This window comes from Solimonas marina (assembly GCF_012241385.1).
In the GTDB taxonomy this organism is placed as follows: domain Bacteria; phylum Pseudomonadota; class Gammaproteobacteria; order Nevskiales; family Nevskiaceae; genus Solimonas; species Solimonas marina.
On record NZ_JAAVXB010000001.1, the window covers coordinates 343,194 to 458,536 of the forward strand.

Annotated in this window: 93 protein-coding genes and 1 riboswitch (2 of these 94 cut by a window edge); of the genes, 33 read left to right on the forward strand and 60 right to left on the reverse strand. The window is 66.4% G+C overall.

Features of this window, described 5'->3' with window-relative positions:
- The 3 genes in view from G7Y82_RS01500 to G7Y82_RS01510 are tightly spaced (at most 33 nt apart) and all read left to right on the forward strand, a layout consistent with a single transcriptional unit that may run on beyond the window.
- Positions 1–999, forward strand: the final stretch of a protein-coding gene (locus G7Y82_RS01500; protein ID WP_168146222.1) for an ATP-binding protein. It extends 2,094 nt beyond the left edge of the window; 999 of the gene's 3,093 nt are visible here — the last part of the coding sequence; the start codon falls outside the window, past its left edge; it ends in the stop codon at positions 997–999.
- Between the two features lie 33 nt (positions 1,000–1,032).
- Positions 1,033–1,857 (forward strand): mechanosensitive ion channel family protein, encoded by an 825-nt coding sequence (locus tag G7Y82_RS01505; protein ID WP_168146223.1) that lies wholly within the window; start codon positions 1,033–1,035, stop codon positions 1,855–1,857.
- On the forward strand, positions 1,857–2,891 hold the full coding sequence (locus tag G7Y82_RS01510) for a potassium channel family protein (protein ID WP_168146224.1): 1,035 nt from the start codon (positions 1,857–1,859) through the stop codon (positions 2,889–2,891). The genes G7Y82_RS01505 and G7Y82_RS01510 overlap by 1 nt, the downstream gene beginning before the upstream one ends.
- 229 nt (positions 2,892–3,120) lie before the next feature.
- On the opposite strand, the gene G7Y82_RS01515 is transcribed toward G7Y82_RS01510, so the two are convergent.
- The 9 genes from G7Y82_RS01515 to G7Y82_RS01555 form a co-directional block, all read right to left on the reverse strand.
- Entirely contained in the window at positions 3,121–3,333 is a 213-nt protein-coding gene (locus tag G7Y82_RS01515; RefSeq protein WP_168146225.1) for a cold-shock protein, read from the reverse strand.
- A gap of 518 nt (positions 3,334–3,851) precedes the next feature.
- Positions 3,852–4,370 (reverse strand): DUF1697 domain-containing protein, encoded by a 519-nt coding sequence (locus tag G7Y82_RS01520; RefSeq protein WP_168146226.1) that lies wholly within the window; start codon positions 4,368–4,370, stop codon positions 3,852–3,854.
- 46 nt (positions 4,371–4,416) lie between these two features.
- On the reverse strand, positions 4,417–5,139 hold the full coding sequence (locus G7Y82_RS01525; RefSeq protein ID WP_206370207.1) for a cytochrome c biogenesis CcdA family protein: 723 nt from the start codon (positions 5,137–5,139) through the stop codon (positions 4,417–4,419).
- A gap of 10 nt (positions 5,140–5,149) precedes the next feature.
- Positions 5,150–5,536 carry a thioredoxin family protein gene (locus G7Y82_RS01530; protein ID WP_168146228.1) on the reverse strand — a complete coding sequence of 129 codons (387 nt, stop codon included), beginning with the start codon at positions 5,534–5,536 and terminating at the stop codon, positions 5,150–5,152.
- 129 nt (positions 5,537–5,665) lie between these two features.
- The gene (locus G7Y82_RS01535) at positions 5,666–8,236 is read right to left on the reverse strand and encodes a membrane-bound PQQ-dependent dehydrogenase, glucose/quinate/shikimate family (protein ID WP_168146229.1); all 2,571 of its coding nucleotides are present in this window, start codon (positions 8,234–8,236) and stop codon (positions 5,666–5,668) included.
- A gap of 307 nt (positions 8,237–8,543) precedes the next feature.
- Positions 8,544–9,326, reverse strand: coding sequence for a LytR/AlgR family response regulator transcription factor (locus tag G7Y82_RS01540; protein ID WP_168146230.1), 783 nt, complete (start codon positions 9,324–9,326; stop codon positions 8,544–8,546).
- A complete protein-coding gene (locus G7Y82_RS01545) occupies positions 9,323–10,405 on the reverse strand; it encodes a sensor histidine kinase (protein ID WP_168146231.1) in 1,083 nt (360 codons plus the stop codon). Before G7Y82_RS01545 ends, G7Y82_RS01540 begins: the two co-directional genes overlap by 4 nt.
- Positions 10,406–10,409: 4 nt before the next feature.
- Positions 10,410–10,841, reverse strand: a complete 432-nt coding sequence (locus G7Y82_RS01550; protein WP_168146232.1) for a hypothetical protein — start codon at positions 10,839–10,841, stop codon at positions 10,410–10,412.
- Between the two features lie 46 nt (positions 10,842–10,887).
- Entirely contained in the window at positions 10,888–11,598 is a 711-nt protein-coding gene (locus tag G7Y82_RS01555; RefSeq protein WP_206370209.1) for a DUF2306 domain-containing protein, read from the reverse strand.
- A 321-nt stretch (positions 11,599–11,919) separates the two neighbouring features.
- Between G7Y82_RS01555 and G7Y82_RS01560 the strand changes: the two genes are divergently transcribed.
- Positions 11,920–13,062, forward strand: coding sequence for an RMD1 family protein (locus tag G7Y82_RS01560; RefSeq protein ID WP_240954005.1), 1,143 nt, complete (start codon positions 11,920–11,922; stop codon positions 13,060–13,062).
- Between the two features lie 145 nt (positions 13,063–13,207).
- Here the strand turns inward: G7Y82_RS01560 and G7Y82_RS01565 are convergent, their stop codons facing one another.
- From G7Y82_RS01565 to btuB, 27 genes are all read right to left on the reverse strand, one after another.
- Positions 13,208–14,833 carry a type I restriction-modification system subunit M gene (locus G7Y82_RS01565; protein WP_168146234.1) on the reverse strand — a complete coding sequence of 542 codons (1,626 nt, stop codon included), beginning with the start codon at positions 14,831–14,833 and terminating at the stop codon, positions 13,208–13,210.
- Positions 14,834–14,844: 11 nt separating this feature from the next.
- Positions 14,845–15,852 carry a virulence RhuM family protein gene (locus tag G7Y82_RS01570; protein WP_366515589.1) on the reverse strand — a complete coding sequence of 336 codons (1,008 nt, stop codon included), beginning with the start codon at positions 15,850–15,852 and terminating at the stop codon, positions 14,845–14,847.
- Entirely contained in the window at positions 15,846–16,595 is a 750-nt protein-coding gene (locus G7Y82_RS21820) for an REP-associated tyrosine transposase (RefSeq protein ID WP_206370211.1), read from the reverse strand. The genes G7Y82_RS01570 and G7Y82_RS21820 overlap by 7 nt, the downstream gene beginning before the upstream one ends.
- The gene (locus tag G7Y82_RS01580) at positions 16,592–17,896 is read right to left on the reverse strand and encodes a restriction endonuclease subunit S (RefSeq protein WP_168146236.1); all 1,305 of its coding nucleotides are present in this window, start codon (positions 17,894–17,896) and stop codon (positions 16,592–16,594) included. Before G7Y82_RS01580 ends, G7Y82_RS21820 begins: the two co-directional genes overlap by 4 nt.
- A gap of 29 nt (positions 17,897–17,925) precedes the next feature.
- Positions 17,926–21,021: a type I restriction endonuclease subunit R gene (locus tag G7Y82_RS01585; RefSeq protein WP_168146237.1), complete on the reverse strand. Its 3,096-nt coding sequence runs from the start codon at positions 21,019–21,021 to the stop codon at positions 17,926–17,928.
- A 468-nt stretch (positions 21,022–21,489) separates the two neighbouring features.
- Positions 21,490–23,097 carry an acyl-CoA carboxylase subunit beta gene (locus G7Y82_RS01590; protein ID WP_168146238.1) on the reverse strand — a complete coding sequence of 536 codons (1,608 nt, stop codon included), beginning with the start codon at positions 23,095–23,097 and terminating at the stop codon, positions 21,490–21,492.
- A 109-nt stretch (positions 23,098–23,206) separates the two neighbouring features.
- The gene (locus G7Y82_RS01595; RefSeq protein WP_168146239.1) at positions 23,207–23,704 is read right to left on the reverse strand and encodes an acyl-CoA carboxylase biotin carboxyl carrier protein subunit; all 498 of its coding nucleotides are present in this window, start codon (positions 23,702–23,704) and stop codon (positions 23,207–23,209) included.
- A gap of 179 nt (positions 23,705–23,883) precedes the next feature.
- Positions 23,884–25,401, reverse strand: a complete 1,518-nt coding sequence (locus tag G7Y82_RS01600) for an acetyl-CoA carboxylase biotin carboxylase subunit (protein WP_168146240.1) — start codon at positions 25,399–25,401, stop codon at positions 23,884–23,886.
- Positions 25,398–26,126 (reverse strand): TetR/AcrR family transcriptional regulator, encoded by a 729-nt coding sequence (locus tag G7Y82_RS01605; protein WP_168146241.1) that lies wholly within the window; start codon positions 26,124–26,126, stop codon positions 25,398–25,400. Before G7Y82_RS01605 ends, G7Y82_RS01600 begins: the two co-directional genes overlap by 4 nt.
- Positions 26,123–27,898, reverse strand: a complete 1,776-nt coding sequence (locus G7Y82_RS01610) for an acyclic terpene utilization AtuA family protein (RefSeq protein ID WP_168146242.1) — start codon at positions 27,896–27,898, stop codon at positions 26,123–26,125. The genes G7Y82_RS01605 and G7Y82_RS01610 overlap by 4 nt, the downstream gene beginning before the upstream one ends.
- An 81-nt stretch (positions 27,899–27,979) precedes the next feature.
- Complete coding sequence (locus G7Y82_RS01615) at positions 27,980–28,771, reverse strand: enoyl-CoA hydratase-related protein (protein WP_168146243.1); 792 nt, start codon at positions 28,769–28,771, stop codon at positions 27,980–27,982.
- Between the two features lie 144 nt (positions 28,772–28,915).
- Entirely contained in the window at positions 28,916–30,055 is a 1,140-nt protein-coding gene (locus G7Y82_RS01620; RefSeq protein WP_206370213.1) for a hybrid sensor histidine kinase/response regulator, read from the reverse strand.
- Complete coding sequence (locus tag G7Y82_RS01625) at positions 30,052–30,648, reverse strand: chemotaxis protein CheB (protein WP_168146244.1); 597 nt, start codon at positions 30,646–30,648, stop codon at positions 30,052–30,054. Before G7Y82_RS01625 ends, G7Y82_RS01620 begins: the two co-directional genes overlap by 4 nt.
- The gene (locus G7Y82_RS01630) at positions 30,645–31,469 is read right to left on the reverse strand and encodes a CheR family methyltransferase (protein ID WP_168146245.1); all 825 of its coding nucleotides are present in this window, start codon (positions 31,467–31,469) and stop codon (positions 30,645–30,647) included. The genes G7Y82_RS01625 and G7Y82_RS01630 overlap by 4 nt, the downstream gene beginning before the upstream one ends.
- Before the next feature lie 9 nt (positions 31,470–31,478).
- The gene (locus G7Y82_RS01635; RefSeq protein WP_168146246.1) at positions 31,479–34,928 is read right to left on the reverse strand and encodes a response regulator; all 3,450 of its coding nucleotides are present in this window, start codon (positions 34,926–34,928) and stop codon (positions 31,479–31,481) included.
- 121 nt (positions 34,929–35,049) lie between these two features.
- Positions 35,050–36,741: a PQQ-dependent sugar dehydrogenase gene (locus G7Y82_RS01640; RefSeq protein ID WP_168146247.1), complete on the reverse strand. Its 1,692-nt coding sequence runs from the start codon at positions 36,739–36,741 to the stop codon at positions 35,050–35,052.
- Positions 36,742–36,836: 95 nt separating this feature from the next.
- On the reverse strand, positions 36,837–37,211 hold the full coding sequence (locus G7Y82_RS01645) for a response regulator (RefSeq protein WP_168146248.1): 375 nt from the start codon (positions 37,209–37,211) through the stop codon (positions 36,837–36,839).
- 236 nt (positions 37,212–37,447) lie between these two features.
- Positions 37,448–38,161: an adenosylcobinamide-GDP ribazoletransferase gene (locus G7Y82_RS01650; protein WP_168146562.1), complete on the reverse strand. Its 714-nt coding sequence runs from the start codon at positions 38,159–38,161 to the stop codon at positions 37,448–37,450.
- A complete protein-coding gene (locus G7Y82_RS01655; protein WP_168146249.1) occupies positions 38,158–38,742 on the reverse strand; it encodes a histidine phosphatase family protein in 585 nt (194 codons plus the stop codon). Before G7Y82_RS01655 ends, G7Y82_RS01650 begins: the two co-directional genes overlap by 4 nt.
- Before the next feature lie 2 nt (positions 38,743–38,744).
- Entirely contained in the window at positions 38,745–39,830 is a 1,086-nt protein-coding gene (cobT, locus tag G7Y82_RS01660; protein ID WP_168146250.1) for a nicotinate-nucleotide--dimethylbenzimidazole phosphoribosyltransferase, read from the reverse strand.
- A gap of 2 nt (positions 39,831–39,832) precedes the next feature.
- A complete protein-coding gene (gene cobU, locus G7Y82_RS01665) occupies positions 39,833–40,366 on the reverse strand; it encodes a bifunctional adenosylcobinamide kinase/adenosylcobinamide-phosphate guanylyltransferase (protein ID WP_168146251.1) in 534 nt (177 codons plus the stop codon).
- Positions 40,363–41,859 carry a cobyric acid synthase gene (locus tag G7Y82_RS01670; RefSeq protein WP_168146252.1) on the reverse strand — a complete coding sequence of 499 codons (1,497 nt, stop codon included), beginning with the start codon at positions 41,857–41,859 and terminating at the stop codon, positions 40,363–40,365. Before G7Y82_RS01670 ends, cobU begins: the two co-directional genes overlap by 4 nt.
- Positions 41,856–42,881 (reverse strand): threonine-phosphate decarboxylase CobD, encoded by a 1,026-nt coding sequence (cobD, locus tag G7Y82_RS01675; protein WP_168146253.1) that lies wholly within the window; start codon positions 42,879–42,881, stop codon positions 41,856–41,858. Before cobD ends, G7Y82_RS01670 begins: the two co-directional genes overlap by 4 nt.
- Positions 42,874–43,791 (reverse strand): adenosylcobinamide-phosphate synthase CbiB, encoded by a 918-nt coding sequence (cbiB, locus tag G7Y82_RS01680; RefSeq protein WP_168146254.1) that lies wholly within the window; start codon positions 43,789–43,791, stop codon positions 42,874–42,876. The genes cobD and cbiB overlap by 8 nt, the downstream gene beginning before the upstream one ends.
- 31 nt (positions 43,792–43,822) lie before the next feature.
- Positions 43,823–44,428, reverse strand: coding sequence for a cob(I)yrinic acid a,c-diamide adenosyltransferase (gene cobO, locus G7Y82_RS01685; protein WP_168146255.1), 606 nt, complete (start codon positions 44,426–44,428; stop codon positions 43,823–43,825).
- A gap of 37 nt (positions 44,429–44,465) precedes the next feature.
- The gene (locus G7Y82_RS01690; RefSeq protein WP_168146256.1) at positions 44,466–45,050 is read right to left on the reverse strand and encodes a hypothetical protein; all 585 of its coding nucleotides are present in this window, start codon (positions 45,048–45,050) and stop codon (positions 44,466–44,468) included.
- 55 nt (positions 45,051–45,105) lie between these two features.
- Positions 45,106–46,965 carry a TonB-dependent vitamin B12 receptor gene (gene btuB, locus G7Y82_RS01695; protein ID WP_206370217.1) on the reverse strand — a complete coding sequence of 620 codons (1,860 nt, stop codon included), beginning with the start codon at positions 46,963–46,965 and terminating at the stop codon, positions 45,106–45,108.
- Between the two features lie 121 nt (positions 46,966–47,086).
- Positions 47,087–47,305, reverse strand: a riboswitch (cobalamin riboswitch).
- Positions 47,306–47,494: 189 nt separating this feature from the next.
- On the opposite strand from btuB, the gene G7Y82_RS01700 reads away from it, so the two are divergent.
- Positions 47,495–48,007 carry a hypothetical protein gene (locus G7Y82_RS01700; protein ID WP_168146257.1) on the forward strand — a complete coding sequence of 171 codons (513 nt, stop codon included), beginning with the start codon at positions 47,495–47,497 and terminating at the stop codon, positions 48,005–48,007.
- Between the two features lie 19 nt (positions 48,008–48,026).
- Here the strand turns inward: G7Y82_RS01700 and G7Y82_RS01705 are convergent, their stop codons facing one another.
- Complete coding sequence (locus tag G7Y82_RS01705) at positions 48,027–48,926, reverse strand: LysR family transcriptional regulator (RefSeq protein ID WP_168146258.1); 900 nt, start codon at positions 48,924–48,926, stop codon at positions 48,027–48,029.
- A gap of 109 nt (positions 48,927–49,035) precedes the next feature.
- On the opposite strand from G7Y82_RS01705, the gene metE reads away from it, so the two are divergent.
- Complete coding sequence (gene metE, locus G7Y82_RS01710; RefSeq protein WP_168146259.1) at positions 49,036–51,330, forward strand: 5-methyltetrahydropteroyltriglutamate--homocysteine S-methyltransferase; 2,295 nt, start codon at positions 49,036–49,038, stop codon at positions 51,328–51,330.
- 54 nt (positions 51,331–51,384) lie between these two features.
- Here the strand turns inward: metE and G7Y82_RS01715 are convergent, their stop codons facing one another.
- The gene (locus G7Y82_RS01715; protein ID WP_168146260.1) at positions 51,385–51,996 is read right to left on the reverse strand and encodes a TetR/AcrR family transcriptional regulator; all 612 of its coding nucleotides are present in this window, start codon (positions 51,994–51,996) and stop codon (positions 51,385–51,387) included.
- Between the two features lie 100 nt (positions 51,997–52,096).
- Here G7Y82_RS01715 and G7Y82_RS01720 point away from each other — a divergent pair, with 100 nt between their 5' ends.
- Entirely contained in the window at positions 52,097–53,110 is a 1,014-nt protein-coding gene (locus G7Y82_RS01720; RefSeq protein WP_206370219.1) for a saccharopine dehydrogenase NADP-binding domain-containing protein, read from the forward strand.
- 50 nt (positions 53,111–53,160) lie between these two features.
- Positions 53,161–53,940 carry an isocitrate lyase/PEP mutase family protein gene (locus G7Y82_RS01725; RefSeq protein ID WP_168146262.1) on the forward strand — a complete coding sequence of 260 codons (780 nt, stop codon included), beginning with the start codon at positions 53,161–53,163 and terminating at the stop codon, positions 53,938–53,940.
- 41 nt (positions 53,941–53,981) lie between these two features.
- Here the strand turns inward: G7Y82_RS01725 and G7Y82_RS01730 are convergent, their stop codons facing one another.
- The 3 genes from G7Y82_RS01730 to G7Y82_RS01740 all read right to left on the reverse strand — a co-directional run bounded on the left by G7Y82_RS01730 (position 53,982) and on the right by G7Y82_RS01740 (position 55,880).
- Positions 53,982–55,004 (reverse strand): DUF72 domain-containing protein, encoded by a 1,023-nt coding sequence (locus tag G7Y82_RS01730; RefSeq protein WP_168146263.1) that lies wholly within the window; start codon positions 55,002–55,004, stop codon positions 53,982–53,984.
- Between the two features lie 8 nt (positions 55,005–55,012).
- On the reverse strand, positions 55,013–55,369 hold the full coding sequence (locus tag G7Y82_RS01735) for an ArsC family reductase (protein ID WP_168146264.1): 357 nt from the start codon (positions 55,367–55,369) through the stop codon (positions 55,013–55,015).
- Between the two features lie 61 nt (positions 55,370–55,430).
- On the reverse strand, positions 55,431–55,880 hold the full coding sequence (locus G7Y82_RS01740; protein ID WP_168146265.1) for a carboxypeptidase-like regulatory domain-containing protein: 450 nt from the start codon (positions 55,878–55,880) through the stop codon (positions 55,431–55,433).
- A 495-nt stretch (positions 55,881–56,375) separates the two neighbouring features.
- Here G7Y82_RS01740 and G7Y82_RS01745 point away from each other — a divergent pair, with 495 nt between their 5' ends.
- Both G7Y82_RS01745 and G7Y82_RS01750 read left to right on the forward strand, forming a co-directional pair.
- The gene (locus G7Y82_RS01745; RefSeq protein WP_168146266.1) at positions 56,376–57,353 is read left to right on the forward strand and encodes a hypothetical protein; all 978 of its coding nucleotides are present in this window, start codon (positions 56,376–56,378) and stop codon (positions 57,351–57,353) included.
- 276 nt (positions 57,354–57,629) lie between these two features.
- Complete coding sequence (locus G7Y82_RS01750) at positions 57,630–59,222, forward strand: S10 family peptidase (RefSeq protein WP_168146267.1); 1,593 nt, start codon at positions 57,630–57,632, stop codon at positions 59,220–59,222.
- 113 nt (positions 59,223–59,335) lie between these two features.
- Here the strand turns inward: G7Y82_RS01750 and G7Y82_RS01755 are convergent, their stop codons facing one another.
- Positions 59,336–61,132: a hypothetical protein gene (locus G7Y82_RS01755; RefSeq protein ID WP_206370220.1), complete on the reverse strand. Its 1,797-nt coding sequence runs from the start codon at positions 61,130–61,132 to the stop codon at positions 59,336–59,338.
- 160 nt (positions 61,133–61,292) lie between these two features.
- A complete protein-coding gene (locus tag G7Y82_RS01760; RefSeq protein ID WP_168146268.1) occupies positions 61,293–62,321 on the reverse strand; it encodes an AraC family transcriptional regulator in 1,029 nt (342 codons plus the stop codon).
- Between the two features lie 165 nt (positions 62,322–62,486).
- Here G7Y82_RS01760 and icmF point away from each other — a divergent pair, with 165 nt between their 5' ends.
- The 5 genes from icmF to G7Y82_RS21825 all read left to right on the forward strand — a co-directional run bounded on the left by icmF (position 62,487) and on the right by G7Y82_RS21825 (position 69,500).
- Positions 62,487–65,768 (forward strand): fused isobutyryl-CoA mutase/GTPase IcmF, encoded by a 3,282-nt coding sequence (gene icmF / locus G7Y82_RS01765; RefSeq protein WP_168146269.1) that lies wholly within the window; start codon positions 62,487–62,489, stop codon positions 65,766–65,768.
- A 232-nt stretch (positions 65,769–66,000) separates the two neighbouring features.
- A complete protein-coding gene (locus G7Y82_RS01770; RefSeq protein ID WP_168146270.1) occupies positions 66,001–66,546 on the forward strand; it encodes a nuclear transport factor 2 family protein in 546 nt (181 codons plus the stop codon).
- A gap of 39 nt (positions 66,547–66,585) precedes the next feature.
- Positions 66,586–67,587: an enoyl-CoA hydratase/isomerase family protein gene (locus tag G7Y82_RS01775; RefSeq protein ID WP_168146271.1), complete on the forward strand. Its 1,002-nt coding sequence runs from the start codon at positions 66,586–66,588 to the stop codon at positions 67,585–67,587.
- Positions 67,588–67,659: 72 nt separating this feature from the next.
- Positions 67,660–68,805, forward strand: coding sequence for a GGDEF domain-containing protein (locus G7Y82_RS01780; RefSeq protein WP_168146272.1), 1,146 nt, complete (start codon positions 67,660–67,662; stop codon positions 68,803–68,805).
- Between the two features lie 116 nt (positions 68,806–68,921).
- Entirely contained in the window at positions 68,922–69,500 is a 579-nt protein-coding gene (locus G7Y82_RS21825; RefSeq protein WP_168146273.1) for an ACP phosphodiesterase, read from the forward strand.
- A 5-nt stretch (positions 69,501–69,505) separates the two neighbouring features.
- Here G7Y82_RS21825 and G7Y82_RS01790 read toward each other — a convergent pair whose 3' ends face one another.
- A complete protein-coding gene (locus tag G7Y82_RS01790) occupies positions 69,506–73,096 on the reverse strand; it encodes a bifunctional diguanylate cyclase/phosphodiesterase (RefSeq protein WP_168146274.1) in 3,591 nt (1,196 codons plus the stop codon).
- 193 nt (positions 73,097–73,289) lie between these two features.
- Between G7Y82_RS01790 and G7Y82_RS01795 the strand changes: the two genes are divergently transcribed.
- Together G7Y82_RS01795 and G7Y82_RS01800 are read left to right on the forward strand one after the other, a co-directional pair.
- Positions 73,290–74,501, forward strand: a complete 1,212-nt coding sequence (locus G7Y82_RS01795) for an acyl-CoA dehydrogenase family protein (RefSeq protein WP_168146275.1) — start codon at positions 73,290–73,292, stop codon at positions 74,499–74,501.
- 160 nt (positions 74,502–74,661) lie between these two features.
- A complete protein-coding gene (locus G7Y82_RS01800) occupies positions 74,662–75,543 on the forward strand; it encodes an SDR family NAD(P)-dependent oxidoreductase (protein WP_168146276.1) in 882 nt (293 codons plus the stop codon).
- 554 nt (positions 75,544–76,097) lie between these two features.
- Here G7Y82_RS01800 and G7Y82_RS01805 read toward each other — a convergent pair.
- A complete protein-coding gene (locus G7Y82_RS01805) occupies positions 76,098–77,090 on the reverse strand; it encodes a sensor domain-containing diguanylate cyclase (protein WP_168146277.1) in 993 nt (330 codons plus the stop codon).
- Positions 77,091–77,252: 162 nt separating this feature from the next.
- On the opposite strand from G7Y82_RS01805, the gene G7Y82_RS01810 reads away from it, so the two are divergent.
- The gene (locus G7Y82_RS01810) at positions 77,253–77,738 is read left to right on the forward strand and encodes a DUF2147 domain-containing protein (RefSeq protein WP_168146278.1); all 486 of its coding nucleotides are present in this window, start codon (positions 77,253–77,255) and stop codon (positions 77,736–77,738) included.
- Between the two features lie 202 nt (positions 77,739–77,940).
- Entirely contained in the window at positions 77,941–78,549 is a 609-nt protein-coding gene (locus G7Y82_RS01815; RefSeq protein WP_168146279.1) for an ATP-dependent Clp protease proteolytic subunit, read from the forward strand.
- A gap of 216 nt (positions 78,550–78,765) precedes the next feature.
- Here G7Y82_RS01815 and G7Y82_RS01820 read toward each other — a convergent pair whose 3' ends face one another.
- The 4 genes from G7Y82_RS01820 to waaA all read right to left on the reverse strand — a co-directional run bounded on the left by G7Y82_RS01820 (position 78,766) and on the right by waaA (position 82,478).
- Positions 78,766–79,749 (reverse strand): ligase-associated DNA damage response exonuclease, encoded by a 984-nt coding sequence (locus G7Y82_RS01820; RefSeq protein WP_168146280.1) that lies wholly within the window; start codon positions 79,747–79,749, stop codon positions 78,766–78,768.
- Between the two features lie 25 nt (positions 79,750–79,774).
- Complete coding sequence (locus G7Y82_RS01825; protein WP_168146281.1) at positions 79,775–80,218, reverse strand: MarR family winged helix-turn-helix transcriptional regulator; 444 nt, start codon at positions 80,216–80,218, stop codon at positions 79,775–79,777.
- A gap of 7 nt (positions 80,219–80,225) precedes the next feature.
- Positions 80,226–81,128 (reverse strand): alpha/beta hydrolase family protein, encoded by a 903-nt coding sequence (locus G7Y82_RS01830; protein WP_168146282.1) that lies wholly within the window; start codon positions 81,126–81,128, stop codon positions 80,226–80,228.
- A 90-nt stretch (positions 81,129–81,218) separates the two neighbouring features.
- Complete coding sequence (gene waaA, locus G7Y82_RS01835) at positions 81,219–82,478, reverse strand: lipid IV(A) 3-deoxy-D-manno-octulosonic acid transferase (RefSeq protein ID WP_168146283.1); 1,260 nt, start codon at positions 82,476–82,478, stop codon at positions 81,219–81,221.
- Positions 82,479–82,553: 75 nt separating this feature from the next.
- Between waaA and lpxL the strand changes: the two genes are divergently transcribed.
- The 3 genes from lpxL to G7Y82_RS01850 all read left to right on the forward strand — a co-directional run bounded on the left by lpxL (position 82,554) and on the right by G7Y82_RS01850 (position 85,840).
- A complete protein-coding gene (gene lpxL / locus G7Y82_RS01840; protein ID WP_168146284.1) occupies positions 82,554–83,474 on the forward strand; it encodes an LpxL/LpxP family Kdo(2)-lipid IV(A) lauroyl/palmitoleoyl acyltransferase in 921 nt (306 codons plus the stop codon).
- 82 nt (positions 83,475–83,556) lie between these two features.
- A complete protein-coding gene (locus G7Y82_RS01845) occupies positions 83,557–84,570 on the forward strand; it encodes a L,D-transpeptidase Cds6 family protein (protein WP_168146285.1) in 1,014 nt (337 codons plus the stop codon).
- Between the two features lie 109 nt (positions 84,571–84,679).
- Positions 84,680–85,840: a L,D-transpeptidase family protein gene (locus tag G7Y82_RS01850; protein ID WP_168146286.1), complete on the forward strand. Its 1,161-nt coding sequence runs from the start codon at positions 84,680–84,682 to the stop codon at positions 85,838–85,840.
- A gap of 13 nt (positions 85,841–85,853) precedes the next feature.
- Here the strand turns inward: G7Y82_RS01850 and G7Y82_RS01855 are convergent, their stop codons facing one another.
- From G7Y82_RS01855 to G7Y82_RS01865, 3 genes are read right to left on the reverse strand one after another with little or no spacing between them, the layout of a single operon-like run.
- Complete coding sequence (locus tag G7Y82_RS01855; RefSeq protein WP_366515590.1) at positions 85,854–86,792, reverse strand: M14 family murein peptide amidase A; 939 nt, start codon at positions 86,790–86,792, stop codon at positions 85,854–85,856.
- Positions 86,779–87,432 carry a thiol:disulfide interchange protein DsbA/DsbL gene (locus tag G7Y82_RS01860; protein WP_168146287.1) on the reverse strand — a complete coding sequence of 218 codons (654 nt, stop codon included), beginning with the start codon at positions 87,430–87,432 and terminating at the stop codon, positions 86,779–86,781. Before G7Y82_RS01860 ends, G7Y82_RS01855 begins: the two co-directional genes overlap by 14 nt.
- A 27-nt stretch (positions 87,433–87,459) precedes the next feature.
- Positions 87,460–88,104, reverse strand: a complete 645-nt coding sequence (locus tag G7Y82_RS01865; protein ID WP_168146288.1) for a c-type cytochrome — start codon at positions 88,102–88,104, stop codon at positions 87,460–87,462.
- Positions 88,105–88,280: 176 nt separating this feature from the next.
- Between G7Y82_RS01865 and yihA the strand changes: the two genes are divergently transcribed.
- The 4 genes from yihA (at position 88,281) to G7Y82_RS01885 (ending at position 95,117) form a co-directional block, all read left to right on the forward strand.
- Entirely contained in the window at positions 88,281–88,934 is a 654-nt protein-coding gene (gene yihA / locus G7Y82_RS01870; protein WP_168146289.1) for a ribosome biogenesis GTP-binding protein YihA/YsxC, read from the forward strand.
- 431 nt (positions 88,935–89,365) lie between these two features.
- The gene (locus G7Y82_RS01875) at positions 89,366–90,922 is read left to right on the forward strand and encodes an efflux transporter outer membrane subunit (protein WP_168146290.1); all 1,557 of its coding nucleotides are present in this window, start codon (positions 89,366–89,368) and stop codon (positions 90,920–90,922) included.
- Complete coding sequence (locus G7Y82_RS01880) at positions 90,919–92,019, forward strand: efflux RND transporter periplasmic adaptor subunit (RefSeq protein WP_168146291.1); 1,101 nt, start codon at positions 90,919–90,921, stop codon at positions 92,017–92,019. Before G7Y82_RS01875 ends, G7Y82_RS01880 begins: the two co-directional genes overlap by 4 nt.
- Positions 92,016–95,117 carry an efflux RND transporter permease subunit gene (locus G7Y82_RS01885; RefSeq protein ID WP_168146292.1) on the forward strand — a complete coding sequence of 1,034 codons (3,102 nt, stop codon included), beginning with the start codon at positions 92,016–92,018 and terminating at the stop codon, positions 95,115–95,117. Before G7Y82_RS01880 ends, G7Y82_RS01885 begins: the two co-directional genes overlap by 4 nt.
- An 820-nt stretch (positions 95,118–95,937) precedes the next feature.
- Here G7Y82_RS01885 and polA read toward each other — a convergent pair.
- From polA to lptM, 3 genes are read right to left on the reverse strand one after another with little or no spacing between them, the layout of a single operon-like run.
- Positions 95,938–98,739, reverse strand: a complete 2,802-nt coding sequence (polA, locus tag G7Y82_RS01890; RefSeq protein ID WP_168146293.1) for a DNA polymerase I — start codon at positions 98,737–98,739, stop codon at positions 95,938–95,940.
- Positions 98,736–99,986, reverse strand: coding sequence for a diaminopimelate decarboxylase (gene lysA / locus G7Y82_RS01895; RefSeq protein ID WP_168146294.1), 1,251 nt, complete (start codon positions 99,984–99,986; stop codon positions 98,736–98,738). Before lysA ends, polA begins: the two co-directional genes overlap by 4 nt.
- 32 nt (positions 99,987–100,018) lie before the next feature.
- Positions 100,019–100,306, reverse strand: coding sequence for an LPS translocon maturation chaperone LptM (gene lptM / locus G7Y82_RS01900; protein ID WP_168146295.1), 288 nt, complete (start codon positions 100,304–100,306; stop codon positions 100,019–100,021).
- Positions 100,307–100,492: 186 nt separating this feature from the next.
- On the opposite strand from lptM, the gene G7Y82_RS01905 reads away from it, so the two are divergent.
- Positions 100,493–101,167, forward strand: coding sequence for an alpha/beta hydrolase (locus G7Y82_RS01905; protein ID WP_168146296.1), 675 nt, complete (start codon positions 100,493–100,495; stop codon positions 101,165–101,167).
- A 30-nt stretch (positions 101,168–101,197) separates the two neighbouring features.
- Here G7Y82_RS01905 and G7Y82_RS21830 read toward each other — a convergent pair whose 3' ends face one another.
- A complete protein-coding gene (locus G7Y82_RS21830; protein ID WP_168146297.1) occupies positions 101,198–104,599 on the reverse strand; it encodes a translocation/assembly module TamB domain-containing protein in 3,402 nt (1,133 codons plus the stop codon).
- A complete protein-coding gene (locus G7Y82_RS01915) occupies positions 104,596–106,338 on the reverse strand; it encodes an autotransporter assembly complex protein TamA (RefSeq protein WP_168146298.1) in 1,743 nt (580 codons plus the stop codon). The genes G7Y82_RS21830 and G7Y82_RS01915 overlap by 4 nt, the downstream gene beginning before the upstream one ends.
- Positions 106,339–106,479: 141 nt before the next feature.
- On the opposite strand from G7Y82_RS01915, the gene G7Y82_RS01920 reads away from it, so the two are divergent.
- A complete protein-coding gene (locus tag G7Y82_RS01920) occupies positions 106,480–107,436 on the forward strand; it encodes a glutathione S-transferase family protein (protein WP_168146299.1) in 957 nt (318 codons plus the stop codon).
- 107 nt (positions 107,437–107,543) lie between these two features.
- Positions 107,544–107,819 carry a hypothetical protein gene (locus G7Y82_RS01925; RefSeq protein ID WP_168146300.1) on the forward strand — a complete coding sequence of 92 codons (276 nt, stop codon included), beginning with the start codon at positions 107,544–107,546 and terminating at the stop codon, positions 107,817–107,819.
- Positions 107,820–107,830: 11 nt separating this feature from the next.
- Here the strand turns inward: G7Y82_RS01925 and G7Y82_RS01930 are convergent, their stop codons facing one another.
- Both G7Y82_RS01930 and ttcA read right to left on the reverse strand, forming a co-directional pair.
- A complete protein-coding gene (locus G7Y82_RS01930) occupies positions 107,831–108,865 on the reverse strand; it encodes a TraB/GumN family protein (RefSeq protein ID WP_168146301.1) in 1,035 nt (344 codons plus the stop codon).
- Positions 108,862–109,764 (reverse strand): tRNA 2-thiocytidine(32) synthetase TtcA, encoded by a 903-nt coding sequence (gene ttcA / locus G7Y82_RS01935; RefSeq protein ID WP_168146302.1) that lies wholly within the window; start codon positions 109,762–109,764, stop codon positions 108,862–108,864. Before ttcA ends, G7Y82_RS01930 begins: the two co-directional genes overlap by 4 nt.
- 187 nt (positions 109,765–109,951) lie before the next feature.
- Here ttcA and G7Y82_RS01940 point away from each other — a divergent pair, with 187 nt between their 5' ends.
- From G7Y82_RS01940 to G7Y82_RS01955, 4 genes are all read left to right on the forward strand, one after another.
- The gene (locus G7Y82_RS01940) at positions 109,952–111,568 is read left to right on the forward strand and encodes a serine/threonine protein kinase (protein ID WP_168146303.1); all 1,617 of its coding nucleotides are present in this window, start codon (positions 109,952–109,954) and stop codon (positions 111,566–111,568) included.
- Between the two features lie 150 nt (positions 111,569–111,718).
- Complete coding sequence (locus G7Y82_RS01945) at positions 111,719–113,308, forward strand: OpgD/OpgG family glucan biosynthesis protein (protein WP_168146304.1); 1,590 nt, start codon at positions 111,719–111,721, stop codon at positions 113,306–113,308.
- Between the two features lie 254 nt (positions 113,309–113,562).
- Complete coding sequence (locus G7Y82_RS01950; protein ID WP_168146305.1) at positions 113,563–113,919, forward strand: hypothetical protein; 357 nt, start codon at positions 113,563–113,565, stop codon at positions 113,917–113,919.
- Positions 113,920–114,341: 422 nt separating this feature from the next.
- Positions 114,342–115,217 carry an alpha/beta fold hydrolase gene (locus G7Y82_RS01955; RefSeq protein WP_168146306.1) on the forward strand — a complete coding sequence of 292 codons (876 nt, stop codon included), beginning with the start codon at positions 114,342–114,344 and terminating at the stop codon, positions 115,215–115,217.
- A gap of 41 nt (positions 115,218–115,258) precedes the next feature.
- On the opposite strand, the gene G7Y82_RS01960 is transcribed toward G7Y82_RS01955, so the two are convergent.
- Positions 115,259–115,343, reverse strand: partial view of an amidase gene (locus tag G7Y82_RS01960; protein WP_168146307.1) — the end only. The gene runs 1,475 nt beyond the window's last position; 85 of the gene's 1,560 nt are visible here — the last part of the coding sequence; the start codon falls outside the window, past its right edge; its stop codon occupies positions 115,259–115,261.

Sequence of the window (115,343 nt, forward strand, 5' to 3'; positions counted from 1 at the left end):
GAGGTCGCGGCGATGGCAACGCGTCTGGCCGGCGGCGGCCACGGTGGACTGGTCGCACTCAGCGGCGAGCGTGGCGCCGGCAAGACCACTTGGCTACTGGCCCTGCAACGTCAGCTCGGCGATGCGCTGCCGCTGCGCCTCGAAACCCTGCAGACCCGCGTCGCGACCCGTGCCAGCGCCTGCCGTGCCCTCGCCGAGCTGCTCGGCTGCGACAGCACCGATGACCCGGACGCGTTGATCGCCGCCGCGCTGCAGGCACCGCCGCAAGTGGTGATGATCGATCTGGCGCAGAACCTGGTATTGCGCACGGTCGGCGGGCTCGATGGCTACGAATGCTTCGTCTACATCGCGCGCGCCACCGCGTCACGTGTCCTGTGGGTGGTGTCGTTCGCCGCCGCGCCGTTCCACTTCCTGCAGCGCGTACATCCCGGACGCGAGGTCTATGACCGCAGGGTCATGCTCAGCGCCTGGAGCGAGCAGGACATCGGCACGCTGATCAACACGCGCATGCAGCACGCCGGCTACACCGCCGACTATGATCAACTGCTGCTGAATTCGGTGGCGCTGGCGCCACCCGGCGTCGGCAGCAACAACGGCAATGCTGCGGAGCGCATCGCCGATCGCTATCACCGCCTGATCTGGGATTACTCGGACGGCAATCCGCGCGTTGCCCTGCATTTCTTCCGGCTGTCCTTGAGCCCCGCCGGCGAGCGCAAGGTCACCGTGCGCCTGTTCCAGATGCCGTCCGGCAATGCGCTCGAGGAAACCGCGGCGCGCACGCGCCTGGTCCTGGCCTGCCTGCATCATCACGAGAACCTGACTGCCATCGAGGCCGCCAGCTCGCTGCGCTTTCCGGTCGACGAATGTGTGCAGACCCTGGAGCGCCTGCAACGCGCCGGCTTTCTGGTTTGCGAGGCCGACGCACGCTACCGCGTCACCAGTCACTGGAATCGCGCGGTGCTGCGCTTCCTGCAACGCAAGAAACTGCTCGCCGCATGACGACCGTATCCACCATCGCCCGGAGCGCATCCCGTGGATAACGCCGCCGACGTTCTCAAATTCGTCCGCCCAGGCGGCATCCCGACCGCACTGCTGATTCTGGTACTGACATGGTTCGCGGTGCAGCTGCTGCACAAGCTCGGCGAGAAGCTCGGCAATCGCATGGTCGACCGCCGTCTGGCGACCAACCAGATCGTCACCGTGCTGCGCTTCCTGCTCTACATCGGCGCGTTCGCGGCGGCGGTGCCGGTGGTGTTCGCGCTGACCAACGAAATGATGCTGGCACTTGGCGGCACGATCGCCGTCACCGTCGGCTTCGCGCTCAAGGATCTGGCGGCATCGATCATCGCCGGCATCACGCTGCTGATCGACAAGCCTTTCCAGGTCGGCGACCGCGTCAGCTTCGACGGCCACTACGGCGAGATCCAGTCGATCGGCCTGCGCTCGGTGCGGCTGGTCACGCTCGACGACAACGTGGTGACCATCCCGAACAACAAGTTCCTCAACGAAAGCGTGTCCAGCGGCAATGCCGGTGAGTTGCACATGCTGATCCAGCAGGACTTCTACATCGGCATCGACCAGGATCTGGAAACCGCCAAGCGCATCTGTCGTGAGGCGATCACGTCCTGCCCTTACGCGTTTCTCGAACGACCATGGGCGGTACTGGTCAACGAGGTCGTGCACGAGCAGTACTTCGCGCTGCGCCTGCGCACCAAGGTCTATGTGATGGACGTGCGCAACGAAAAACTGCTGGAGTCGGACGTCACCGAGCGCATCGTCGCCGGCTTCGCTGCGGCCGGCATCCAGCGACCGGCCATCCTCTATCGCAACGCGCCGGCGGCGGGCGGTCGCGACTGATGGCACGCAACAAGTCGAGTGCGACTTCGCGGCTCTACATCAAGGCGCCGCGTTCCCCGGAACGCACACTGCTGGTCCGCCTCGGCCTGCTCGTCGCACTGGTGTCGATGATCCTCGGCATCTTCTGGTGGGACCGCGACGGCCTGCGCGATCAGATCGATGGCCATGTCAGCTTTGGCGACGTCGCCTACTTCACAGCGGTGACCGTCGCCACCGTCGGCTATGGCGATATCGTGCCGGTGACCCCGCGCGCACGACTGGTCGACACCGTCCTCGTCACGCCAATCCGCCTGGTGATCTGGCTGATCTTTCTCGGAACCGCGTATGAGCTGGTGCTGCAACGCTGGCTGGAGGCCCGCCGCATGAGCCGCATGCAAAGCAAAATGAACGACCACCTGATCATCTGCGGCTTCGGCCACAGCGGCCAGAGTGCCGCGCACGAAGCCGTGGCGCGCGGTACACCGCCGGCCGCAGTGCTGGTGCTCGACGTCGACGACGCGCGCCTGGCCGCCGCCGCCGAATGCGGCTACATCGGCCTGCGCGGGGACGCCACGCGCGAGCACGACCTGGCCGACGCCGGCATCGAACGCGCCGGCGCCGTGCTGATCTGCCTGGATCGCGACGACTCCGCCGTGCTCGCGGTGCTGACTGTGCGCCAGCTCAACAAGACGGTGCGCATCGTCTGCTCGGTCAGCGAAGAAGAGAACATCAAGCTGATCCGCCAAGCCGGCGCCGACGCGATCATCGCGCCGGCGATCGTCGGCGGCTATCTGATGGCCGACTCCATGCAATCGTCGTTGATCGCCGACTACATCGAGGACCTGATGCGTTCCGACGGCCGCGTGCGCCTCATCGAGCGACTCGCGCGCGCCGACGAGATCGGCAAGCCGATGCGCGACATCGGTCCGGGCCTGATCGTGCGTCTGCATCGCGGCGAACAGCGCATCGGCTTCTGGGAAGCCGAAGCCGGCATCGTGCGCGCCGGCGACCGCCTGATCGAAATCGAGCCGCGCACGACGCCTGTGCACCGCTAGGCGACGGCCGCAGCCAACGCCACTCAGCGCGCCGGCATTTGCGGCGACCGCAGGGTCGGGCCAGGCGCTGCCGGTAACGAACACGCCGAAGGCGGCGAGCAGCACGGCGATGCTCTGAGATTCGGCGCGGGCGCGCCGCTGCGCTGAGCGCCCTGGATCATTGTCTGGGACATAAAAAAACCGCGGCGCCTTGAAGGCGCCGCGGCGATACAGCGAACAGCGTGACGGCTTAGAGCGGGCGAATCTTCGTCGCCTGCATGCCCTTCGGGCCGCGCGCTTCGGTGTATTCGACGCGCTGGCCTTCGGCCAGGCTCTTGAAGCCGCTGCCTTCAATTTCCTTGAAGTGGGCAAAGAGGTCTTCGCCGCCGTTTTCCGGCGTGATGAAACCGAAGCCCTTGGCGTCGTTGAACCACTTGACGGTACCGGTAGAAGTGTTGCTCATGGATACATTCCTAATCAAAGTTAAAAAGCGGATTGACCACCCGCAATGGCGCAAACGGTCAAGGAACGCATCTGGGAATTACATGCCGGCGGATGAAGCGTGGCGGCATTAAATAGCGGAATACACTGCTTGATACTTGCCCGCTCAGCGTACGCGCATCCGAGCCACATGTCGAATCCGCACCGCGCGGGAAGCGAAAACGCTTGGCAGATCGCCGCACGCCACGCTGCAGAAACACCGCCCCCAACGCACTGCTGCGCCTGCTGAGCCGCGACGAACGGCCGCAGGCCGCGAACCATCCTTGGCCTTCGCCCGACAACAGTGCGAGCCATGACCTCGAGGCGCATGGCGAACGCCGCGGCATCGCCAATGCCGGCGGCCGGAAGCGTTGAGCCGGACGGCTCGCCCACTGGTGAAACAGGTCGCGTCCGGGGCCCGAGCTGTCGCCAGGCTTTACGGCAGCGACTGGCGACAGGCTGCGCCGCGTTCGCGGCAATGTCGTCGGCGATCCGCTCGGCTCAGACGCCGAGCGCCGCCGCCATCTCGGCGAGCTTGGCGACCGTATTCATGTTGCGCGCGGTACCGGCCTTTGCTGCACGGATCACGAGTTTCGAATCGGCCATGCCGTCGCCGTAGTGCACGTAGAGTTCGCGGGTCCCGAGGCGGATTTCCTCGTGCTTGAGATGCAGCACGTCTTCGGCGGCGTTGGCGGGCGGCGCTGCGTCGAGAAAGATGGCGACACTGCGGTTCGGTGCGCGATCGGCAAACGGGTTGGCGGCCTGCACGGCCGCCATCTCCGCCGCAGTGCGCACCAGCACCTCGACCGGCTTGCCGGCATAGTCGGCAAGCTGTGCTTGCAGCAGCGCCTTGACCTGCGCTTCGCGCTTGCTGCTCACGAACACGACGTTGCCGCTGGCGATGTAGGTGCGGGCCTGCGTGAAGCCGCAACGCTCGCACATCGCCTTGAGTTCGGTCATCGGCAACTTGCCGGTGCCGCCAACATTGACGGCGCGCAGCAGCGCGACATAGGCAGTCATGGAACACCCGGCAGCAGTAGCGGCCGTCGAGCTTAACGCGCAGCGCTCAATAACGCGTGGTCAGCGTGATCAGCCAATCCGGAGCCTGCATCGTCAGCCAGGCTTCCAGCGTGCGGTCATAGCCGCTGACGATGCCGACCCCGAGCAACAGCAACAGCGCGCCGAGCACGAGCTTGCCCGATTGCGCGACGTGCGCGAGACGGCCGCGGACACGGCCCAATGCCTGTCGCGACAGGCTGCCGACGAGAATCAATGGCAGTGCGGCACCGATCGCGAACGCCAGCATCACGGTGGCGGCCTCGCCGAGATCGCGACCCTGACTGGCGAGGGCCGACGCCGCCCCGAGCGTTGGCCCGACGCAGGGCGTCCAGATGGCGCCGAGGACCACGCCGATCAGCAGTTGGCCGGTCCAGCCTTGCGGCGTGATCCGCCGCAGCAGGCCATCGCCTCTGGCGCTGAGCTGCGACGTCGCGAGTTCGAAGCGTCGCCGCAGCGGCGCCACCAGCAGCACCAGCCCGGTAAGCGTCAGCAGCACGCCGGCTGCAAAGCGCAGTGTCTCGGCATCCAGTCCGATTGACCAGCCGATGGTCGCGACGAACAGGCCGAATGCGGTGAACGAGGCGATCAGCCCGGCACCGAGCGCCAGCGCGCCCCAGCGATGCGCCGCGACCGCCGAGCCGATCACGATCGGCAACAGTGGCAGGACGCACGGCGACAGCGTCGACAAGGCCCCGGAGAGGAAGCTGAGGCCCAGCTGCGCGGCACCCATGGCCATGCCCTCATTTCAGGCCGGTGTCGAGCAGCTTGCGGATCGACGCGTCATCGGTGACGGCGACCGCACGGTCGCGCTCCTGCGCGCCGCGATAGACGATCAGCGTGCTCTGCTGGGTAATGTGAAAGCGCTTGAGCGCGGCGCGCTGGTGGTCGTAGTCGATCTTCAGCACGGTGTAGTCGGCGTAGCCTGGCGCCGCCACCAGCTTGGCGACGACTGGCGCCTGCTTGCGACAGGTGGGGCACCAGTCGGCGTGCGCCTCGACTAGCACGGGCTTGTCGGCCGCCGTCAATTGCGCGAACGCCGTGTCGCTGAACGGCATGATCTCGCCCGCGTGTGCCGCGGCGCTGACCGCCAGCAGGATGGCCGCAGACAGCCAGCTCCGATATTTCATGATGAACTCCGTCGAACGTGGTGACGGCGTGCAGCATAAAAAAGCGAACCGCGCGGCGAAGCACCGCGCGGTTCGCGATTTGTGCCCGAGCGTCCGCCCGCCTCGCGGCGGACGGATGCAGGCGATGCCTCAGGGCGTGGCCATCTTCTGCGACACCGTCTCCGGCAGCGCATAGGCGATCACGTAATCGCCCGCCGGCGTTTCCATGAAGTGATGGCCCCCGGCAACGATCACCAGATATTCACGACCGTCGATCGAGTAAACCATCGGATTGGCCTGGCCACCGGCTGGCAGCGGTGCCTGCCACAGCGTCTTGCCGGATTTGATGTCGATCGCGCGGATCATGTCGTCGGTCGCCGCGGAGATGAAGATCAGACCGCCAGCGGTGACCACCGAGCCGCCGTTGTTGGGCGTGCCGATCGGAATCGGCAGATGCGAGGCGATGCCGAACGGGCCGTTCTCACGCCCGGTCCCGAACGGACGATCCCACAGCGTCTTGCCGGTCTTCAGGTCGATCGCGCGAATGCCGCCGTAAGGCGGCTGCTTGCACAGCAGCCCGGTGACCGGCAGCCGCCAACCGGCGTTGACGTTGACCGCGTACGGCGTACCGGCCTGCGGGTCACCTGCACCTTCGGCGGAACCGTCGTCGGCACCTTCGTCACGTGGCTTCCAGCCGAGTTTGTCGGCGGTCGCGCGCGGCACCAGCTTCACGTAGTTCGGCATGTCGTTGTAGTTGGCCACGAGCACGCCGCGATCAGGATCGATCGCGATGCTGCCCCAGTCGGAGCCGCCGTTGTAGCTCGGATACTCGATCGAATGCTGCTTGACCTCAGGCGGCGTGTAGATGCCCTTGTAGCTGGCCGCACGGAACTGGATACGGCAGGCCAGCTGATCGAATGGCGTAATGCCCCACATGTCGCGCGCCGTCAGATCCGGCTTGCGCAGCGTCGCGTAGGTCGAGAACGGTTGCGTCTTCGAACGACGGTCCGGCTCGACACCACCACCCGGCACCGGGCGCTCCTCGACCGGGAACAACGGCTTGCCGGTCTGACGGTTGAGCACGTAGATCTCGCCCTGCTTGGACGGCAGGATCACCGCCGGCACCTTGCCGTGATCGGTCGGGAAGTCGACCAGCGTTGGCTGCGAGCCGAGGTCGTAGTCCCAGACGTCGATATGCGTGGTCTGGAAATGCCAGACCGGCTTGCCGGTGTTGACGTCGATGGCGACCAGCGACGTGGCGTAGTCGTCCTCTTCCGGCGAGCGCCCGGTGCTCCAGTAGTCCGGCGTCGAATTGCCCATCGGGAGATAGACGTAGCCGAGCTGCTCGTCACCGGCAGCGGCGGTCCACATGTTCGGCGTGCCACGCGTCCAGGTCTGGCCGTCCGGCGGCGCGCCGGTCCAGTCCGGATGCGTCATGTCCCAGCCCCAGCGCAGCTTGCCGGTCACCGCATCAAAGCCTTCGATGACGCCGGACGGTTCGGTGCGCTTCTGGCCGTCGAGTACCTGATGGCCGGTGACAATCACGCCACGGACAATGACCGGCGGTGCATTGATCGCGACGTAGCCTGGCGGCGTCTCGCCCATGCCTTGGGTGATGTCGACCTGACCGTTGTCGCCAAAGCCCATGCATGGCTTGCCGGTCACCGCGTCAACCGCGATCAGCCGGCCATCAAGCGTGCCTTCGATGATGCGCGTCGCGCAGGCCGCAGCCATGGCCGGCGGCGGCGTGTCGCTGTCCGACGCAGCCGTTGTCGTGTCGGTGCTGCTGGCGGCCGGCTGGCGGCCCGCCTCGTTCGCGGCCGGTGCGGCGCTGCTTTCGGCGCTCGCATCCGGACCGTCGCTCGACGCGCTCGCATCGACCGACGGCGCCGTGCTGCCCTGTGGCGGCACCACGTAATAGGCGACACCGCGACACGCGGCCGTATATGGAATAGCCTGGTCGGCAACGTGCGGATCGTAGCGCCAGCGCTCCTTACCCGTGCGCGCATCAAGGCTGATGATGATGTTGTGTGGCGTGCAGGTGTAGAGGCTGTCGCCGATCTTCAGCGGCGTGTTCTCGACGCCCCAGCGTTGCTTCGGCAGGTCGCCGGTGCGATAGACCCAGGCCTGTTGCAGTTGCGCCACGTTGTCGGCGGTGATCTGCGTCAACGGCGAATAGCGCGTCGCTTTCTGACTGCCGCCATAGGCCGCCCAGTCCTGATCGGCGGCGCGATCGGCCGGCTGCACGAAACCCGAATCGGTACTCGCGACCGGCACCGTCGAACCGGCGACCGGCGCATCGGGCACCGGCCCGCCGCGCGTCACGTAGTAAGGAACAAACGCCAGGGCGAACGCGGCGACGAAGACCACGACAAAGCCAGCCGCGAGACTCCACGACTTTCGAACGGACGGGCCGTTGCGCAGCCACGGCGCAATCAGCGCGACGACGATGCCGAGGGCCAGGATCAAGCCGAGGCGTGGCACCCAGCGCCAATAATCAAGGCCCGACTCCCAGGCCGACCAGCCGACCGTGCCGAGCAGCACCAACCAGTAAACCCAGGCACCGGCGCGGTGTCGCCGCATCAGCAGCACACCAGAAATCATCATGCCAAGCCCGGCGATGACGTAGTACCAGGAACCACCCAGCGAGACGAGCCAGATGCCGCCCGCGCCGAGCGCCAGGCCCATGAGGAAGATGAGTAATCCGACGATGAAAGACATGCGCACTCCTTGCGTCACGTGACGCCGGCCCACGTCTTCCCTTGAATCTTCCCCGCAGCCGGCAGAGCTCAGTAGGGTGACAGCTGCAAGGTGGACGCTAACTGAAGCGCAGCTGACATTGCCCCCTGACAGATTCGATGGTGCTCCTCGGCGATTAACCCAGAGTTAACTCTTCTCCACCTACGGTTCTCCGCCTAATGGCCGCTGACGCTGGTGACACGCGTCGCCGGCACCGGCACGGTGTCCGGCACCGCGAATAAGCACGACGCGTCACACCGAAGAAAAAGCCCGGCATCGCCGGGCTTTTTCACATCTGCCGGAAGCGATGCGTATAGCTGCGGCTGACCGGCAGGGTCTCGTCGCGCGCCTTCAAATGAATCACCGCGGTTTCGTTGTCGCCGCGCGCGACGTGCTGGATCGCGCGCAGATTGACGACCACCGCGCGATGCACCTGCGCGAAACGCTCCGGATCGAGCTGCGCCAGCAGCTCCTTGAGCGGCGTACGCACCAAAGCTTCGGATGGACGCCCGCCGTCGCCGCGCCAAGCCACCATCGTGTACTTGGCGTCGGCACGCAGATAGTCGATCTCGTCGACCTCGATCAGACGCACATGCGCGCCGACCTGCACGCGCAACCAGCGCAGGAAGGTCGGCGCCGTGCTGCGCTGTAACTGTGCGGCCAGTTGCTGCAACAGGGCATCGGTATTCGCTGCCGGCTCGGCGCTACGCAGCCGCGCCTGCAGGCGCGCCACCGTCGCCGCCAGACGCGGCATCTCCACCGGCTTGACCAGATAATCGAGCACGCCATGCTCGAAAGCCTGCACCGCGTACTGATCGAACGCGGTGACAAAGACCAGGTGCGCGACGCTGCCGATGCGCTGCGCCGCCTCGATGCCGGACAGGCCCGGCATGTGCACGTCGAGAAAGCAGATATCCGGTCGCAGCACCGCATGCTGCTCGACGGCCTCGCGCCCGTTGCGCGCCTGCGCGACGATCTGCAGCGCCGGCCAGGCCTCGCCAAGCTGGCGCGCCAGCGCCTCGCGCAGCAGGGGTTCGTCGTCGGCGATCAAAGCGGTCGGTGCGCGATTCATGGGCCCGCCTCTCGCGCAGCGAATTCGGCTTGCGCGCAAACGCCATGAGGCGCGTGCGCCACGATCCGCAGTTGCGCGTCGTCGCCGAAACGCAGTCGCAGGCGCTCACGCAAGGTCGCCAAACCCGTGCCCAGCCCCGACGACGACGCCTGCAGGCCGATGCCGGTATCGACGACACGAATCCGGCAGCGGTCGCCATCGCGCTGAACCTCGACGTCGATGCGGCCACCCTCCTCACTTGGGTCGATGCCGTGACGCACGGCGTTCTCGACCAGGGTCAGCACCGTCATCGGCGGGCAGACCAGCGACAACGCCGACTCGTCGGCGCGCACACTGTATTGCAGGCGATCCGGAATGCGCATGTGCATCAAGGCCAGATACGCGCGGCACAGCTCCAGCTCACGCGCCAGTGTCGCCGCCGGCTCGTGCAGGCGCGGCACGGCCGCACGCAAATACGCCGTGAGGCTGCGCAACAGCGGCGAAGCCTGCGACGAGCCGCTGTCGACCAGCGCCTGCACATTGGCCAGCGTGTTGAACAAAAAGTGCGGGGCGACCTGCGCCTGTAGTAGATGCAAGCGCGCATCGACCGCCTGCCGCTCCAGCTCGCTGCGTTCGAGCGCGAAGCTCAGCGCCTGATGCCGGGCCAAGGCTTCCTTCTGCCGGATCAGTGCCGCCAGCGCCGCCCATGGCGCCAGCAGCACGCCGAGCACCGCGAGCATCATGAAACCGCTGAGACGCTCCTTGTCCGCCCAGAACGGCGGCGCACCATCGGCCGTCGACGCCACGTAAATCGCGAACGTCACGATCGGCATCGTCAGCGCCACGGCCAGCACCTGCAAGACCCAGCGCGCGCACCAGCGCGGCAGCCGCGGCGGCCACTGCTCGAACAGGCTGAAAGCCAGCATCGCGCACAGCCCGAGGCCAACGACGCGGATGAAGGCCGAGAACATCCCGGAATTCCAGCCGATGCCGATCAGTACGCCCAGCGCACCCGAGAACAGCAGCACGAAGCGCAGCCGCCGCCAATCGAAGGCCAGCGCCAGACCGCGCGGTTTCGTCGTCGATGCGGAAGTGGGCATGCGTCTAGGTTATGTCGGAACGGACGCTCGCGCGCCGCCAGCGATCCCCGGGCGCCGCAACGTAGTGCGCCACGACGTAACGCCAGGGGACAGCGATCGGCACCAGCACGATGCCCATCAGACACGCGAACAAGGTCTCCGCCGCGTAGGCATCGAGGCCTTGATGCCACCACATCGGCAGTGCCGACGCGCCAACCCAGATCAACTTCCACAGCAACTCGAACAACAGTACCGGCAGCAGTTGCAGCGGGTAGCGCAGGCCGAGCACGCAGAGCAGCGCCAATGCCCCGAGCAGCGCCCGAATCACCGAACCCGGCCCGGCGGCGAGGTCGGCCAGCTGGACGATGGGCGGCCAGACGGTGCTGGCCAGACCCAGGGCGATGAACGCGTAAACCGCGCGCAGCAGGTACAGCCGCAGCAGGGAAACGTCTTGCATCGCAAGCTCCTCGGAATCCAGGTGACAACGGCGGGCACGCCGACGATCACAGCCGCGGCCACCACAACATCATCGTCGCCGTCGCGATACCGGCGGCGGTCAGCAGCGTCAGCCCCAGCAGCATCGTCGCCGCCGCCCACTGTACGGTGGCGCCGCGCCGCTGCGCGCGCAGGAACAGTTCCAGCACCATCAGCGGCACGACGAACTGGGCGATGTTGAGGACCGTCAGGAACGGGCCGGAGAAGGTCTGCGGATCGAAGCCGACCGGTCCGCGATTGATGGCCAGCCACAGCGTCAGCCCGAGCCGGAAGAACCAGACGCCGCCGACCGCGAGAAACAGACGCAGTGCCCAACGGCGATGCGCGGCGAGATCGCGACGGCGCGCGCTGCGCCACGCCCAAGCGGCGAAGGCCACGATCAGCAGCGCGTTGACGCTGATCGCCAGATTCTGCGACAGATCGCCGACCGCCCCGCGCAACCAGACCAGCGCCAGCCCGCCCAGCGCCATCACCGTCGCGGCGAGCAGATACAGATAGCCGACGCGCCGATGCCAATGCGGCCAGCGCCGGCGGACCGCCGGCACGAGCTGCGCGGCGCCCGCCGCGATGATCACGACCACGAACAGCAGATGTAGCGCCAATACTCCATTGAGCAGCGGCTCGCCGGCCCGGTAGCCATAGGCGAGCACCTGATTCCAGTCCTGCGGGCGTCCATGCAGCGCCGCGGCGCCATAAAAGATCGTGACGTAGACGGCCATGAACATCTGCCCGCACACCGCCACGAACAGCCACAACGCGCCGCTGGCACGCAGCGCCGTCGACGCGCGTCGCGCGGTCGGCGCACGAGCTGAAATGACGGGCGCACACGCAGACGCAGCGACGGAAGCGGATATCGACGACATGGTGTCCCCCCTGATTGGCACGGTCGATCTGCAGCTTGTGCGGCGTGGATCTGCACCGCGAGCGGGCTTGCGACGAATGACGGCCGTGCGGGTCCGAACGACGCCAGCGACGGATCGGCGACGGCCCGGCCATCGGCTGTCACGGCGATGTGCGCACCAGCGGTGTAGCGTGCCGGCATGAACACCGAAGTCACGAACCCGATGCCGGGCAACAATTGGCGCGTGCGCGATGGCGAAATCGTCACGCAGCGTCTGTTCGACGTCGCCTATTCGATCGACCTGGCGCGACTCGAAACCCTGTGGGCACAGCGGCCCGGCGGCGCCAGCCGGCGCGGCGGCTTCCGCAAAACGCCGCCGAAAGCCGTTGCCTTCGACGTGCCGCCGCTGGTGCTGCCGCTGGAACCCGTCACCGTCGATCTCGGCCACCACGCGCACACCGCGCAGGTCGAAGTGCGCGTCTACGACTTCGGCGCGGTGTCCATTGCCCTGCGCATCGCCGTCACGCATTGCGAGTGGCGCGCCTACACCGCACTGCTCAACGAGGTCGACCGCCACATCGGGCCGGCGGTCGAGCATCCGCTCTGGGAGCACTTGCTGGCGCGGCTGTTCGACGTGGCCGGCGCCGCGTTCGAACGCCCGAACCGCTCCGGTCTGCAGGAGGACTATCTGTACGGCATCGTGCGCGCCTTCGAGCAGCCGGTGCCGCCTGCGTCGCTGATCGACGACCGTGGTCTGGTCGAACTGCTGTCCGGCGAGACCGTGCCGCTCGGCGAAGGCACGCGCCGCGACCTGCTGCGCCAACGCTTCTCGTACTACGAGGACGATCTCGTGGTGCTGACCTGGGATCGCGCCTTCATCTACGATCCGCGCGGCGATTCCGACGTCGCCGATGTGCTCGAAATCGCCAATGCGCAGCTACTGGAAATGCGCTACTACGACGAACTGCTCGACGACGAACTGCCGCACATGTACGACCTCGTCGAAGCCGCGCAGCGCGCGCTGCTGCCCGGTGCGCCGCGGCGCTATGCGGAGCTGGCGCGCCGCCTGTACGGCCTGGTCGCTGAAGTCACCGAACTCAAGGAACGCGTCGACAACGCGCTGCAGGTCACCGAGGATGTCTATCTCGCACGCCTCTACAGCGCCGCACTCGACCTGTTCCGCGTCGCCGGCTTCAGTCAGGCCGTCGACCGCAAGCTCGCGATCATCCGCGACACCTACATCGCGCTCTACGACGAAGCCTCAGGCCGCCGCGCCGAGCTGCTCGAACTGACGATCGTGCTGCTGATCCTGTTCGAGATCGTGATGGCGTTCGTGCACTGAGCGCACTCCTAACCATGGGAGCGGATATCCGCCCCACGATTCGTTGCCGGCGCAACGCGCAAGCACCACGAAAAATCCGGATTGCCGATATCGACGAAGTTACCGCGATCTTCTACAGGCTCGAGTTCGCAGCCACCAAACTCGTTCAGTCCCGCGTCTCTCCACCGGGCAGCACCGGCAGATTCAATTCCTTCAGAAACGCATTGTGCTTCCGCGTCGCTGCGCGGATTGCTTCCTCGATTTTCATCAAGTTGGCATGCGTCGCTTTCAGGTCGATCTCCGCCTCCGCCTGCGCCGTACTGATGTAGCGGGAGATGTTGAGGTTGTAGCCTTCCTCGGCGATGCGTTCCATCGAGACGCGCTTGGCGTAGCGATCTTCTTCACGCCGATACTGATAGGTCGAAACGATTTTCTCGATGTGCCCGTCGTTGAGGAAGTTCTGTCGCTTGCCCTTCTCGAAGTGCTCGGCGGCGTTGATGAACAGCACGTCTTCCGGCTTCTTGCACTTCTTCAGCACCAGAATGCACACGGGAATGCCCGTCGAGTAGAACAGGTTCGGCGGCAGGCCGATCACCGTGTCGATGGTGCCATCCTTGAGCAGCTTGGTACGGATGCGTTCCTCGGCGCCGCCACGGAACAACACGCCATGCGGCAGGATGATCGCCATCACACCCTGGTCTTTCAGGTAGTGCAGGCCATGCAGCAGGAAAGCAAAATCCGCAGCTGACTTGGGCGCGACGCCGTAGTTCTTGAAGCGCACGTCGTCGCCCATGTCCTCCTTCGGCTCCCAGCGGTAGCTGAACGGTGGGTTGGCAACCACGGCATCGAACTTCGGCATCTTGGCGGGATTGGTTTCTCGCAGGAAATCCCAATCATTGAGCAACGTGTCGCCGTGGTAGATCTCGAACTCCGTGTCCTTCACCCCGTGCAGCAGCATGTTCATGCGCGCGAGGTTGTAGGTGGTGATGTTCTTTTCCTGTCCGACGATCCGGCCGATGCCGTGCGGCCCCATGCGTTTGCGCACATTGAGCAACAGTGAGCCGGACCCGCAGGCAAAGTCGAACACGCTGCCCAGATGCTTCACGGGGCCGGTATCCGGCGCCTGGCTGTCCAGCGTGACAATCGCCGAGAGAATGTCGGAGATGCGCTGCGGCGTGTAGAACTCACCAGCCTTCTTGCCCGAACCGGCCGCGAACTGGCCGATCAGGTATTCGTAAGCGTCGCCGAGCGCATCGACGTCAGTGCGAAACTCGTTCAGGCCCTTGGCGATCTCCTTGATGATCTCGCACAGCTTCCTGTTCTTGTCGGCGTGCGTTCTGCCGAGCTTCTCCGAACCCAGATTGATTTCCGAGAACAGGCCGCCGAACGTGCTCTGGAACGATTCGTTCTCGATGTATTTGAAACCTTCCCGCAGCGTTTCCAGCAGATCGTCGCTCTGGTTCTTCGCGAGGTTGGCGATGCTGGCCCAGAGATGCTCCGGCTTGATCACGTAATGCACCTTGCGGCGCATCTGCTTCTCGAATTCGACGACGTCGCCCGGGTTGTTCGCATACCACAGCGCTAGCGGTACACGGCCGTCGTCGGCAGACAACTGGGGAAAATCCGGCCCCAGTTCCTTCTTCGCCGCCGCCTCATAGTTGTCGGACAGATAGCGCAGAAACAGGAAGGCCAGCATGTAATCGCGGAAGTCGTCCGCATTCATCGCACCGCGCAATCGGTCGGCAATGTTCCAGAGGGTCTTGCCCAGCAGCTGTTTGTCTTTGTCGTTCATGAACAGGGCGATCAGGATTTCTTGGGGCGCCGCTTGATTTTGGCTTCGAGGCGCTTCAGCTCGGCTTCGTCGGCTTGGTCGGCAGCCAATGCCTCCTGCTGTCTGCGACGCTGGTCGAACTCGACATAGCGAGCGAACGTGGACGTCTCCATCCGCTCATGGCTGATAGAGCCCTTGCCATCCAGCAGCGGAAAGCCGTTGGTGGTGATGATCTGGTCGATGTTCTCTTTCCAGAAGCTCATGCGGGTTTCCTTACGGTTCTTCGCGCGCAGTTCCGCCGTTTCCAGAAAGATCACCACGAGCCGATTCAACGTGTCGATCTCGTCCTCATTCAGATAATTCTTGGCAATGAGGATGTCGGTCTTGCGGACCTTGTCGCCCTTCCAGGCCAGCAGGCCGAAATTCGGATCGCCGGGGTCGGCTCGTGCCGTGACCAGTTCGGCGGCGGTCTGTTGCGTCACCGCGAACAGCAACAGGTTCTGCACCGTAGCGAAGAACTGCTGAGTCGCGCGATCAGTCTTGTCATAGTCCGTGCTGAGTGCAAAGAGATCGCGCACCTTCTGGTAGAACCGCTTCTCCGAGGCGCGAATGTCGCGAATGCGCGCCAGCATCTCGTCGAAGTAGTCCGGGCGGCCGTCCGGGTTCTTCAGCCGCTCGTCATCCATCACGAAGCCCTTGAGCAGGTACTCCTTGAGCACGGTGGAGGCCCAGCGACGGAACTGCACACCGCGCGGCGAGCGCACGCGGTAGCCCACTGCGAGGATGGCGTCGAGGTTGTAGAGCGTCAGCGGCCGCCGGACCTCGCGCTCCCCCTCGGATTGAACTACCGAGGATTCCTCGGTAGTTGCCTCGCGGCGTAACTCCTCGTCTTCAAAGATATTTCTGAGATGCAGACCAACGTTGTCCGTACTCGTGTCGAAGAGTTGTGCCATCTCGCGCTGGCTCAGCCAGACCGTCTGATCCTTGGCACGGAGTTGGATTTGGCTCTTGCCGTCTTCGGTGGTGTAGAGAATCAACACTCGTCTGCTCCCCTGTGAGCGCCGACGTCCTCGTCGGCTCTGAAATCCATGCCGGCGGGGACGCCGGCGTTCCCAGCACTTGACCACGGCCATTCTTCCGGACTGCGGCAAAGACCGGCCCTGACCGGGTTCTGATGAATGTAGTCAACCACCGAGCCGTAGTGTTTCTCGTCGCGGATGTAGCGATCCCAGTACTCCCGCATCCACACCGGCCCGCCTTCCGGAATGTCGAGCCCTAATGCCGCGCGATTGCGCGATATCCAACGGGCGGTGAACGACTTCCAGCCCTGCACGATCGACGCGAGATCGATCAACGGTTCCAGCAAAACGTGCACATGGTTCGGCATCACGCACCAGGCGTGCAAGTGATAGCGCTCGCAGTGAAAATGAAGGAATGAACGCTGCACGAAGCCGGCGACTTCCGGGTGGCGGAGCGCGCAGCCTCCCATGCCGGCGTCCAGCCAGGATTCGATCTTTTCGCGTTTCGCCATCTCACGGCGCGTCTCGGGAAGATGCCGAAGCTCCTCACGCAACTGCTCAAGTTTCTCTCGCGGCAAGCTGTCCGCGAGCCGATAGGTGATCGACTGCAATACCTGAGGCGAATCGAGGTGTGGCAGATAGCCTCTCGAATACCACCTGGGCGTGCCATCGCTGGGAGCATCGACGTCCCTGGGAGCGCCGACGTCCTCGTCGGCTTTAGAAGACATGCCGGCGGGGACGCCGGCGTTCCCAGCGCTGCTCACGTCCTGGCCTCAACCTGGGATGGCGACGGAAAGAGCTGCTGCATGAGCCCTTTCTTGTGGGTCTTGAGGGTTTCGAGCTGGTCGCTTTGGGCGGCGATCAGGTCATCGAGAGAGGAGAGGCAGGAGGCGATGCGTTGTTGTTCCTCGAATTGAGGAACGCACAGCCTCATGCGCGCAAAATCATCGAAGTAAAGGCGAAGGCGATCTTTCGTGAGGCCGCGGGACGTCGCTGTCAGCAAAAGAAGAACATGCGGCAGCTTGAATAGATAGGCAAAGAAGTCAGAACATGCTCCGGCCTTCGGCGCGAGAACAACATAGGCAGGGCTGACCATGCAGTCCTCTGCTGCGACGCCTTGCGCGCCCTGCCACATCCGCATCATGTTGTAGGCGATGTCGCCCTTGCAGACTTTCTTGTTTCCGGCTGGGTCTTCGATGTCGTAAAAATCACGATCAAACGATGCGCGCGGGATCATTCCGTCGTTGATGGTTACCGAGTAGATCGGCAGTCCAGTTTCCCCGGCTTCCTTGCGGTTTGCGAACAAATCACAACCGACCTTCACCGCCCAAGCAGGAGCACTTCGGAACTCGGAAAAGCGGAGGCGGGGGAGGGTTTCGCCTTCGCGGGGGAAGAGCTGCTGCATGAGCCCTTTTTTGTGGGCATTGAGCGCGTCGAGTTTTTGGCTTTCGGCGCCGATCAGCTCGTCCAGCGTGCTCAGGCACTCGGCGATTTTTTGTTGTTCGGCGCGCGTCGGAACTCCAACATCAAACTGTGTGAGAGCATCGGTATCAATTTTCCCAGCGCCAATTCCAGTTTTGTCTACTGGAATGCGCGACTCCGCAGCCAACAGTTGATGAAGCAAAAACTCGCCGCTCACGTTCTGGCCCACCGACAAAGACTTCACGTCTTGATTGAAGGCAACGTCAACTTCTGCAACGCAGATTGGTACGCGATTAAAGAGCATGCTGCCTCGGACCAACATCAGCAGCGAACCCTTCGGTGCGATGCGAGTACCGTTTCCGATTGCTGCCTCGGACACGTTTAGTTCTGAACTACGAACTCGTGTTTCATGCATTGCTGATGCGCTGATCCAAGGAATCGAACCGCTCCAGAAACTGGGGTTGTCTTTTGGCGGCGTTCCCCCGGATGAGAACTCGGTTATCTCTCCCAGCTTCTTTCCTACCCACGCTCGCCCGTCCCGAAACTCCGGAAACCGCAGCTTCGGCACCAGCGCTGGGAACGCCGACGTCCCCGTCGGCTGCTCGCTTGATGCCGGCGAGGACGCCGGCGCTCCCAGGGACATCGTTGCTCCCAGCGACGCTCCCAGGGGCTTCATGATTCGTAGGCACTCAAGCCCGAAATCTCCCGCCCCGCCGCCCGCTTCTTCAGCACCGGCACCAGCGCATCCATCAGCGCCAGTTCCTTCACGCGCCGCTCGCGCCAGCCGAGACCCAGCGGCGCCATCAGCTCGGTGAGCTGTTCGCCGTCGAAGACCATGCGCTGCAGGATGGCATCGGTGAACGCCTGCAACCGCTCGGGTGCGAGGCCGTGCTGTTCCGCAATGTCGGCCAGCTCAGCACTGAGGCGCTGCGTCTTGAAGCGCTGGTAGCCGTCGCGGATTTCCTTCTCGGAGAGGCCCGTGCCTCTGCTGAGGCAGCGCACGTAGTCAGCCATCAGTTCGCGCTCGTCCATCATGTTGGCGTTGGCAGCAATCAGGCCGATGATCTGGTCGGTGTTCATCGTCTGCTTGCCCGGCATCTTCGAGGAGAAGTTTGCCAGCAGCTTCATGATGTAGTCGTAGTCGATGACGGCGGAGGCGAACAGCACGAACTCGAAGTCGAGTTGGTCGATGATGGCCGAGTTGCCGGCGGGGGCGCCGCTCTTGCCCTGGCGCTCCTTGAGGTCTTGCGCGGTGGCGAGGTAGGCGCCGCGGTAGGCGTTGAGGTCGTCGCGCGGCAGGAGCTTGTCGACTTCCGTCTTCAGCTCGGGCTTGAGGTCGGTGTACTGGTCGAGCTGGGTCTTGAGACGCTGCACCTCGCGGAAGCGCTCGATGAACATCGCGCGGGCGTCGTCGCCCTTGAGGGCGGGCACGCTCTCCGGCTTGGGCGGCAGGTCCTGCGATTCCATGAACGTGCCGAGTTTGGCGAGCGCTTCCTTCAGCTTGTCCACCACGGTGGGCGCGGGGTCGACCAGCCAGATTTCCCGTGCCTTGTTGTCGCTCTTCACTCCAGAGAACAGGGTGATGGCGTCGTCGACTGATTTTTGTTGCGCGCGGAAGTCCAGAATCTGGCCGTGCGGCTTGGTGGCGTTGAGCACGCGATTGGTACGCGAAAACGCCTGGATGAGGCCGTGGTGCTTGAGGTTCTTGTCCACGTACAGGGTGTTGAGGTACTTGGAGTCGAAGCCGGTGAGCAGCATGTCCACGACGATGGTGATGTCGATCTTCTCTTCGCCCTTGCGTGGCAGATCGGCATTGGGGAACTGCTGGTCCTTGATGCGCTTCTGCACGTCCTGGTAATAGAGATCGAACTCGCCGAGTTTATGGTTACTGCCATAGCGAGCGTTGTAGTCGGCGATGATGTTCTTGAGCGCGCCCTTCTTTATGTCCGGCTCGACTTCATTGTCCGCCTTCTCCTGCGGCAGGTCTTCCTGAATCTGCCTGACATCCGCATTGCCTTCTGCCGGCGGGGAGAACACGCAGGCGATCTTCAGCGGCACGAAGGCGGGGTCTGCGGCCTTGTGCTCGGCCTGGACCGTGTCGAACAGGCTGTAGTACTCGATGGCGTCGTTGATCGACGCGGTGGCGAAGAGGGCATTGAAGCGACGCTGGCTGGTGGCGGCGTCGTGCTTGTCCAGAATGGCGTCGACGATGGCGCGCTTGGCAATGCTTGCCGGGAGCGCCGACGTCCCCGTCGGCTTCGGTGTCGAAGATGCCGGCGAGGACGCCGGCGTTCCCAGAAAATAGTCCACGTGGAAGCGCAGGACGTTCTTGTCCTCGATGGCGTGGGTGATGGTGTAGGCGTGCAGCTCGCGCTGGAACAGATCTTCGGTGGTGCGTAGTGAAGCCTGGTCGCCCGTGATCTGCTGGCGTGAGGCGTTGGCGTCGAAGATCGGCGTGCCGGTGAAGCCGAACAGTTGGGCCTTGGGGAAGAAATCCCTGATGGCCTGATGGTTCTCGCCGAATTGCGAGCGGTGGCATTCGTCGAAAATGAAGACGATGCGCTTATCGGCGAGCGGCGCGAGCAGTTCCTTGTAGGTCCGCTTGTTCTGGCTGGCGCGCTGCTGGTTGCGCTTGCTGTCTTCGTCCAGCGCCAGGCCGAGCTTCTGGATGGTGGTGACGATAACCTTGTCGGCCTTCTCATCGGACAGCAGGCGGCGGACCAGCGTTGCGGTGTTGGTGTTCTCCTCGACGCAGCCTTCCTGAAACTTGTTGAATTCCTCACGCGTCTGCCGGTCCAAGTCCTTGCGGTCCACGACGAACAGACATTTGTCGATCTGTTCGTTCTCCTTGAGCAGGGTGGAAGCCTTGAAGGACGTGAGCGTTTTGCCGCTGCCGGTGGTGTGCCAGATGTAGCCATTGCCGTTGTTCTGTTCGATGCAGTCGACGATGGCCTGCACGGCATAGATCTGGTACGGCCGCATCATCAGCAGCTTTTGCTCGCTCTGGATCAGCACCATGTAGCGGCTGATCATGCGGCCCAGCTCGCACTTCTGCAGGAAGCAGTCGGCGAAGTCGTCGAGGTGGCTGACGGGCTTGTTGTCGCGGTCTGCCCAGCGGTAGACGGGCAAAAAGCGCTCGTCTGCATTGAAGCTGAAATGCCGGGCGTTGTTGTTGGCGAAGTAGATGGTGTCCGTGCGGTTGCTGACGACGAACAGCTGCACGAAGCACAGCAGCGTACGGGTGTAGCCGTTGCCCGGATCGTTCTTGTACTCGACGATCTGCTCCATGGCCCGGCGCGGGTTGACGCTCAGGGTCTTGAGTTCGATCTGCACCACCGGCATGCCATTGATCAGCAGCAGCACGTCGTAGCGGTGGTGGCTGTAGTCGGTGTTGATGCGCAGCTGATGGACGACCTCGAAGTCGTTCTTGCACCAGTCCTTGATGTTGACGAGGGTGTAGCTCAGCGGGGTGCCGTCGTCGCGGGAGAAGTCGTTCTTCTCGCGCAGGACGCGGGCGGCGGTGAAGACGTCCGGGATCGTCAACTCTTCGAGCAGGCGCTGGAATTCCGAATCGGTGAGGCGGACGCGGTTGAGGGCTTCGAATTTCTGACGGAAATTGGCCTCCAGGCCAGCGCGGTCACGGATGTCGGAGCGGTCCGTGTATTTCAGGTCTCGGAGCTTCTCGACCAGGGCCGCCTCGATGTCCTGCTCCTTGACGAAAAGAGGCCGAGGAGCCTGTGCTTGCTGATAGGTGGTCTCGGTGGACATCGGAGGAGTAGAAACTCGTGCGTTCGCTCGGGATGTGGCGAGTATAAACGCGCTCTATCGCGCTGGACCTTATGCGGTCCGCCCCTGTCCGTTAAAAAGCGCGCGTGCTCGGGCGTTCGATCCGCTCCACCCGGCCCCGAGCCTGGCGCTGGCGTCAGCGCGGCGAGCCAGCCCGCCCAGTCGCCGGGCGTACGGACGTAACTCAGGAGGTCGTAATACTCCGGGAGATCGGCCTCTTCCAGCAGTCCGGTCAGCTCTCCATTGAAGACGAACGGCGGCTGCGCAGGGACACAAAGGACCGATATGACGCGTCGGCCACTTAGCGGGTGACATAGCGACCCTGTCGGCCTGCCTCCACTGTGGCCCTCCCTCTCTTTACATGAGCGACGATATTGCCGCCTTGTAAAGAGTTTGACGGCGAAGTCTTCACAAGAGCCTGCCGTTGCCCGCCTTGTAAAGCCTTGCCGGCTACATCCGGAACACCCCGTAACGCGGATCGCCGATCGGCGTGTTGAGCGCGGCGGACAGCGAGATGCCGAGCGCGTTGCGGGTGTCGACCGGATCGAGGATGCCGTCGTCCCAGATTTCCGATGTGCTCCAGTAGGCGCTCTGCTTGCGCTTGAACTCGCCGAGCACCGGATCGCGGATGGCGTCGATGTCGGCCTGGCTCAGCTCCTTGCCCTGCTTGCGCAGCTGGCGGATCTTGACGTCGGCGAGCGTGTTCGCGGCCTGCTCGGCGCCCATCACGCTGATCTGCGACTGTGGCCAACTGAACAGAAAGCGCGAGTCGAACGCGCGGCCGCTCATGCCGTAGTTGCCGGCGCCGAACGAGCCGTGGCACATGACCGTGAACTTCGGCACCTCGCAGTTGGACACGGCCATGATCATCTTGGCGCCGTCCTTGGTGATGCCGCGCCGCTCGTACTCGCGGCCGACCATGAAGCCGGTGATGTTCTGCAAAAAAACGATCGGCGTGCGGCCCTGATTGCACAGCTCGATGAAGTGCGCGCCCTTGAGCGCGCTGTCGTTGAACAGCACGCCGTTGTTGGCGAGGATGCCGACCTTGTAGCCCCACAGATGCGCATAGCCGCAGATCAGCGTCTTGCCGTAGTTCGGCTGGTATTCGTGGAAGCGCGAGCCGTCGACCAGCCGGGCGATGACCTCGTGCATGTCGAACTGCGCCTTGATGTCGCGCGGCAGCACGCCGTACAGCTCGGACGGATCGTAGTGCGGCGCTTCCGGCGGCTGCCATTCGATGTGGCTTTTCTGCGGACGCTTGAACTGCGCGACGATGTCGCGCGCGATGGCGATCGCCTCTTCCTCGCTGCCGGCCGGATAGTCGGCGGTGCCGGACACCGAAGTGTGCATGTCGCAGCCGCCGAGTTCGTCGACCGAGACGTCCTCGCCGGTCGCCGCCTTGACCAGCGGCGGGCCGGCGAGAAAGATCGCGCCGGTGCCGCGGACAATGACGTTGTAGTCGGAAAGACCCGGCACGTAGGCGCCGCCGGCCGTGCAGTGGCCGAGCACCACCGAGACCTGCTGCACGCCCATCTTCGACAGCATGCATTGATTGCGGAAGATGCGGCCGGCGAAATACTTGTCGGCGAACAGCTCGGCCTGCTCGGGCAGGAAGCCGCCGGCCGAATCGCAGAGATGCACGACCGGCAGGCGGTTCTCGATGGCGATGTCGAGCGCGCGCACGGTCTTCTTCACCGTCAGCGGATACCAGGCGCCGCCCTTGACCGACGCATCGCCGGCATTGATGACGACCTCGCGGCCGGAAACGATGCCGATGCCGGTCACACAGGCCGCGCCCGGCACCTCGCCGTCATAGCGCTCGTTGGCGGCCAGCGACGAGAACTCCAGAAACGGCGTACCCGGATCGAGCAGCAGCTTCAGGCGCTCGCGCACGAGGAGTTTGTTCTGCTGGCGCAGGCGGTCGATGTCGCGCTGCGGCCGCGTGTGGCGGACCTTGTCCTGCTTGTCGCGGAATTCGGCGGCGAGCCGGCGGTTGTGCTCGGCATTGGCCTGGAAGTCGGCCGACGCGGTGTTGAGCTTCGATTCGATTCTTTTCATTTCTGTACGTCCTGTACCCGCCGGCGCCGTCCCTGGCGCCGACTTTCAAATGGATGACGGTCGCGATTCATGGTTCGACTGCGGTCGCGGAAGGCGGGCTGCGTCCGCCCTACGCCTGCGGCTCCAGACTCAGCAACAGCGCATCGCGGTCGAAGGTCTGGCCTTTTTCGTAGCTGACGTCGGCGATGACGCCATCGCGTGGCGCGGCGATGGTCGTTTCCATCTTCATGCTCTCCATCACCAGCAGCGTCTGCCCCTTGGTGACGGCGTCGCCGGCCTTGGCCATCACCGCGACGATACTGCCCGGCATCGGCGCAGTGATGCGGTCTTCGGCACTGCCGCCGGCCTGCGCCGCGAGTCGGTCGAGCGGATGCTGGTAGCGCAACTGATAAGCCTCGCCGTCGACGTGGACATAGACGTCGTCGCCGTGCGTGGCGACGACGACCTCGACACGGCGGCCGGCCACCGTCAGAAACGTGCGGCCGTCGGCGGCGGTCGACAGGACGACATCGACGGCGTGGTCGCCGCGATGCAGGCGGTAGGCCGAGTCGCTGCGTGACAGCGCAACGTTGTACTCGGCGTCACCGAGCTTGAAGGCGTGTTGCATGATCAGACTCCCAGGAGCGAGTGCATCGTCAACGACCGTTCCCTCGATACACGACTATGCCGCACTCGGGACAGGCCCCTCGATACACGGCTACGCGGCATTCGGGACGAGCCCCTCGATACACCGCGCTGCGCGCGGCACTCGGGGCGAACGGCAGGGAAGCGCATCGCTCGCATGTTTCAGTTCAGCCAGCCGCCGATCGCGGCATGCAGGTCCGGTACGGCGTCGGCGATGTCGCGCATCGGCCGCGTCGACAAGGCGGCGGCCCCGAGCAGCGCGTCGAGCGTCGACTCCGGCAACTCGGGCTCGGCGGCGATCTGAGGATTGGCATCGAGAAAGCCGGTATGCACATCGCCGGCGACGAACGCCGGATGCGCGAGCAGGCGGCGCAGGAACGCGGTATTGGTCTTGCAGCCGAGCAGCACGGTGTCGCGCAGCGCGCGCTCGGCCTTGGCGATCGCCGCATCGCGATCGGCGCCGTGCACGATCAGCTTGGCGATCATCGGGTCGAACGCCGAGGTCACCTCGCCGCCCTGCAGGATGCCGCTGTCCCAGCGCACGCCGTCGCCCTGCGGCGGCTGCAGCACCAGCACCGGGCCGGTGGTCGGCGTATAGCCGCGCGCCGCATCCTCGGCGTAGATGCGCAGCTCGATCGCATGGCCGCTGGACGTCACCGCGTCCTGCGTATAACCGAGCGCTTCACCGGCAGCGACGCGCAGTTGCTCGTGGACCAGGTCGATGCCGGTGATTTCCTCGGTGACCGGATGCTCGACCTGCAGACGCGTATTCATCTCCAGGAAGAAAAATTCTCCCCCCTGGCCGAAGATGAACTCGACGGTGCCGGCGTTGCGATAGCCCAGCGAGCGGGCGATGCCGGCCGCGGTCTCGCAGATCTTCTCGCGCAGCGCCGCGTCCAGCGCCGGCGACGGCGTTTCCTCGACGATCTTCTGGAAGCGACGCTGCACCGAGCATTCGCGCTCGAAGACGTGCACGACATTGCCCTGCCCGTCGCCGAGCACCTGCACTTCGATGTGTCGCGGATTCTCGATGTAGCGCTCGCAATACAAACGACCATCGCCGAAATAGCGCTGACCTTCCGAACGACCGCGTTCGATTTCCGCTTCGAGCAGCGCCAGATCGCGAACGATGCGCATGCCCTTGCCGCCGCCGCCGGCGCTGGGCTTGATCAACAGCGGCGCGCCGACCGCGCGCGAACGTTCGACGAAGGTGGCCGGATCGTCGTCCTCGATCGCGCTCGGCGCGACCGGAAAGCCGGCCTGCTCGACGAAGTTGCGCGCCCGTACCTTGTCGCCCATCAGGTCGATCTGCTGCGGCGTCGGGCCGATGAAGCGGATGCCGGCGGCCTCGACCGCCTCGCAGAAGCCCTTGTTCTCGGACAGAAAGCCATAGCCGGGATGAATGGCACCGGCCCCACAGCTTTTTGCTGCGGCGATGATCTGCGCGCCGTCGAGATAGCTCGCGACCGGCGTCGAACCGGTGATCTCGATCGCCCAGTCGGCCATCTGCACGGCGGCCGTGCCGCGGTCGGCGGCGTGGTAAACGACGGCGCCCTTGAGGCCAAGCTTCTGTACGGTGCGCAGCACGCGCACGGCAATCTCGCCGCGGTTGGCAACGAGAACGGTGTCGAACGGCCAGCGGCCAGCATCGGCCGCGGTTCGGATGATCGGTGCGCTCATGCGCTGTTTCTCCTGCGGGAAGCCTGTTGCAGATGGGCGTCGAGACGCGCCGCCAGCTCGCTGAGGCGGCGCACATCGAGACGTTCTTCGTGCCCGGCGATGCCGTCGCAGACGATCTGCGTGATCTGCGTCGCGACGCTGTCGATGTCGAGCGTGACGCGGCGCGCGCCGCGGATGCCGGCGCGACGGATGTAATGCCAGCTGTGATGTTCGATCGCGCCGTAGACCAGATCGCGCAGCAGCGGCGCGGACACATCGCGACGAAATTCGCCGCTGGCTTGTCCGGCTTCGATGACGTCGACGAGGAATTGCGTGTAGCGGCGGTTCATCGCATGCAACGGACTGCCGCGGTAATCGCCGGCGCCGTTGATCTCGCGGAACATCAGCCGGCACAGCAGGGGCTCGTCGCGGATCGAGCGCAGGTGGCGCCAGATCAACAACTGAAGGCGCGCCCGCGCACCGTCGATCGCCGCCAGCTCACGCGCGTAGTCGCCGAACATCTGCTCGTACCACGCGGCCAGCACCTTCAGCAGCAGCTCGCGCTTGCTCGCGAAATACTTGTAGACCGTGCCTTCGACAACGCCGAGCTGCGCCGCGATTTCGGCGACGGCGGTCTGCTCGTACCCCTGCTCGCTGAAGCGCTGGCGCGCGACGGCGAGGATCGCCACGACGCGCTCGTCGCGCGTCATGCGCGTTGCCGGCACGCGGGCGACGGCACGACTCACGGCGCCGCAACCTCCAGTGCCGTCGGCACCTGCAGCGGGAAGTCCATCAAGACCTGCGCCAGCATCTTGCCCTGCGGGTCGTAGCGCAGGCTGGCGGTGCCGCCGCCGCCGAGTGCGCGCTGCATCAGGAAGTTGAAACCGTGCAGGCCGGGCATCTCGTAGCGCTCGACCTCGCCTTCGACGAAGTGCGCGAAGTAGCGCTTCACCGCATCGGCCGTCAGCTGCGCGCGCAGGATCTCGACGTATTCGGGCTTGCGCGCGAGCACGCCGATGTTCGCCGCATCGCCCTTGTCACCGGAGCGGCCGTAGGCCAGCGCGATTAGCGGTACGTCGCGCGTCGGCCCCGCCAGCGCTTGCGCGACCACCGAGGCCGTCGTGTCTGGTGGCGACAGCGGAGCGCCCATCGCCGCGGCCGGCAACGCGTACTCACGACCCTCGACTTCGATGCGCACCGCCGATTTGGGCACCAGACACGAGAACAGCCGCACCATCGGCGTCGGTGTCGGCCGGCCGCCGGCAAAGCCGGTAATGCCCTGCGCCATCGCCGTCGCCGGCGGAATGAATTCGCGGCCGAAGATCTCGAGCGCCGCCTTGTCGGCATGCTGTACGGCGATCTTCAGCACCACCTCGCGGGTATCGCGACGGCGCGCATGAGCGCCCCAGTTGGCTTCGCTGCCGAGCACCTCGACATCGCTGCGTGTGTAGTCGGCCAGGCCACGCTCGGCAAACAGACGCCGCGTACGCTTGAGGATCGCAGCGGCCACGGCCTCCGCCTTGGCCACCGCATCGACGCCGCCGATCATCATCGTCGCCGTCGTGCGGAAGCCGTCCTGATAGGTCGCGGAGACCTTGTAGTGATCGCTCGGTGCAGCGCCCTTGGCGCCGCGCACCTCGACGAGATCGTCAGCGACCGGCGTCAACGTCACGTCGCGCCAGTCGCAGCTGACGTCCGGCAGCAGATACGCGCCCGGATCGCCGATCTCGTAGACGATCTGTTCGGCCACCGATGCCGGCGACACGCGCCCGCCTGTACCGGCCGGTTTGGTGATGGCGACGCCGCCGTCGGCGCGGCAGATCGCAATCGGAAAACCCATACGGTCCCAGTCGTCGGCCATCGTCTGCCAGTCGGTGACGATGCCGCCGGTGGCCTGCGCACCGCATTCGATGATGTGGCCGGCGAGACTGCCGGCCGAGAGCCGGTCGTAATCGTCGGCCCGCCAGCCGAATTCGTGGATCAGCGGACCGAGCACCAGCGCCGAATCGACGCAGCGGCCGGTGAGCACGATGTCGGCACCACCCGCAAGCGCTTCGGCGATCGGAAACGCACCGAGGTAGGCGTTCATGCTCCACAGCCTGGCCGGCATCGCCGCACCGCTGAACATCTCCGGCACGTCAGCGAATTCGGCAGCGCGCGGCAGCAGGTCGTCGCCGGTGACGATGGCAATCTTCAGCTCGATGCCCAGCGCTTTGAGCTTGTCCGCGATCGCCGCCTTGCAGGCAGCCGGGTTGACGCCACCGGCATTGGTGACGACCTTGATGCCCTGCGCCTTCAGCTGAGGAGCGAGCGCCGCGACCACCGACGGGAAGTCCGTCGCATAGCCGGCGTTCGGGTCCTTGGCGCGCGCCTTGGCGAGCAGCGACATGGTGATCTCGGCCAGGTAGTCGAGCACCAGATAGTCGAGTTCGCCGGACGCGACGAGCTGCTTCGGGCCTTCGGCCGTGTCGCCCCAGAAGCCGGCGCCGCAGCCGATGCGGATTTCATCTTTTTTCATGCGGAATCCCGATGTCGGGGCGTGGCTCGATACACCGCTGCGCGGCACTCGCCATGAACGGTTCGGAAACGCATCACGGACTCAGTTGCCGGTGAAATCCGGCTTGCGCTTCTCCTGGAACGCCGCCATGCCTTCCTTGGCGTCCTGCGTCGACGACATCACCGGCACCATCGCCTGCGCGTACTCCAGCGCCTCGCGCAGACCCATGTCGCGCATTGCGTTGAACGCCTGCTTGCCGAGCCGCAGCGCGGTCGGGCTCTTGTCGGTGATGCGCGCCAGCAGCCAGTCGAGCTTGGCGTCGAGTTCGGCGCGCGGCACGACGTAGTTGAGCACGCCCCACTCCAGCGCTTCGGCGGCGCTGAACTGCTCGCCGGTGATGCACATTTCCTGCAGTCGCCGCGCCGGCAGCACACGCAGCATGTACGGCAGGATCATCATCGGCGTGACGCCGATCCTGGCCTCGGTGGTGCCGATGCGGATGTCGTCGGCGGCAACGGCCAGATCGCAGGCGCAGAGCAGGCCGAAGCCGCCGGCCATGACATGACCGTTGACGCGTGCAATGACCGGCAGCGTGCATTCCTGCAGCCGCTTGAACAGGTCGACGATGTAGTGTTTCGGCCGCGCGTAGTCGACGGCGAACGCGAAGCCCTGCGTGCCCTTGGCCAGATCGGCGCCGGCGCAGAACGCCTTGTCGCCGACGCCGGTGATGACGATCGCGCGCGTTTCGCCGTCGCGCGTCGCCGCGTCGATCGCCTGATCGATGGTGCGCACGACACCTTCATTGAGCGCGTTACGACGCGCTTCACGGTTCAACGTGATCCAGCAGACGGCGCCGCGGCGCTCCACCAGCACGGGATTTTCGGCCTCGGCCATGCGTGCTCCTGCGTTGCACTCACTCCGCGCGATTCTTCGCGCCGGAGCCGGTGCATGTGGTCGGGAGCCGCAAGTCTGGGACAGCCTTGGTGAGTCGACCTCACCCGTTCGAGCGAGGCCGCCGGCGGTAGCCTCGCTCGGCGTTTAAAGCTTGATGACGCCGACCACGCGACGCGGCAGACGGATGTGGAAGGCGGTCCCTTCGCTGCCGGTGACGACATCGACCTCACCGTCGTGTGCGCGCACGATCTGATGGACGATGTAGAGCCCGAGGCCCAGGCCCTGGTTACGGCCGGGTTGGCGCTGACCGCCACGGAACGGATCGAACAGATGCGCGAGCGTATCGTCGCTGATACGTCCACCATTGCTGACGACAAGACGCACTTCGGCATCGTGCGTGCCGTCGAGCGACAACTCGACGTCACCGCTGCTGTCGCCGTGCTGCAGCGCGTTGCCGAGCAGATTCGAGGCAATCTGCGCCACGCGATCCGGATCCCAGTCGCCGTGCAGATCGCCGACCGCCGACTCGACGATGGCCCGGCCCGGGTACATGGCCTGATGTTCCTGCACGACACGGCGCATCAGCGGCCCCAGATCGACCGACTCGCGGCGCAGCGGAATGCCGCCGGCGAGACGCGCACGTGCCAGATCGAGCATGTCCTCGATCATGCGCTGCATGCGCCGGCTGCTGCCGAGGATGCGTTGCGCTGCCTGGACCACGGCCTCCTCTTCGGTGACGCGTTCGAGCAGCGTGGTCAGCGTCATCACCGAATTGAGCGGATTGCGCAGGTCATGGCCGAGTACGGCGATGAACATTTCGTTGAGGCGCAGCGTCTCGGTGCGCTCGTGCAACTCCTGTGCGATCTGCTGCTTCTGCCGGTACAGCTGAAAGAACACGCCGGCCTTGTTGCGCAGGATGTACGGATCGACCGGTTTGTAGAGGAAGTCGACGGCGCCGGTTTCGTAGCCCTTGAACAAGCGGTGCTGGTCGCGCGCACCGGCGGTGACGAAGATGATCGGCACCTGCCGCGTGCGCTCGCTACCGCGCATCAGCTCGGCAAGCTCGAAGCCGTCCATGTCCGGCATCTGCACGTCGACCATCGCCAGCGCGACGTCATGGCGCAGCAGCACCTCGAGTGCTTCAGCGCCGGAGCGCGCCTGCAACACTTCGACGTCCTCGCTACGCAGCAGCGCCGACATCGCCAACAGGTTTTCGTCGAGATCGTCGACGAGCAGGCACTTCACGCGGTGCCATTGCGGTTTCGGCGGTAGCGGCGGGTTCACGGCCGGTCTCCGGGATTCAAAGTACGCAACAGGGTGGCAATACCGTCGAGCGGCAGCGCCTGGGCATCGGGCACCCGCTGCAACGCTGACGCAGGCATCAGCGATGTCTGCGCCGTCTCCGGCTGCTGGACCACGGCCATTCCCCCCACGCGACGGATCGCTTCGAGACCGGCGGCACCGTCGCTGTTGCCGCCAGTCAGGATGATACCCATCAGGTGGGTGCCATAAACATCCGCTGCCGATTCGAACAGGACGTCGACCGACGGACGCGAGAAATTCACCAAGGCATCGGCCGACAGCGACAGCTGCGGACCCTCGTCGACCAACAGGTGATAGTCGGGTGGCGCGAAGGCAATCGTGCCGGGCATCACCGGCTCCTTGTCGACCGCCTCGATCACCGGCACCGCGCATTTCTGCGTGAAGATGTCGGCGAGCAGGCTGGGCCGCTCGCGCGGCAGATGCACGACGACCAGCACTGCCGCACGAAAGCCGGGGAGCAGCACCGGCAGCAGCACCGAGAGCGCCTCGATCCCGCCGGCCGAAGCGCCGATCACCACCGCGTCGATACGCGCACTCGCGCCGGCCGTTCTCATGCGGCACGCTTCTGGAAGATGCGATCTTCGCGCGCAACCTCATCGAACGCGTCGGCGCTGGCCGTGAAGCGCAGCGACTCCTTGGCCCCGATGCCGAGAAACCCCTTGCGGCACAGCGATTCGCGAAACAGGTCAACGGCGCGATCCTGCAGCTCGCGATTGAAATAGATCAGTACATTGCGGCACGACACCAACTGCACTTCAGCGAAGACGCTATCGGTCGCCAGGCTGTGATCGGAGAACACGATGTGCCGCCGCAGCGACTTGTCGAACACCGCATGGCCGTAGCGCGCGGTGTAGTAGTCGGACAGCGAGCTACGCGCGCCGGAGCGTTTGTGGTTGTCGGAGAAGCCGGCGATGCGCTCGACTTCGTAGACGCCGGCTTCGGCGCGCTGCAGCGCGCCGGGATTGATGTCGGTGGCGTAGATCAACGAGCGATCCAGCAAACCTTCTTCGCGCAGCAGGATCGCCAGCGAATAGACCTCCTCGCCGGCGCTGCAGCCCGCCACCCAGATCTTCAACGACGGGTAGGTGCGCAGCAGCGGCACGACTTTCTCCCGTAGCGCGAGGAAATAGCCGGGGTCGCGGAACATATCGCTGACCTGCACCGTCAGAAAATCGAGCAGTGCCGGAAACGCCCCCGGCTCGTGCAGCAGGCGATCCTGCAGCTGCGACAGCGTGCGGCAGCCAAAACGCACCATCGCCGCGGTCATGCGCCGCTTCATCGACGCGCCGGCGTAGCCACGAAAGTCGTAGTGGTACTTCAGATAGATCGCGTCGATCAGCAGGCGCAGCTCGATATCGAAGTCACGGTCCGACATGGCCTGGCCCTATTTCGGCATCCACACGCGAATCAGCGACAGCAACTTCTCGACATCGAGCGGCTTGGCGATGTAGTCATTGGCCCCGGCCGACAGGCATTTCTCCTGATCGTCCTTCATCGCCTTGGCGGTCAGCGCGATGATCGGCAGGCGCCGCCACTCGCTGCGCCGGCGGATCTCACGCATCGCGGTGAAGCCGTCCATCTCCGGCATCATGATGTCCATCAGCACCAAGTCGATGCCGTCCTTGCCGACACCGTGCTGCACCAACGCGTCGAGCGCCTCGCGGCCGTTGCGCGCGATCTCGATCCTGGCGCCCTTCGGCTCCAGCACGCTGGTCAGCGCGAAGACATTCCGCACATCGTCCTCGACGACCAGCACGCGGCGTCCCTCGAGGGTGGTCTCGCGATCGCGCACGGCCTTGAGCATGCGCTGGCGCTCCGGTGGCAGCTCCGACTCGACCTGATGCAGGAACAGCGTGACCTCGTCGAGCAGACGCTCGGGCGAGCGCGCGTCCTTGATGATGATGGACTTCGAGAAGCGCCGCAGGCGTTGCTCCTCGTCGGCCGACAACGAGCGGCCGGTGTAGACGATGATCGGCGGGAACGCCAGATCGCCCTGCTCACCCATGCGATCGAGCAGTTCGTAGCCGGACAGATCCGGCAGGTTGAGATCCATCACCATGCAGTCGAAGGTCGTCGACTGCAGCTGCGCCAGTGCTTCGCGGGCGCTCGACACCGCAACAATCTGTACGGCGTCACCGGCCAGCAGCTGGCCGATGCTCTGCCGCTGGCGTTCGTCGTCCTCGACCACCAATACGCGTCGCAGGCTTTGCAGGAATTTTGCCTCGAGGCGCGCGAACGCCTGCACCAGTTGCTCACGCTTGACCGGCTTCAACGCATAGCCGATCGCGCCGCGTTCGAGCGCTTCGTGCGTGTAGTCCGCCACCGACGCGACGTGCACCGGGATGTGCCGCGTCTGCGGATTGCGCTTGAGCTGATCGAGCACGCCGAGACCGGAATGATCCGGCAGGTTCATGTCGAGCACGATGGCATCGGGGCGGTAGCGTTCGGCGGCCGCCAGACCCTCGCCGGCGCTGGGCGCCACCACGCATTGAAAGCCCAGCTCGTGCGCGAGGTCGCGCAGGATTTCCGCGAAGCGCACATCGTCCTCAATGACCAGGATGGTGCGCGCGTCGTTGCGCAAATGCTCGCGATCGTCGTCGACCGGGATCGCCGGCACGATGCCGCGCGGTATCGTCGGTGCCGGCGCGATCTCAGCGGCCGGGACATCCGGCGACGGCGTGATCGGCACCGTCGTCGGCACGATTCTCTCGGCCGCGCCGCGATAGACCGCCGGTAGCAGCAGTGTGAAGACGCTGCCCTCGCCCGGCGTGCTGTGCACGGCGATATCGCCGCCCAGCAGCCGCGCCAGATCGCGCGAGATCGACAGCCCCAGGCCGGTGCCGCCGTAGCGACGATGCGTGCTGCCGTCGGCCTGACGGAAGGCTTCGAAGATGATGTCGAGCTGGCTCTCGGCGATGCCGATGCCGGTGTCGCGAATCGCGAATGCCACCATGCCGTCGTCGGCTGCGAACACCCGCACCGAAACGCTGCCCTGCGCAGTGAACTTCAAGGCATTGGCGAGCAGATTCTTGAGAATCTGGCCAAGGCGCTGCGCATCGGTCTCGACGCGCTCCGGCACCCCGGGCTCGACGCTGAGGCTGAGGCTGAGCTGCTTCTGCGTGGCGATCGGCTCCAGCGTGCGAATCAGGCTTTCGATCGCCGGGGTCACCGGCACCGGCTCGATCTGCACATCGACCTGTCCGGCCTCGATCTTCGACAGGTCGAGAATGTCGTTGATCAGCGTCAGCAGATCGGTGCCGGCCGACGAGATGGTCTGCGCGAACTTGACCTGCTGCTCGGTGAGATTGCCGTCCTTGTTGTCGGCCAGCAGCTTGGCCAGGATCAACGTCGAGTTCAGCGGCGTGCGCAGCTCGTGGCTCATATTGGCCAGGAACTCGCTCTTGTACTGATTCGCGCGCTCGAGTTCGTCCGCCTTTTCGCGCAGCACGTCCTGCGCTCGACCCAGATCGTCCTTCTGGTGTTCGAGCAGCTGCGTCTGTTCTTCGAGATGCGAGTTGGTCTGTTCGAGCTCGGCCTGCTGCGCTTCGAGCTGCGCCTGCGATTCCTTCAGCACGCGGCCCTGCTCTTCGAGTTCTTCGTTGCTGACGCGCAGCTCTTCCTGTTGCGCCTGCAACTCCTCGGCCTGACGCTGCGTTTCCTCCAACAGGGCCTCGAGGCGGGTGCGGTCCTTGGACGCACGCACGGCGACACCGACCGCCTCGGAAATGCGCTCGAACAATTCCAGATCGACGTCCAGCAGCGGCCGGAAGAACGCCAGCTCGACGACCGCCTGCACATCGCCGTCGAAGCGCGCCGGGCCGATCAGCAGCTCGCGCGCCTTGCTGCGACCGAGCGCCGACGTCACCGTCAGGTAACCGTCCGGCACGTCACGGATGCGCATCGCCTCGCCGCTCTTGGCCGCCTGCCCGAGCAGGCTGTCTCCGGAACGGATCTGCTCGTCGCCGGCACCGGGCGTCAGCGCATGCGCGGCGAAGCGTCGATAGTGGCCGCTGTCGAGCATGTAGATGGCCCCGGCTCGCGCGCCCATGAAGCGCGCTAGATAATCAAGGATGTTTTGGCCGAGCACATCGAGCCGCTGCTCGCCCTGCATCTTGGCGCTGATGCCGGCCTGACCGGCGCGTACCCAAGCCGCACGCTCGCGTGCGCGGTAGTCGCGCGAGGTGGCGATGCCGGCGACGAGGATCAGGGCGATCAAGACACCCGCGCCGCCAAGCTGCACCATCGTCGAAAACTCGACGGCATGGCGCCAGGCACTCTGCGACTGCGCCAGCTCCGCGCGCTGCTCGGATTCCAGGGCGTCGAGCTCGGTGCGGATTCTGTCCATCAACAGCTTGCCGCGGTCGGTATTGACGATCGCCAGGGCCTTGGCCGTGTCGCCGTCGCGCTGCGCCTGTATCGACACGGCAAGCTCGTCGAACTTGGCCGTGATCAGTTGTTCGACCGCGTCGACATGCTGCTTGCTACGCGCGTCCGGCAACAGCTCACGCAAGCGCTTGATCTGCGCCGGCCATTCGGCGCGCGCGTGCATGTAGGGCTCGAGGTAGCGCTCATCGCGCGTCAGCAGATACCCGCGCTGGCCGGTCTCGCCGTCGGTGAGCGTCGACAGCAATTGCTTCATCGCATCGAGCGCATCGCCGACACGATCGACGTCGGCCGACGCCTGCGCGCGGACCTGCAGCGTCTGATAGGAGAACACCGCGATCAGCACGACGGCGACGATCGCCACCAGGAAGCCCGCAAAAGAGCCGGGCGGCAGCGGCGGACCGGCATGCGCACCCCGCCCCAGCTTGGCACCCAAGGATGCATTCGTCATGTTGAAGCTGCTCCCCCGTCGTCCTTGACGCCGATCTGCACCGATCCGGGCGCCGCATACCGTGCAACGCAGTCCGGAATCATACGCAGCGTCGAATACTGACCGCCAGACGCACGCGCGCTCACGGGGTCACCGGCGCGATGCGCCAGATCCGCTCGCCGACATCGTCGCTGACCAGCAAGGCACCATCGTGGGCGATGTCGACACCGACCGGCCGCCCCCAGACGCGGTCGTCGTCGAGGACGAAGCCGGTCATGAAATCCTCGTAACCACCGCGCGGCTGGCCGTCCTGCATCGGCACCCGCACCAGCTTGTAGCCGGTGCGCAGGCTGCGATTCCACGAGCCGTGCAACGCGACGAACGCGTCGCCGCGGTAGGTCGCGGGAAACTGCGCGACGCCACGATCGGCGTCGTAGAACACGATGCCCAGCGCTGCCGAGTGCGCCTGCAACGGCACGTCCGGAACACGGACCTTGCCCTTCAGGTCAGGACGCGCGCCAGCGTGGCGCGGGTCTTCGTGATCGCCGAAGTAATACCAGGGCCAGCCGTAGAACGCGCCTTCGTCGACACGGGTCACATAGTCCGGCACCAGATCATCGCCGAGCCCGTCGCGCTCGTTGGTTGCACACCACAACGCGCCGTTCGCCGGCTGCACGGTCATGCCGACACAGTTGCGGATGCCGGTGGCATACGCCCGCGGCGCGGATGTGCCGAGCGGGTCGGTGACCAGCACGTCGGCGCGGCCGGTTTCACCACCCCAGCTGGCGCCGAGGCCGTGCTGGTGCTGCCATTCGAGCAGGCCGCCACGCGGTGTGCCCGGCATGCCTTCGGCGACGTTCGAGCCGGAGCCGACCGAGATGAACAGCTGCCGGCCATCCGCTGAAAACTGCAGATCGCGCGTCGTATGCCCGCCGGTCGTCTCGACGATTTTGGCGACGATGGTCTGCGCCTTGCCGCGCACCTCGAGATCGCCGTTGCGGTACGGATAGCGCAGCACGCGATTGTTCTCGGCGATGTAGATCCAGTGCGGATCGTTGCCCGCCGGGTAGAACGCGATGCCGAACGGCCGGTCGAGTCCGTCGACGAAGACCTCGCGCCGTTCGGCGTGATCGGTGCCGTCGGCGCCGCGCAAAACCCGCACGCGGCCGGCCGTCGTCTCGGCGACGAAAACATCGCCGTTCGGCGCGACACGCAAGCGCCGCGGATCGGACAGATCGTCGGCCCACAGGCTGACCACAAAGCCGGGAGGCACTTTCGGCCACGCCCCGCGCGGCTGGGCAAGCGTCTGCGCACGATTACGCGATGACGGCGTCGCATAAGGCGCCGGCAAGCTGGCGAGATCAAGCTGATGGTGCTGGCCGGGCGCGTCGCGGCGCCAGTCGCCCGCCGTCGAGCGCGCAGCCGCGCCCGCCGCGGGGGTTGCCGCCGACGTCGCCGCATGGGTGGTCGCGAGGAAGGCGATCAGATCGGCGCGCTGCGCTGCGTCCGGCGTTGCGACCGGCATCGCCGTCCCGGGCACCAGCTTCGACGGCGCGGCCAGAAAGCGATCGAGTGTGGCGGCGTCCCAGGTCAGGCCGGCGTCGCGTAGCGCGCGCGTGTAGCCATAGCCGTCGACGACCGCCGCTGCCCGGCCGACCACGCCGCCCAGGTCCGGCCCGACCGCACCGCCGGCGACACGGCCGGCGCTGTGACAGATCGCACAATTCTGTTCGAAGCGCTGCCGGCCGGCCTGCGCATCGGCCTGCGCCGTCGCGGTGTTGCCCAGCGCGCACAGCGCGAGCACTGCCAAGGCAGGGAGACGCGTCACGGGCATCGCTTCGTTTCCGGTGGTAAACGACAACGGTAACGAAACGGCCGGCACCGATCATGAAACCGCCGTCAGCGAAGCCGCGGCGGACCGCTGCCGGCTCAGATCAGCGGCGGATAGAGAATCTTTTCGAGCGCCGCGTGCAGTTGCTCGGCGCGATAGGGCTTTTCGATGAGCGTCGTCTCGGCGTACGACGCGGACAGCGTGCCGCGGCCGTAGCCGGTCGCGAAGACGAAGGGCACGCCGCGCTCGCGCAACACGTCGGCGACCGGATAGCTGAGTTCGCCGTCGACGTTGATATCGAGCACCGCGGCGTCGACGCCCTCGAAGCGGGCCATGCGCAGCGCCTGATCGAGGTGCGTAGCCGGACCGACGATCTGCGCACCGAAAATCCGCAGCAGCTCTTCGAGCAGCATGCCGATCAGTGGCTCGTCCTCGACGACCAATACGCGTTTGCCGAGCAGTGTGTCGCTCATGAGCGCGCCAATTGCATTACGAAGCGACTCCGGTTCGTATCGTCATCATGCGGTTGCCACAGAGCCCGATCCCACTGGCACCGGCCTCGGCCACAGCGTCGTAGCCGTTCCATCCCCAGCGCGAAGACCCGCACCCCTGTCCGTCCGCCCCTCCGGAGTGCCGGTACTATACCGCAGGCGGCCCGGCGCCAACCGCAGCATGCCGGCGATGTGGTGTCCGCCACACGGCGATCGGCTCAGACGGTCAGGGCCAGCAACGCCGCCGCTTCGATGATTTCGATCGCCGCGCCGGCAACATCGCCAGTGAATCCGCCGAGCCGCGACTGCGCCGCCGTGCGCACCAGGACCAACACCAGGATCGCCGCCACAGCCGCGGCTGCCGCCCCGATCGCGCAGGCCAGCGCAACGCTCAGTCCTGCGACCAGAAACGCCGAGCTGCATTGGGCGCTTGCCATCGCGCTGCCCAATCCGCCGGGCCGGACGTAACGCGTGGTCGCGAACAGGACCGGCGCGCTGGCCCGCGCCAGCATCGGCACCGCCACCAGCGCCGCAGCGGGCGCGACGGCTTGCAGCGCCGCGAACTTCAGCAGCACCACCAGCAGCAGCGTCACGATAGCCGCCGGCCCGGCGCGCGGATCCTTCATGATCGCCAGCGTGCGCTCACGATCGCCGCGACCGCCGATCCACGCGTCGGCACAGTCGGCGAGTCCGTCCAGATGCAGAAAGCCGGTCATCAAGGCCCAGGCCGCCAACAGCAGCGCCGCGCGCAAGGGCGCAGGGGCATCGCCGAGCATCATCGACAAGGCCCATAGCACGGCACCGAGCAGGGCCCCGACCAGCGGATACCAGCACAGCGAGCGCGCCAAGGCTGTCGCCGACGGCGGCGGCAGGCGCAGCGGCAGCACGGTCAGGAACTGCAGCGCCACCAGCAGCGGCCAGGCCGGCATCAGAGCATCCCGCCGTCGCCGTAACGCCGCAGCTGCACGCGGCCATCGGCGTGTGTCAGCTCGGTGCTCACGCACATTGCGTGCGGAACGCTCAGCGCGCTCAGCGGCGCCGTCGTTCGCGGCTCGCACCATGACAACAGCATGCGCAGCGGCCCGCCGTGAGTCACGACCAGGACGTCGCCGCGACCGCCTGCCAACGTCTGAAGCGCCGCCGCAAGGCGCTCGCGCAGCGCCGTCAAGGTTTCGCCGCCGGGCGGCGGATGGGCATCCGGATCGCGCCAGAAATCGCCGAGCGCCTGCGGTTCGCGTGCATGCAGCTCGGCCACCGGCACGCCATCCCAGGCGCCGAAGTCGAGCTCGCGCAAGCGCGGGTCGAAGCTCAACGGCAAAGCACGCAAGGCCGCCAGCGAACGTGCGAAATCCGCACAGCGCCGCAACGGCGAGCTGACGATGCGCGCACAGGGCATCGCCGTCGTCGCCGCGCGCATCTGCGCCATGCCGGCCACCGTCAACGGCGCGTCGGTGCGGCCCAGATAGCAGCCCGGACGCGTCGTTTCGCCGTGACGCAGAAACCAGGCGCGCATGCTCACGCGCGGTCGGCAACGCCGGCTTCGGCAAACGTCGCCATCTGCGCGTGCAGCGCGCAGGCGCTGCGCAGCAGCGGCACCGCAACCGCCGCGCCGCTGCCTTCGCCGAGGCGCATGCCCAGATCGAGCAGCGGCTCGGCCTGCAAGGCTTCGAGCAGGACACGGTGGCCCGGCTCGGCGGAGCGGTGGGCGTAGAACAGCCAGGCGTCGCAGCCCGGCGCCAGGCGCGTCGCCGCCAACGCCGCGGCACTGGCGATGAAGCCATCGACCAGCACCGCGATGCCGCGCTGCGCACAGGCGACATAGCTGGCCGCCAGCGCCGCGATCTCGAAGCCACCGACGCTGCGCAGCGCGTCGAGCGGCGCGTCCGGCGCCAATGCGTGGCGCGCCAGCGCCGCATCGATCACCGCCGCCTTGCGCATCACGCCAGCCGCATCGAGACCGGTGCCGGGCCCGGCCAGCGTCGCCGCCGCGCAACCAAGCAGGACGCAGGCCAGCGCCGTCGCGCTGCTGGTATTGGCGATGCCCATGTCGCCGCCGATGAACAGTTCGACGCCGGCGTCGGCGGCACGTAGTGCCGCGGCGCGACCGCGGTGCAGGGCCTGCGCGAGTTGCGCATCGGTCATGGCCGGCGCGCGCGCAAAGTTCGCGGTACCGGCGGCGATGCGTTCGTGACGCACGCCCGGCAGCGGCGGCCCGGCAACGACGGTGCCGAGATCGATCACTTCCAGCGTCGCGCCCAGCGTCTGCGCCATCACGCTGATCGCGGCGCCGCCGTGCGCGAAGTTCGCGATCATTTGCGCGGTGACCGCTTGCGGAAACGCCGACACGCCTTCATCGGCAATGCCGTGATCGGCGGCGAACACACTGATCTGCACGCGATCGACGCGCGGCAGCACGCGACGCTGCAGGCCGGCGAGGCGCTGCGCCAGCGCTTCGAGCCGGCCCAGCGAGCCGGGCGGCTTGGTCAGTTGCGACTGGCGCTTGCGCGCACTCGCCTCGACCTGCGCATCGGGCACGGCGATCGGATCGTGCAGCCAGGCGGTCTCGCGGCCATCGACGGCGGCAGTGTCATGGGTGGACATCTCTAAAGCGCTCCCTTGAGGACCATCGGCAGGCCGGCGACGGTGAAGATCACACGCGAACTGAGCGCCGCCAGTTGCTGATGCAGTACGCCGGCCTCGTCGACATAGCGCCGCGTCAGCGCACCGAGCGGGACGACGCCAAGCCCGGTTTCGTTGCCGACCAGCAGCACCGTGCCCGGCAGCTGCGGCAGCGTCGCCAGCAACGCGTCGCGCTCGCGCGCGAGCAGCGTCTCGTCGTCGGCGCACAGCAGATTGGTCAGCCACAGCGTCAGGCAATCGACGATCAACGCGCGACCGTGGTCGGCGTGCACGCGCAGCGCAGTGGCCAGCGCGACTGGCGCCTCGACGCTGCGCCAAGCCGCAGGGCGGCGCGTGCGATGCGCAGCGATGCGCGCCGCGAACTCGGCGTCGCCGGACATCTCGCGCGCCGTCGCGATGTAAGTCACCGCATCGCCGTGCGCAGCGATGGCCTGCTGCTCGGCGAAGCGGCTCTTGCCGGAACGCACGCCGCCCAGAATCAACGTCGTCGCGCTCATGGCGGCACCGCGTCCTGTGGCGCCGGCGCAGTGCTGACACCCAGCAGCCCCAGCACCGACGGCAGATCGAGATGCGCTTCCAGCGTGTCGGCGAGTCGTTCGAGCGAGCGCTCGCGCAGCGCATCGCGATCGATGCCGACCGCCTCCGCCAAGCCGGCCCAGGCGAGCAAGGCGCGACATGCCGACGGCGTGTCGAACAGTCCGTGCAGATAGCTGCCCGCGACCTGGCCATCGTCAGCGATCGCACCGTCGGCGCGTCCGTCGTCGAGACGCACCAGTGGTCGTTGCATGGCGGCGCCGCTGCAGACGCCGGCATGAATTTCATAGCCGTTCACCGCAACGCCGCCATCCAGCATCAAGCGCCCGGTGACGTTACGCAGCTGTTTGTCGGCCGCCAGCGTCGTGTCGAGGTCGAGATGGCCGAAGCCATCGCTGACGCCGGCTTCGCTTTCGATGCCAAGCGGATCGGCGATGCTCCGCCCGAGCATCTGCAATCCGCCGCAAATGCCCAGCACGCGGCCGCCATAGCGCAGATGCCGTTGCAGATGGCGATCCCAACCATGCGCGCGCAGCGCGGCAAGATCGGGGCGTACCGCCTTCGAGCCGGGCAGGATGATCAGATCGGCCGGCGGCGGCACCGCGTCGATCGCGACATAGTCGAACGCCATCTGCGGATGTGCACGCAGCACGTCGAAGTCGGTGTGATTGCTGATGTGCGGCAGCAGCGGCGCGATGACCCGCAGCGGCGCGTCGGCAGCAGAAGCGTCGCGACGCGCGACCGCGTCCTCGGCGTCGAGGTCCAGGCCATGTAGATAGGGCAGCACGCCGAGCACGGGGCGACCGGTGCGCTGTTCGAGCCAGCGCAGCCCCGGTTCGAGCAGCGCGAGGTCACCGCGGAAGCGGTTGATGACGAAGCCGCGCACGCGTCGCTGCTCGCGGTCGGACAACAGATCGAGGGTGCCGACCAGGTGCGCGAATACACCGCCGCGATCGATGTCGGCGATCAGGATCACCGGACAGTCGACCGCTTCGGCGAAGCCCATGTTGGCGATGTCGTGATCGCGCAAATTGATTTCGGCCGGCGAACCGGCACCTTCGACGACGATCGCCGTGTACTGCGCGACGAGCCGCGCATGCGATTCGAGCACCGCCGTGCGCGCGATGCGCTTGTAGTCGTGATACCCGCGCGCATCCATGTTGGCGAGCACGCGACCATGGACGATGACCTGCGCGCCGGTATCGCTGTTCGGCTTGAGCAGGACGGGATTCATGTCGGTGCTCGGTGCGATGCCGGCGGCCTGCGCCTGCAGGGCCTGCGCGCGGCCGATCTCGCCGCCGTCGGCGGTCACCGCACTGTTCAAGGCCATGTTCTGCGGCTTGAAGGGCGCCACGGCGACGCCGCGGCGGCGCAGCACGCGGCATAGCCCGGCGACCAGCGTGCTCTTGCCGGCATCGGACGTCGTGCCCTGCACCATCAGCGTTCTGCCGCTCATGCCGCTCTCTCGGAGCGGACCGCCTGCGTCGCCGCCGCCAGCGCGCTGTCGAAACGCGGCCACGCATCGGCTGGCGGCAAGCCGATGCGCAAGCTTGGCATCGGCACCGCGGTATCGCCGCGATACAGCCGCGTCAGCACGCCGTGCTGTGCCAAGGCGTCATGCAGCGCCGCTGCCTGCGGCGTGGTCCACCATTGAAACAGCGCACAGCCGCGCGTCACGGCACCGATCTGCGCGTGCAGTCGCGCCGCAAGGCCTTGCGATTGCGCGTGCAATTGCACGCGCGCCGCGCGCTGCCAGCGACGATCGCGCAGCGCCGCACGGGCGATCACGCGTGACGGCCCGGCGATCGGCCAGGGCCCGAGCGCATCGGCCAGCGCAGCGCGCAAGGCCGGCGCCGCCGCGACGAACCCGACCCGCGCACCGGCGAGGCCGAAGAATTTTCCGAACGAGCGCAGCACGATCAGTCCGTCGCGCGTCGACGCCGCGTCGACCAGACTGTCTTGCGGTGTCGCATCGATGAAGGCCTCGTCGACGATCAGCCAGCCGCCGCGCGCGTGCAGACGCGCATGCAAACGCAGCAGCGCGTCGCGTTCGAAGCGTCGGCCATCGGGATTGTTCGGCTGCGCGACGATCACTACGTCGTGATTGGCGCTCGGCAGCGCGGCGGCGGCGAGCGGTTCGACGACATGCCCGGCACGCCGCCAGCAATGCGCCGGCTCGGCATAGCCCGGCGTCAGAACCGCGACGCGGCTGCGCGCACGCAACGTCGGCAGACACTGAATCGCCGCCTGCGAGCCGGCGACCGGCAGCAGTTCGGCGCCGTAGTACGCACGCGCCGCGGCACGCAGGTCGTCATCGTCTTCGGGCAGGCGCGCGCAAGCTTGCAGCGCCTGCGCCGCGAGCGCCGGCGGAATCGGCCACGGCGCCGGATTGAGGCCGGTCGACAGATCGAGCCACTGCGCCGGCGCGCGGCCGTAGTGGCGCGCTGCCGCCTGCAGCCGGCCGCCATGCTCAAGCATGACGCCACCCGACGATGACCAGACCCGCGACCGTCGCCAGCAGCAGCCAGCCGAACAGGCTGATCCGCACCAGCGCCAGCGCGCGATCGATATCGGCGACCTGCGGCGTGGCGCCGAGCCCGAAGGCCGGCTTGTCCTTCCACACGCCGAAGTAGCGGGCGCCACCGCCGAGGCGAAGGCCGAGGCTGCCGGCACCGGCGGTCATCACCGGTCCGCCGTTCGGGCTTTCACAATGCGACGCCTGCTCGCGCCAGCAGCGCAGCGCATTGCGCGTACCGCCGAGCAGCGCATAGCTCAGCGCCGTCAAGCGTGCAGGCACGAAATTGAGTCCGTCGTCGAGGCGCGCGGCCGCCCAGCCGAAGTAGGCGAAGCGCGGGGTGCGATAACCCCACATGGCGTCGAGCGTGTTGACCAGCCGGTAGACGATGACGCCGGTGGCCCCGGCGACGGCGAACCAGAACAGCGCGCCGAACACGGCGTCGTTGCCGTTTTCGAGCACCGACTCGACGGTGGCCGACGCGACGCGCGTGGCGTCCATGTCCTCGGTATCGCGGCTGACGATGGCGCCGACGCGCGAGCGTGCCAGGGGCAGCTCACCAGCGCGCAGGGCTTCGGCGACACGCCGCGCGTGCTCGCTCAGGCTGCGATGGCCAACACAGACGTAAAGCGCCAGCGTCGCGAACACCGGCCCCAGCCAGGCCTGTCGTACGAGCCATGCGGACAATGCCAGCGGCGGCAGGACCAGCAACAGCAGCGCCACGACCCCGCGTGCACGCTGCGCACGGCCGCGGTTGAACACCGCCTCGACGCGGCTCGCGACGCGGCCGAACACGACCAGCGGATGGCCGCGGCGCGGTTCGCCGAACGCCGCGTCGAGCAACAGCGCCGGCAGCATCAGCAGCAGATTCATGCCGCGTCGGCCGGCAACGATGCGCCGGCCATCACAGCTCGACGCCCTTTTGCGCCTTGATGCCGGCCTGGAAGGCGTGTTTGACGACCATCATCTCGGTCACGGTGTCGGCCGCCTCGATCAGCGCCGGCGGCGCGGCGCGGCCGGTGACGACGACATGCTGCATCGGCGGGCGCGCGGTCAGCGCCGCGACGACCTCGTCGACATCGAGATAGCGATGCTTGAGCGCGATGTTCAGCTCGTCGAGCACGACCAGCTCGTAGCCGGGATCGCGCAGCATCTCCAGCGTGACATCCCAGGCCGCACGCGCGGCGCGAATGTCGCGCTCGCGATCCTGGGTTTCCCAGGTATAGCCCTCGCCCATCACGTGATAGCGCACGCCGGCGATGCCGCGAAAGAAGTGCTCCTCGCCGGTCGCGTAACGACCCTTGATGTACTGCACGACACCGACGCGCATGCCGTGACCGAGCGCACGCGCGACCATGCCGAACGCCGACGAGCTCTTGCCCTTGCCGTTGCCGGTCAGCACCAGCAGGACACCGCGCTCGGTCTGCGCCGCTTCGATCTTTTGATCGACGACGGCCTTCTTGCGTTGCATGCGCGCGCGGTGGCGCGCATCGAGGCTGTCGTCGCTCATGCCGGCCACGCGACGTCGGCGCGCGACGTCATGGCGATCACGCCGACCGCGGCGCGGCGCCGGCCGGCCGCAGTTGCGGCAGCTGCGAGGCTGCCGCCAGATGCAGCACGCCGAGAATCGCCAGATAGCCGAGCGTCACTTCCATGAAGTGCGGGTAATACCGCACGAAGCGCTGCAGGTATTCGCCGACGTTGGGCTGCGCATAGCGGCCGCCGAGCCAATAGAACGACGCGTTCGAGATCGCGTACGCGAGATGGACGGCGATCACGGCCGCCAGGGCGAACTGCAGCGCACTGCTCGCGTCCCAGCGATAGTGCCGCCGCGTCCAGGCACCGGCGAGCCACAACGCGCCGTGCGTCGGCACCAGGAACGGATACGCCGCCGTCACGCAGAAGTTGCTGACCCCGAGGTAATGAATCACGGCGGCATCGATCGCCACCGCTTCGAGCATCAGCGCGGCAAACACCGCCAGCCCGCCGCGACCGCGAAAATAGAAGCCGCCGGCGAAGAACACCGCCCACGACGCGTCGGGCAGTTGCGCGAAATGCGCGTAACGGGTGCTGAGCATCAGCAGGGCAAGCAGGACGAAGATCGCGATCTGCGTATAAGGCTTCGTGGTCATGGCATGGCCTCCGGTCGTGTGAGGCGGCCGGCGCCGCAGCGCCGGCCGCAGGCGTTCAGCGGGTCGGTGCGTAGCGCAGCGTGAAGAACCAGCTGGCGCCCAGCGATGCATAGCCGGCGGCGGTCTGGTAGTCCTTGTCGAGCAGGTTGGCGGCCTTCATTTCCAGCGTCCACGCCGGGCGCACGCGATACGCGGCACGCAGGTCGAAGGTCGTGTAGCCGCCGAGCTGCGTGGTGTTGGCGGTATCGTCGTAGCGCTGGCCGGCGGCCAGCACCGTGGTACCGACCGACACGGCGCGCCAGTCGTAGTCGATATCGAGTCGAGCGCTCTGCCGCGGACGGCGCGGCAGTTCGTTGCCGTCGCTGCTGCCGTCGCTGCGGTTCTCCGGATCGAGCCAGTTCAGCGACAGCTGCGACCGCCAGCGGCCCAACTGCGCGCCCAGTTGCGCCTCGGCGCCGAGAATGCGCGCGCGGCCGATGTTGGCCGGCGCGTAGGCCGTCGCGTCATAGATGATCAGTTGGTCGACTGTCGTGCGGTAGCCGTTCAGCGCCCAGTTCCAGCGGCCGCCGGCGAGCGTGCCATTGCCACCCAGATCGAGTTCGACGCTGTGCGAACTTTCCGGCTGCAGATCGGCGACTCCGTAGTACGGGTAGTACAGATCGTTGAAGCTCGGCGCCTTGAACGCGGACGCATAAGACGCGCCGGCGTGCAGGGCGTCGCTGAAGTGGTAGACGTAGGCAACCGAACCGGTGTCGTGACCGCCGTACTGCTGGTTGTGGTCATGACGGCCGCTGAACTGCAGCTCGTGGGCGCCGAAGCGCCCCTGGTATTGCGCGTAGACGCCGCCGTTGTCGCGCGAATGCACGTCGTAGTCAGTATCGCCACCGACGCGATCGTGCGTGAAGTCGACGCCGACGCTGACCCGCTGGCCGGCGGCAAAGCGCAGATCGTTTTGCCAGGTGTAGCTGTCGCGATAGGTGTTGATCGAGCCGCGGTTGTGCGTGGTGCCGCCGGCGTAATCACTGACCAGCGTGTCGTGCAGCGAATCGGCGAAGTCCTGGCTCTGCCCGGCAGTCAGCGTCACCGTCCACGGCTGCCACGGTCGGAAGCGCGCCGTACCACCGAACATTTGCTGGCGATTGTAGGCCTCGTTGGTGTAGGTGCCGTCGTATTCGTTGCGGCTGTCGGCGCGCAGATAGTGCGCTTCAAGCGTGCTGCCATCAGCGAAGGTCCAGCCGGTGTTGAGCGTGCCGGACGCGCTGCGGAAGCCGTCGTGGTCGGACTCGCCGGAAGCCGGCTGCACATTGATGCCATCGGTCGTCGAGCCGGCGAGGCCGGCGCTGTACCAGCCGCCGTTGCCGTAGCGGCCGCGGACACTGGCCTCGGCCTTGCCGCTGCCGTAGTTGCCGCCACCGATCGAGAACGCCGGCGTCGCCACGTCGGCGCTGCCGCGCTTGGTGAAGATTTGCATGACGCCGCCGATCGCCTCCGAGCCGTAAAGGCTGGAGCGCGGGCCGCGGACGATTTCGATGTGATCGATCAGGTCGACCGGAATCTGCTCGTAGGCGGTCGTACCGAGCGTCGCCGAACCGACCTTGATGCCGTCGATCAGCACCACCATGTGGTCGCTGTTGGTGCCGCGCATGAACAGCGACGTGGTCTTGCCGGGGCCGCCGGTGCTGACGACGGTGATGCCGGGCAAGCCCGCCAGCAGTTCCGGCAAGTCGCGCGGCTGCAGACGGTCGATATCCTCGCGGGTGATGACGGTCACTGGTGCCAGCGCTTGGTCGGCCTTTTCGGCGACGCGGCTGGCGGTGACGATGACGGTATCCGGATCGGCCGAGTTTTCGGCCAGCGCACAGGCGGGGGCGAGCCCCATTGCAGCCATGATGACGAGTGCCTTTTGATAAGGCATGAAATTCTCCCTGCGCCATCGCCCCACGCGATGGCTGTTCGCAAAGTACGAAGGACGCAGAGAACGTTGAGGGACAGTCGGCACGCGAACGGACCGGCTGTTCCGGCCACGCCCACCGCGAGCCTTCACCGGGTTCCAGGCCGGTATCCGGGCTTGCGGAGATTCCGACAGCGCCTTCCCATGTCGAGCGACACAGTGGCGTCGTGCTGTGGACGATCCGCTTACCGTTGCGGGGGCAGCGCCGGACTTGATCCGCCACGTCGTGGCGGTCGCACCGGCTTCCCGTTTACCCGCACCCGTGAGACCTCAAGGGCGCGGCACCTAGAATTGGCGCGCACTGTAGGCGGCCGCCCGCGACCGCGCAAGCTCTCATTTGGACGAGGTGGACGGTGTCACGCACGGACCCCGGCCGTGGCAATGCCGGCGCCGCGCATGCTAAACAAGCACGATCAACGCGCGGGCCCGACGACAAGACCGCACCACAGCGGCGCCGGGTCCGCGCTGGCCATTCACGGTCGAGGGAGCCGCCATGGACAAGAACATCTTCCGCCGCCGGACACACGAAGCGCAGCAAATGCGGTGGCGCTTGCGATCGCGCCGCGCGATGACGATCACCTTCGCCGTGACCATCAGCTGGTGCACGGCGGCCGTCGCCGGCGGCAGCTTGACGCTGGCGCAGCTCGCGCGCAACGAAGGCTGGCATCCCGACCACGAGTCGGTGCCTGGCTATCTCGACCTGGACAAGGACATCCCGCGCGATTTTCCGGTGCCCGACAGCGCGCATGAGCTGTCGGCGAGCAATGCCGTAGCGGCAGCCGGCGTCAAAGGCGTCACGGCCGCGCAGGCCACTACCTTTTACCGCGAAGCGTTCGCCCGCCTGAACTGGTCGATCCGTCGCGAGATGCATTTGCCGGGTTACGCGGTGTTCGTTGCCTGCCCGCAAACCGGGCGCTGCGTGAATCTGTCGGTTGCCGATCCGGGTGGCGCGGTCAGCCCGGCCGGCATGAAGATGACGTTCTTCGATCGCGACGCCAAGCCGTAAGGCACAACGACGCGCAGCGCTAGCGAATGCCGGCGCGCACCTTGTCGATGAAGTCGCGGATGTACGGCTTGCCGGCCAGGCTCTCCGGCATCGCCGCATGCAGCTCGCAGTGCAGGCCCTTGGCCCCCAGCGGCTTGCCGATCACATAGCCACGTTCGAGGTACGGCATCACGCTCCAGTCCGGCAACGCGGCAATGCCGCGACGGCTGGCGACCAATTGCAGGATCGCCACTGTCAGCTCCGCATCGCGGCGCTTGGGCTTGATGCCCTTGGGCGCGAGAAAGTGACGGATCACGTCGATCATCGCGTCGTCGACCGGATAGCTGATCAAGGTCTCGGCCGCGAAGTCGCGCGGCGTCAGATGATCCTTGTTCGCCAGCGGATGATCGGGCGCGAGGATGGCCAGCGTCTCGTAGGTGAACAGATGCTCGGTGACGATGCCGGGCCGCTTCGGCGGCCGGTCGTGAATCACGGCGAAGTCGGACAGGCCCTGCTCGACCAGGCTCATCGGGTCGGTCTGAAAGCCGCCGACCAGATCCAGCTCGACTTCCGGCCAGTCTTCGCGCAGCGCGTCCATCGCCGGCATCAGCCAGTCGAAGCAGGTGTGGCATTCGATGACGACGCGCAGCTCGCCGCTGCTGCCGGACACGCGCTGCACGATCTCGCGCTCGGCGTCGGCAATGGTGCCGAGCACGTCACGCGCCAATGCCACCAGCCGCTGACCGACCTGCGTGAAGCGCAGCGGTTTGGTATTGCGCTCGAACAGCGGCGCCCCGTAGTGCGTCTCCAACAGCTTGAGCTGATGCGACAGCGCCGACTGCGTGACGAACACCCGGTCGGCGGCCTTCGCCAGCGAGCCGCTTTCCGCCAGCGCGAGCAGGGTCTGCAGGTGACGAACTTCGAGCGGCGACTGTGCCATTTATGGGCCTATTAATTTAATTCAACAAAAATCGGAAAACGCTGAGATTGAATCATGTCATGGCGCTGGCGACCATAGCTGCCCGCCATTCCGGACTTCAGGTGCGCCCATGACCACCGCCCATATCCTCGGCTTTCCCCGCATCGGCGCCCGCCGCGAACTGAAGGCCGCGCTCGAGTCGTACTGGCGCGGCGACAGCGATGCCGCCGCCCTGCACAGCGCGGCGCGCGAGCTGCGCCGTCGTCACTGGCAGCAGCAGCGCGACGCCGGCCTCGACGTCGTCACCGTCGGCGACTTCGCGTTCTACGATCATTTGCACAATGTCACCGCACTGATCGGCGCGGCGCCGCAGCGCTACGGCTTCGAGCATGGCGTCGATCTCGATGCGTATTTCGCGATGGCACGCGGCACCGACACGCAGCCGGCACTGGCGATGAAGAAGTGGTTCGACACCAACTATCACTATCTCGTTCCGGAGCTCGACGCCGCGACGCGCTTCACGCTGAATCGCGATTGGCTGTTCCCCGAGGTGCGCGAGGCCCTGGCGCTCGGCCATCGCGTCAAGGTCGTGCTGACCGGCCCGCTGACCTGGTTGTGGCTGGCGTCGGCGGCGCCCGGCGTCGACAAGCTCGCACTGCTGTCGCTGCTGCTGAACGTCTACTGGGCGCTGCTTGCCGAGTTGAAGGCACTGGGCGTGGCGTGGGTGCAGCTCGACGAACCGATCCTCGCGCTCGATCTGCCCGAGGCCTGGCAGCAGGCCCTGAGCACCGCCTACCGCGAGCTCGGCAGCGCCGGACCGCAACTGCTGCTCGCGAGCTATTTCGGCAGCGTCGCCGAGCACGCGCCGCGGCTGCGCGCGCTGCCGATCGACGGCCTGCACCTCGATCTGGTGCGCGCACCCGAACAGCTGGCCGCGTTCCTCGACGACTGGCCGGCCGACAAGTGTCTGTCGCTCGGCGTCGTCGACGGCCGCAATCTGTGGCGCAGCGATCTCAATCGCACGCTGTCTTCGCTGCATCGCGCACACCGCGTTCTCGGTGACCGCCTGTGGATCTCGGCGTCCTGCTCGCTGCTGCATGTGCCGACCGATCTGCAACTTGAAACGACACTCGATCCGCGCCTGCGCAACTGGATGGCGTTCGCCGTGCAGAAGCTGGACGAACTGGCCTTGCTCAAGCGTGCACTGCGCGACGGCGAAGCCGCGGTCTGGCGCGAGCTGCACGCGGCGGCGGCGGCCGTCGAGGATCGACGTCACGCGCCGAGCACGCAGGTGCGCGCCGTGCGCGAACGTGTCGCGGCACTGACCGCCGACGATGCGCGACGCGCCACACCATTCACACGGCGCCGCGCCGCACAGCAGGCACGGCTGCAGCTACCGCCGCTGCCGACCACGACCATCGGTTCGTTTCCGCAGACCGCCGAAATCCGCGCCGCACGCGCGGCCTATCGGGCCGGACGGCTGGGTGCCAGCGACTATCGCGAAGCGATGCAGGCCGAGATTCGCCGCGCCGTACGATGTCAGGAGGCGCTCGGACTGGATGTGCTCGTGCACGGTGAGGCGGAACGCAACGACATGGTCGAGTACTTCGGCGAGCAACTGGACGGCTACGCCTTCACGCAGCACGGCTGGGTGCAAAGCTACGGCTCGCGCTGTGTCAAGCCACCGGTGATCTATGGCGACGTGTCGCGACCGCGACCGATGACCGTCGAATGGTCGCGTTATGCGCAAAGCCTGACCGACAAGCCGATGAAGGGCATGTTGTCCGGACCGCTGACGATGCTGTTCTGGAGCTTCGTCCGCGACGACCTGCCGAAGCGAGAAGTCGCGCTGCAACTGGCGCTGGCGCTGCGCGACGAGGTCGCCGACCTCGAAGCCGCCGGCATCGCCGTCATCCAGATCGACGAACCGACGATACGCGAAGGCCTGCCGCTGCGGCGCGACGCCTGGCCCGCGTATCTCGACTGGGCCGTGCAGGCGTTCCGCATCACGTCCAGCGGCGTGCGCGACGCGACGCAAATTCACACGCACATGTGCTATTCGGAATTCAACGACATTCTGCCGGCGATTGCCGCGCTCGACGCCGACGTCATCACCATCGAGACCTCGCGCTCGCGCATGCAGCTGCTCGACGCGTTCGCCGAATTCCGTTATCCCAATGACATCGGCCCCGGCCTGTACGACATTCATTCGCCGCGCGTGCCGGCAGCCGACGAGATGCGCGCGCTGCTCGACCGTGCGCTGGCCGTCGTCCCTGCCGAACGCCTGTGGATCAACCCGGACTGCGGCCTGAAAACGCGCGGCTGGGCCGAGACCGAAGCGGCGCTGACGCGCATGGTCGACACCGCACGCGCGGCGCGCTCGGCCTTGGCCAAGACTGGCGAAACGACGGAAGCCTCGGCCTGAAAACGGGCGGCGCTGTTGATCCGCGCCGCCGGCCGCGGCGCTGGATGGCGTCAATCAGCGCGTTGCGGCCGCCGCTGCACACAGGGCGCGGGCGGACGCCAGCAGCACGTCGGTCGCTTCATTCGGCGCCAACAGACCGGCACTGACGAAAGCGCCATTGACCAACAGCGCCAGCTGCGCGCCAAGCTGCTCGGGGCGTGCCACCTTCATGCGCCGAGCAAGGGCCTCCAGGCGCTCGCGCAAGGCACGCATGTGCGCGCGTGACACTGCGCGCGCGGGATGGTCCGGCTCGGCGAACTCGGCGGCGGCGTTGATCTGCGGGCAACCGCGGTAGTTCGACCGCGCCAGCCGCTCGCCGATCCAGCGCATGTGCGCCTCCAGTTCGGCCCGCGGATCGTCGGCGTGTGCGCGCGCCACCTCGTCCCATAGCGACCAGAACTCTTGGTCCTCGCGCTCGAGGAACGCCGCGATCAGATCGTCCTTTTGCGGAAAGTGGCGATAGAGGCTGGTTTTGGCGACGCCGGCCTCCTGGATGATCAGGTCGACGCCGACGGCGCGGACGCCCCGCCGATAAAACAGGTCGGAGGCCGTCTTGAGGATGTGCTCGCGCAGATCCTGCGGCTTGGCTGCGCGTGCGCTCCGGGCGCTGGGGGTCGGGGTCGCCATGGTCGAGATCACTCCGAGGTCGTGCTTGACATGATACAGACCGGTCTGTACTTTTCATAACGATACAGACCGGTCTGTATCTTTCATGGGAGGAGAATGCGTGCAAGCCAGGACTGAAACAGGAGACGCCGCCGTGGCGGTTTATGGCGCCAGCGGCCACACCGGGGCGTTTGTCGTCGCAGAGCTGCGCCGCCGAGGGATCCCGACGATCGCGGTGGGCCGTCGTCCCGCCGGACTGGCCGGCGGCATCGCAGCGCGCGTCGCTGCCATCGACGACCCGGCGGCGCTCGATGCGGCATTGGCGGATTGCGCGGTGGTCATCAACTGCGCCGGACCGTTCCTCGACACCGCGTCGCCCCTGATCGATGCCGCCTTGCGAGTCGCCTGCTCGTACATCGATGTCACCGCCGAGCAGGCCAGCGCCCAGCGCACATTCGCTGACTACGATGCGGCCGCGCACAGGGCGGGAATCACCGTGATCCCGGCGGCGGGCTTCTACGGCGGCTTGGCCGACCTGCTGGCATCGGCTCTGGCGGGCGACGACGCCACCGACGCCGTCGACACCGCCGTTGCCCTCGATCGCTGGTGGCCGACACCCGGGACCCGGCGCACCGGCGAACGCAACTGCGTACCGCGTGTGGTGGTCGAGAACGGGAGCTTGGCGCCAATCCCGACGGTGCCGGCGATCGTCGACTGGGCGTTCGGGTCGACGGACGGCACGCAAGCCGTCGTCGAGATGCCGTTTTCGGAAATCATCACCATCGCCCGCCACCTCGGCGCGCGCCGCGTGCACAGCTACCTCAACGCGTCCGCGCTCGACGAGGTCAGCAGCTCGGGCACGGCGGCGCCGACGGCGGTCGATGCGCTCGGTCGCTCCGCGCAACGGTTCGTCATGGACGTCGTGGTGTCCGACCGCAACGGCGCGCGCCGCGGTCGCGCGCGGGGTCAGGACATCTATGCCGTGTCGGCACCCATCGTCGTCGAGGCCGCCGCACGCCTGCGCAAGCCCGGCACGCATCGCCGCGGCGCGCTGTCGCTGGCCCAGGCCTTCGATGCGTGCGAATTCCTGCACGCCCTTTCATCCGCCGTCACGGTCGACTTCGATCACGCGTGATCGCGCCGCGACCGGCCATCCCGACACCACCGACACGAGAGACCGATTCCATGCAGCAGAACGAACGCGCACGCCAGCTGGCCGCGCTGCACATCAAGGGCGATCCGCTCGCGCTCTACAACGCCTGGGACGCCGGCAGCGCGCGCGCAATCGCCAGCGCCGGCGCCGCGGTCATCGCCACCAGCAGCTGGGCGGTGGCCGCCGCGCATGGCTACGAGGACGGCGAAGCGCTGCCGCTGCCGCTCGCCGAGCAAATCGTCGGGCGCATCGTCGCCGCGGTCGATGTGCCGGTGACGGTCGATGTCGAAGGCGGCTACAGCGACGACCCGGACCGTTGCGCCGAAAACGTCGCGCGCTTTGTCGATCAAGGCGTCGCGGGCATCAACTTCGAGGACCGCATCGTCTCCGGCACCGGTCTGTATTCGACCGCCGCGCATGCCGCACGCATTCGCGCGATCCGGCGCATGGCGGATGCGCGCGGCATCGCCTTGTTCATCAATGCGAGAAGCGATCTGTTCTTCGACGGCCGCGCACCGACGCCAGCAACGCTGGCCGAAGCCCAGGCCCGCGCACGTGCTTATGCCGACGCCGGTGCATCCGGTTATTTCGTGCCCGGGCTGATCGACCTCGACGTGATCGCAACGCTGTGCGCGTCCATCGATCTGCCGCTCAACGTCATGACGATGCCGGGCCTGGCCGACGCCGACACCCTGGCGGCTGCGGGTGTCGCGCGCATCAGTCACGGTCCTGGCGCCTACCTCGAGGCGATGCGCGCGTTGCGCAGCGACGCGGCGTCGGTTTATGGCACCGGCGCCGACGCACAGGCCTGACGCCCTCAAGGGCGTGGCAAAGCAAGAGCGCCCACACGCTCCTAGCCCGCCGCGAGTGCCTCGGCCAGTGCCAGGACCGACAGCGGCGCCGAGCCCTCCGCCTTGTTGCCGAGGGTGACGTAGGCGGCGTGGCCGGCGGTCGTGGTGCCGGCGATCACACGCGCCAGTGTCGCGCGGGTCTCAGGGTCGGGGTCGACCAGCGCGTTGAAGTCGCCGTACAGACGCTTGGCCGCCTCATAGCCATAGACGCCGTGGCGTCGATGCAGATTCCAGCGGCAAACCAGCGGTCCGGGCCAGAGCGCACGCAGCACCGGCAGCTGTGCTTCGATCGGCGGCATCTTGGCGTGCAGACCGAGGCAATAGGTGGCGCCGGCCTCACGCAGCGTTTGCGCGAACGCCGGGCTCAGCCACTCGGCATTGCGGACTTCGACCGCCAACACTGCGCCGGGCGCGCGCTCATGCAGCGGCGGCAACGCGCGCAGCATCGCGCCGAGCCGCTGCAGCAGCGCCGGTAGATCGTGCAGCATCGCATCCGGCAGCGGGCTGAGCTGGAAGACCAGCGCGCCCAGCTTGCCGCGCAAGCCGTCGAGTAGCGGCTCGGCGCAGAGCTGCACGGCGAGTTGCGGATCGAGAAAGCCCGGATTCCATTCCTGGCCACGGCCGGACTCGTCGCGGCGCAAGGCGTCGGCGACCAGGCCCGGCGCTTTGACGACGAAGCGAAAGTCGTCCGGCACCTGCTGCGCGTATGCCGCGTACTGGCCGGCGTCGAGCGGCTGGTAGAACGCGCGATCGAGACTGACCGTGCGCAGCAGGGGATGTTGCGCATAGGCGCGCAGGCCCTGCTTGGCCAGCTTCTGCGTCGAATAGTCCTGCGCCCAGACGCTGCCGACCCAGCCCGGATAGCTCCACGACGACGTGCCGAGCCGCAGTGACGCCGGCAGCGCCTCGCGCAGCAGCCGCAAGTCTGCGCCATGCGCGGCCGGCTCGACGCCACGCGCGCGACGCGCAGCGGACGCCGGCGCCGCGGGCGCGGGTTCGTCGTCGGGAAACAGCGAATCCTGCATCGACCGCTTCAGGTCTTCAGGCGCGCGACGATCGCATCCTCGTCGACCTTGGCGAAGCCGACCGACAGCGTGCCGTCACGGTCGATCACCGGCCGCTTGACCAGCGACGGTTCGCGCGCCAGCAGCGCCGCGGCATTGGCGGCGCTCAGGCCGTCGCGCGTCGCATCGTCGAGCTTGCGCCAGGTCGTGCCTTTGCGGTTGACGACGACGTCGACACCCAGCGCGTCGATCCAGGCCTGCGCGCATTCGCGACTCAAACCATCCGCCTTGAAATCGTGAAAGCGGTAGGCCAGGCCCTCGTCGTCGAGGCGCCGGCGTGCGCGCTGCACGGTGTCGCAATTCTTGATGCCGTAAAGCGTGATCATCGGTGTCGGCTCCGCCCGTCGAGATGCAAAGGCGCGCAGCTTAACGAAAGCGGCGCCGCGCTCACTTCCAGATCAGCGAGACCTGTGCGGTCTTGCCGGGCACCAGCGTCGCCTCGGCGTCGCGCTCCTGATCACGGCAGCGCGCGCGGATGCGGTAGCGGCCAGGCGGCAAGTCGGCCAGCAGATACGGGCCATCGGTGGTGACATCCAGCACCGCGATGCCGCTGGCGTCGGTCACCGTGACCGGCGCCGATGCCAGGAATACCGCGTGGCCGTCCTCGACCGCCGACAGCGTCACCGCCAGCGCATAGCGAGCGGTCGCCGCGCGGATCGCCGCCGATTCGTCGGCACCGACACCGCCGCTCAGATACGGCACGCCGCCCTGCGTCTGTACCGCCGGCAAGGCCGAATCGGTCGACGCAGTGGTGGTTCCGTCCGGCGCCGGCATCGCATGGACGCTATACGCCGCCAATATCGCGCCGCACAGCGGCGCACCCCACTCCGTTTTCATCGCCCCCCTCCGACGTCCTGTCGAACCGAGAGCATGCGCAAATCGCCGACGGCTGACCACGGGTTCCGGCGTGCCGCTCGATGGAGGAACAAGGCTTGCTTGCAAGCCGAATCGTGCCGGGATTTCGTCATTTGGCGACGTAATCCCGGCACTTGGCGACGACTCTTCGACGCATGCGCTCGGCAGGGGCGATGCCGGTGTTGGCATTCGTCGGCCGCAGCCAACCGTTCGTAGTGACGCGCGTATTTCCGACACGCAAACCGCCCGCTTGCCGACGCGCGGCCACGCCGCCCGCCGCGGCCCGCAATCGCCTGATCGTGCGTGTCTTTTCCTTGCAGCCGCCAAAGCTGTGGTGCGCTGCCCTGCGGTGTATCCCCGATACGCAGGCCGATGCTGCAGAACGTCCCCGACAGCCGATGCCCGACCGAACCCGGGCCAGGTCGCACAAGCCTTGGAGCGCGCGGTGGACCGATTCCGCAGACGAGTGCGCGCGACATGGACGCCGAGATTCCACGCTCCCCCGAAGACTTCCACGATGCTCAGCGCCGGCAGGGCTTCCCGACACGGCTGCGACGCGTCCTGATCGGGCTCGGAGTGATCGGCCTGAGCCTGGCCTGCGCTGCGGCCTTCGCTTCGGGCACCGATGAGGATGCGTCGCTGATTCCGGCGAGCATCCGCAGCAACGCGCCGGATCGCTTGTATACGCGCACGTCGATCGGCGACGACCGTTACCGCATCACGACCCGTTTCGACAGCTTCGACGGCGAGCCGCTGACCGTCGGATTCGAGCTGTCGCGCGACGCCAGCCGCGCATCGGTCCACGAGTTCGGCATCGGCGATGCGGAACTCGACGCCCTGCTCGCCGCCTGCCGACGCAGGGTCTGCGAGCAGGCCGACTTCGACCGTCGCACCAGCCAGTATTACCGCGCGCACGGCTTGCGCCTGCGCGAGGACGCGCAGCAGCGCACCCACCTGTTTGTCGATGTTGCACAGGCCGTCGAGCGCAACCGCGAGCGCGTGCGTCCCGTCGCGCAGGCACTGGAGGCGCTGGCCCGCGCACGCGGCGAAGACCGCGCCTGGACCATCGACGCCGCCGTCGCACTGGTCCAGTCGGGCCTGCTCTATCGCCAGCCGGCCGCTGCCGAGGATGGCCGCCGCATCCTCGGTTTCTACCCGCCGCCGCGCGCGCTCGAACGCGGCTACGGCGATTGCGACACCAAGGCCGCGCTGCTCGCAGCGATCCTGCAGAACCTCACCGACGCGCCGATCATCGGCGTGCATGTGCCGCATCACTATCTGCTCGGCATTGCCGGCAAGCCGGGCGCGGGCCAGGCGGCCTTGCGCTATGAAGGTCGTTCCTATGTGCTGGTCGAGGCTGCCGGCCCCGGCCGGCGCCGCCCCGGCTCGATCGCCCAGCCCACCGCACTGGCGCTCGCGCAGCCGCAGGGCGTGCGCATCGACCCGATGTTCTGAGCCGCGCTGCTTCGGAAATTAAAAATATCTTCATGTGTACGCTCCCTGGAGGCGCCATCCGCGACTGAGGGATCGCCCGGTATAGCACGCACAACATGAGTGTTATCTTGTAACACTCATGTGGAAATTCCGGCTGTGCTTCACGCGCGAGATTGCGCACGCCGTCGGGGTGGCCGCATGAACTGATGCGGCTTCCGACTCGCGCCATTCCGTACGCCGACTGCGTGCGCCGGGGGACGAGGGTGCGGACCGCGCATCCGACAATCTGGAGCCCCCATGCTGAAGCTACTCCCCGCTGTTGCACTGATCGCGGCCGCCGTCGCGACCACACCGGCGTTCGCCGACAAACCGCCCGCCAAAGACGCCAAGCCCGACGCCGCTGCACAGCAGCAGCCGGCCCCGCCGCCGGACAAGACGACGACCGGCAACGTCACGATCCGCGGCCAGCACATCAAGTACAAGGCCGTTGCCGGCACCATCGTGCTCGACGCCAAGGATCGCGACGATCAGGGCGGCCGTGGCGATGACAAGGACGCGCCGTCGGCGCACATGTTCTATGTCGCCTACTTCAAGGACAGCAAGGATGACGACAAGCGTCCGGTGACCTTCATCTACAACGGCGGCCCGGGTTCGTCGTCGTTGTGGCTGCACATGGGCGCGCTGTCGCCGCGCCGCGTCGAGACCGCAGACGATTCGCACACGCATGCCGCGCCGTACGATCTGGTCAACAACGACGACAGCATTCTCGACGCCACCGACCTGGTCTTCATCGATGCGCCGGGCACCGGCTTCAGCCGCATCTACGGCAAGGACAAGGAAAAGGCCTATTACGGCGTCGACCAGGACGCGCAGGCGTTCGGCACCTTCATCACCAAGTTCCTGTCGAAGTACGGGCGCTGGAATTCGCCGAAGTACCTGTTCGGTGAGAGCTACGGCACGACGCGCTCGGCGCTGCTCGCCAACGTGCTCGAAACCGAGAAGAACATCGACCTCAACGGTGTGATCCTGCTGTCGCAGATCCTCAACTTCGACACCAGCATCGACGGCCCGGAAGGCAACCCGGGCATCGACCTGCCGTACGAGCTGGCACTGCCGACCTATGCGGCAACCGCGTGGTATCACCACAAGCTGGCGCAGCAGTCGGCCGATCTGCCGTCGCTGCTCAAGGAAGTCGAGCAGTTCGCGATGAGTGATTACGCCGAGGCGCTGTCCGAAGGCGCGATGATCGCACCGGAGCGCAAGCACGCCATCGCCGAGAAGATGCATGACTACACCGGGCTGCCGGTTGCCTACCTCGAGAAGGCCGACCTGCGCGTCAGCGGCGGCATGTTCGAGCAGACCCTGCTCGGCGCCAGCGGCGACGTCACCGGCCGCTTCGACACGCGCTTCTCCGGCCCGTCGATGGACCCGCTGGCCAAGGAGACCGAATACGATCCGCAGTCGGCGGCGATCAGCTCGGCCTATGTCTCGGCGTTCAACGACTACCTGCGCAAGGACCTCGAATACGGCCAGGACATGACGTACAAGCCGACGATCGACATCTGGCGCACCTGGGACTTCCAGCACAAGCCGCCTGGCGCACCGATCGCGTTGCCGCAGGCTGCCAATGTCTTGCCGGACCTGGCGCAGGCGATGATCTACAACCCGAACCTGAAGGTGATGCTCAACACCGGCTACTATGATCTGGCGACGCCGTTCTACGCCGCGATCTACGAGCTGCATCACCTGCCGATGCCGGCCGCGCTGCAGAAGAACATTTCGTACGCGTTCTATCAGTCCGGGCACATGGTGTACGCGCACCCCGAGTCGCGGCACCAGCTGCATGACAACGTGACGGCGTTCATCGACAGCACGTCGAAGCAGAAGTAAGCGGAACGACGAAGCCCCGGCGCAACGCGCCGGGGCTTTTTCTATGGGCGCGAACCGGGCCCGTTACGAAGTTTGGATCAGCGGCGCCAGTGGCAATGCAGGGATGCGCCTCGTCACGGCGCCGTGGACGTGGCGAGACCGGCCGACCGTTGCTGCGCCTCGGCATCGGCCTCGCGATGCAGGAAGCTCGTGATCGCCGTCGCGCCGCGCGTGGCGCTGTGGCCGACCCGGACCTCGCCGAAGCTGTCGGCCACGTACGCCAGCTGCGCGTCGACCATCTGCGCGTGCGTGGCGAATGCCGACGCCAGCGCCGTGTCGAGTGCATCCGCCGATTCGATCACCGGCCCCAGTGTCCAGAAACGATAGTGCGGATCATCGCGCCAGTCGTGCCCGTGCGCGTTGATGAAGACGCAGGGTCGCGGCCGCATCAGAAATTCGACGACCTGGCTACTGACGTCGCCGAGATACAAATCGGCGTCGGCGGTGTAGTGCATGTCGACGCAGCTGGCGCTGCCGAGATCGATGTGCAAGTGCGACAAGCCGCGGTAGCGCTCGAACGGTCGGTACTTGGCAGCGCTCGGCGGATCGAACAGGCGCAGGTGCGGCGCGAAGATCAGGTTGTAGCGCGTACTGCGCGCAAAGTAATCGAGCACCGCCTGGCCGTGCGTGGCCCATGACGACAATGCCGATTCGAAGTGCGGGTTGTAGAGCACGGTCGGGCGACCGTTGTTGAAGCGGCGCCGCGCCGGCGTCTGCGCGCCGACCCAGTCGAATTTGGCGTACACACCGGTTGCCAGGCGCTCTTCGCGCGCATAGCCGAGTTCGAGCAAGCGGCGCGCCTGTTTGCGGCCGGCCAGCATCAGGAAGTCATAGCGTGCGACCTCCGGGGCATACGTCACCTCGCGATCGCCAGCGCCGTGCTCGGTGCCGATCAGTCGCGTGCGCGGCAACGGCAAACGGCGCAGATAAGTGGACGTACGCTCCGGCACCACCACCGCATCGAAGCCCGAAAAATAGAGTGCGTTCAAGCGCAGCTGGCGCTTCTTGCACGGCACGCCTAGACGCCCTTCGAGCGGCTGCCGCAGTTCGTCGAACTGCAGGGGCGCCTGAATCCCGCGCGCATCGAGCATCGAGCGCGCGAAGCTCAATTGCCGGGGCGCGCCGGCGATGTGGACGTCGACGTCCGGATGGTCCTGCGCCAGTGCAACCGCGATCGGCAGCGAATGCGGAATCTGATGTTCCTGTGCGATGTATGAAAAGCAGACCCGCGCCCGTGCCGCGCCGTGGCGCCAGCGCGTCAGCCGCGAGGCCGCCGAATGCGCGTCAAGCCCGCTGCCGCGCGCATAGAGAAAGGCGGCGATGTAGGCGAGCACCGCGCACAGCTCGCCGACGTCGTTGATCAACGCCAGCCGTGGATGCATCACGCGGTGCGCCCCGAGGATGCCCTTGAGCCACACCAGATCGAGATGCGCGACGAGCTGCGCGGCGATGCCGATGTACAGCGCCATGATCACCGACCGCTTCATCGCGTACGGCCGCAGGCCCAGCACCAGTAGCCCCGTGGCCAACGCCCACAAGCCAACCACGACCGTGTAGGGCGGCGCCAACTGATCGGCGGCGGCCTCGGCGAGCCAGATCAGAAACATCGCCGCAGCGCCGAGCAGCCAGCTGCGGCGCAGCAGCGGCCGCTGCCAACGCGCCATCGCTAGCGCCGACGCCAGCATCAGGCCGATGCTGGCTGCAATATCGCTCGAATTATCGAGCGGCGAACCCTCATCGAAGCCCGGCAGCGTGGCAAACCCCTGCGCCAGCAGCGTCGCGCTGGCATACGCCAGCACGCCGATCAGGAGAAACACCTCACCACGGACCGACCAACGCCCGGCCAACGTTCCGAATACCGCTTTGACCACTGCTGATTCTCTCGCTTTGAGCGCACCGCTGCAGTACGCCGATTGATGATTGATGCCCTGCGCTCACCCGGCAACACGATGTGATGCGCTGCGAGCGTCGCGTCGCGTCGCGGCACGGGGCGGAGCAAGCGCTATGCCAAATCGGGCTCGAACATCGCGCTCAAGCGCCGGCGAGATCGGACTGCCGCCGGTAATCGCCGGGGCTGACGCCGGTCCATTGCCGGAACGCCCGGTGAAAGGCACTCGGCTCGGCGAAGCCCAGCGCCTGCGCGATATCGCCGACCGTCTGCTGCGTGCGCGTCAGCTGGCGGATCGCCATGTCGCGGCGCAGCGCGTCGCGGATCGCACGAAACGACTGGCCTTCGTCATCGAGCCGACGGCGCAGCGTCGACGGACTCATGCCGAACTCGCCCGCCAGCGTCTCGAAGCCGGGCCAGGCGTCGGGCGGCGCCGCACGCAGGCGGCGGCGGATGCGCACCGCGAGGCTTTTGGGATTCTTGTACTTGACGATGAAATTGCGCGGCGCGCGTTGCAGAAAATCCTTGGCGCTGCGCTCGGTCTGCACGACCGGCGCTTCGAGCAGCAAGGCGTCGAAGGTGAACGTGGTCTGCACCGCGTCGAACCCGACGTCGCCGGCATAAACCGCCAGATATTCGCGCCACCATGGCGGTTGCGGATAGGCAAAGCGCGCCGCCTGCATCGGGATGCGCCGCGCCGTCAGCCAGCACAACAGGCCATGCAGCACGACGAACAGCGTTTCGTGCGCGAAGCGCCGGCGCTGCAGGTCGGCCATGCCGCAATCGATGAAGCGCAGCGTGACGACGCCGTGCTCGGTATCAAACTCGACACGTGTGTTGTCGAGCAGCAGGTTCATCAGCCGCGTGCCGCGCTGCAGCGCTTCGCGCAAGGTCCGCGTATGCAGCGTCAGATGCGTCAGCGTCGCGAAGCTGCCGTGCTTCCAGCGCCGCGCGTCGAGGCCGAAGAATTCGTCGCCGAGCGCGTCGGTAATCGCCAGCCACAGATGGCCGAAGGCGTCGGCCGGCACACGCGCATCGGCGTGCCCACGCAGGTCCGGATCGATGCCGGCACGCTGCAGCAACGGCCGCGGATCGTGGCCGGCCGCGATCACCGCCACCAACGCCTCTTCGACGAAGGCGATCGCCACACTACCTTTTTCGATCGTGATCATACCTTTACGAATTTCCGCCGGTCGTCCGAACGGGGTGGAAATTATGGCAAATTCGATCAAACGTCACGATCTTTTTCGGCATCGCTGCGATACCGGCCGGCTCCTAGAATCGTCAATCGTCCACGACTTAGGCTCCGCACAGGCTGCGGGCCGGGATCCGCCAGAATGAACGACCTCTCCGTTGCGCCGGCCAACAAGCCGTACAAGACCCAGCACAAGGTGCGCTTCGTCACCGCGACCTCGTTGTTCGACGGTCACGACGCGACGATCAACATCATGCGCCGCATCCTGCAGTCGACCGGCGCCGAAGTTATCCACCTCGGCCACAACCGCTCGGTTGGCGAGATCGTCAACGCCGCGCTGCAGGAAGATGCCCAGGGCCTGTGCATCACCTCGTATCAGGGCGGCCACAGCGAATTCTTTCGCTACATGATCGACCTGCTGCGCGCCAATGGCGGCGAGAACATCAAGGTCTACGGCGGCGGCGGCGGCGTCATCGTGCCGGCCGAGATCAAGGAGCTGATGGACTACGGCGTCACCCGCCTGTACTCGCCGGAAGACGGCGCGGTGATGGGCCTGCAGGGCATGATCAACGACGTGCTGCGGGGCTGCGACTACGACGTTGCCGCGCTGGCGCCAAGCGGCGGTGACGCGCTGGCGGCGTTGCGCAGCGGCGACCGCCGCGCTCTGGCGCGGGTCATTACCGCGATCGAGAACGACAGCTATCCGCAGGGCATCAAGGACGAACTGCGTCAGGCGGCCGCCGAGATCGGAACGCCGACGCTGGGCATCACCGGCACCGGCGGCGCCGGCAAATCGTCGTTGACCGACGAACTGGTGCTGCGGCTGCGCCTTGACCAGGGCGACGCGCTGCGCATCGCGATCGTGTCGATCGACCCGTCGCGCAAGCGCACCGGCGGTGCGCTGCTCGGCGACCGTATCCGCATGAACGCGATCGAGCCGTGGACCGAAGGCGAGGACATGGTCTACATGCGCTCGCTGGCGACGCGCGACACCGGCAGCGAACTGTCGGCGGCGCTGCCGGACGTGATCGCCGCGTGCAAACTGTCGGGCTTCGACCTGATCATCGTCGAAACCTCCGGCATCGGCCAGGGCGATGCGGCCATCGTGCCGTTCGTCGACACCTCGCTGTATGTGATGACGCCGGAGTTCGGCGCCGCCTCGCAGCTCGAGAAGATCGACATGCTCGACTTCGCCGACTTCGTCGCGATCAACAAGTTCGACCGCAAGGGCGCCTCGGACGCGCTGCGCGACGTGCGCAAGCAATACCAGCGCAATCGCGAGCTGTTCATGGTGCGCCCGGACGACATGCCGGTCTACGGCACGATGGCCTCGCGCTTCAACGACGACGGGGTCACCGCGCTGTACCAAGCGATCGCCAGCCGGCTGGCCTCGCAAGGCCTGAAGCTCACAGCCGGCGCCCTGCCGAAGGCAACGGTCAAGGCGTCGTCGGAAAGTCGTGCCATCGTGCCCGCCGATCGTGTGCGCTATCTGGCCGAGATTGCCGACACCGTCCGCGGCTACCACAAGGACATCGCGCGTCAGGCGCGCGCCGCGCGCGAGCGCCAGTCGCTGCGCACGGTCCGTGCGCTGTTCGAGGCCAGTGGCAAGCCGTTGAGCGGTTTCGACGAGATGATTTCGGCCAAGGACGGCGAGCTGACTTCGCAAGCGCGCGCGTTGCTCGAAAAGTGGCCGGCCGTGCAGCAACGCTATGCGCAGGACGAAGATGTCGTGAGAATTCGCGACAAGGAAATCCGCACCAAGCAGACCACCGAATCGCTGTCCGGCACCAAGGTCCGCAAGGTCTCGCTGCCACGCTTCGAGGATGACGGCGAGACGCTGCGCTTCCTGATGAAGGAAAACCTGCCGGGCTACTTCCCGTTCACGGCCGGCGTGTTTCCGTTCAAGCGCGAGGGTGAAGACCCGACACGCATGTTCGCCGGCGAAGGCGATGCGTTCCGCACCAACCGCCGTTTCAAGCACGTGTCCGAGGGCATGCCGGCGCACCGCCTGTCGACCGCGTTCGACTCGGTGACGCTGTACGGCGCCAACCCTGACCTGCGCCCCGACATCTACGGCAAGGTCGGCAACTCCGGCGTGTCGATCGCCACGCTCGACGACATGAAGGTGTTGTATTCGGGCTTCGATCTGTGCGCGCCGACGACGTCGGTATCGATGACCATCAACGGTCCGGCGCCGATGATCCTGGCAATGTTCATGAACACCGCGATCGACCAGCAGGTCGAGCAGTTCACCGCCAGCCAGGGCCGCGCACCGAATGCCGACGAGCACGCGGCACTGAAGGCCAAGGCGCTGTCGACCGTGCGTGGCACCGTGCAGGCCGACATCCTCAAGGAAGACCAGGGCCAGAACACCTGCATCTTCAGCACCGAGTTCGCGCTGAAGATGATGGGCGACATCCAGCAGTACTTCGTCGACCACCGCGTGCAGAACTTTTACTCGGTGTCGATTTCCGGCTATCACATCGCCGAGGCCGGCGCGAACCCGATCAGCCAGCTCGCCTTCACGCTCGCCAACGGCTTCACTTATGTCGAGTCGTATCTGGCGCGCGGCATGAAGATCGACGAGTTCGCGCCCAACCTGTCGTTCTTCTTCTCGAACGGCATGGACCCCGAGTACACCGTGATCGGCCGCGTCGCGCGGCGCATCTGGGCAGTGGCGATGCAGCAGCGCTACGGCGGCAACGAGCGCAGCCAGAAGCTCAAGTACCACGTGCAGACGTCGGGTCGCTCGCTGCATGCGCAGGAGATGAATTTCAACGACATCCGCACGACGCTGCAGGCGCTGCTGGCGATTCAGGACAACTGCAACTCGCTGCACACCAACGCCTACGACGAAGCCATCACCACGCCGACCGAGGAATCGGTACGCCGCGCGATGGCGATCCAGCTGATCATCAATCGCGAATTCGGCCTGTCCAAGAACGAAAATCCGCTGCAGGGCAGCTTCATCATCGACGAGCTGACCGACCTCGTCGAAGAAGCCGTGCTCAAGGAGTTCGAGGCCATCGCCTCGCGTGGCGGCGTGCTCGGTGCGATGGAAACCGGCTACCAGCGCGGCAAGATTCAGGAAGAGTCGCTGTACTACGAACACAAGAAGCACGACGGGTCGCTGCCGATCATCGGCGTCAACACCTTCCGCAACCCGAATGGCGACGACACGCTGCAGGAGATCGAGCTGGCGCGTTCGACGGAAGCCGAGAAACAGTCGCAGCTCGACCGCCTCAAGGACTTCCACTCCCGCAACGCCGACGCCACGCCGGCCATGCTGCAGCGCCTGCGCGACGCCGTGATCCACAACGACAATGTCTTCGAGGTGCTGATGGACGCGGTGCGCGTCTGCTCGCTCGGGCAGATTTCCCAGACGTTGTTCGAAGTCGGCGGACGCTACCGGCGCAACATGTAAGAGCGTCGCTCGGCATTGCCGGCAGCACCGAAAAGCCTTTAACCGCAGATGACGCAGATTGGCGCAGATCGCAGCGAAAGGCTGTTTCCTCGTCGTCTGTGTCGTCTGTGGTTGAAAGCGCTGCCGTGGCGAGGTCGGCGTTCCTGCGGCAAGTCCGGTTGCTTCATCCGTTCAGAGGTACGTAGCCGCCCCGCCGCGGTGCTAGCGTGCGCGCATCGACCGGAGGGGACCGATGCGCGAAGACCTCGAACGCCAGCTCGAAGTGCTGCTCGACAAGCAGGCCATCCATGAATTGGTCATGGCTTACTGCAATGCCGCCGACCGCCACGACTTCGACAAGATGCGTACGCTCTATCACGACGACGCGATCGACGAGCACGGCCAGTTCGCCAAGGGTCCGGCCAAGGAATTCCTCGACCGCCTGCCGCAGATCCAGACGCCGATGGCGGTGCTGCATCACAACGTGACGACGGTGAACCTCAAGCTCGACGGCGACCTCGCCGAGGGCGAGATCTATCTGATCGCGATGCACCAGGTCAAAAGCGGCACACAGCATTACGACGTGCTGATCGGCGGCCGCTACTTCGACAAGTACGAGAAGCGCGACGGCGTCTGGAAATTCAGCCACCGGGCCATCGTTGCCGACTGGGCTTATTCGGCCGACCCGAGCCGTATCGACCTCGATCACCCGTTTCTGGCCGGCGCGCACATCGGCCGGCCGGGCCCTGAAGACCCGTCCTACGGATTTTTCCGTCTCCTGCAGCGCGGCACACGCTGAAGGCTTGCCGACGTGGCGCGGTCACCGTAGCGTGCCGGCATGCCAAGCCCCGCCGAGCTTCTGAACTACGACACTGCTCTGGTGCTGGCGCGCCAGCACGAACGCACCGTTTATGGCCCGCTGGCGGCGCCGGCGTTGCTGCTGACACTGGACGGCGCACCGGCCTCGCCGGACCCGATCGTCGTCGACTGGCTGCGTACGTTACCGGCGCCTGTCATCGGGATCGGCGGTGCGGCCGATGCCTCGCTGGCCCTGGCCTGCGATTGCCACGTCGATGCGGCGGCGGCGGCGGCACCGCTGCTGGCGACGGCCACGCGCGCGCCGATCGCGGCAATGAGCTTCGTGCAGTTGCTACGCCTCCTGCCGTCGCTGTCGCTGAGCGACGCGCTGGTCGCCGAATCGCTGGCCTACGCAACGCTGCAGAACGGCCCGGAATTTCGCGCGTGGCGCGATGCGCATCCGCCGACACCACCGGCTGCCGGCGACCACGGCCCGGCGGTGATCGCCGAACGTGACGGCGAGCGGCTGATGCTGACCTTGAACCGGCCGTCCAACCGCAACGCGATGACAGTCGAAATGCGCGACGCGTTATGCGAAGCGCTGCAGCTGGCGGTCATCGACACCGACATCGCGCACATTGAAATCCGCGGTCGCGGCAAGTGCTTTTCGACCGGCGGTGATCTGCGCGAATTTGGCTCAGCACCGGATCCGGCGACGGCGCATCTGGTCCGCAGCCTGGCACTGCCGGGCCGGGTACTGGCGACGATCGCCACGCGCAGTACCGTGACCGTGCACGGTGCCTGCATCGGCTCGGGCATCGAATTTCCGGCGTTTGCCGGCCGCCTGATCGCGCGTGCCGATGCGTGGTTTCAACTGCCGGAGCTGAAGTTCGGCCTGATTCCCGGCGCCGGCGGCTGCGTCAGCATCAGCCGCCGCATCGGTCGCCAGCGCACCGCCTGGCTCGGCCTATGCGGCCAGCCGATCGGTAGTGAACAGGCGCTCGAATGGGGCCTGATCGACGCCCTCGCCGCTCAAGACTGACAGCGAAAATGCCGAAAACCCGTAAGCCGGCGTCGCCATCGCGGTCCGGCCTGAAAACTGCGGGTGGAGAACATGAATCAGCTGGAAGCCGTGGTCGGCGGGGCGACGATCCCAACGGCGGCACCCTCGAAAAGACGGCCGTGGCGCTTGCTCGGGCATATTGCCGCCAGCGTCAGCGTCGACGTCGTGCTGCTCGCTGCTTTTGCGCACGCCGGCATCGTCAGCGCCGTGGTCCCGGTGCTCTACGCCCTCGTCACCGGCTGCAGCATTCTGGTTTTCTATATCCTGCTGCGCAGCGACTGGTCGCAGCGCCGGCGTGATCCGGCACTGACACGATCGCAGCTGCTGGTTTCGTCGCTGACCGTCATGGGCTTTTCCCTGTATTGCGAGCCGTTGGCGTTCTACTTCCTGATGCTGCTGTTCATGGCGTTCTCATTCGCAGCGCTGCGGCTGCGGCTCAAACAGATGCTGACCAGCTTCGTGCTCGTCATGCTGGTCGGCACCATCGACCGCCTTTGGCTCGGCACGCATCTGGAAATCCCCGGCGCGACGCCGACCGAGCAGCTACTGGGCTGGCTGGCCTTCGCCTCCGTGCTGCTGCGCTGCTGCATGATCGGCTGGTACGGCAACCGACTGCGGCGCACCCTGCATCAGCGCAATCGCGAGCTGGCGGACGCCTCGCAGCAGATCCAGTATCTGGCCCTGCACGACAGTCTGACCGGCACGTTGCGACGAACGCCGGTCTGGAATCTGATCGAGCGGCAGTGCGGGCTGAACATCTTCAGCGTCGCGATGCTCGACCTCGATCACTTCAAGCAGATCAACGACCGCTACGGACACGCGATCGGTGACGACGTGTTGCGCCGCTTCGCCGAGACGGTACGCGACGTCATCCGCCCCGGCGACGTCGTCGGCCGATACGGGGGCGAGGAATTCCTGTTGCTGCTGCCCGGCGCCAACGCCGATGCCGCGCTGGCCATCACCGACCGCGTGCGCCGCGCCGTGGCCCGCCATGACTGGGCACGGCTCGCCGAAGGCCTGTGCGTGACCGTGTCCATCGGCATCGCCGGCGCGGCGCTCGGCGAAAGCGCGCGCAGCATGGTTGACAGAGCCGATCAGGCGCTGTACGCCGCCAAGCGTCACGGACGCAACCGTGTGCTGCTCTATCGCAGCCCGACACAATTCGAGGGCCCGGCAGGCGACAGCGTCGGCGAGTGACGCGCGACACCGCGTCCACGCACGACGGCATCCGGGGCTGCATACTGGGGACTGCATCAAGACCCGCTCCGTGCCATGCCGCCGTTCCTTCGCTTCACCACAGCCGCCAGACGCCGGTGAATTTTCTCGCGCATCTCTGGCTTGCCGAACGCCGCGGCGCATCGCTGGCCGGCAGCATTCTCGGCGACGTGATTCGCGGCGGCGATCTGTCCGCGTACCCGGCACCGATCGCGATCGCCGTGCGCCAACACCGGCGCATCGATGCGGCGACCGATCGGCACCCGGCGGTGGTCCACCTGCGCGGCGGCTATCCTGACGGGCAGCGTCGCTATGCCGGCATCGTTCTTGACCTTGCCTACGATCATGCGCTGGCCTTGGACTGGGGCCGCTACAGCGACGAGCCCTTGCCGGCATTCTGCACGCGCGCCGGCGCCGCGATCGCCGGCGCCGCACCGTGGTTCGAACAGGCCGGCGGGCGGCGCAGTTCCGCCCGCGGCTTCAGCGATCTGCTGCTGTCCTATGCTCAGGCCGAGGGCATCGATCGCGCCGTCCTGCGCACCGCATCGCGGCTGCGCCGGCCCGAACCCTTGCTCGATGCCGCACGAGACTGGCGGCAGCAACTACCGGCGCTGCGTCGCAGCCTGCCTGCCCTGCTCGACGATCTCGGCGCCATCGAGCTCGAAGACATCGCCTGAGCGCGTCAGATCTCTCTGGCGCGGCGCAGCTCGATGATCTTCGACGGCAGTTCGGACGCCGGCGCCGGCTTGCAGAAGTGATAGCCCTGCATCGTGAACGCGTTGGCGGGAGCCGCCTTGCCGATGAAATAGCCCTGCGCGGCGTCACAGGCCCGTTCACGCAAGTAGAGCAGCTGTGCTTCGGTTTCGACGCCTTCGGCGACAACGCGGATGTTGAGGCCATGCGCCATCGCGATGATGGCGCGTGCCACCGCGGCGTCGGCCGGATCTTCATAGATATCGCGCACGAAGCTGCGATCGATCTTCAGCAGGTCGATCGGGAAGCGCGTGATGTACGACAGGCTCGAGTAGCCAGTACCGAAGTCGTCGACGGCGATCGACAAGCCGAGCATGCGCAAGCTCTCCAGCGTCGTCGTCGTGTCGTCGGATTCGGCCATCAGCGCGCCTTCGGTGATTTCAAGCACCAACTGCGACGCCGGCAGACCGGACGCCAGCAGCGCCGCCTGCACGTTCGCCATCAGATCCTGGTGCGCAAACTGCTTCGGCGACAGATTGACCGCTACTGTCAGCGGCTGGCCAAGGCGCTTTTGCAGCTCGACGACCTCGTGGCACGCGGTACGCAAGGTCCAGTAGCCGATCGGCACGATCAGACCGGTCTCTTCGGCGACCGGCAGGAATTCGGCCGGCGAGATCAGCCCGCGCTCCGGATGCCGCCAGCGAATCAGGGCCTCGACGCCGGACACCTCACCGGTCGCCAGGCTGATCTGCGGCTCGTAGAACATCTCGAATTCTTCGCGCGCCAGTGCGCGGCGCAGCTCGGTTTCGATGATGATGCGGCCCTCGGCCTCGATCAGCATCTCGTGCGTGAACAGCCGATAGTTGGCGCGACCGCCAAGCTTGGCCTTGTACATCGCCGTGTCGGCGTTCTTCAGCAACGTCACCGGATCGGCACCGTCATTCGGATAGCGGCTGATGCCGACGCTGGCCGTGACGTGCAACTCATGCGCGCCCACCACAACCGGCTTGTTCATCGCCGCGATGACCGCCTGCGCGATGCGCGTGACGTCGCCGCCGTCGTCGAGGTCCGGTAGCAGAATCGAGAATTCGTCGCCGCCCATGCGCGCGATCGAGTCGCTTTCGCGCACGCAGTTGCGCAAGCGCGCCGCGACCGTCTGCAGAATCTGATCACCGACGTGATGGCCGAGCGAATCGTTGATGCGCTTGAAGTTGTCGAGATCGATCATCATCACGCCGACCTCGCTGCGCGTCCGTCGTGCGCGCGAGATGGCGACCGCCATACGGTCGTTGAGCAGCGAGCGGTTCGGCAGCTGCGTCAGCGCATCGTGATGCGCGAGATGGCGGATGTAGTCCTCGCGGCGGCGGCGCTCGGTGATGTCGTAGGCCATCGCCAGATAGCCGATGACGCTGCCGGCCGCGTCGCGACGCACCGTCACCGCCATTTCGACCGGCGCCAGCGAGCCATCCTTGCGCCGTGAAATCCACTCGTGTTCGTCGGTCAGACCGCGATCGGCGCGCACCTTCAGGGCCTGGAAGTCATTGGCAACCGGCGAGCCGAACTCCTTGCTCAGCGCGTCGGCGCGCTGCAGCAGGTCGGCGCCGTCGACCAGCTCATGCAGATGCAAGCGCCCGATCATTTCGTCGCGGCGATACCACCACAGCCGTTCGGCGGCCGGATTGACCGAGCTGATCAGGCCATCCGCGTCGGTCGCGACGATGCCGAAGGCCGCCGCATCGAGGATCGACTGACGGAAGCGGTTCGCTTCGGCAAGCGCCTCCTCGCCGGCGCGCCGCTCGCTGAGATCGCGCGCGACCTTGACGAAGCCGAGCAGGCGGCCGGACGGATCGCGCACCGCCGTCAGCACCAGACTGGCCCAGAACCGCGAGCCGTCCTTGCGCACCCGCCAGTGCTCGTCCTTGAAGCAACCGTCACGGCGCGCAACTTCCAGCGCCCGCGCCGGCCGTCCCGCGCGCTGGTCTTCCTCGGAGTAGAAGCAGGCGTAGTGGCGGCCGATAATTTCGTCGGTGCGATATCCCTTGATGCGCTCGGCACCCTCGTTCCAGGTCGCGACACAACCCTGCGGATCGAGCATGAAGATCGCGTAGTCGGCAACGCAGTCCACCATCAGGCGGAAGCGTTCCTCCGACTGGCGCAGCGCCGTTTCGGCGGCGCGGCGCTCGCTGATATCGGCGATCACGCCGACGTAGCGGCGCGCGCCGACCGCGTCAATCAGATTGATCGACAGCGACAACGGAAATTCTTCGCCGTTCGCGCGCTGGCCGACGACTTCGCGGCGCAAGCCAATGAAGCCGCTCGGCGTTTCCTTGAGCAGCCCAGAGACGTGCCCGTCGTGTGCGCCGCGATAGCGCTCCGGCATCAGCATCTTCACGTTGCGGCCGATCACGGTCTCGGACGGATAGCCAAAGATCAGCTCGGCGGCGCGATTGAAGGTCAGCACCATACCGCTGGTGTCGATCGTCAGAATCCCCTCGGCGCTACTGTCGACGATGGCGCGTTGATTGGCCTCGGTCTCGCGCAGAGCTGCCGTCATCTGCATCGCCATGGTCCGCGCCCGCTGCCGCCCCGTTGCGAGCAGAAACGTCACCATCGCAAGCAGCAAGCTGCCGGCGATGCCGCCGACCAGCGCCGCGATGCCGGCCCAGTCGTGCACGGCCGCGAAGCCCGGCGTCGCGGCAAACTCGAACTGCCAGCGGCGGCCATACGCATCGAGGCTCAGCGACTGATGCAGATCATTCGCGCTGTCCTCCGACATGTCGTCGAACAAGATGCCACCGGACGCGTCACGCACACGCACCCCTAGCCCGGCCGGTCGACCGGCGAGCACCGGATGCATGAAATCGCCCATGCGAAACGGCGCATAGACATAGCCGATCAGTGCCGAGCGCCGCGCCGCCGCGTCGTACAGCGAATAGCCGGCGCTGTAGACCGGGACATAGAGCAGCGTGCCGACCTGCGGGTGGCGGTCGTCCTCCTGCAACAACTGCACCGGCCCCGACAGCGCCGGATTGCCCGAGTCACGGGCCTGCATCATCGCCGCACGGCGAGTCGGCTCCGAATACATGTCGTAACCGAAGGCCCGCTGATTGCGGGCATTGAACGGCTCAATGAATTCGATTTCGGTGTAGTCGCTGCGCTCACCGAGCGGGAACACCCGAAAGTCCGGAAAGCCCTCGTCACGGATGGTCTTTTCGCGCGCCGGCAACTCCGACGGCGACACATGGCGCGCGAATGCGATGGCCTGAACGCCCGGATAGCTGCTCGCCACATCGAGGCTGTCGACATAGCGGCGCCAATCGTCGCGCGTGACTTCGGCCGACGCCGCAAACAGGCCCGCGCCGCCACGCAGGATCTGCTGGTAGGCCTGCAGGCGCACGCCAACCGCGGTGACGACACCGGCCGATTCATGTGCGAACTGGGATTCGCGCGTCGCCCCCGTCGTGTGCTCGACGTAGCGATAGACCACAACACTCAACAAGAGGCCGAGCGCCAATACCGCGAGCGCCGGCCACTGCACGAGCACGTTGAGCCGTCTCGACTGGATCTCCTGGGGGTTCACGGTCACATCTGGCGAAAGTCAGGGTGAGCACAGAATGCCCAGCCGCGCCGCCGACAGCCGCTTCGGCGCGATAGCCGGCATCTGCAGAGCGGATCAGCGGCTTCAACCCCTAACCAAATCGGACGAAGCCCGAGCTTGCGGGCCTGCCTACGATCACAGGCCTCCGCGACCCGTTCAGCGCTTTCTTAGAAATATGGCAGACATTCCCGGCATCGCCGACCGTCCCAGCGTCATGCAGGCATTCGCCGGCCTGACGACCGACGAGCTTGAAATCCTCGGCACTGCCGATCGCTTTGCACAGGCCGAGCTCTACCCGCTCGCGCAGCGCATGGACGACGAGGAATGGTGGCCGCAGGACATCTTTCCGAAGATTGGCGAGACCGGCTATTTCGGCGTCACCGCACCGGAAGCCTATGGCGGCAGCGGCCTCGGCGTATTCACGTCCGGCCTCATCCTGCAAGCGTTCTCGCGCTGGAACCACGCTCTGGGCCTGGCCTGGGTCGCGCACGAGAACCTTTGCATGAACAACATCCTGCGCAATGCCAACGAAGCGCAGAAGCAAAAGTATCTGCCGGGACTCAACCGCGGCACGCTGATCGGCGCGCTCGGCCTGACCGAACCGGGCGCCGGCTCCGATGCACTCGGCTCGATGCGCACCACGGCGCGCCGCGAAGGCGGCCATTACGTCCTCAACGGCCGCAAGATCTACATCACCAACGGCCCGGTCGCCGATGTCTTGCTGGTCTATGCCAAGACCGACAAGGACAAGGGCTCGCAAGGCATTTCCGCATTTATCGTCGAAAAGGACTTTCCGGGATTCTCGGTCGCGCAGAAACTGGTGAAGATGGGCTTTCGCGGCTCACAGACCGCTGAACTGGTGTTCGACGAGTGCCGCGTGCCGGTCGAGAATCTGGTCGGTGGCGAAGATCGCGGCGTGAAGATCGTCATGTCCGGCCTCGACCTCGAACGCGCGATGATCTCGCCGATCTGCCTCGGCATCGCCGAGCGCGCGTTGACGCTGTCGCTCGACTACGCACGCCAACGCAAGCAATTCGGCAAGCCGATTGCCGACTTCCAGATGGTGCAGTCGATGCTGGCCGAGATGTACGTCTGGGTCGAATCGATGCGCCTGTACACCTACCAGGTGCTGCGCGCCGCCGACGTCGTCGACGAGAACGAGGGCGGCCGCGGCGACATTCACAAACTGACGGCCGCTGGCGTGATGTACGTGGCCGAAACCATGAACAAGGTGCTCAATCACGCCATCCAGGTACACGGCGGCAGCGGCTACATCTGGGAGTCCGAGATCAACCGCCTGTACCGCTCGATCAAACTGCTCGAAATCGGCGCCGGCACGACCGAAGTGCGCAAGATGATCATTGCCGGCGAACTGCTGAAAAGCTGAGCAACAAGCATCCAACCACAGATTTCACAGATTGCACGGATTAATTCTCTATCCCCTGTGAATTGGAATATCGCGGCAAGAAATCGGCTTGCGCGCGATGTGGCGCGTTCCGCTTTCTTCTTTTTGTCTGTGAAATCTGTGCAATCTGTGGTTAACGAAGATGTCGACGACACCAGAGCAAGCTGAACAACAGAACACGCCCGAGGCGCTGTGGGCGGCGGAGACGGTGTATCGGCCGGATCTGTTCGCCGGCAAGGTGGCGCTGGTCTCCGGTGGCGGTAGCGGTATTGGCCGCGCCACGGCGCTGCTGTTTGCGCGGCTGGGCGCCAAGGTCGCGATCTGCGGGCGTACCGCCGAGAAGCTCGATGCCGTCGTCGAGTTCGCGCGCGCACGCGGCGCCGAGATGATCGCGGTGCCGACCAATGTCCGTGAACCCGAGCAGGTTGAGGCCTTGTTTGCGCGCATCGACGACACCTGGGGCCGGCTCGACTGCGTCGTCAACAATGCCGGCGGCCAGTATCCGCAGCAGGCGATCGACTATGCGCCCAAAGGTTGGGCGGCCGTGATCAATAACAATCTCAACGGCAGCTGGTACATGATGCAGCGCGCCGCGCAGTACTGGCGCGAACATCCACTGCCGACGGGTGTCAGCGCGTCGATCGTCAACGTCGTGGTCGTCACCGAACGCGGCATGCCGGGCGTGGCGCACACCGTCGCCGCGCGTGCCGGCATCATCGGCGCCTCACGCACCGTCGCCGTCGAATGGGCGCCGCTGGGCATTCGCGTCAACTGCGTTGCACCCGGCCTGACCGCCACCGAAGGTCTGTCGGTCTATCCCCCGGAAGCCGTCAGGGAATTCCCGCTCGCCAACCCGATGAAACGCCCAGGCACCGCCATGGAAATCGCCGAAGGCTGCATCTACCTGTCCGCATCCAGCGGTCGCTTCATCACGGGCGAAGTGCTGACGATCGACGGCGGCGGCAAGCTCTGGGGCGAACTCTGGACCGCCGGCCGGCCGGAGTACTACAAACTGCCGGGCTAGGTTCTCGCCGCTTCAAAAGCTTTTTAACCATGGATTACGCAGATTTCACAGATTGAGAATGTGGGGATAACAGCCCCGTTATCTGCGCAATCCGCGTCTTTCTTCATCGACGGCAAACGCGGCGGAATGTCGTTGGCGTGGCCCCCTGGGTTTGCTACCGGCCGTACGCAGGCCCCTCGATACATTTCGCTGCGCGAAACACTCGGGGCGAACGGCTATGAGTTTCATCGATCCTGACGCCGCAAACAGACCACCGGATCGGCACGCGCAACAGCACTGAGGTCGCGATGATCACGCGCGGTGGCCATGGCGAGAGAAGCAATCGTCGCGAGCAGGCCCGAGGCTGTGCCGAGAAGCGCAGCCGTACATCAGTACGGCGAGCATCGCAGGTGCAGGATCGGGCCGCGCCGTAGATTGATTCGCGGCGCGCCGCGTAAGGCGTGGAGTCGGCGTCGAGAGCAGGGCCGAGGTCGCGGCTTGCGCGCACAGTCGTACATGAGTACGGCGAGCACGCAAGGCGCGAGATCGGTACGCGCAGCAGCCGAGTCCGCGCCTTACTCGAACCAGGCGCGAACGGCGTTGCGTCCCTCGCGCTTGGCTTTGAACAGCGATGCGTCGGCCTGGCGCATCAATTCGCCGAAGTCACGCGTCAGCGGACGCAGCGCCGCGACGCCGCCGGTGACCTGCACGCCGACCATGCGCGCGCTCTCGGTCTGCACTCGCGCCTCGGAGACGCGCAGGCGCAGGCGCTGGGCGATTTCCATCGCCGGACCCTTGTCACAGCGCGGCAGCAGCACCGCGAACTCGTCGCCGCCGAGGCGGCCGACGGTGTCGATACGGCGCAGGCCTTCGGTCAGCGCCGACGCCACGGCCACCAACACGCGATCGCCAAGGTCGGCACCTTCGGTGTCGTTGAATTTGCGGAAGTGATCAACGTCGAACAGCACGACTGACAGGGGTTCGGCGAACCGACGGGCGCGCTCGAATTCCTGGCGGCCGATGTCGATGAAGTGCGTGCGATTGACCAGCTGCGTCAGCCCGTCGCGGGTAGCGCGCTCATAAAGCTCGCTCTGCCGCATCTTCTGTTCGGTGATGTCGTGAAAGACTTCGACAAAGCCGTGAATTTCGCCACCGCCGGTGCGCACGACATCCAGCGACGCATCGACGATGAACTGGCTGGCGTCGGGCCGTCGGCGTCGGGACTCACCGCGGAGGTGACCATGCGTGCGCGCGAAATCCAGCGCTTGCTGCGGCGTCGTGCCGCTGGCCGCCGGTGTCGGGGTCGCAACGTCGCTCGGGAACAGGTCGGCGTAGGGTCGGCCGACGATTTCGCGATCGCGCCAGCCGCAGAGGCGCGACGCGCCGCGGTTCCAGCTGGTGATCCGGCCATCGCGATCGATCATGCAGACGCCGAACGCGCTGATCGCATGGACGGCGTCTGCATAGCGCTGCGGATCGCGCGTCAGCAGCCGCTCGTACTCGCCGGCGCGGATCGCGGACGGATCGTCAGGGACAGCGGACGGCGGCGAATAATCCGGATCGATCATCCGCGGCATTCTAGAGACTGTATTGCGGGATGCGAGTAGGAAATCGACGCCCGCTGTGGCCAGCGTCGTGCGCGCTGCGCTGCAACAACGCGGAATTCAGAACGGATTCATCGCCACAGGCGATGCTGCACACAGCATAATTTCAATTTTTTGGAGGATGAAATGCGTACGCTGAAAGTCATACTCGCCGCAACCGCCGTCAGCACGGCCTGCTTCGTCGGCAATGTCTGGGCCGCGAACGACAGCCCGGTCGGCGTCTGGAAGACCATCGACGACTCGACCGGCAAGGCCAAGTCTTTGGTGCAGATCACCGATGAAGGCGGCACGCTGCACGGCAAGGTCATCAAAATTCTGCATCCGTCCCATCCGAACCCGACCTGCGACAAGTGCGATGGCGACAAGAAGGGCAAGCCCATCGAAGGCATGGAGATCATGTGGGGCGTGAAGAAGGACGGCAGCCAGTGGGACGGCGGCAAGATCCTCGACCCGGAGAAGGGCAAGACCTATGGCGTCAAGCTGTCGCTGGAAGACGGTGGCGACAAGCTCGACGTGCGTGGCTTCATCGGCTTTTCGCTGCTCGGCCGGACCCAGACCTGGGTGCGCGAGACCGATCCGGCGGCGACCAGCGACTCGACGACCAGCCCGTAAGTCCGCTGTCGTCGGCTTAAGATTGGCCAGGCGCCCGTTGCGACGGGCGCCTTTTTTACGCCTCTTGCACCGCCGGGCCGCCGCCCCAAGGTAGGGGCAACGGAGCGGCCGCGCCGGCACGGCGGCGGCCACCGAGAGTAGAATTCACCGACCCATACATTGACCCCAGGCGTGCGTGCGCGCGCCGACACCGGAAACCGACATGATCGACCGCGATTTCAGCACGGCGGAGAAGGAAACCGACGCCAAGGCCGCCGCCCCGAAGACGCCGGGACTCGACGAGCGCCTGTTCAAGGCGCGCACGATCCTGATCTACGGCGCGATCAATCAGAAGCTGGCCGAAACCTTCAGCGCGCGCCTGCTGGCGCTGGCCGCCGAGTCGGACGATCCGATCACGATCTACATCAACAGCCAGGGCGGCCACGTCGAATCCGGCGACACGATTCACGACATGATCAAGTTCGTGAAGCCGACGGTGCGCGTCATCGGCACCGGCTGGGTCGCCAGCGCCGGCGCCCTGATCTATTCGGCTGCCAAGCCGGAAAATCGCCTGTCGTTGCCGAACACCCGCTTCATGCTGCATCAGCCGTCCGGCGGCGCTGGCGGCACCGCGTCGGACATCGCGATCATGGCCAAGGAAATCGTGTTGATGCGCCTGCGCCTCAACGAGATCTTCGCGCGCGAAACCGGCCAGCCGCTCGAGCGCATTCAGCGCGACACCGAACGCGACTACTGGATGAGCGCGCAGCAAGCCAAGGAATACGGTCTGGTCGGCCGCATCATCAACAACGCGTCCGAGATCGACGGCTAAAGCGAAAAGCCAACGGCAGGAACCGCAGATTGCGCAGATAGGCGCAGAAAGCGCGGACGCCCGTTGCGGCAATCGCGGTTCGCCCGCAGGCAAGGCTGCAGTGGCGGTACAGGCCGCCGCGGGGGCCTGTCGTGCGTAGACCGATACCGATGCACGAGTGCATCACATCCCGCCTTTCGTCTGCGCCAATCTGCGTAATCTGCGGTTCCGCTTTTGTCAGTGCGGTGTATCGATTGCATCGGCCTGCAGGCCGCGGGCGCGCAGGGTGTCGATGAGCACGCGGCTGTCGCCGTGCATGGCCAGCACGCGGCGGGCGCCGGTCTGCTCGATGGTGCGCAGCAGCGACGGCCAATCGGCGTGGTCCGACAGTGTGAAGCCGCGGTCGTACTTGGCGGCGCGGCCGTTGTCCGCCCCCATCCAGCCCGACGCGAAGCCGGTGCGGTAAGGCGCGAGCCGTCGCAGCCACGGTGTGCCGAACGCCTGTGGCGGCACCAGGATCAGGCTGCCGCGAAAATCGTAGCCGCCGCCGCATTCGTTGACGCCACGCGTCGGTAGCATCGCGATGCCCTCGCGTCGGTACAAGCCGACCAGCTTGGTCATGGTCTGATGCAGATAAACCGTCTCGTCGACGCCGACGTGGCGCATCAGTTCCGCCAACACGCGCTGCGTCTTGCCGAGCGCGTAGGTGAACAGGACGCTGGCGTGACCGGCGGCGCGATTGGCCATCCACCACTCGGCAATCTGTGCACTGGCGCTACCATCCGGCGGCCAGACGTATTGCGGTGATGCGAAAGTCGCCTCGGTGACGAACACGTTGCAGCGCTGCACGTCGAAGGGCGCACAGCTCGGATCGGCGTCGCGCTTGTAGTCGCCCGACACGACCCAGACTTCGCCACCGACTTCGATGCGGACCTGCGCCGAGCCGAGGATATGGCCGGCCGAGTGTAGCGACACGCGCGCGTCGCCGAGTTCGAAGACCTGCCCGTAGTCGTACGGCCTGACCTGCATGCCGGCGCCGAGCCGCTCTTTGAGCAGGCGATAGCCGGGCGTTGCCGTCCAGTAGCGCGCGCAGCCGTTCTTGACGTGATCACCGTGCGCATGGGTGACCACGGCGCGTGTCACACGCTTGTGCGGATCGATATAGAAATCGCCGGCCGGGCAGTACAGGCCCTCCGGTCGGGATACGACGAGTTCGGTCATCGGCGCGATGGTAGCGGCAAAGCGCTCACGACTCCCGCGGCGGCTCGAACTTGCCCTGCAGACTTCGCAGCCAACGCGCGACGACATCGATCTCCGCCGCGCTGAAGCCGTCCGTCAGCCGTGCATTGAGCGGCGCCAGTTCGGCATTGGCCGCCTGCAGCGCGGCGCGTCCGGCATCGGTCAGGTGCAGGCGCACGGCGCGCCCGTCCTTTGCATCGCGGCGCCGCTCCAGCAGGCCGATGCGCACCATGCGATCGGCCAGACCGGTCATCGCCGACGCCGCCAGATCGAGCGCCTGCGCCAGTTCGCCGATTGACGCGCCGTCCTGACGAGCCAGATAGAACAGCGCACCAGCCTGCGCCGACGACACCATGCCCTTGTCGGCGAGCCGTGCCTCGATCCAGCGATTGAGGCGGCGCTGGCCGACATTGAGCAGATAGACCAGGCGGCGATCGATGTCCTTCTTCATCGCCGCATTATGTCGCGGCGGCGCTCCTCGCCGGCAGCGGCGCCACCTGCAATTGCGCATCCAGCCACGCCAGCAGCTGCGGCCACAGCGTGTCGCTGAAGCGCTGGCGGAAGAACCCCATGTGGCCGATCGCCGGCGCGCCGACGTCGGCCGGCGCGATCTCGCGACGCTCGATCGCACAGTGCGTGAAGTGGCGGACCAGCGCACCGATCGCCCGCGGATTCGCCCACGGATCATCGGTAAAGCCGAGCACCAGCAGCGGCAGCCGCCGCGCCGCGAAACGTTCCTGCGCCCTTAGCGTCGGATCGTCGAAGAAATAGCCGGGCGACCGGCACCAGGCGATCCATTCGCGGGCGACGCCGGCCGGCAGGTCTTCGCCCAGCCCAAGCCGCCGCCACGGCAGGTAGCCGCAGGCACGCACCAGCAACGGTCCGAACTGCATCAGCATCGCGCGCACGCGCATGCGCTCGCCCCACCCGCGGATGCTGCCGATATAGCCGGCATGGCTGGCGATCAACGCCGCTGCCTGCAAGCTGTCGCTGGCCTCGCTGATGCCGAGCGCGTGACCGCCGACGCTGTGGCCGATCGCCAGCAGCGGCACGCCGGGAAAGCGCGCCGACAAGACCCGCGTCGCACCGGCGACGTCCTGTTCCATCCAGTCGCGCATGCGCGCGTCGAACCCCCGCAGCGACGGCGGCGCGGACCGACCGATACCGCGATAGTCGTAGGTCAATACCGCATGGCCGTGCGCAGCAAGAAAGCGCGCCAGCGGCAGATAGAGGCGTTCCGGCACGCCGGTCGCCGGATGGATCACGATCGCGGCGCGCGGTGGCGCCACCGGCGTCTGCAGGCTGCCGCTCAGCCGGTAACCGTCAGCGGCGGCAAATTCGAGGGTGGCTTCGGTCGACATAATGACGACTCCCAAAATTGTGGAGTCGGCAATTTATTTTGCATGCGAAATAAATACAAGCCAGCCGCCGCTCGGGGCATGGTTCACGATTCAAACTTCGCCGATCGCCGTCAGCAGTTTCTGCAGCGCGCCACGATTGGCGGCGACGACTGCACGACCAGCCACCCCGAGCGCGATGCGGCGCGCCGGATCGTCGAACAGTGCGCGCAGCGTCTCGGCCAGATTCGCTGCGTCGACGCCGACACCGCCCTGCGCGTCGAGCAGCAGGTCACGGGCCTGAATGAAGTTGTGCATCTGCGGCCCGAACAGCACCGGCAAACCGAGCGCCGCCGGCTCCAGTACGTTGTGACCGCCGACCGGCACCAGCGAGCCGCCGACAAAGGCGATATCGGCAGCCGCGAAGAACGCGAACATCTCGCCCATGCTGTCACCGAGCAGCACCTGTGCATCGATCGGCGCCGGACTGCCATCGAGCGCACCGAGCACACTGCGCCGCTGCAAGGTAAAGCGCTCGCGCTCGATCAGCCGCGCCACCGCATCGAAGCGCTGCGGATGGCGCGGCACCAGCAGCAGCACCGCATCGGCATGCGTCTGCAGCAACTGCCGATGTGCGCCCAGCAGCAGCTCGTCCTCGCCTTCGTGGGTGCTCGCCGCGACCCACACCGGCCGCTCGCCAAGCCGGCCGCGCAAGGCGCGGCCCAGCGCCACCTGCGCATCCGGCACGGCCTGATCGAACTTGATATTGCCCATGGTCACGACGCGCGCGGCGCCAAGCTGACGAAAGCGCTCGGCGTCGGCATCGCTTTGCGCGGCGATCTGTGCACAGTCGGCCAGCGTGCGCCGCGCGAAGCCCGGCACTCGCGAATAGCCGCGGAACGACCGCGGCGACAGCCGCGCGTTGACGATAAACAGCGGAATCTCGCGCGCCGCGGCCGCGCGCAGCAGATTCGGCCACAGTTCGGTTTCCATCACCACGATCTTTGCCGGCCGCACGCGGCGCATGAAGCGCGCGACCACATCCGGCAGGTCGTACGGCGCATAGGTGTGGACCACCGCCTCACCGAGCAGCGCCTGTACACGCTCGGAACCGGTCGGCGTCGTCGTCGTCACCCAGACATGGCGCTCGCCGTGGCGCGCGACCAATGCACGGATCATCGGCAATGCCGCCAGCGTCTCGCCGACCGAGACCGCATGCACCCAGACCGCCACCGGCGCCGGCGGCGGCGTCACGAAGCCGAAGCGCTCACCCCAGCGGCGCCGATAGGCCGGCAGCGCGCGGCTGCGCCACAGCAGGCGCAGCAACACGAACGGCGTCGCGAGATACAGCAACACGGTATAGAGGGCACGCATGGGCGCGAAGCCTACGTGAGCCCCCCGGCCGCTACAATTGCGCGCTCCAGTCCCAAGAACCGCCCGCCGACCCGCATGGCCGCGCCCCGGCTCGAAGCCCGTCATTTCTCTCCGCGCTACTGGCTGACCTGGCTCGGCATCGCCGCCGGCTGGACGCTGAGCTGGTTGCCGCTGTGGCTGCTGCGCGGCATCGGCGCCGGTCTCGGCGCGCTGGCCGGGCAGCTGCTGCGCAGCCGCCGCCGCGTGGTGCGCATCAATCTCGAGCTGTGCTTCCCGGAACTCGACGCGCGGGCGCGGACGCGGCGGGTCAACGCGCATTTCCGCGCGCTCGGCGCCGGCGTGTTCGAAACCGCGGTCGCCTGGTTCGCGCCGGACTGGCGCCTGCGGCGACGCTGCGAGGTGGTCGGACTCGAACATCTGGACGCCGCCCAGCAAGGCGGCCACGGCATCCTGCTGCTGACCGGCCACTACACGACGCTGGAGATCGGCGCGCGCTGTATCTGTCTGGCACAACGCCCGTTCCACGCGATGTACCGGCCGTACAACAACGCCGTACTCGACTATTTCATGCACCGCTGGCGCGAGGGCCGCTCCGGCCTGCCGGCACTGCCGCGTGACGATCTGCGCGGCCTGGTCCGCGCGCTGCGCGCCGGCCACGCGATCTGGTACGCGCCGGACCAGACCCTGGACAAGCGCATCAGCGTTTTCGCGCCGTTCTTCGGCGTACCAGTCGGTACCATCACCGCCACCGCGCGCCTCGCGCAGATGGGCCGCGCCAAGGTCGTGCCGTATTACCCGCAGCGCATCGGCGGCCGCTACCGCGTCACCTTCGGCCCGGCGCTCGAGAATTTCCCGAGCGGCGACGAACTGGCTGATGCCGCGCGTATCAATTCGGTGCTGGAAGCCGGCATCCGCGAGGTACCGGCCGAATACTTCTGGGTTCACCGCCGTTTCAAGCGTGTCCCGCCCGGCACGCCGAACCCCTACCGGAAGTAGGCCTATTCGCCCACTCAATCGGCGCCGACCGGCTGGTATAGTTGCCGGAGCCTAAACGAACCTTTCAAGAGGCCGTCTCTGCATGGATAGATTTCGCCACGCCGCCATGGCGGTTGCCGTCGCGGGCAGCTTCCTGCTGTCCGGCGCCGCGTTTGCCGCCACCAGCGTTGCACAGGATGCGCAGGCACTGATCGACAGCGGCAAGCCCGACGCCGCGCTGACCGAACTCAATGAGCACCTGAAGACCAATCCTCAGGATGCCGAGGCGCGGTTCACCAAGGGCATCGCCCTGGTCAAACTCAACCGCAGCCAGGACGCGATCCGTGTGTTCGCCGACCTGACCCGCGACTACCCGCAGCTGCCGGAGCCGTACAACAACCTGGCGGTGCTGTACGCCGCGCAGGGCGATTACGAAAAGGCGCGCGATGCCCTGCAAGCGGCGATCGCCAAGCATCCGGGTTATGCGACCGCGCACGAGAATCTCGGCGACATCTACGCCGCGCTGGCCACCGCCGCGTACAGCAAGGCGGCGTCGCTGGACACCGCCAACCAGGCCGTGCGGCGCAAGCTGGCGGTGCTGAACCAACTCGATACCGGCATCGCCGGGCCGTCCGGTGGCGTCAGCAGCCTGCCGGCCGCGCCAGCCGCGCCGGCGCCGATGCCAGCGGCGAAGACGTCGCCGGCCAGCGCACCGCCGCCGCCAGCCGCAGTGGCGCCGGGGCCGACCAAGCCCGCAACCCCGAGCGCACCGAGCCCGCGCGACAGCGCCGCGCTCGCCGCAGTGCAACAGTGGGCCAAGGCCTGGGCCAGCCAGGACGTCGATGTCTATCTGGGCATGTACGCGCCGGAGTTCCAGCCCGAGGGCGGCATCTCGCGCGACACCTGGGCGGCGCAGCGCCGCAACCGTGTCAGCACGCCCAAGCACATCGAAGTCGACGTCGTCGACCCGAAAGCGACCGACATCGAGGACGGCGCCGTGCAGGTGACGTTCAAGCAGAACTACAAGTCCGACGATTACTCGGACGCCGTCGACAAGGTGCTGGAACTGGTACCGGTCAACGGCAGCTGGAAGATTGTGCGCGAATACACCCGCTGAACGAGGCGCTGAGCGGGGGCGCTCGGCAGCACAGTCCGTTTTTTCGTCGTAGGTGGATGTCGACAACGCGTCGGCATCCACCGATCCTGTGGGGGATGCGGTCCGTTTGATGTCCTGGTTTTCGATCGCCCGGCCGGCTGCTCTGGCCGCCGGTCTCGCACTACTCAGCGCCGCGGCGGCGCCTGCGTCGCCTGAACAACGATTCGGCGCGATCGTCGATCTGTTGTCCGACGGCAAGACCAGCGATGCCCTGCATTCGCTGCAGTCGCTGACGGCCAGCGATCCCAACTTCGTGCTCGGCCGCCAGCTCTACGACGAGCTGCAGACACGCCTGGCCGACGCCAAGAACGATACGGACGGCGCGCAGCTCAAGCTGCTCGCGCGCGATGCACGCTTGCGCCTGGCCAGCGCCCAGGCCATCCCCAAGGTCGGCACCATGCCGAATTCGGTGTTGCAGCTGGCGAACAGCTTCAAGCACCTGATCGTCGTCGACCTGCCGCGCGCGCGGCTCTACGTGTTCGGCAATCACGACGGCAAGCTCGAGCTGCTGCATCACTACTACGCGGCAATGGGTAAGAACGGCTGGGGCAAGCAGGTCGCCGGCGACAACCGCACGCCGGTCGGCCTGTACCACGTCACCGGCTGGATTCCCGGCAAGCAGTTGCCGGCGTTCTATGGCGCTGGCGCGTTTCCGATCAACTATCCGAATCTCTGGGACCAGTTCAAACGGCGCACCGGTTACGGCATCTGGCTGCACGGCATGCCGACCGACACCGAGACGCGTGCGCCGCTGTCGAGCGAGGGCTGCGTAACCCTGGCCAATACTGATCTGATGGCGCTCAAGCCGTATATCGATCCGGGCCAGACGCCGGTGCTGCTCAGCGACGCGCTGAGCTGGGAAACGCCGACGCAGATGAAGCAGGACCGCGAGGCGTTCATGGGCCGGCTCGAGCGTTGGCGCCATGCCTGGTCGTCGCTCGACACCCAGGCCTACCTCGACTTCTACGCGCCGGACTTCACGACCGAGGGCATGAATCGCGCCGCGTTCGTACGCCACAAACAACGCGTCAATGCACTGAAAACGTCGATCAGCGTCAAGCTCGACGACATCAGCCTGTTCCGTTATCCGGGCAGCGACGGCGACGTGCTGCTCGCCGAATTCTCGCAGCACTACCGGTCGAGCAACTTCTCGCAGGACTCGCACAAGCAGCAGTTCTGGAAGCGCCAGGCCGACGGCAGCTGGAAGATCTTCCGCGAAGAAAACCGCTGACGCCGGCTCGACGCTATTCGGCGTCCCAGCTGACGTCGGGCAGACGCATGTACAGCGGCGCCGGCTTCTTCTCCGGCAGGTTCTGCTGCAGCCACGCCAGCATGTCACCCCAGATCCGCTGTGACTGCGCCGGCGTCGGCATGATGCCGGCGTGCGGCAGTTCCAGCGTGATCACCGGCAGATTCATATTGACGCCGGCGTAGTTACCGAGCGAGCCGGGATAGGTCCCGAGCAGATGCAGGCGCAGATAGCCGAACTGCTGCGGCGGATCGTGCGGGCCGTCGTAGTCGAGCACGCCGTACGGCGCATGCACCGAGACGATGGCATCCGGATGAAAGCTGCGGATCTGCTGCAACAGCCAGCGCGTCTCCGGCTCCGACAGGGCTGACGGCCCCGGGTAGCGACGCGGATCGCGACGCGTGCGGCCGATCCAGTAGGCCATCGCGTCGGCCTTCCAGTTCGGCGTCGGGAAATTGCGGTTCAGGTCGACGCCATGCGCGTTCATGCGCGTCGCCGGGTGCGACAGCAGGCCGTCGGGGTTGGCCGATGGAATCACGCGCCAGTAGAACGGCTGGAAGCGCTCGTGCTGCAAGCGCTGCATCCAGTCGAAGACCACGCTGACCGCCGAAAACTCGTCGCCGTGGATGCCGCCGAGCAACAGCACCCGATGCGGTACCGCGCGCCGCGAACGCGGCAGGTAGTCGCGATACATCAAGGGCTCGCCGCGCACCGACGCGCCGTCGCCGATCTTCAGGCCAGCATCGAGGCATTCATGAATCTCGACGCTGCCGAGGCGGCCACCGATGGATTCGCAAGCCTCGCGAACACCCGCCAGCGGCACCGCCGGCGCTGGGGCGTCGGCGGCGTTTGCGGGAATGGAGGCGGCAACAAAAAGCCCGGCGAGGAGCCGGGCGCGCAGCCATCGTGACGGCTGCGGGTTACTTGATGCCACGTTCCTTGCGGACCTTTTCGACGAGGAAGTTGATGGCGTCGATGGTGCGATCGAGCGAGCCGGTCATCGCCGGGCCCGTTTCGTATTTGCCGCCAACGACGACCGTCGGCACCGCATAGACGCCGTACTGGCGCGCCAGCGCCTCGGCATTGCGGACCTCGGATTCGACGACGAAGCCGTCGAAGGTGCCGGCGAACTTGTCCGGATCGACGCCGGCCTTTTCCTTGAACAGATCGGCGATCTGCGCTTCCGAAGTCAGCGGGATGTGGTCCCGGTGGATCGCGTCGAACAGCGCCTTGTGCATCACCGGAAACACGTCGAGCGCTTGTTCCGTGTAGTAGGCCTTCGAGTGCAGCACCGCCACCGCGTGGCCGAGCGTATTCGGATAGCGCACGAAATTGACGTCCGCCGGCTTCTTCTGTTCCCAGTCACGCAGGTACGGATCGAAGGCATAGCAATGCGGGCAGCCGTACCAGAAGAACTCGGCAACCTCGACACGCTTCGGATCAGCCGGCTGGCTGGCCTCGCGCACGAGCTTGTAGTCCTTGCCGTCGACGAACGCCGGCTTGTCGGCGGCCGAGCAGGCCATCGCACTCAAAGACAGCACCAGCAGCAGCAGGCCACGGAACAGATGACGCATAAATAAACGAATCCCTTGAAGCGGTCGCTACTGCAGACCGTTGACGTAAGAGGCCAGTGCCTCGATTTCCTGATCGCTCAGCTTGCTAGCGACCGTCGCCATGATCTTGTAGTTCCCGTCCGGCAGATCGCCCTGTGCCGCTTCGCGATAGGCCTTGAGGCGCGCGGCAACGTAATCGGCGTGCTGGCCGCCGATGCGCGGGAACGCCGCCGGCGACACGCCGGCACCGCTCGGGCCGTGACACGCTGCGCAGGCCGGCAGGCCGCGCGACGCATCACCGCCACGGTAGATCGGCTGCGCGACGGCCACCGCATCCTTGCTGGCGACGCCCGGCGACGCTGGCTGCGCGGCGAAGTAGGCAGCCAGATTGGCCATGTCCTCGTCGCTCAGCGCGGCCGCCTGCGGCTGCATCAGCGGATTCTGCCGTTCACCCTTCTTGAAGCGCTGCAGCTGCTCGACGATGTAGTGCGAACTCTGTCCGGCCAGCTTCGGCCACTGCGGATTCGAACTGTTGCCGCCGGGACCGTGGCAGGCGCTGCAGACGGCGGCCTTGGCCGCACCAGCCTCGACGCTGCCGTGGGTGTACGGATCGATCTGGGCCGTCTCCTCGGCGGCCGAGACCGACAGGGGGGCTGCTACGCACAGAAAGGCGGCGATCAGAACGCGCTTCATGCGAAAACTCCCTATTGGCGTGTCGCGCACGCTGCTTGTGTGCTGCAGCTTTGGCGCAAAATGAAGAAGATATAGCCAGCCGGATTCTACGGGGCTGCGCTGCGGATTTCACGTACAGCCCTGAATCGACTTCCATTCGCCGCTATGCTCGCGGCCCTTTTTCGGCCCTCAGTCCCATGCCCGTCGACCGTAACCGCTCCACTCCCACCGCCGGTGATCGCGGCGCCGCCAACCCGTTCGCTGGCGCGACCTTCGTGCTGTCGTGCGCGAAGCTGGCCCAGTTGCCGGCCGACGGCCTGCCGGAAATCGCCTTCGCCGGCCGCTCCAACGCCGGCAAGTCGAGCGCAATGAACGTGCTCTGCGGGCAGAAGCAGCTGGCCCGCGTCAGCAAGACGCCCGGCCGCACACAGCTGATCAATATGTTCGACGTGCCGGGCGGACGCTTTGCCGACTTGCCGGGCTATGGCTTCGCCAAGGTGCCGAAGGACATCAGCCGCGCCTGGGGACAGCTGATCGGCGACTATCTGCAGGGCCGCGCCAACCTGCGCGGCATCGTGCAGATCATGGACATCCGCCATCCGCTGACCGACTTCGACGTGCAGATGCTGGAGTGGTCGGCGCATCGCGGGCTGCGCTGCCTGGTGCTGCTGACCAAGGCCGACAAGCTGCGCTTCGGAGCCGCCAAGAACACGCTGCTGAAAGTGCAGCGCGCACTCGGCGAATTGCCGGACGTCCAGGTCCAGCTGTTCTCGTCGACGTCGCGACTCGGGCTCGACGATGCGCGGCAGACCCTGCACGACTGGCTGGTCGCCAGCGCCCCGGTCGACTGAACTGCGGGGCACCACGCAGCCGCGGCCGGGGGGTGTGCTTTGTCATCTGGCCGTGACGGCGGTTCGCGGCCGACAATGACGTCGCACCAGGGGGCAACGGTCGTGGTCGACCGCGTTCGGCGCCTGCGGCCGGCGACGGGACGACACTGAGGGAAACCCCCTGGTTGTTGCGTTGTCGAGTGGGCGGCACTCTGCTCGTCGTATAAACCTGAACAGCGCCTGACGCATCTCATCAAGGTCTGCGCTTTTTCGCGAAGGTGTGGCGACATTCGCCAACCCGCTGTATCGCCGGCGAAGGGGGTCGTCGCGCAAGTGTCTAAAAATACTAAATAAATCGTGATGGCACGAAGCGGCATCGCTCGTGCTCACAGACACATCCGAATGCATCGCTGGATGCATCCAAACCATGGATCGGAATCACATCAACACGCATGAAAACCTGCACCCGACGTTATAGCCGGTTGCTGCCGATGGCCTCGCTGGCACTGCTCAGCGCCTGCGCTGTCGGCCCCGACTATCGCCCGCCGACGCCCACCGTCAGCGGCGTGCCCCAGAGCTGGCACGCACGCCTGCCGCACGATGGCGAGATCAGCGAACTCGCACAGTGGTGGAAGCAGTTCGACGACCCGCTGCTGACCGAGCTGGTCGAAACCGCGGAAACCCACCACCCGAGCATCGATCAGGCGCTGGGCGCGGTACGCGAGGCACGCGCGGCGGTGATGTCGTCGCGCGGTGGGCTGTTTCCGCAGCTCAATGCCAACGGCACGATGACGCGCAGCTCCGGCGGCAGCGATACCTCCGGGACCGAATCGCAGCCGTTTACGCTGTTCAACGGTTCGCTCGACGCCAGCTGGGAAATCGACCTGTTCGGCGGCGCACGGCGCGGCCTCGAAGCCAGCCAGGCGCGCCTGCAAGCGGCGCAGGACAACTGGGACGAGGCGCGCGTGACGCTCGCCGCCGAAGTCGCCGACGCCTACGTCGAGCGCCGCTACTGCGAGCGCCTGCTGGCGCTGTATCAGGACACCCTGAAGTCGCGCGAGGAGACCGAGCGACTGACGACGCTGAAGCTCAAGGCCGGCTTCGTCGCGCCGGCCGACGAGGCGCAGGCCAAGGGCGCGCGCTACGACAGCGAAAACCAGCTGATCGCCCAGGAAGGGGTTTGCCAGCAGGACCTCAACCGCCTCGCGCAGCTGACCGCGATGCCGGCCGGCGCGCTGGAAAAGCGGCTGGCAGCGACGCCGGATGCCGGCGCCCAGGCCGCCGCCGTGCCGGCCGACAAGGCCTATCGCAGCGGCATTCCGGTGCCGCTGCATCCGGCCGTGCCATCGGTGCCAGCGGCGATCCTGTCGCAACGCCCGGACCTGATGGCGGCCGAGCGCGACCTGGCCGCGGCCAGTGCCAATATCGGCGTCGCCGTCGCCAGTCGCCTGCCGTCGCTGAGCCTCGGCGGCTCGATCGGCATCAATCATCTGGCACACGCCGGCAATGACGTGCGCAGCTGGTCGTTCGCGCCGCAGATCAGTCTGCCGATCTTCGAAGGCGGCGCCGGCCGCGCTCGCGTCGAGACCGCACGCGCGCAATACGACCAGGCACTGGCGCAATATCGTGGCGACGTGCTGGTGGCGGTGCAGGAAGTCGAGGATGCGCTGACCCGCGTCGACGCATCGGTGCGTCGCGCCGGCGCCGCGCGCGAATCGGAGCGCAACTACAGCGCGCTGCTGACCTCGCAGGAAAACCGCTACAAGCTCGGCGAAACCTCGCTGCTCGAACTCGAGGATTCGCGACGCCTGGCACTGAGCAGCCGCCAGCAGCTGGCCGCGGTGCAGCTGGAAATCAGCCAGTCGTGGATCGCGCTGTACAAGGCGGCCGGCGGCGGCTGGAACGATCCGGCACGCGCCGCGGCCCCCAGACCGAACCCCGTTTCCCAATCCCAGGCACCGGCCGCTGCGGCCGTCGCCACGAAACCGACTGCAGGAGCCGGCGCATGAGCCTGGTCTTTACCCCGTCCCGTATCCGCCTGGCGCTAGGCGCCGGCCTCGCCGCCGCGCTGATCCTGAGCACCGCCGGCTGCAAAAAGAAAGCCGCCGAACCGGATCAGCCGAAGCCGGTGATGGCCGTCGAGGTCGTTTCACCGCAGTCGCACGAGTGGTCGCAGCGCCTCGAAGCCAGCGGCAATGTGCAGCCGTGGCAGGAAGCCGTGATCGGCGCCGAGGTCGGCGGCATTCGCATCACCGACGTCAAGGTCAATGTCGGCGACGTCGTCAAGAAGGGCGACGTGCTGGCGACGCTGGACCCGGACACGCTGCGCGCGACACTGGCGCAGCGCGATGCCGAAGTTGCGCAGGCGATCGCCAATTTCGCCAAGGCCAAGGCCGATGCGGAGCGCGCCGAGCAGCTCGACAAGACCGGCTCGATCAGCCAGCAGGACATCCTGCAGTACCGCACCGCCGCCTCGACCGCCGAAGCACAGCTGAAGCTGGCGCGCGCACAGAGCGACGTCGCCGATCTGCAGCTGCGCTATGCCCGCGTGGTGGCACCGGACGACGGCGTGATTTCGGCGCGTTCGGCCACGGTTGGCGCGGTGGTGTCGGCCGGCACCGAGCTGTTCCGCCTGATCCGCGACCAGCGCCTCGAATGGCGCGCCGAAGTGCCGGGCGACTTGCTGGGCCCGCTGCAGGTGGGCATGCACGCCGAGCTGCGCAAGCCGGAGAGCACGACCATCGTCGAGGGCAAGATCCGCCAGCTGGCACCGACCGTCGATCTGCAGACGCGCAACGCGCTGGTCTACGTCGACCTGCCGAAGGACGCCGGACTGCGCGCCGGCCAGTACGTCGAAGGCTGGTTCGAGCTTGGCAAGCAGGCAGTGCTCAGCGTGCCCGAATCGGCGATCGTACTGCGCGACGGTCACGACTATGTGATGACACTCGACGACAAGAACGTCGCGCACGAACTGAAGGTCACGACCGGCGATCGGCATGGTGACGATATCGCCGTCAGCGGTGATCTGACGACCAAGACCCGCGTCGTCAAATCCGGCGGCAGCTTCATCGGCGACGGCGATCTGGTCAGCGTGGAGGCGAAATGAACGTCAATTTCTCGGCCTGGTCGATCCATCGACCGACGCCGGCCATCCTGCTGTTCGTGCTCGCCACGGTGGCCGGTTTCTTCGGCTTTCGCGCGCTGCAGATCGCCAACATGCCGGACTTCGATTTCCCCGGCGTGATCGTCGACGTGCAGCTGCCCGGCGCGACGCCGACCCAGCTCGAAACCGAAGTCACGCGCAAGATCGAGGACGCCACCGCCAACATTCCTGGCGCGCGCCATGTGACGTCGACGGTGTCGGACGGTTTCTCCGAAACCTTCATCGAATTCGAGATCGGCAAGAACGTCCAGGAAGCGCTCGACGACGTGCGCGACGCGGTCACCGGCGTGCGCTCGGCGCTGCCGGCCGACATTCTCGAGCCGACCATCCACCGCGTCACGACCAACGGCGGTTCGATCGCGACCTATGCGATCTCGGCCGACAACATGGACGAGACCGACCTGTCGTGGTTCGTCGACAACATCGTCAGCAAGGCGATCATGCCGATCAGCGGCGTCGGCAAGGTCTCGCGCTTCGGCGGCGTAACCCGCGAGGTGCGCATCGAGCTGCAGCCCGACCGGCTTCAGGCCTTCGGCGTCACAGCCGGCGAGATCTCGCGCCAGATCAACAGCATGCAGCAGCAAGCACCGGGCGGTCGCGGCGACGTCGGCGGCCTCGAACAGGCGGTGCGCACCACCGGTCTGGTGCAAGACGCACAGGACCTCGCCAACCTCAGCATCCCGCTGTCGGACGGCCGGCGCATCCGCCTCGGCCAGGTCGCCAAGGTGCTCGATACCAATGCTGAGCCGCGTCAGGCGGCGACGCTGGACGGCAAGCCGGTGATCTCACTGCGTGCGTATCGCGCCAACGGCGCGGCCGAGGCCGAGGTGGCGACCGCAATCGTGGCCGAGGTCGACAAGCTCGCCAAGCAGTATCCGCATGTCCATTTCGAGAAGATCTACACGACGGTCGGACCGATCGAGCACCAGTACCACGCCTCGATGCAGGCGCTGCTCGAAGGCGCGATCCTCGCCGTCGTCGTGGTCTGGATCTTCCTGCGTGACTGGCGCGCGACGCTGATTTCGGCGATCGCCCTGCCGCTGTCGGTGATTCCGACCTTCGCGTTCATTCACTGGGCCGGCTACACGCTCAACACCATCACCTTGCTGGCGCTGACGCTGGTGATCGGCATTCTCGTCGACGACGCGATCGTCGAGGTCGAGAACATCATGCGCCACCTGCGCATGGGCAAGACGCCAAAGCAGGCGGCACTCGAAGCGGCCGACGAGATCGGCCTGGCGGTGATCGCGACGTCGCTGACGCTGGTTTCGGTGTTCCTGCCGGTGGCGCTGATGCCGGGCATCTCCGGCCTGGTGTTCAAGCAGTTCGGCTGGACCGCGTCGATCGCGATCCTCGCCTCGCTGGTCGTGGCGCGCCTGCTGACGCCGATGATGGCGGCCTACCTGCTGAACCCCAACCTCAAGCAGGAAGAGCACGGCGACGGGCCGGTGATGCGCTTCTACATGAAGACCGTGCGCACCTGCCTGCGCCATCCGTGGCTGACCTGCATCGGCGCCGCGGTGTTCTTCGTGGTCTCGATCATGATGGTCACCGCACTGCCGTCGACCTTCCTCAATTCGAGCGACGATGCGCTGACGCTGGTGACGATCGAAGCACCGCCCGGCTCGACACTCGACGAGACGCTGGCGATCAACGCGGCCGCCTACAAGCGGCTCAAGGACATCCCCGAGATCGTCCACGTCTACACCATCATCGGCAACGGCATCGAGTCCGGCAGCACGATTTCCAGTGGCGGCAGCGTCACCACCGCCACGCTGCTGATCCCGCTGACACCGCAGAAGGACCGCAAGCGCACGCAACAGCAAATCGAGAAGGAGATCGACAAGCGCCTGTCGACGCTGCCGGGCGCGCGCGTCACCGTCGGCGGCAACGGCAACGGCCGCCAGCTGACGGTGCAGCTGACCAGCGAAGACCCGCAGATCCTGCAGGCCACCGCCGACAACGTACTGCGCGAGATCCGCACGCTGCGCGGACTCGGCGGCGCGACGTCGTCGGCCAACCTGCTGCGCCCGGAAATCGTCATCCGCCCGGACTTCGCACGGGCCGCCGAGTTGGGCGTCACCGCCGAAGCGATCGGCGACGCCGTGCGCATCGCCACGTCCGGCGACTACGACGTGATCCTGCCGAAGCTGAACCTGCCGGAACGTCAGCTCTACATCCGCACCATGCTCGATCCGGCGTCGCGCACCGACCTCGATACCATCCGCCAGCTGCGCGTGGCGTCGATTCGTGGTCCGGTGCCACTCGGCAACGTCGCCAACGTCAGCATCCAGGGCGGCCCGGCGCAGATCGACCGCTATGATCGCGCGCGCAACGTGACGCTGACCGTCAACCTGCAAGGCAAGCCGCTCGGCGAGGTCAACAAGGAGATCGAAGCGCTGCCGGCGATGAAGCATCTGCCGCCGCAGGTGCGGCGCGGCGAAGGCGGCGATGTCGAGTTCATGAACGACCTGTTCGGCAACTTCGCGGTGGCGATGCTGACCGGCATCTTCTGCGTCTATGCGGTCATGGTCCTGTTGTTCCATGACTTCTTCCAGCCGTTCACGGTGCTGGCGGCGCTGCCGTTGGCAGCCGGCGGCGCACTGGGCGCACTGCTGTTGTTCGGCATGAGTCTGTCGCTGGCGTCGCTGATCGGCCTGCTGATGCTGATCGGCATCGTCAGCAAGAACTCCATCCTGCTCGTCGAATACGCGATCGCTGCCCGCGATCACCGTGGCCTGTCGCGCCTCGATGCGATCCTCGACGCCTGCCACAAGCGCGCGCGACCGATCGTCATGACCACGGTAGCGATGGTCGCCGGCATGCTGCCGATGGCACTGGACCTGAGCGGTGCCGATTCCGGCTTTCGCGCGCCGATGGCGACGACCGTGATCGGTGGCCTGATCACTTCAACGGTGCTGAGTCTGGTGGTTGTGCCGGTCGTTTATGAGATCGTCGACAACACCGAGAACGCGCTCGGCCGACTGTTCCGGCGCCGGCGCAAGGCAGCGCCCGACGTCGCGCTGCCGTCCGGTTCCTGACGGCAAGCCCGAAGCCCCCGGCGCTCGCGCCGGGGGCTTTTTTGTTGTCGGGCCGTGCCGCTCGATGCCGGACGTCTCACTCGTCTGCGGCTCGGCGCGAACGCTCGTGCAGGATGAAAGCCTGCAGTCGTGCAATACACGGCAGGCGTTGTCATAATGGCGCGGACATAAAAAAACCCGATGACTTGGGGAGAGCCATCGGGCCACGCTTTCCGGCTTGGGGAGTGCCGGACCCGCCCAGGGAGTGGAGGCGGGGGAGTGGGACAGGGAGTTTCGCCACTCGCACTACTTAGTGCGCACAAGTGCGGGCGAAGTTCACTGCTGCGCAAAAATTTTAATTCCTTCCAAATCAATAACATCCAGCTTGATTGCCCATTTGGCGGATTTTTTGTGGGTCTTGTTTCGCGCCTGGGATGCGAACGACGACACGGCAGGCCGCCGGCGCGTCCTTAGATCGGCGCGGCGGGCGCAGGCCTCAACAGGACAGGACGCGGCGCTGCCGATATCGCCACTGGCGCTCGGCGCAAAGCGGACCGCCAAACGCCGGACATAAAAAAAAACCCGGTGACTTGGGGGAGAGTCACCGGGCCACGCTTTCCGGCCATTGGGGGATGCCGGACCCGCCCAGGGAGTGGAGGCGGGGAGTGGGACAGGGAGAATCGCCACTCGAAGACTTAGATGCGGCTGCCGGAGCGAAGTTCAATAGGGGCTTCGCCATGTCGTTTTGCAGTGCCGCAATGCTCCAAAAACCACCAGTAATATCAGTCACTTGAAAAAACTGACATTTCAGTCAGGAAGCGACTTTCAAACTAAATTTCCTTCAGCTTCCGCTGCTTGCGTGTCCGGAGCCGGAATGCGCGGAATCCCATTCGGAACCGAAACCGAAATCAGCCACCAACGGCACCTCGAGCGCGGCAACGCGGACCATGCGATCGGCGATCACCGGCGCCATCTCGCGCAGCTTCGCGTCCGGACCTTCGAACACCAGCTCGTCATGGACCTGCATGATCATGCGGATGTCCGGCGCCTCGCGATGCAGGAACACGGCGACGTCGATCATCGCCAGCTTGATCAGGTCGGCCGCCGTGCCCTGCAGCGGCGCGTTGATCGCGGTGCGCTCGGCGTACTGGCGCAGCGCGGCATTGCGCGCGGTGATGTTCGGCAGATACAGGCGGCGGCCGAACAGGGTTTCGACATAACCGGTCTCGCGTGCATTGACGCGGGTGACGTCCATGAAGTGCTTGACGCCCGGGTAGCGGCCGAAGAAACGGTCGATATAGTCCTGCGCCTCGCCGCGCGGTATGCCGAGCTGGCGCGCCAGACCGAACGCCGACATGCCGTAGATCAGGCCGAAGTTGATCGCCTTGGCGGCGCGGCGCTGATCGGCCGTTACCGCATCGAGCGCTTCGCCGAAGACTTCGGCGGCCGTGGCCTGATGAATATCGAGACCGTCGCGGAACGCCGACTGCAGTCGCGGATCGCCGGAAAAATGCGCCATCAGGCGCAGCTCGATCTGCGAGTAGTCGATCGCGGCCAGCGAGTTGCCGGGCTCGGCAATGAAAGCCTGACGGATGCGCCGGCCTTCCGCATTGCGCACCGGAATGTTCTGCAGGTTGGGATCGGACGAGGACAGACGCCCGGTCGCGGCAACCGCCTGGTGATAGGAGGTGTGCACGCGGCCCGTATACGGATTGACCGCCAGCGGCAGTTGCTCGGTGTACGTCGAGCGCAGCTTCTGCAGCGCCCGCCAGTCGAGGATGATGCGCGGCAGCGGATGCGTCGCCGCCAGTTCTTCGAGCACGTCTTCGGCAGTCGACGGCTCGCCCTTCGGCGTCTTGCCGAGCACCGGCAGCTTGAGCTGCTCATAAAGAATCTGGCCGAGCTGCTTCGGCGAACCGAGATTGAATTCGGTGCCGGCCTCGCGGAACGCATCCTGCTGCAACGCCCCGGTGCGCTCGAGCAGTTCCTGCGAAATCTTGCCGAGCAGCGGCACGTCGAGTTTGACGCCGTTGCGCTCGACTTCGGCGAGCACCGGCACCAGCGGCATTTCGATCGTCTCGTAGACCTTTTTCAGCGTCGCGTCGGCGGCCAGGCGCGGATACAGCACCTGGTGCAGACGCAGCGTGATGTCGGCGTCCTCGGCCGAGTAGTCGGCGGCCTTGTCGAGCGCGATCTGGTTGAAGGTCAGTTGGTTCTTGCCCTTGCCGGCGATGTCGGTGAAGGCAATGGTCTTGTGACCGAGATGCTTCTCGGCCAGCGTGTCCATGTCGTGACGATTGCCGGCCGCATCGAGCACATAGCTCTGCAGCATGGTGTCGTGCACGACGCCGGCCAGCATGATGCCGTGCCGCGCGAAGACGTTGATGTCGTACTTGAGGTTCTGCCCGACCTTGGGCTTGTCGGCGTCTTCGAGCAGCGGCTTGAGCTGCGCCAGCACCGTGTCGCGCGGCAACTGCTCGGGTACGCCGAGATAGTCGTGGCCGATCGGCACGTACCAGCCGGCACCGGCATCGACGGCGAACGCAATGCCGACGAGGTTGGCGCGATTGGCTTCGAGGCTGTCGGTCTCGGTGTCGACGCAAATCAGCCCGGCGGCGTTCAAGGCCCTGAGCATCGCCGCAAAGCTTTCGTCGTCGACGACCAGCGTTGCCGCGGTCGCCTGCTGCGGCGGCACTTCGGCCGCTTCGGGCTCGACGGCCGGTGCGGCTTCGGCAGCGGGCGCCGCGGCGGCGCTTGGCGCCGGCGCATCACCCTGCCCGCCGGCCTGGCGCTGCAACTCGTCGACCCAGCGGCTGAAGCCGAGCCGCGTGTACAGCGCGGTCAGCTTGGCCGGGTCCGGCTGACGCGGCTTGAGCTCGTCGACCCCCACCGGCAACTGCAAATCGCAGCGGATGGTCGCCAGCTCGCGTGACAACGGCAGCTGATCGAGATGTGCGCGCAGCTTCTCGCCGATCTTGCCCTTGACCTTGTCGGCATTGGCGATGACGTCGTCCAGCGTGCCGTATTCATTGAGCCATTTGGCGGCAGTCTTCGGACCGACACCGGGAATGCCGGGAATGTTGTCGACGCTGTCGCCCATCAGTGCCAGGTAGTCGACGATGCGTTCCGGCGGCACGCCGAAGCGCTCGATGACGCCGTCGCGATCCATCAACCGGTCTTTCATCGTGTCGAGCAGCTGCACGCCGTCGACCACCAGCTGCGCCATGTCTTTGTCGCCGGTCACGATCAGCACGCGTTGCCCGCGCGCTGCCGCCTGCTGCGCCAGGCAGCCGATCACGTCATCGGCTTCGACGCCCGGCTCGGCGATCACCGGCAGACCCATGCCCTCGAGCATTTCGATGATGGCCGGATATTGCGCCGACAGCTCCGGCGGCGTTTCGTCGCGGTTGGCCTTGTACTCCGCGTACAGCTCGTGGCGGAAGTTGGTGCCCGGCGCATCGAAGATCACGGCGATCTCTTCGGGCGCATAGTCCTTGAACAAACGCCGCAACATGTTGCCCATGCCGTAGACCGCGCCGGTCGGCTCGCCCTTGGCGTTCGACAGCGGCGGCAGCGCGAAGAACGCGCGGAACAACCACGACGAACCATCGACCAGCAGCAGCGGAGCGTATTCCCGCGTCACGGCAGCAGGGTCTCGCCGCGGACCAGATCGTCGAAGGTCTCGCGGGCGCGGATCAGGGTTTCGGCATCGCCGTCGACCATCACTTCGGCGGCGCGCGGCCGCGAGTTGTAATTCGACGCCATCGTGAAGCCGTAGGCGCCGGCGGTGCGCACCGCCAGCAGATCGTCCGTGGCTATCGCCAGCGCCCGGTCCTTGCCGATCCAGTCGCCGGTTTCGCAGATCGGCCCGACGATGTCATAGGTCTGCGTTTCGCGCCCTTCGCCTTGCTGCACGACCGGCACGATGTCCATCCAGGCCTGATACAGCGTCGGCCGGATCAGGTCGTTCATCGCCGCATCGACGATCGCAAAGCGCTTGTCCTCGCCGCCCTTGATGCCGAGTACGCGCGTCACCAGGATGCCGGCGTTGCCGGCGATCGCCCGGCCCGGTTCGGTCAACACGCGCACCGGCAGGCCTTCGAACTTGGGCTTGATCGCCGCCGCCCAGTCGGCCGGCGCGATCGGCTTTTCGTCGTGATAGCGCACGCCGAGACCGCCGCCGACGTCGATGTGCCGCATCGTGATCCCGGCGTCGGCAAGACGCCGTACCAGCGCCAGCACGCGATCCAGCGCATCGAGAAACGGTGACACCTCTAGCAGTTGCGAGCCGATGTGGCTGGCAATGCCGAGGATCTCGATACCCGACATGCGCGCCGCACGCAGATAGAGCTGCTCGGCGGTGGCGATGTCGACGCCGAACTTGTTGTTCTTCAACCCGGTCGAGATGTACGGATGGGTCTTGGCGTCGACGTCCGGATTGACGCGCAGCGCGATGCTGGCGCGCTTGCCCATCAGTCGCGCGGTGACGTCGATCAGCTCCAGTTCGTACTCGGACTCGACGTTGAAGCAATAGATACCCGACTCGAGCGCGAAGCGAATCTCGTCCTCGGACTTGCCGACCCCGGAGAACACCACGCGATCGGCGCGACCGCCGGCCTTCAGCACGCGCTGCAGCTCGCCACCGGAGACAATGTCGAAGCCAGCGCCCAGCCGCGCCAGGGTTTGCAGCACGGCGAGGTTGGAGTTCGCCTTCACCGCGTAGCAAACCATGTGCTCCAGACCGGCCAGCGCGTCGTCGAACGCGCGGAAGTGGCGCTCCAGTGTCGCGCGCGAATAAACGTAGAGCGGGGTGCCGTGGCGCTCGGCGAGGCGCAGCACGGATACGTCTTCGGCGTACATTTCGCCGTTGCGGAATTCGAAGTAGTCCACGCGTAGAACTCTGATATCGGGGAAGGCGCGCCTTACGGCGAGGGGGTCGACGCGCTGGTGTCGTCGTCCTTTTTCTTCTGGTTCTCGTCGGTCTCCGACGCTGGCGTCGGCGCCGTCGAAGGGGCCGCCGCGGCATCGCCGCCGGTCGTGGCCGCGGGCTTCTGCGGCGGCGCGGCCGACGTCTCCGGCACCACCGTCGGGCTGGTCAGCTCCGCCGCGCTTTTCTTCTTCGGCGGCTTGTGATCGGGCAGATACAGGGCACCGGACTGCCCGCAGGCAACCAGCGTCACGGTCAGCAGAGGCGCGAGCAGCTTCAACATCGTCGTCACCGGAACGAGGGCGGTCAGTTTACCCGCTCTGCCCGCACGCGACGGAAGTTCGACCCACCGCCGCCGCGCCCTTGCCAGGCGATGTTGCACCGGCAGGGCGCTGCCCACGGGGCAGCCTGCCTTAAGTGTGGCGGGAGATGTTATGGACAAATAGGTGCCACTCGCGACAATCGTCACATGAATGCCGAACGCACCGACAGCGAGATCATCCTGGAGCCGGATGTGCCGGCGCGGGCGGCGGTGGTCTGGCTGCATGGGCTCGGCGCCGACGGCAACGACTTCATCCCCATCGTCCCGGAACTCGACCTGCCGCGCGACGCCGGCGTGCGCTTCGTGTTTCCGCACGCACCGGTCCGGCCGGTCACGCTCAATGCCGGCATGCCGATGCGGGCGTGGTACGACCTCTACGACCTCGACAAGGACGGTCCCGAGGACGAAACCGGCATCCGCACGTCTGCCGCGCGCATCCGCGGCTATCTCGAAGCACAGCTGGCGGCCGGCATCGCGGCTGAACGTCTGGTGCTCGCCGGCTTCTCGCAAGGCGGCGCGATGACCCTGCATACCGGTCTGCGCCTGCCGCAGGCGATCGGCGGCCTGATCGCGCTGTCGGCCTATCTGCCACTGCACCAGAGCTTCGATGCCGAAGCCAGCGACGCCGCGCGCAAGATTCCGCTGCTGATCGCGCATGGCCGCCATGACCCCATCGTGCCCTGCACCTGGGGCGAAGCCGCCGCCGAAGGCCTCGGCGAGCGCGGCTACGACGTGCGCTGGCATCGCTACGCGATGGCGCACGAAGTCTGCGAGGAAGAAATCGCCGACATCGGCAAATTCCTCCGCCAGCGCCTGCTCTGACTTCGAGGACCGCGCGCCGCCAGCGGCGCGCTACTTGCGCTCGATCGTGTAGAGCAGGTCACCGCCCGATTCGATGCCGGTTTCGGTGCGCGCCTTGAAGCCGTGTCCCAGGTCGTACTGGATGCGGAAGGTGTATCCCTGCTGGAACAAGGCCACGCCATAGCTGATGAACAGTTTCGGCGACAGGTATTTGCCGACCGTGAACATCGCCTGGTCGTTGGTCTCGCCGGGCTTGGAACCGACGGTGATTTCGTCGATGCCGATCTTGCTGCCGAGCTGCTGCGCGATCCACTCACCACCCGCCAGGCCCAGCGATGTCGCCGCGCCGCCGACCATCGATTTGTCACTGGCCGAGGTCGTGTCATCGAGCGGCCGGCCGAGCACCAGCCACGCCAGCTGCTGTTGCTGCGGCATCACCGGCGTCGAGAACAACTGGAACTCCGGCTTGCGCAAAGTGCCGCGCACGTACAGCCCGACCGTGACGTCGTCGGTGGGCTTGCGTGTCGCCCGCACCTCCAGCGCCGGTTCGGTGACCGGACCACCACTGAAGATCAGCTTGCCGGTCTCGATCGTCAGGTCCTGGCCGTAGGCCTTGTAGTGACCGTCGACCAACGTGATCTCGCCGCGCGCGCGCGTCGACACGCCGGGCTGTTCGATGGCCTGAACCGATCCGGTCAATCGTGACTTCAGACCGAAGCCCTCGAACTTCACATTGTCGCCGAGCTTGAGCGTGACGTTGGCGTTGACCAGCAGGTTGCGCTGTGCCTGCGCGCCCGGATCGTCGCCGACCATGACTTGGTCGCTGCTGGCCGAGACACTGCCATCGCCGAGTGACTTCGGGGTGATCTGCGCTTTCGGAATCGTCACCGTGCCGTTGACGGCGAGCTTGCGCTCGGCCAGCGCCACGTGCAGGTCCGGCGAGACCCAGATCTGCGCCTCGCTGGTGCTGACGGCCTTGAAGTTTTCGCCCTTCAGCTGCAGGTCGAGTTTCAAGGGATTGGCACGCGGGCTGATCTCGCCGCTCAGGTGTACGGCGCCACCGTCGGAGCTGGCGGAGCCGTCGATCTTCAGATCGCCGGCCAGGTCGGAGTCGACGCGCATGCCGATGTCCTTGAGCGTGATGCCCGGCGTCACCAGTGCGACTTCGCCGTCGGACAGCTGCACGCTGCCGTCGAACTGCGGATCGACCAGCGTGCCGGCCAGTTCGAACTGGCCTGCGGCGCGGCCCTTGGCGCTGGATATTTCCGGGGTGATCTGATGCAGCCAGCCGAGATCCGGCAGCTTGACCCGCAATTCGCCGCTCAGCTTGCGCTCCGCGAACACGTCGCCGGCCGCGAGGGTCGCCGTCCCGTCGATCAGGCCATTGGCGATCGGCAGGTGCAATTCGACGTCGGTACCGGCCTTGCCGTTGTCGTCGATCGACAGCTTGGCCGGCTGCAGGTCGATCGGCGGCAGACCGCCGACCTGCCAGCGCCCGCCTTCGGTGGCGATATCGGCACGCAAGTCCTCGAGGCCGCGCGGGCCGAGTTCGGCATAGCCGCTGGCCTGCAGCACGACGTCGATCCGCGCGCCATTCGGCAGCAGCGGCTGTAGATAGGTCAGTGCGAAATCGGACAGCGCGAAGTCGATGCGGCGGTTCTGCTTGCCGTCCTTCTTGACCCCGACGCAGGCGCGCGCACCGGATGACGACCAGCACATCGGGTCGAGCGCAACCGTGTCGAGTCCGGCGCTGATCGCCGTCGGCTGTTCCAGCGCCCAGGGCGCCAGCTGCAGCGGCGCGACCTTGCCGCTGCGCAGCTCGCCGGTCCAGGTCAGCTTGTCGACATCCAGTGCGCCGTGCGCGGCCAGCGTCAGATCGCCCTCGCCGGTGCTCGCACTCAGCGTGATGTCATGGGCATTGGCCGGACCGTGGATGGCGAGCGTCGCCTTCGAGATCGGCACGCCGGCGGAGGCATCCTGCACGCTCAGGTCGACGTCGAGCTGCCCATGCGGATCGACGTCGGCCTTCAGTTCACCGAGCTTGAGGCTGGTGCCGCCGTAGTCCAGTCCTTCGACTTTCAGCGCCGCCACCACGTGCGGCGCCTTCATCTCGCCCCGCGCCGACAGCGTGCCGTGCAGGCTGCCGAGCAGACCCGGCCAGGCATCGGCCAGCTTCGGCGCGTCGATGCGTGCCTTGGCATCCAGCGTCGGCAGCACCTGCCCCTGTGCATCGACGACCGCCTGGCCGCTCTGCACGTACAGCTTGTCGAAGCTCAATCGGTCGCCGACATAGCGCCCCTGTGTCTCCAGCGCCAGCGGATAGCCGCGCAGCTTGGAGTTCTTCAGGGTCGCATTGAAGCGCACGTCCGGCTTGCCGTCGGCAACCACGGTCTTGGCCTCGAAGCTGCCGTTGATGACGCCCGGCAGATCCGCATACGCGCGCTCGGGGTGCAGGTTCTGCACGCTGCCGCTGCCGTCGACGCGCACGCCGTCTTTCCAGCTGACGTCGGCCTGCGCATGCAAGGTACCGCCCAGGGCTTGCGCGTCGAGCGCGTCGAGCTTGACGCCGGACAGCGAGCCACTGCCTTTGGCGCTGAGCGCGACGGCGAGCTGCGGCAAGGTGACCTTGCCCTTGAGGTCGAACTGATAGTCGTCGACGGTACCGCGCCAGTGCGCCTCGCCACCGCCGCTGTCGACCGGCGTCGACGTCGCATCGCCGGCACCAGGTGGCGGCCAGCTGATGCGCTGCCAGCTCAGCGTCAGATCGCTGGGCGACGAATAGCCGAACGTGCCCTCGAGCTTGGCAACCGCAAAGCCCTGCGTATGCAGCGGATGGAATTCGATGCCGTCCGGTTTCAACGTGGCGATGCCGTCGAGACGCGCGCGACCGACCCATGGCGTGGTTGCCGCCAGCTGTTCGAGAACGATGCGATCGCCAACCCAGCTCGCCGCCAGTGCGATGTCGTCGATGGCGATCGGCGCGCCGTCGGCGGACTGAATGCGCAGCGCGCCGAGCTGTGCGTGGCGCAACGCGATCGACACCGGCAAGCGCGTCAGCGCCCCTTCGCTGGATGGCGGCGTCGGGGTTTGGTCTTGCGCCGGTTTCAGCGTCACGTCGACGCTGGCCGCCTTCAGGCTTTCGATCTCGACATGCCGTCGCGCCAGCTGCGACAGATCGGCATCGAGTTCGGCGTCACGAATGTCGACATCGGCCGAGCCGAGCGCGAGCTTCAGATGGCCGATCTTCAGCGGCCCCCAGACGGTGCCGCTGACGTCCTCGGCCTGCACCATGCCACCGGTGAAGGTATTGGCAGCCCGCAGACCCAGCTGCGCACCGGACTGCGTGAACAGCACGAAGACGACCGCGCCGACCAACAGCGCGAAGACGATGCCGACCGCCGCACGGGCGATCACCAGCGCCAGCCACAGGCCCTGTTTCAGCGACGCGTTCACAGGCCCACCCTCACACCGATGTAGAGCCGTACCGGCGGCTGGTCCTTGTCGAGCGCGTGACCGAAGTCGAGGCGGATGGTGCCCACCGGCGAGCGGTAGCGCAGGCCGGCGCCGACACCGTAATGCAGCTCAGGCGCCGGGTCCTTGGACACGCCACCGCCGTCGAAGAACTCGGCGATCCCGACATTGCCCCAGACCCGCGTCTCAAGCTCGGCGCTGAACGTCGTCAGATAGTTGCCGCCAATGACATTGCCGTCGGCGTCCCTCGGACCGATCGACTGATAACTGTAGCCACGAATCGAGTCGTCGCCGCCGGCGAAGAACCGCTGTGACGCCGGCAGGCGGCCGAACTCGCCGGTCAGGTTGGCGCCGTACTCGTAGCGCAGCAAGACACGCGAGCGCCGCATCAGCGGCCACGCGGCGCGCGCCGTGCCATGGAACTGCACGAAGCTGACCGACGACAGCACGTTGCGCGCCGCGCCGTGCACGTCGACGATCGCCGAGAAGCCTTTGCGCGTGTAGATCGAATCATCGAGTTCGGTCAGCGTCAGCGACATGCCGGGCATCACCAGATCGGCAGTCGTATCGTCGAGACCCAGGTGCGATTCTTCGTGCAGGTATTTGATGTAAGGCTGCTGGCGCCACTTGCCGGGCAGGCGCACCAGGCCAACGCCGACGCCGTGCAGATAGCTCTTGCCCGACTTGTAGTCCTGCTCGCCGATATTGCCGCTGATGGTGAACATCTCGCCGGCCTTGTTGCCGGTCGGAATCCGGTATTCGCCGGCGGCCTCGGTCTTGATCTGCGACAGCTGGGTTTCCAGATGCAGCGAGTGCCCGTACTGGTTCAGCCGCCGGAAGTCGGACGCCACCGAACCGCGCGCACCGGTGTCGGTGCCGTAGCCGATGCCGAAATCGTAATGCTGGCGGTTACGCGGCTTGGTCTTGATCACCAGCGGCACACGTCCGTCGACGGCCTTGTCGTGCTCGGTCTGCACTTCGACGCTGTCGAAGTAGCCGAGATCGCTGAGCGCAAACTGGGCATTGAGCACCACCTGCGGGTCGTAAACGTCGCCCGGCTTGATCGGCACGTAACGCCGCAGGAACGCATCATTGAGACGTTGCCCGTCGGTGACGTCGCCCTGATCGATGGTGAAATCGCCGAAGTGGTACTGCGCGCCGGTTTCGAAGTGCAGCACCGCCTCCGCCGTGTTGTCGGACGGCTTCACACGCAGTTCGGACTCGACGTAGTGCGCGTCGAGATAACCCTTGGCATAGGCGACGCTGGTCAGGATCGACTTGGCCTGGTCGTAATCGCTGTGCAGCAGCGGATCGCCTTCCTCCAGCAGGCGGTGCATGTGCTTGATCGCGCGATCGAAGTCACCGGCACCGTCGCCGCTGATCTCGATGTCGACCCGCGTCAGCTTCATGCGCGGACCGGGGTCGATGGTGTAGGTCGCACGCCAGTTCGGCGCCTCGCCCTCCAGATGCGCATCGATGAAAGGGTTGTAGTAGCCGAACGGCCGCAGTGACTCGCGCAGTTCCGGACCGGCCTGGCGATGCAGCCGCTCAACCGTGGCCTGATCCAGATCCTTGCGCTTCACGTAGTCGCGGATCGACAGATACGCCTCGGCGTTGCGCTTCAGATCACCGGACACGCCTTTGACCTCGACCCGCAGGTCGGCAAGCGCCATGAATGGCCAACACAACAACAGCAGGCTGAGAATGCGGAAGAGCGGCACGGGCGGTCGGGGGAACAGGCGCTTCACGATCGGTGGATTCGAGCGCAGTATTATCCATATGCTCGGGCGGGCGTCTCACCATGAAACCGTCAGGGCTGCGGCCAGGTTCACCGCATCCCCCTTGAGAACCGGAGTTTTCGCATGCATCCGATGACGCTCTACATCGGCAGCAAGTCGCTGTCATCGTGGTCGCTGCGGCCGTGGGTGCTGATGCGTCATCACGGCCTTGCCTTCGACGAGGTCGTCATCACGCTCGACGTCGCGGATACCGCCGCACACATTCGTGCGCACTCACCGACCGGCCGCGTGCCGGTGCTGGTCGACGGCGATCTGCGCATCTGGGAATCGCAGGCGATCTGCGAATACGTCGCCGAGACCTTTGCGTTGCCGCGCGCCTGGCCGCTGGAACCGGCGGCACGGGCCATGGCGCGGGCGATTTCCGCGGAAATGCATGCCGGCTTCGAGTCACTGCGCCGCGAGCTGCCGTTCGAAGCGCAACGCGAGCCCGGCCCGGTGCCGATGTCGGCCGAGACCGAGGCCGATATCGCCCGCATCCGCCACCTTTGGCGCGAAGCGCGCCGCCTCTACGGCCACGACGGCGAGTGGCTGTTCGGCAAGTTCGGCATCGCCGACGCGATGTACGTCCCAGTGGCCATCCGTTTCTTCCTCTACGACGTGCCGCTCGACGGACCGGAACGCGACTATATGCATAGCGTGATCCTGCACCCCGCCGTGCAGGCCTGGATGGAAGCGGCCTCGCAGGAGTTGCCGGGTGGCGAATCGGCGCTGGAACGCACCCAGGAAGTCGAATCGATGCCGGAGCCGCAAGCCGCGGCAGAGCCGGCCGCCGTCGTGGAGACCGTTGCAGCCGCCTCGGCACCTGAGCCGACCCCGGCCGTCGCGAGCGCCGCAACCGAAACCACCAGCGCAGTCCCGCCGAGCCCCGCGACCCAACCCGAGCCCCCGGCTACGCCAGCCGCGGCCCCGACGCCCGCGGCCAAGCCGGCACCGGCGGCGGCCATCGCCAAAGCCGCCAGCGCCATCAATACCGGTGCCGAGCTGCCCAAGGTGCGCTCGTTTCAGCTCCCCAGCGACTGACACCGGTCGCGGCGCCGGTTCCCAGGCGGCCACGATTGCCGTTAGGCTCGACGCTGACGCGGTGGGCCGCCGGGGGTTCGCCATCATTTCCGACCACCGGATCGCCGATGCCGTTGATTTCGATTGCCCTTGCCCTCGCGGTGCTGATCTGCACGGCGATCCGCTGGCTCTACCTGCGCAAGATCGCAATCGCGGTCGGACTGCCGGCGGTCTGGCTGCCGCATATCGGGCTGCTGCTCGTCCAGGCGATCTGCAGCTCCAGCATCGACGCCGTTCAGCACACCCGCGACGGCAACGGCCTGTGGGTACTGTGCTTCGCCTTCATCGAGGCGTCGGTCTTCATGGTCCACGTGCGGCGCCGCGGCCCCAGGCCGGGCGCCTGAACGAGCCGCGCTCAGGGCGTCGGCTTGGGCGGCGCCTTGCTGGTCGTGGCCGCCACCGGCGGCGTGGGTTTGGCGGCATCTGCACCCGGCGCCACCGCACGAACGTCGAACCCGCGATTGCGCAGCGCGCTGACCAGACCGTCCGGCCCAACCAGATGCGCCGCGCCGACGATGATCATCTGCGCCTCCGATGACTTCAGCCGCGCCGACAGATTCGGCATCCAGGCACGGTTGCGCGCCGCGATCAGGCGCTCGTAAAGCGCTGGGTCTTCTTCCTTCATCTGCGCATCGAGCGCCTCGACATAGGCAACATCGCCGCTGCGCCAGGCCTGGAACAGCGCTTCGGGTTCCTGGCGCGGATCGCCATCCTCGTCGAGCGTGGCCTGCAGGAAGCTACCGGCCAGCTTCGGGCTCATTTCGGTAAACAGCTTGAGGTGCTCGGCCGGCGCCTCGAACCAGTCGATCTGCTTGTTGTCGGCGCTGGCACGCTCGAAGAAGTGCTGATCGAGCCCCAACGAGGCCGCAAAGCCGCCCTGCTGCAGCGAGAAGATCTCGAAGGTCATCGCGCAAAACCACGCCGCGTACGGATCGCAGACTTCAGCCGGCAAGCCGAATTCGCGGGCATGGCGCTGCACACGCTCGTAGAGCGCCGGCGACAGCTCGTCGCGCAGGGTCTCGCCGTGCAGGCGTGCCGCCGCCAGCACGGCGCGCTGCATGTCCGGGGCATCCAGCGATGCCAGGTCGCTTTCGAAGACCACTGTGGACGCGTGCGCATAGGCCCGCTCCAGCGCCGCCGGCAGCGGGTGCGCCGCTTCCGGCAACAAGTGCACGGAACCCAGCAGGTAGTGCGTGATCTGACCCACCTGCACGCGCCACAGAAATGGCGCCGGGTTGGGCGGCGCGGGTGCGGGCGCCTGCGTCTGGCTGCCATCAGCTGCCGCCGCGGCGGTCAGTGTCGACGCGTCGGCCGGTTGCGCCGACACCAGCGACGGCACGCTGGCGGTAGCAACCGCCAGCGCCAGCAGCCACCCCGCGCCGAGCCTCATGCTGCGCTGCCGCCGCCGTCGGGCATCAGCCAGCTCGAGCCCGCGTCCTGCGCGCTGCGGTCGCCACCGAGGCTGGCAAAGTCGAACAGCTTGGGATCGGCCAGCTGCGACGGCGCGACATTGGTCAGTGCCGCAAAGACCTGTTCGATACGCGCCGGATGTTCCTTTTCCCAGCCTTCCATCATGCGCCGCACCTGCTTGCGCTGCAGCTGCTCCTGCGAACCGCACAGATTGCACGGAATGATGGGGAATTCCTTGAGCTGCGCGTAGGCGGCGATGTCGCGCTCGCGGCAGTACGCCAGCGGGCGGATCACGACGTTGCGCCCGTCGTCGGACTGCAGCTTCGGCGGCATCGCCGACAGCTTGCCGCCGTGGAACAGGTTCAGGAAGAACGTCGCGACGATGTCGTCCTTGTGATGGCCGAGCGCGATCTTCGTGTAGCCGTGCTCGGCCGCATACGAGTACAGCGCGCCGCGGCGCAGGCGCGAGCACAGCGAGCACATGGTCTTGCCTTCGGGAATCACACGCTGCACCACCGAATACGTGTCCTGCTCGATGATGTGGTAATCGACGCCCAGCGACTTCAGGTACTCGGGCAGCACGTGCTCCGGAAAGCCCGGCTGTTTCTGATCGAGATTGACCGCGGTGATGTGAAACTTCACCGGCGCCTTGGCCTGCAGCTGCAGCAAGGTGTCGAGCATCGTGTAGCTGTCCTTGCCGCCGGACAGGCAGACCATGACCCGATCGCCATCGACAATCATGTTGTAGTCCATGATCGCCTGGCCGACCTGGCGACGCAGACGCTTGGCGAGCTTGTTCTGCTCGCGGCGGTCTTCAGGGGCGGCGGCCGGCTGCTTGAGCAGCCCGGTGATGGGGACTTCGGTGACGACGACAGACATCGGAACAGCTCGGTAGGTACACGGCGCCTATTGTGGCATGGCGGCCCGTGCCGCCTGCATTTGGCGTGATATCGACGCCCGATTGAGGAATCACACGGATAGGCGCGGCGCGTCTTTTTTGCAAAATCCTGACAGGGCCCCGGCACAAAGGATGGTGCGGTCGGGGCGATCAACCCTGGGGACTTCAATGGACGCTGTTTCTTGCGCGCCGCTACCGGCTGGCGCGCGTGTCGGCCGCTGGCAGATCACCGACACGATCGGACGCACGCCTTACCTGTGTCGCTATCTGGCCCATGACGGCCAGTCGCAAGCCATCCTGCACGAACTGCTGCCCGACAGTCTGATCGTGCGCGGCGAGGGCGGTGTACAGACCCGCGATGCCGAGGACCGCAACACTTTCCGCTGGTGGCTGCGCGGCTACCTGGACCGCGCCAATGCCTTTGCGGCGCTGCCGGCGCCGGGCTTTGCGTCCGTGCTCGACGCCTTCGAAGCCGGTGGCACCGCCTATGTCGCGTTCGAGGCGCTGGCCGGCGAGACCCTGGCCGAACACGTCCGTGCCAACGGCGCCCTCGACTGGCGTCAGTACCTGCCGGCCATGCGACCGCTGATCGAGGCGCTGATGCAGGCTCATGCGCGCAACCTGGTCGTCCGCGACATCGTGCCGGCGCAGCTGGTCCTGCGCCCCGGCGGTGGCCTGGCGCTGGCGAGCTTCGGCCCGTTGCGCGCGCCGGTGCGCTTTCGCGCGATGACCGTGACCAGCACCACGCAGGCTGCCTATGCCGCGCCCGAAGCGCTGTCGGCCATCGGCCAGATCGGGGCGTGGACCGACGCCTACGCGCTGGGGGCCAGCTGCGCCTACGCGCTCTATGGCCGTGTGCCGCCGGAGGCCGCACGCAGCGGCGGCACACCGCTGAGTTTTGCGCTGACCGATGCGCTGCCGCCACCGGCGCGCAGCGCACTCGAAGGGCTGCTGCTGACCGACGCCGGCGCCCGCACGACACTGCCGGCACTGCTGGCCGTGCTCCCGCATCGGGTCGAGACCACAGCACCCGCGGCCGCACCATCGCCCCGCGCACGGCTGGCTTTCGCCGCGATCGGCAGCGTCGCCATCGCCGGGCTCGCCGCAGCGTTATGGCTGCGTCCCGAAGCACCCGAGCCTGAAGCCGCTGCGGCACCGACCACCATCGCCAGCGATACCGCACCCACTGCGCAGCGCAGCGCAGCGTCCCCCGCGGCCGGCTCCGAGCACGCCATCCCAGCAACGGCGCCCGCCGCCAACGACGGCGCACAGCCGCAATTGGCGCTGATCTTCGGCAAGGACGACGAGGCCAAACCCGCGGCGCCGGCCAAGGAACCCGCCGCACGCCCGGCGCCCGCGCCGCGCCCTGCCGCGGTCAGCGCACCGCCCGCCAGCCCGCCAAGCCCAGCGCCGGCGCGGCCCGATCCGTACGCGCCGGCACCGGCGCAGCTGTCGGTGACGGTCAACACGCCGACGCTCAACGTCGAGGAAGCACCGGCGCCCGTGCCGAAGCCAGTCGTCGACCCGGCCGTCGAGCGCGCCAGGATCGCCGCCGCGCACACCGCCGAGCTGCGTGCCGAGAAGATGGCGTGCAACAGCCGCCGCCACATCTCGCAGTACATCGTCGGCGGCAGCGTCACCTATGACGACCTGTCGAAGATGAAGAACGTCGACAGGCTCAACGGCGGCCAGCTGGCCTTGCGCCACGTGCCGACCGACGACGGCCGCAGCGTCTCGCTGTTCGTCGATATCCACGGCTGCGTCATCAGCATTCGCTCGGACTGAAGCCTGCGGCGCGACGGCACACTGACGCCGGAGACAGATCTCGGACGGTCAGATGCGGTTCATCGCACGATCTGTAAACATCGCCGGACATTTCGCGGGCGATGATGGCCCGCGCGCTCCATTCGCCAACGATCCGGGAACCCGCGACGCATGCTCAGCCGCCGTCGATTCATTGCCGCTACGTCCTCGATGGCCGCGCTTACTGCGCTCGGCCTGTCGCCCGAACTGCTGGCCAAGCAGGGGCTCAAGCTCGGCCGCGCCCAAGCGTTCTCGTTCGACGCCTTGACCGCGACCGCACGCAAGCTGGCCGCCAAGCCTTACGCGCCGCCGCCGCCGTTGCCGCACAAGGTGCTCGACCGCATCGACTACGCCGCGCACGGCAAGATCAAATTCAAGCCGGAACTGGCGCTGTTCGCCGGCGGCCCCGGCCAGTATCCGGTGACGTTCTTTCATCTTGGCCGCTACTTCCAGACGCCGGTGCACATGTACGTCGTCAACGATCCCGGCACCAAGGCCAGCGAGATCATTTACGACGCACGCTATTTCGACATGCCGGCCAACAGCCCGGCGCACGAGTTGCCGAAGGGCGCCGGCTTCGCAGGCTTCCGTTTCCAAGAAAGCCGGTTCGGCGATCAGGACAAGCTGCCGTGGCAGAAGAACGACTGGGCGGCCTTTCTCGGCGCGTCGTACTTTCGCGCGATCGGCGCGCTCTACCAGTACGGCCTGTCGGCGCGCGGCGTGGCGCTCAATAGTGCCGCACCGGACCAGCCCGAAGAATTCCCGGCCTTTACGCAGTTCTATTTCGCGCCGCCGAAGAACGGCTCGAACCGCGTGACCGTCTATGCGCTGCTCGAAGGGCCGAGCATCACCGGCGCCTACCGCTTCGACATGCAGCGCGATACCGGCGTGGTCATGGACATCGAATGCTCGCTGTTCCTGCGCCGCGACATCGAGCGCTTCGGCATTGCGCCGGCGACGTCGATGTACTGGTTTTCGGAAACCGAAAAGCAGACTGCGATCGACTGGCGCCCCGAAGTCCACGACTCCGATGGCCTGGCGATGTGGACCGGCAGCGGCGAGCGCATCTGGCGCCCGCTCAACAATCCGTCGCACACCATGGCGTCGGCATTCGCCGACCATACCCCCAAGGGCTTCGGCCTGCTGCAGCGTGATCGCAATTTCGACCACTACCAGGACGGCGTCTTCTACGACAAGCGTCCGAGCCTGTGGGTCGAGCCGATCGGCGACTGGGGCGAAGGCGCGATCCAGCTGATCGAAATTCCGACCGACGACGAGATCAACGACAACATCGTCGCGATGTGGGTGCCGAAGGCGCCGGCCAAGGCCGGCAACGAATATCACCTCAAGTACCGCCTGTACTGGGAAGCCGACGAACCGCATCCGTCACCGCTGGCACGCTGCGTCGCCACGCGCCTCGGCCGCGGCGGCCAGCCCGGCGAACCGCGCCCGGCCGGCGTGCGCAAGTTCGTCGTCGAATTCCTTGGCGATCCGCTGAAGAAGCTGCCGTTCGGCGTCAAACCGGAACCGGTGCTGTCGGCCTCGCGCGGTACGTTCTCTTACGTGTTCACCGAAGCCGTGCCGGACGGCGTCTCCGGCCACTGGCGCGCGCAGTTCGACCTCACCGTCGACGGCAATGACCCGGTCGACATGCGCCTCTATCTCAAGCTCGGCGACGAAACACTGTCGGAGACCTGGCTGTACCAGTACCACCCGTTCTGAGATCGGCGCGTCGGCGCAACCATCTTGCGCCGATAACAGGACGGTCGTAGGGCGGGGTTCACCCCGCCGCCGACGCGTCGGGTCGAAGCCGAAAGGCCGACGGGTCCGACCCGAAGCCGTCAAAAATCGCTCGGCACTTTTGCAGTTGACGAAGTTGAGCGCGAACATGCGGCCTGGACCGCACAAGCGATGGTCGCCACTGCTGTCGTACGGCCTGCATTGTCTCGACGCCGCGTACCGAATCCAAGGCCATCATGAATATCGCCACGATCAAGCGCTCGCAACGCAATTACTGGACGGCGATATACGCAGCGTCCGTTCCGATCATCTGCCTGATGCTCTTCAATCGTCGCATCGCCGAGTGGCTCAGCACGTCCGCGGCTGCACGAGGATTTGAATTGCGATGGCCGAGCATCAGCTTGGGCCTTATCGTCATACAACTGGCCGGCCTCTTTCTCTTCATTTTCTGGGCTCAACGGCGCCTGTTGGCCAAATGCTCGAGTTGTAAAAAACCCTTCTCTCCAGCTTCTGTTGGCATCGTTATCGCGACAGGGAATTGCGCCAACTGCGGCGCAAAAGCCATAGAAGCCCACTCTAATGCAAAGCCGTAATGAATCTGATGCGGTGCAAATTTTCACCTCCCGCGTCGCCTGCCCCCTCCATCGCCAAGGTCGACGAGGTATTTGAAAACCTGGTGACCAAATGCTGGAGCCGCGAGCAAGCTGACCGGTGGGCTGCGAAATGGCACGGCGCAGCCCACCCATCCGATATGCCGCCTGCGATATAGCATGCATTGGGGCAGTTGCACGGATGCGATCTACGTCACGGATGGGACGAACCGTATCTGCACGACATCGAGCAACGATCGGCGTGGCATCAGGCATTCCGATCGAGTGTCGGAGCGCAAGCGAACCGGCCGGGACGGACGGATCGGAAATAGCGGCACCGACACGCGGCGCCTGAAAGTTGCGCACATCATTTCCGCACTTTCCTCATGCGTCGGAGTCACAACCATGGGAAATGGGAGACTCGGATGCAGAACCACACCATCAAACTGCCCGACGGGCGTGAGCTCGGCTACGGCGAATACGGCAAACACGGCGGCACCGCGTTGCTGCTGTTTCACGGCACGCCGGGTTCGCGCGTGTTCGGACGCTTCGACGGCGCGGACTGGATAGACGCTGCCGGTTTACGCATCGTCACGCCGGAGCGGCCCGGCTACGGGCTTTCGTCGCCGGCACCGCGGCGCCGGATTGCGGATTGGGCCGCCGACGTCGAAGCGCTGGCCGACCAGCTCGGCATCGATCGCTTTCACGTCGCGGGTGGCTCGGGCGGCGGGCCTTATGCCCTGGCGTGTGCGCTACGCCTGCCGTCGCGCGTGCAGTCGGCAACGCTGTTTTCCAGCGGCGGGCCGCCGGAAGTGATGCGCTTGTCCAAGGACATGCAAGGCGGCAACCGCATCGCGTTTTTCGCGGCACGCTACGCGCCGTTGCTGCTGAAGGCGCTGACGTCGATGACGGCCAATGCGATCCGCAAGCAGCCGCAGCAGTACCTGCGCAAGCTCAAGGCCCAGCTTCCGGAATCCGATCGCGCGCTGATGGACGACGGCACGCTTGAACGCACGATGATGCAGCTGACGGAGGCCTATCGTCAGGGCGGCGACGGCGCCTACCGCGACATGCGGCTGGTCAGCCAGCCGTGGGGGCTCGATCTCGGCACGATCACCGTCCCGGTTTTTCTGTGGCACGGCGAGGCGGACAATCTGGTGCCCGTGGCAACGGCGCGCGCGTTCGCCGACATGATTCCGGGCTGCGAGTCTCACTTCATTACGGACGCCGGCCACCAGTTGCTCGGCGACGACAGGATTCGCGCGCAAATGATTGCGCGGATGCTGGCCGTCCATGCTTGAACGCGACGGGCGGGATGAATCCCGCCCTACTTTCCAGACGCTTACTGCAGTGCCGGCGGTGGCAGCTTCGGCGTGATCTTTTCGAACGCGGCGGCGAGGGCGATCAGCTTGGCGTCGTCCCAGGCG

Coding starts and splice junctions, on each gene's coding strand:
- metE (WP_168146259.1), top strand. CDS start 49,036: ATGACCACCGCCCATATCCTCGGCTTTCCCCGCATCGGCGCCCGCCGC.
- G7Y82_RS01530 (WP_168146228.1), bottom strand. CDS start 5,536: ATGAAATATCGGAGCTGGCTGTCTGCGGCCATCCTGCTGGCGGTCAGC.
- G7Y82_RS01645 (WP_168146248.1), bottom strand. CDS start 37,211: ATGAGCGACACACTGCTCGGCAAACGCGTATTGGTCGTCGAGGACGAG.
- G7Y82_RS01875 (WP_168146290.1), top strand. CDS start 89,366: ATGAAAACCTGCACCCGACGTTATAGCCGGTTGCTGCCGATGGCCTCG.
- lpxL (WP_168146284.1), top strand. CDS start 82,554: ATGGCCGCGCCCCGGCTCGAAGCCCGTCATTTCTCTCCGCGCTACTGG.
- icmF (WP_168146269.1), top strand. CDS start 62,487: ATGAACGACCTCTCCGTTGCGCCGGCCAACAAGCCGTACAAGACCCAG.
- G7Y82_RS01690 (WP_168146256.1), bottom strand. CDS start 45,050: ATGACCACGAAGCCTTATACGCAGATCGCGATCTTCGTCCTGCTTGCC.
- G7Y82_RS01830 (WP_168146282.1), bottom strand. CDS start 81,128: ATGTCGACCGAAGCCACCCTCGAATTTGCCGCCGCTGACGGTTACCGG.
- cobD (WP_168146253.1), bottom strand. CDS start 42,881: ATGCTTGAGCATGGCGGCCGGCTGCAGGCGGCAGCGCGCCACTACGGC.
- G7Y82_RS01655 (WP_168146249.1), bottom strand. CDS start 38,742: ATGCGCGCCTGGTTTCTGCGTCACGGCGAAACGACGCGTCCGGGCTGC.
- G7Y82_RS01930 (WP_168146301.1), bottom strand. CDS start 108,865: ATGAGGCTCGGCGCGGGGTGGCTGCTGGCGCTGGCGGTTGCTACCGCC.
- G7Y82_RS01640 (WP_168146247.1), bottom strand. CDS start 36,741: ATGCCCGTGACGCGTCTCCCTGCCTTGGCAGTGCTCGCGCTGTGCGCG.
- G7Y82_RS01610 (WP_168146242.1), bottom strand. CDS start 27,898: ATGAAAAAAGATGAAATCCGCATCGGCTGCGGCGCCGGCTTCTGGGGC.
- G7Y82_RS01810 (WP_168146278.1), top strand. CDS start 77,253: ATGCGTACGCTGAAAGTCATACTCGCCGCAACCGCCGTCAGCACGGCC.
- ttcA (WP_168146302.1), bottom strand. CDS start 109,764: ATGTCTGTCGTCGTCACCGAAGTCCCCATCACCGGGCTGCTCAAGCAG.
- btuB (WP_206370217.1), bottom strand. CDS start 46,965: ATGCCTTATCAAAAGGCACTCGTCATCATGGCTGCAATGGGGCTCGCC.
- G7Y82_RS01585 (WP_168146237.1), bottom strand. CDS start 21,021: ATGTCCACCGAGACCACCTATCAGCAAGCACAGGCTCCTCGGCCTCTT.
- G7Y82_RS01780 (WP_168146272.1), top strand. CDS start 67,660: ATGAATCAGCTGGAAGCCGTGGTCGGCGGGGCGACGATCCCAACGGCG.
- G7Y82_RS01635 (WP_168146246.1), bottom strand. CDS start 34,928: ATGACGAATGCATCCTTGGGTGCCAAGCTGGGGCGGGGTGCGCATGCC.
- G7Y82_RS01565 (WP_168146234.1), bottom strand. CDS start 14,833: ATGAACGACAAAGACAAACAGCTGCTGGGCAAGACCCTCTGGAACATT.
- G7Y82_RS01815 (WP_168146279.1), top strand. CDS start 77,941: ATGATCGACCGCGATTTCAGCACGGCGGAGAAGGAAACCGACGCCAAG.
- G7Y82_RS01595 (WP_168146239.1), bottom strand. CDS start 23,704: ATGCAACACGCCTTCAAGCTCGGTGACGCCGAGTACAACGTTGCGCTG.
- G7Y82_RS01615 (WP_168146243.1), bottom strand. CDS start 28,771: ATGGCCGAGGCCGAAAATCCCGTGCTGGTGGAGCGCCGCGGCGCCGTC.
- G7Y82_RS01725 (WP_168146262.1), top strand. CDS start 53,161: ATGCAGCAGAACGAACGCGCACGCCAGCTGGCCGCGCTGCACATCAAG.
- cbiB (WP_168146254.1), bottom strand. CDS start 43,791: ATGAATCTGCTGCTGATGCTGCCGGCGCTGTTGCTCGACGCGGCGTTC.
- cobU (WP_168146251.1), bottom strand. CDS start 40,366: ATGAGCGCGACGACGTTGATTCTGGGCGGCGTGCGTTCCGGCAAGAGC.
- G7Y82_RS01590 (WP_168146238.1), bottom strand. CDS start 23,097: ATGAAAAGAATCGAATCGAAGCTCAACACCGCGTCGGCCGACTTCCAG.
- cobO (WP_168146255.1), bottom strand. CDS start 44,428: ATGAGCGACGACAGCCTCGATGCGCGCCACCGCGCGCGCATGCAACGC.
- G7Y82_RS01670 (WP_168146252.1), bottom strand. CDS start 41,859: ATGAGCGGCAGAACGCTGATGGTGCAGGGCACGACGTCCGATGCCGGC.
- G7Y82_RS01560 (WP_240954005.1), top strand. CDS start 11,920: ATGAACACCGAAGTCACGAACCCGATGCCGGGCAACAATTGGCGCGTG.
- G7Y82_RS01820 (WP_168146280.1), bottom strand. CDS start 79,749: ATGACCGAACTCGTCGTATCCCGACCGGAGGGCCTGTACTGCCCGGCC.
- G7Y82_RS01750 (WP_168146267.1), top strand. CDS start 57,630: ATGCTGAAGCTACTCCCCGCTGTTGCACTGATCGCGGCCGCCGTCGCG.
- G7Y82_RS01525 (WP_206370207.1), bottom strand. CDS start 5,139: ATGGGTGCCGCGCAGCTGGGCCTCAGCTTCCTCTCCGGGGCCTTGTCG.
- G7Y82_RS01800 (WP_168146276.1), top strand. CDS start 74,662: ATGTCGACGACACCAGAGCAAGCTGAACAACAGAACACGCCCGAGGCG.
- G7Y82_RS01850 (WP_168146286.1), top strand. CDS start 84,680: ATGTCCTGGTTTTCGATCGCCCGGCCGGCTGCTCTGGCCGCCGGTCTC.
- G7Y82_RS01845 (WP_168146285.1), top strand. CDS start 83,557: ATGGATAGATTTCGCCACGCCGCCATGGCGGTTGCCGTCGCGGGCAGC.
- G7Y82_RS01745 (WP_168146266.1), top strand. CDS start 56,376: ATGGACGCCGAGATTCCACGCTCCCCCGAAGACTTCCACGATGCTCAG.
- G7Y82_RS01945 (WP_168146304.1), top strand. CDS start 111,719: ATGCTCAGCCGCCGTCGATTCATTGCCGCTACGTCCTCGATGGCCGCG.
- G7Y82_RS01880 (WP_168146291.1), top strand. CDS start 90,919: ATGAGCCTGGTCTTTACCCCGTCCCGTATCCGCCTGGCGCTAGGCGCC.
- G7Y82_RS01520 (WP_168146226.1), bottom strand. CDS start 4,370: ATGACTGCCTATGTCGCGCTGCTGCGCGCCGTCAATGTTGGCGGCACC.
- G7Y82_RS01545 (WP_168146231.1), bottom strand. CDS start 10,405: ATGCCCACTTCCGCATCGACGACGAAACCGCGCGGTCTGGCGCTGGCC.
- G7Y82_RS01775 (WP_168146271.1), top strand. CDS start 66,586: ATGCCAAGCCCCGCCGAGCTTCTGAACTACGACACTGCTCTGGTGCTG.
- G7Y82_RS01860 (WP_168146287.1), bottom strand. CDS start 87,432: ATGCGTCATCTGTTCCGTGGCCTGCTGCTGCTGGTGCTGTCTTTGAGT.
- G7Y82_RS01770 (WP_168146270.1), top strand. CDS start 66,001: ATGCGCGAAGACCTCGAACGCCAGCTCGAAGTGCTGCTCGACAAGCAG.
- G7Y82_RS01905 (WP_168146296.1), top strand. CDS start 100,493: ATGAATGCCGAACGCACCGACAGCGAGATCATCCTGGAGCCGGATGTG.
- G7Y82_RS01630 (WP_168146245.1), bottom strand. CDS start 31,469: ATGTCGGACCGTGACTTCGATATCGAGCTGCGCCTGCTGATCGACGCG.
- G7Y82_RS01700 (WP_168146257.1), top strand. CDS start 47,495: ATGGACAAGAACATCTTCCGCCGCCGGACACACGAAGCGCAGCAAATG.
- G7Y82_RS01950 (WP_168146305.1), top strand. CDS start 113,563: ATGAATATCGCCACGATCAAGCGCTCGCAACGCAATTACTGGACGGCG.
- G7Y82_RS01730 (WP_168146263.1), bottom strand. CDS start 55,004: ATGCAGGATTCGCTGTTTCCCGACGACGAACCCGCGCCCGCGGCGCCG.
- G7Y82_RS01740 (WP_168146265.1), bottom strand. CDS start 55,880: ATGAAAACGGAGTGGGGTGCGCCGCTGTGCGGCGCGATATTGGCGGCG.
- G7Y82_RS01555 (WP_206370209.1), bottom strand. CDS start 11,598: ATGGCCGTCTACGTCACGATCTTTTATGGCGCCGCGGCGCTGCATGGA.
- G7Y82_RS01825 (WP_168146281.1), bottom strand. CDS start 80,218: ATGAAGAAGGACATCGATCGCCGCCTGGTCTATCTGCTCAATGTCGGC.
- lptM (WP_168146295.1), bottom strand. CDS start 100,306: ATGTTGAAGCTGCTCGCGCCTCTGCTGACCGTGACGCTGGTTGCCTGC.
- G7Y82_RS01540 (WP_168146230.1), bottom strand. CDS start 9,326: ATGAATCGCGCACCGACCGCTTTGATCGCCGACGACGAACCCCTGCTG.
- G7Y82_RS01515 (WP_168146225.1), bottom strand. CDS start 3,333: ATGAGCAACACTTCTACCGGTACCGTCAAGTGGTTCAACGACGCCAAG.
- G7Y82_RS01760 (WP_168146268.1), bottom strand. CDS start 62,321: ATGATCACGATCGAAAAAGGTAGTGTGGCGATCGCCTTCGTCGAAGAG.
- G7Y82_RS01940 (WP_168146303.1), top strand. CDS start 109,952: ATGGACGCTGTTTCTTGCGCGCCGCTACCGGCTGGCGCGCGTGTCGGC.
- G7Y82_RS01865 (WP_168146288.1), bottom strand. CDS start 88,104: ATGAAGCGCGTTCTGATCGCCGCCTTTCTGTGCGTAGCAGCCCCCCTG.
- G7Y82_RS01550 (WP_168146232.1), bottom strand. CDS start 10,841: ATGCAAGACGTTTCCCTGCTGCGGCTGTACCTGCTGCGCGCGGTTTAC.
- G7Y82_RS01580 (WP_168146236.1), bottom strand. CDS start 17,896: ATGTCCCTGGGAGCGCCGGCGTCCTCGCCGGCATCAAGCGAGCAGCCG.
- G7Y82_RS01955 (WP_168146306.1), top strand. CDS start 114,342: ATGCAGAACCACACCATCAAACTGCCCGACGGGCGTGAGCTCGGCTAC.
- G7Y82_RS01795 (WP_168146275.1), top strand. CDS start 73,290: ATGGCAGACATTCCCGGCATCGCCGACCGTCCCAGCGTCATGCAGGCA.
- cobT (WP_168146250.1), bottom strand. CDS start 39,830: ATGTCCACCCATGACACTGCCGCCGTCGATGGCCGCGAGACCGCCTGG.
- G7Y82_RS01715 (WP_168146260.1), bottom strand. CDS start 51,996: ATGGCGACCCCGACCCCCAGCGCCCGGAGCGCACGCGCAGCCAAGCCG.
- G7Y82_RS01600 (WP_168146240.1), bottom strand. CDS start 25,401: ATGAGCGCACCGATCATCCGAACCGCGGCCGATGCTGGCCGCTGGCCG.
- G7Y82_RS01920 (WP_168146299.1), top strand. CDS start 106,480: ATGCATCCGATGACGCTCTACATCGGCAGCAAGTCGCTGTCATCGTGG.
- yihA (WP_168146289.1), top strand. CDS start 88,281: ATGCCCGTCGACCGTAACCGCTCCACTCCCACCGCCGGTGATCGCGGC.
- G7Y82_RS01510 (WP_168146224.1), top strand. CDS start 1,857: ATGGCACGCAACAAGTCGAGTGCGACTTCGCGGCTCTACATCAAGGCG.
- G7Y82_RS01805 (WP_168146277.1), bottom strand. CDS start 77,090: ATGATCGATCCGGATTATTCGCCGCCGTCCGCTGTCCCTGACGATCCG.
- G7Y82_RS01625 (WP_168146244.1), bottom strand. CDS start 30,648: ATGAGAACGGCCGGCGCGAGTGCGCGTATCGACGCGGTGGTGATCGGC.
- G7Y82_RS01925 (WP_168146300.1), top strand. CDS start 107,544: ATGCCGTTGATTTCGATTGCCCTTGCCCTCGCGGTGCTGATCTGCACG.
- waaA (WP_168146283.1), bottom strand. CDS start 82,478: ATGCGTGCCCTCTATACCGTGTTGCTGTATCTCGCGACGCCGTTCGTG.
- G7Y82_RS01535 (WP_168146229.1), bottom strand. CDS start 8,236: ATGTCTTTCATCGTCGGATTACTCATCTTCCTCATGGGCCTGGCGCTC.
- G7Y82_RS01735 (WP_168146264.1), bottom strand. CDS start 55,369: ATGATCACGCTTTACGGCATCAAGAATTGCGACACCGTGCAGCGCGCA.
- G7Y82_RS01885 (WP_168146292.1), top strand. CDS start 92,016: ATGAACGTCAATTTCTCGGCCTGGTCGATCCATCGACCGACGCCGGCC.
- G7Y82_RS01705 (WP_168146258.1), bottom strand. CDS start 48,926: ATGGCACAGTCGCCGCTCGAAGTTCGTCACCTGCAGACCCTGCTCGCG.